The sequence below is a fragment of the Paenibacillus sp. V4I3 genome, from assembly GCF_030817215.1.
In the GTDB taxonomy this organism is placed as follows: Bacteria; Bacillota; Bacilli; order Paenibacillales; family NBRC-103111; genus Paenibacillus_E.
Map to the genome: position 1 here is coordinate 4568784 of NZ_JAUSZA010000001.1, position 115343 is coordinate 4684126.

The 115343-nt window shown below is 44.7% G+C and carries 109 protein-coding genes and 4 pseudogenes (2 of these 113 cut by a window edge); 89 read left to right on the forward strand and 24 right to left on the reverse strand.

Annotated elements, in window-relative coordinates; genetic code table 11:
* The 5 genes from QFZ77_RS20955 to QFZ77_RS20975 all read left to right on the forward strand — a co-directional run.
* A protein-coding gene (locus tag QFZ77_RS20955; RefSeq protein ID WP_307442361.1) for a response regulator crosses the window boundary here: on the forward strand, window positions 1–893 show its 3' portion. 706 nt of this gene lie to the left of the window's left edge; 893 of the gene's 1599 nt are visible here — the last part of the coding sequence; its start codon lies beyond the left edge, outside the window; the stop codon is at window positions 891–893.
* A 208-nt stretch (window positions 894–1101) separates the two neighbouring features.
* Entirely contained in the window at window positions 1102–2040 is a 939-nt protein-coding gene (locus QFZ77_RS20960; RefSeq protein ID WP_307449697.1) for an ABC transporter permease, read from the forward strand.
* 24 nt (window positions 2041–2064) lie between these two features.
* The gene (locus QFZ77_RS20965; protein ID WP_307442362.1) at window positions 2065–2985 is read left to right on the forward strand and encodes a carbohydrate ABC transporter permease; all 921 of its coding nucleotides are present in this window, start codon (window positions 2065–2067) and stop codon (window positions 2983–2985) included.
* A gap of 116 nt (window positions 2986–3101) precedes the next feature.
* Window positions 3102–4634 (forward strand): type 2 periplasmic-binding domain-containing protein, encoded by a 1533-nt coding sequence (locus QFZ77_RS20970; protein WP_307442364.1) that lies wholly within the window; start codon window positions 3102–3104, stop codon window positions 4632–4634.
* 70 nt (window positions 4635–4704) lie between these two features.
* Window positions 4705–5541, forward strand: a complete 837-nt coding sequence (locus tag QFZ77_RS20975) for a Gfo/Idh/MocA family oxidoreductase (RefSeq protein WP_307442366.1) — start codon at window positions 4705–4707, stop codon at window positions 5539–5541.
* A 243-nt stretch (window positions 5542–5784) separates the two neighbouring features.
* On the opposite strand, the gene QFZ77_RS20980 is transcribed toward QFZ77_RS20975, so the two are convergent.
* The 3 genes from QFZ77_RS20980 to QFZ77_RS20990 all read right to left on the reverse strand — a co-directional run bounded on the left by QFZ77_RS20980 (window position 5785) and on the right by QFZ77_RS20990 (window position 11822).
* Entirely contained in the window at window positions 5785–9024 is a 3240-nt protein-coding gene (locus tag QFZ77_RS20980; protein WP_307442369.1) for an Ig-like domain-containing protein, read from the reverse strand.
* Between the two features lie 80 nt (window positions 9025–9104).
* Window positions 9105–10163, reverse strand: a complete 1059-nt coding sequence (locus QFZ77_RS20985) for a Gfo/Idh/MocA family protein (RefSeq protein WP_307442371.1) — start codon at window positions 10161–10163, stop codon at window positions 9105–9107.
* A gap of 33 nt (window positions 10164–10196) precedes the next feature.
* On the reverse strand, window positions 10197–11822 hold the full coding sequence (locus tag QFZ77_RS20990; RefSeq protein ID WP_307442373.1) for an FAD-dependent oxidoreductase: 1626 nt from the start codon (window positions 11820–11822) through the stop codon (window positions 10197–10199).
* A 196-nt stretch (window positions 11823–12018) separates the two neighbouring features.
* Between QFZ77_RS20990 and QFZ77_RS20995 the strand changes: the two genes are divergently transcribed.
* The 3 genes from QFZ77_RS20995 to QFZ77_RS21005 are packed head-to-tail and all read left to right on the forward strand — an operon-like array spanning window position 12019 to window position 16528.
* Window positions 12019–13119 (forward strand): SGNH/GDSL hydrolase family protein, encoded by a 1101-nt coding sequence (locus QFZ77_RS20995; RefSeq protein WP_307442375.1) that lies wholly within the window; start codon window positions 12019–12021, stop codon window positions 13117–13119.
* A 37-nt stretch (window positions 13120–13156) separates the two neighbouring features.
* A complete protein-coding gene (locus tag QFZ77_RS21000) occupies window positions 13157–14662 on the forward strand; it encodes an extracellular solute-binding protein (protein ID WP_307442376.1) in 1506 nt (501 codons plus the stop codon).
* A 36-nt stretch (window positions 14663–14698) separates the two neighbouring features.
* Window positions 14699–16528 carry a cache domain-containing sensor histidine kinase gene (locus QFZ77_RS21005; RefSeq protein WP_307442377.1) on the forward strand — a complete coding sequence of 610 codons (1830 nt, stop codon included), beginning with the start codon at window positions 14699–14701 and terminating at the stop codon, window positions 16526–16528.
* 125 nt (window positions 16529–16653) lie between these two features.
* On the opposite strand, the pseudogene QFZ77_RS21010 reads toward QFZ77_RS21005, so the two are convergent.
* Window positions 16654–16878: pseudogene (locus QFZ77_RS21010) on the reverse strand (VOC family protein); the annotation flags it as partial.
* A 101-nt stretch (window positions 16879–16979) separates the two neighbouring features.
* On the opposite strand from QFZ77_RS21010, the gene QFZ77_RS21015 reads away from it, so the two are divergent.
* The 3 genes from QFZ77_RS21015 (at window position 16980) to QFZ77_RS21025 (ending at window position 18858) form a co-directional block, all read left to right on the forward strand.
* A complete protein-coding gene (locus QFZ77_RS21015) occupies window positions 16980–17924 on the forward strand; it encodes a helix-turn-helix transcriptional regulator (protein ID WP_307442378.1) in 945 nt (314 codons plus the stop codon).
* Between the two features lie 89 nt (window positions 17925–18013).
* Window positions 18014–18346 (forward strand): ASCH domain-containing protein, encoded by a 333-nt coding sequence (locus tag QFZ77_RS21020; protein WP_307442381.1) that lies wholly within the window; start codon window positions 18014–18016, stop codon window positions 18344–18346.
* Between the two features lie 41 nt (window positions 18347–18387).
* Window positions 18388–18858 (forward strand): DUF2269 family protein, encoded by a 471-nt coding sequence (locus QFZ77_RS21025; protein WP_307442382.1) that lies wholly within the window; start codon window positions 18388–18390, stop codon window positions 18856–18858.
* Between the two features lie 5 nt (window positions 18859–18863).
* Here the strand turns inward: QFZ77_RS21025 and QFZ77_RS21030 are convergent, their stop codons facing one another.
* From QFZ77_RS21030 to QFZ77_RS21040, 3 genes are all read right to left on the reverse strand, one after another.
* Entirely contained in the window at window positions 18864–19562 is a 699-nt protein-coding gene (locus tag QFZ77_RS21030; RefSeq protein WP_307442383.1) for a class I SAM-dependent methyltransferase, read from the reverse strand.
* 153 nt (window positions 19563–19715) lie between these two features.
* On the reverse strand, window positions 19716–20144 hold the full coding sequence (locus QFZ77_RS21035) for a threonine/serine exporter family protein (protein WP_307449699.1): 429 nt from the start codon (window positions 20142–20144) through the stop codon (window positions 19716–19718).
* A gap of 4 nt (window positions 20145–20148) precedes the next feature.
* On the reverse strand, window positions 20149–20922 hold the full coding sequence (locus QFZ77_RS21040; protein WP_307442384.1) for a threonine/serine exporter family protein: 774 nt from the start codon (window positions 20920–20922) through the stop codon (window positions 20149–20151).
* Window positions 20923–21096: 174 nt separating this feature from the next.
* Between QFZ77_RS21040 and QFZ77_RS21045 the strand changes: the two genes are divergently transcribed.
* From QFZ77_RS21045 to msrA, 10 genes and pseudogenes are all read left to right on the forward strand, one after another.
* Window positions 21097–22344: a TolB family protein gene (locus QFZ77_RS21045; protein WP_307442386.1), complete on the forward strand. Its 1248-nt coding sequence runs from the start codon at window positions 21097–21099 to the stop codon at window positions 22342–22344.
* A 180-nt stretch (window positions 22345–22524) separates the two neighbouring features.
* Window positions 22525–23073 (forward strand): DUF1697 domain-containing protein, encoded by a 549-nt coding sequence (locus tag QFZ77_RS21050; RefSeq protein ID WP_307442388.1) that lies wholly within the window; start codon window positions 22525–22527, stop codon window positions 23071–23073.
* A gap of 6 nt (window positions 23074–23079) precedes the next feature.
* Window positions 23080–23529 carry a DUF6157 family protein gene (locus QFZ77_RS21055; protein WP_307442389.1) on the forward strand — a complete coding sequence of 150 codons (450 nt, stop codon included), beginning with the start codon at window positions 23080–23082 and terminating at the stop codon, window positions 23527–23529.
* 131 nt (window positions 23530–23660) lie between these two features.
* Window positions 23661–24416 (forward strand): DUF2087 domain-containing protein, encoded by a 756-nt coding sequence (locus tag QFZ77_RS21060; RefSeq protein ID WP_307442391.1) that lies wholly within the window; start codon window positions 23661–23663, stop codon window positions 24414–24416.
* Between the two features lie 35 nt (window positions 24417–24451).
* Window positions 24452–24805, forward strand: coding sequence for a GIY-YIG nuclease family protein (locus tag QFZ77_RS21065; RefSeq protein WP_307442393.1), 354 nt, complete (start codon window positions 24452–24454; stop codon window positions 24803–24805).
* A 245-nt stretch (window positions 24806–25050) separates the two neighbouring features.
* Window positions 25051–25869 (forward strand): polysaccharide deacetylase family protein, encoded by an 819-nt coding sequence (locus tag QFZ77_RS21070; RefSeq protein WP_307442395.1) that lies wholly within the window; start codon window positions 25051–25053, stop codon window positions 25867–25869.
* A gap of 271 nt (window positions 25870–26140) precedes the next feature.
* A pseudogene (locus QFZ77_RS21075) lies at window positions 26141–26383 on the forward strand (IS1595 family transposase); the annotation flags it as partial.
* Window positions 26384–26483: 100 nt separating this feature from the next.
* Entirely contained in the window at window positions 26484–27077 is a 594-nt protein-coding gene (locus tag QFZ77_RS21080; RefSeq protein ID WP_307442397.1) for a YdeI/OmpD-associated family protein, read from the forward strand.
* 626 nt (window positions 27078–27703) lie between these two features.
* Entirely contained in the window at window positions 27704–28636 is a 933-nt protein-coding gene (locus QFZ77_RS21085) for a manganese-dependent inorganic pyrophosphatase (RefSeq protein WP_307442398.1), read from the forward strand.
* A gap of 108 nt (window positions 28637–28744) precedes the next feature.
* On the forward strand, window positions 28745–29728 hold the full coding sequence (gene msrA, locus QFZ77_RS21090; protein WP_307442400.1) for a peptide-methionine (S)-S-oxide reductase MsrA: 984 nt from the start codon (window positions 28745–28747) through the stop codon (window positions 29726–29728).
* A gap of 69 nt (window positions 29729–29797) precedes the next feature.
* Here msrA and QFZ77_RS21095 read toward each other — a convergent pair whose 3' ends face one another.
* Together QFZ77_RS21095 and QFZ77_RS21100 are read right to left on the reverse strand one after the other, a co-directional pair.
* Complete coding sequence (locus QFZ77_RS21095) at window positions 29798–30019, reverse strand: hypothetical protein (protein ID WP_307442402.1); 222 nt, start codon at window positions 30017–30019, stop codon at window positions 29798–29800.
* 76 nt (window positions 30020–30095) lie between these two features.
* Complete coding sequence (locus QFZ77_RS21100; protein ID WP_307442403.1) at window positions 30096–30986, reverse strand: cation diffusion facilitator family transporter; 891 nt, start codon at window positions 30984–30986, stop codon at window positions 30096–30098.
* Between the two features lie 236 nt (window positions 30987–31222).
* Here QFZ77_RS21100 and QFZ77_RS21105 point away from each other — a divergent pair, with 236 nt between their 5' ends.
* From QFZ77_RS21105 to QFZ77_RS21115, 3 genes are all read left to right on the forward strand, one after another.
* A complete protein-coding gene (locus QFZ77_RS21105; RefSeq protein ID WP_307442404.1) occupies window positions 31223–31864 on the forward strand; it encodes a serine/threonine-protein kinase in 642 nt (213 codons plus the stop codon).
* Between the two features lie 31 nt (window positions 31865–31895).
* Window positions 31896–32165 (forward strand): HPr family phosphocarrier protein, encoded by a 270-nt coding sequence (locus QFZ77_RS21110; RefSeq protein ID WP_307442406.1) that lies wholly within the window; start codon window positions 31896–31898, stop codon window positions 32163–32165.
* 129 nt (window positions 32166–32294) lie between these two features.
* The gene (locus QFZ77_RS21115) at window positions 32295–33329 is read left to right on the forward strand and encodes a Gfo/Idh/MocA family protein (RefSeq protein ID WP_307442408.1); all 1035 of its coding nucleotides are present in this window, start codon (window positions 32295–32297) and stop codon (window positions 33327–33329) included.
* A 206-nt stretch (window positions 33330–33535) separates the two neighbouring features.
* On the opposite strand, the gene QFZ77_RS21120 is transcribed toward QFZ77_RS21115, so the two are convergent.
* A complete protein-coding gene (locus QFZ77_RS21120) occupies window positions 33536–34432 on the reverse strand; it encodes a YitT family protein (protein WP_307442410.1) in 897 nt (298 codons plus the stop codon).
* Complete coding sequence (locus QFZ77_RS21125; protein WP_307442412.1) at window positions 34407–34850, reverse strand: hypothetical protein; 444 nt, start codon at window positions 34848–34850, stop codon at window positions 34407–34409. Before QFZ77_RS21125 ends, QFZ77_RS21120 begins: the two co-directional genes overlap by 26 nt.
* Before the next feature lie 236 nt (window positions 34851–35086).
* Here QFZ77_RS21125 and QFZ77_RS21130 point away from each other — a divergent pair, with 236 nt between their 5' ends.
* From QFZ77_RS21130 to QFZ77_RS21155, 6 genes are all read left to right on the forward strand, one after another.
* Window positions 35087–35782, forward strand: a complete 696-nt coding sequence (locus QFZ77_RS21130; RefSeq protein WP_307442414.1) for a class I SAM-dependent methyltransferase — start codon at window positions 35087–35089, stop codon at window positions 35780–35782.
* Between the two features lie 123 nt (window positions 35783–35905).
* The gene (locus tag QFZ77_RS21135; protein ID WP_307442415.1) at window positions 35906–37831 is read left to right on the forward strand and encodes a DUF2334 domain-containing protein; all 1926 of its coding nucleotides are present in this window, start codon (window positions 35906–35908) and stop codon (window positions 37829–37831) included.
* Window positions 37832–37853: 22 nt separating this feature from the next.
* Window positions 37854–38285: an NUDIX domain-containing protein gene (locus tag QFZ77_RS21140; protein WP_307442416.1), complete on the forward strand. Its 432-nt coding sequence runs from the start codon at window positions 37854–37856 to the stop codon at window positions 38283–38285.
* A 4-nt stretch (window positions 38286–38289) separates the two neighbouring features.
* On the forward strand, window positions 38290–38817 hold the full coding sequence (locus QFZ77_RS21145) for a GNAT family N-acetyltransferase (RefSeq protein WP_307442417.1): 528 nt from the start codon (window positions 38290–38292) through the stop codon (window positions 38815–38817).
* Between the two features lie 104 nt (window positions 38818–38921).
* A complete protein-coding gene (locus QFZ77_RS21150) occupies window positions 38922–39998 on the forward strand; it encodes a YheC/YheD family endospore coat-associated protein (protein ID WP_307442418.1) in 1077 nt (358 codons plus the stop codon).
* A 156-nt stretch (window positions 39999–40154) separates the two neighbouring features.
* On the forward strand, window positions 40155–40346 hold the full coding sequence (locus QFZ77_RS21155) for a hypothetical protein (RefSeq protein ID WP_307442420.1): 192 nt from the start codon (window positions 40155–40157) through the stop codon (window positions 40344–40346).
* Between the two features lie 31 nt (window positions 40347–40377).
* On the opposite strand, the gene QFZ77_RS21160 is transcribed toward QFZ77_RS21155, so the two are convergent.
* Complete coding sequence (locus QFZ77_RS21160) at window positions 40378–41046, reverse strand: phosphatase PAP2 family protein (RefSeq protein WP_307442422.1); 669 nt, start codon at window positions 41044–41046, stop codon at window positions 40378–40380.
* 142 nt (window positions 41047–41188) lie between these two features.
* On the opposite strand from QFZ77_RS21160, the gene QFZ77_RS21165 reads away from it, so the two are divergent.
* A complete protein-coding gene (locus QFZ77_RS21165) occupies window positions 41189–41701 on the forward strand; it encodes a DUF6886 family protein (RefSeq protein ID WP_307442424.1) in 513 nt (170 codons plus the stop codon).
* Window positions 41702–41718: 17 nt separating this feature from the next.
* Here the strand turns inward: QFZ77_RS21165 and QFZ77_RS21170 are convergent, their stop codons facing one another.
* Window positions 41719–42018, reverse strand: a complete 300-nt coding sequence (locus QFZ77_RS21170) for a hypothetical protein (RefSeq protein WP_307442425.1) — start codon at window positions 42016–42018, stop codon at window positions 41719–41721.
* Window positions 42019–42313: 295 nt separating this feature from the next.
* On the opposite strand from QFZ77_RS21170, the gene QFZ77_RS21175 reads away from it, so the two are divergent.
* The 5 genes from QFZ77_RS21175 to QFZ77_RS21195 all read left to right on the forward strand — a co-directional run bounded on the left by QFZ77_RS21175 (window position 42314) and on the right by QFZ77_RS21195 (window position 46348).
* Entirely contained in the window at window positions 42314–42622 is a 309-nt protein-coding gene (locus QFZ77_RS21175) for a hypothetical protein (RefSeq protein WP_029198301.1), read from the forward strand.
* A gap of 15 nt (window positions 42623–42637) precedes the next feature.
* Window positions 42638–43111: a hypothetical protein gene (locus tag QFZ77_RS21180; protein ID WP_307442429.1), complete on the forward strand. Its 474-nt coding sequence runs from the start codon at window positions 42638–42640 to the stop codon at window positions 43109–43111.
* 660 nt (window positions 43112–43771) lie between these two features.
* Window positions 43772–44533: a phosphoribosylformimino-5-aminoimidazole carboxamide ribotide isomerase gene (hisA, locus tag QFZ77_RS21185; RefSeq protein ID WP_307442432.1), complete on the forward strand. Its 762-nt coding sequence runs from the start codon at window positions 43772–43774 to the stop codon at window positions 44531–44533.
* A 157-nt stretch (window positions 44534–44690) separates the two neighbouring features.
* Window positions 44691–46061 (forward strand): PDZ domain-containing protein, encoded by a 1371-nt coding sequence (locus QFZ77_RS21190; protein ID WP_307442434.1) that lies wholly within the window; start codon window positions 44691–44693, stop codon window positions 46059–46061.
* A 128-nt stretch (window positions 46062–46189) separates the two neighbouring features.
* The gene (locus QFZ77_RS21195; protein ID WP_307442436.1) at window positions 46190–46348 is read left to right on the forward strand and encodes an aspartyl-phosphate phosphatase Spo0E family protein; all 159 of its coding nucleotides are present in this window, start codon (window positions 46190–46192) and stop codon (window positions 46346–46348) included.
* Between the two features lie 66 nt (window positions 46349–46414).
* On the opposite strand, the gene QFZ77_RS21200 is transcribed toward QFZ77_RS21195, so the two are convergent.
* The 4 genes from QFZ77_RS21200 to QFZ77_RS21215 form a co-directional block, all read right to left on the reverse strand.
* Window positions 46415–46762 (reverse strand): hypothetical protein, encoded by a 348-nt coding sequence (locus QFZ77_RS21200; protein ID WP_307442437.1) that lies wholly within the window; start codon window positions 46760–46762, stop codon window positions 46415–46417.
* A gap of 10 nt (window positions 46763–46772) precedes the next feature.
* The gene (locus QFZ77_RS21205; protein ID WP_307442438.1) at window positions 46773–47234 is read right to left on the reverse strand and encodes an alpha/beta fold hydrolase; all 462 of its coding nucleotides are present in this window, start codon (window positions 47232–47234) and stop codon (window positions 46773–46775) included.
* Window positions 47235–47328: 94 nt separating this feature from the next.
* The gene (locus tag QFZ77_RS21210) at window positions 47329–48027 is read right to left on the reverse strand and encodes a DUF2642 domain-containing protein (RefSeq protein ID WP_307449702.1); all 699 of its coding nucleotides are present in this window, start codon (window positions 48025–48027) and stop codon (window positions 47329–47331) included.
* Between the two features lie 166 nt (window positions 48028–48193).
* A complete protein-coding gene (locus tag QFZ77_RS21215) occupies window positions 48194–48739 on the reverse strand; it encodes a DUF2642 domain-containing protein (RefSeq protein WP_307442439.1) in 546 nt (181 codons plus the stop codon).
* Between the two features lie 287 nt (window positions 48740–49026).
* Between QFZ77_RS21215 and QFZ77_RS21220 the strand changes: the two genes are divergently transcribed.
* From QFZ77_RS21220 to QFZ77_RS21255, 8 genes are all read left to right on the forward strand, one after another.
* Window positions 49027–49431: a hypothetical protein gene (locus QFZ77_RS21220; protein ID WP_307442440.1), complete on the forward strand. Its 405-nt coding sequence runs from the start codon at window positions 49027–49029 to the stop codon at window positions 49429–49431.
* Between the two features lie 66 nt (window positions 49432–49497).
* Complete coding sequence (locus QFZ77_RS21225) at window positions 49498–50550, forward strand: CotH kinase family protein (RefSeq protein ID WP_307442441.1); 1053 nt, start codon at window positions 49498–49500, stop codon at window positions 50548–50550.
* A gap of 194 nt (window positions 50551–50744) precedes the next feature.
* Window positions 50745–50900, forward strand: a complete 156-nt coding sequence (locus tag QFZ77_RS21230) for a hypothetical protein (protein ID WP_307442442.1) — start codon at window positions 50745–50747, stop codon at window positions 50898–50900.
* A 58-nt stretch (window positions 50901–50958) separates the two neighbouring features.
* Window positions 50959–52305, forward strand: coding sequence for an arsenic transporter (locus QFZ77_RS21235; protein ID WP_307442443.1), 1347 nt, complete (start codon window positions 50959–50961; stop codon window positions 52303–52305).
* 29 nt (window positions 52306–52334) lie between these two features.
* Window positions 52335–53006: a DUF2642 domain-containing protein gene (locus QFZ77_RS21240; protein ID WP_307442444.1), complete on the forward strand. Its 672-nt coding sequence runs from the start codon at window positions 52335–52337 to the stop codon at window positions 53004–53006.
* 139 nt (window positions 53007–53145) lie between these two features.
* A complete protein-coding gene (locus tag QFZ77_RS21245) occupies window positions 53146–54690 on the forward strand; it encodes an SAM-dependent methyltransferase (RefSeq protein WP_307442445.1) in 1545 nt (514 codons plus the stop codon).
* Between the two features lie 42 nt (window positions 54691–54732).
* Window positions 54733–55263 carry a hypothetical protein gene (locus tag QFZ77_RS21250; protein ID WP_307442447.1) on the forward strand — a complete coding sequence of 177 codons (531 nt, stop codon included), beginning with the start codon at window positions 54733–54735 and terminating at the stop codon, window positions 55261–55263.
* A gap of 329 nt (window positions 55264–55592) precedes the next feature.
* On the forward strand, window positions 55593–55757 hold the full coding sequence (locus QFZ77_RS21255) for a hypothetical protein (RefSeq protein ID WP_307442449.1): 165 nt from the start codon (window positions 55593–55595) through the stop codon (window positions 55755–55757).
* Between the two features lie 7 nt (window positions 55758–55764).
* Here QFZ77_RS21255 and QFZ77_RS21260 read toward each other — a convergent pair whose 3' ends face one another.
* Window positions 55765–56403 carry a TerC family protein gene (locus QFZ77_RS21260; protein ID WP_307442451.1) on the reverse strand — a complete coding sequence of 213 codons (639 nt, stop codon included), beginning with the start codon at window positions 56401–56403 and terminating at the stop codon, window positions 55765–55767.
* 157 nt (window positions 56404–56560) lie between these two features.
* Window positions 56561–57286 (reverse strand): C40 family peptidase, encoded by a 726-nt coding sequence (locus QFZ77_RS21265; RefSeq protein ID WP_307442453.1) that lies wholly within the window; start codon window positions 57284–57286, stop codon window positions 56561–56563.
* 388 nt (window positions 57287–57674) lie between these two features.
* On the opposite strand from QFZ77_RS21265, the gene QFZ77_RS21270 reads away from it, so the two are divergent.
* The 8 genes and pseudogenes from QFZ77_RS21270 (at window position 57675) to QFZ77_RS21305 (ending at window position 65154) form a co-directional block, all read left to right on the forward strand.
* Window positions 57675–58001, forward strand: a complete 327-nt coding sequence (locus QFZ77_RS21270) for a spore coat protein (protein WP_307442455.1) — start codon at window positions 57675–57677, stop codon at window positions 57999–58001.
* A 14-nt stretch (window positions 58002–58015) separates the two neighbouring features.
* A pseudogene (locus QFZ77_RS21275) lies at window positions 58016–58241 on the forward strand (alcohol dehydrogenase catalytic domain-containing protein); the annotation flags it as partial.
* Between the two features lie 200 nt (window positions 58242–58441).
* Window positions 58442–59347 (forward strand): S-layer homology domain-containing protein, encoded by a 906-nt coding sequence (locus QFZ77_RS21280; RefSeq protein WP_307442457.1) that lies wholly within the window; start codon window positions 58442–58444, stop codon window positions 59345–59347.
* 194 nt (window positions 59348–59541) lie between these two features.
* The gene (locus QFZ77_RS21285; RefSeq protein WP_307442460.1) at window positions 59542–60588 is read left to right on the forward strand and encodes a LacI family DNA-binding transcriptional regulator; all 1047 of its coding nucleotides are present in this window, start codon (window positions 59542–59544) and stop codon (window positions 60586–60588) included.
* A 143-nt stretch (window positions 60589–60731) separates the two neighbouring features.
* Window positions 60732–62045: an ABC transporter substrate-binding protein gene (locus tag QFZ77_RS21290; RefSeq protein ID WP_307442462.1), complete on the forward strand. Its 1314-nt coding sequence runs from the start codon at window positions 60732–60734 to the stop codon at window positions 62043–62045.
* A gap of 81 nt (window positions 62046–62126) precedes the next feature.
* Window positions 62127–63011: a carbohydrate ABC transporter permease gene (locus QFZ77_RS21295; protein ID WP_307442464.1), complete on the forward strand. Its 885-nt coding sequence runs from the start codon at window positions 62127–62129 to the stop codon at window positions 63009–63011.
* 13 nt (window positions 63012–63024) lie between these two features.
* Window positions 63025–63864, forward strand: a complete 840-nt coding sequence (locus tag QFZ77_RS21300) for a carbohydrate ABC transporter permease (protein WP_307442466.1) — start codon at window positions 63025–63027, stop codon at window positions 63862–63864.
* A gap of 27 nt (window positions 63865–63891) precedes the next feature.
* The gene (locus QFZ77_RS21305) at window positions 63892–65154 is read left to right on the forward strand and encodes a Gfo/Idh/MocA family protein (RefSeq protein ID WP_307442467.1); all 1263 of its coding nucleotides are present in this window, start codon (window positions 63892–63894) and stop codon (window positions 65152–65154) included.
* Window positions 65155–65234: 80 nt separating this feature from the next.
* Here the strand turns inward: QFZ77_RS21305 and QFZ77_RS21310 are convergent, their stop codons facing one another.
* Window positions 65235–65795: a helix-turn-helix domain-containing protein gene (locus QFZ77_RS21310; RefSeq protein WP_307442469.1), complete on the reverse strand. Its 561-nt coding sequence runs from the start codon at window positions 65793–65795 to the stop codon at window positions 65235–65237.
* Between the two features lie 136 nt (window positions 65796–65931).
* On the opposite strand from QFZ77_RS21310, the gene tdh reads away from it, so the two are divergent.
* The 13 genes from tdh to QFZ77_RS21375 all read left to right on the forward strand — a co-directional run bounded on the left by tdh (window position 65932) and on the right by QFZ77_RS21375 (window position 77915).
* Window positions 65932–66972, forward strand: coding sequence for an L-threonine 3-dehydrogenase (tdh, locus tag QFZ77_RS21315; RefSeq protein ID WP_307449705.1), 1041 nt, complete (start codon window positions 65932–65934; stop codon window positions 66970–66972).
* 65 nt (window positions 66973–67037) lie between these two features.
* A complete protein-coding gene (locus QFZ77_RS21320; protein ID WP_307442471.1) occupies window positions 67038–68213 on the forward strand; it encodes a glycine C-acetyltransferase in 1176 nt (391 codons plus the stop codon).
* Between the two features lie 140 nt (window positions 68214–68353).
* Entirely contained in the window at window positions 68354–68527 is a 174-nt protein-coding gene (locus QFZ77_RS21325) for a hypothetical protein (protein WP_164484181.1), read from the forward strand.
* Window positions 68528–68687: 160 nt separating this feature from the next.
* The gene (locus QFZ77_RS21330) at window positions 68688–69857 is read left to right on the forward strand and encodes a CapA family protein (RefSeq protein ID WP_307449708.1); all 1170 of its coding nucleotides are present in this window, start codon (window positions 68688–68690) and stop codon (window positions 69855–69857) included.
* Window positions 69858–70282: 425 nt separating this feature from the next.
* Window positions 70283–70702, forward strand: a complete 420-nt coding sequence (locus QFZ77_RS21335; RefSeq protein ID WP_307442473.1) for a DoxX family protein — start codon at window positions 70283–70285, stop codon at window positions 70700–70702.
* A 58-nt stretch (window positions 70703–70760) separates the two neighbouring features.
* A complete protein-coding gene (gene wrbA / locus QFZ77_RS21340) occupies window positions 70761–71429 on the forward strand; it encodes an NAD(P)H:quinone oxidoreductase (RefSeq protein ID WP_307442475.1) in 669 nt (222 codons plus the stop codon).
* A 248-nt stretch (window positions 71430–71677) separates the two neighbouring features.
* Window positions 71678–72253 (forward strand): Crp/Fnr family transcriptional regulator, encoded by a 576-nt coding sequence (locus QFZ77_RS21345; RefSeq protein WP_307442477.1) that lies wholly within the window; start codon window positions 71678–71680, stop codon window positions 72251–72253.
* A gap of 134 nt (window positions 72254–72387) precedes the next feature.
* Window positions 72388–72579 (forward strand): YgaP family membrane protein, encoded by a 192-nt coding sequence (locus QFZ77_RS21350; protein ID WP_307442479.1) that lies wholly within the window; start codon window positions 72388–72390, stop codon window positions 72577–72579.
* Between the two features lie 233 nt (window positions 72580–72812).
* Window positions 72813–74246 carry an aldehyde dehydrogenase family protein gene (locus QFZ77_RS21355; RefSeq protein WP_307442481.1) on the forward strand — a complete coding sequence of 478 codons (1434 nt, stop codon included), beginning with the start codon at window positions 72813–72815 and terminating at the stop codon, window positions 74244–74246.
* Between the two features lie 134 nt (window positions 74247–74380).
* Complete coding sequence (locus QFZ77_RS21360) at window positions 74381–74530, forward strand: hypothetical protein (RefSeq protein ID WP_307442483.1); 150 nt, start codon at window positions 74381–74383, stop codon at window positions 74528–74530.
* Window positions 74531–74537: 7 nt separating this feature from the next.
* Window positions 74538–75491 (forward strand): MFS transporter, encoded by a 954-nt coding sequence (locus QFZ77_RS21365; protein WP_307449711.1) that lies wholly within the window; start codon window positions 74538–74540, stop codon window positions 75489–75491.
* 3 nt (window positions 75492–75494) lie between these two features.
* Complete coding sequence (locus QFZ77_RS21370; protein WP_307442484.1) at window positions 75495–75881, forward strand: MerR family transcriptional regulator; 387 nt, start codon at window positions 75495–75497, stop codon at window positions 75879–75881.
* Between the two features lie 411 nt (window positions 75882–76292).
* Complete coding sequence (locus QFZ77_RS21375; RefSeq protein WP_307442486.1) at window positions 76293–77915, forward strand: right-handed parallel beta-helix repeat-containing protein; 1623 nt, start codon at window positions 76293–76295, stop codon at window positions 77913–77915.
* A 46-nt stretch (window positions 77916–77961) separates the two neighbouring features.
* Here QFZ77_RS21375 and QFZ77_RS21380 read toward each other — a convergent pair whose 3' ends face one another.
* Together QFZ77_RS21380 and QFZ77_RS21385 are read right to left on the reverse strand one after the other, a co-directional pair.
* Window positions 77962–79578: a response regulator gene (locus QFZ77_RS21380; RefSeq protein WP_307442488.1), complete on the reverse strand. Its 1617-nt coding sequence runs from the start codon at window positions 79576–79578 to the stop codon at window positions 77962–77964.
* Window positions 79553–81316: a sensor histidine kinase gene (locus QFZ77_RS21385; protein WP_307442490.1), complete on the reverse strand. Its 1764-nt coding sequence runs from the start codon at window positions 81314–81316 to the stop codon at window positions 79553–79555. The genes QFZ77_RS21380 and QFZ77_RS21385 overlap by 26 nt, the downstream gene beginning before the upstream one ends.
* 178 nt (window positions 81317–81494) lie before the next feature.
* Here QFZ77_RS21385 and QFZ77_RS21390 point away from each other — a divergent pair, with 178 nt between their 5' ends.
* The 8 genes from QFZ77_RS21390 (at window position 81495) to QFZ77_RS21425 (ending at window position 94740) form a co-directional block, all read left to right on the forward strand.
* Window positions 81495–84944 carry a cadherin-like beta sandwich domain-containing protein gene (locus QFZ77_RS21390; protein ID WP_307442493.1) on the forward strand — a complete coding sequence of 1150 codons (3450 nt, stop codon included), beginning with the start codon at window positions 81495–81497 and terminating at the stop codon, window positions 84942–84944.
* 73 nt (window positions 84945–85017) lie between these two features.
* On the forward strand, window positions 85018–86541 hold the full coding sequence (locus tag QFZ77_RS21395; RefSeq protein WP_307442495.1) for an extracellular solute-binding protein: 1524 nt from the start codon (window positions 85018–85020) through the stop codon (window positions 86539–86541).
* Window positions 86542–86561: 20 nt separating this feature from the next.
* Window positions 86562–88202, forward strand: a complete 1641-nt coding sequence (locus QFZ77_RS21400; RefSeq protein WP_307442497.1) for a glycoside hydrolase family protein — start codon at window positions 86562–86564, stop codon at window positions 88200–88202.
* Window positions 88203–88207: 5 nt separating this feature from the next.
* Window positions 88208–89158, forward strand: a complete 951-nt coding sequence (locus tag QFZ77_RS21405; RefSeq protein WP_307442499.1) for an ABC transporter permease — start codon at window positions 88208–88210, stop codon at window positions 89156–89158.
* Between the two features lie 10 nt (window positions 89159–89168).
* The gene (locus tag QFZ77_RS21410; RefSeq protein WP_307442501.1) at window positions 89169–90041 is read left to right on the forward strand and encodes a carbohydrate ABC transporter permease; all 873 of its coding nucleotides are present in this window, start codon (window positions 89169–89171) and stop codon (window positions 90039–90041) included.
* A 58-nt stretch (window positions 90042–90099) separates the two neighbouring features.
* Entirely contained in the window at window positions 90100–91665 is a 1566-nt protein-coding gene (locus QFZ77_RS21415) for an extracellular solute-binding protein (RefSeq protein WP_307442503.1), read from the forward strand.
* Window positions 91666–91736: 71 nt separating this feature from the next.
* Window positions 91737–93179 (forward strand): sialate O-acetylesterase, encoded by a 1443-nt coding sequence (locus tag QFZ77_RS21420; protein ID WP_307442505.1) that lies wholly within the window; start codon window positions 91737–91739, stop codon window positions 93177–93179.
* A gap of 130 nt (window positions 93180–93309) precedes the next feature.
* Complete coding sequence (locus tag QFZ77_RS21425; protein ID WP_307442507.1) at window positions 93310–94740, forward strand: serine hydrolase domain-containing protein; 1431 nt, start codon at window positions 93310–93312, stop codon at window positions 94738–94740.
* A gap of 60 nt (window positions 94741–94800) precedes the next feature.
* On the opposite strand, the gene QFZ77_RS21430 is transcribed toward QFZ77_RS21425, so the two are convergent.
* A complete protein-coding gene (locus QFZ77_RS21430; protein ID WP_307442510.1) occupies window positions 94801–95637 on the reverse strand; it encodes an AraC family transcriptional regulator in 837 nt (278 codons plus the stop codon).
* Between the two features lie 135 nt (window positions 95638–95772).
* Here QFZ77_RS21430 and QFZ77_RS21435 point away from each other — a divergent pair, with 135 nt between their 5' ends.
* The 6 genes and pseudogenes from QFZ77_RS21435 to QFZ77_RS21455 all read left to right on the forward strand — a co-directional run bounded on the left by QFZ77_RS21435 (window position 95773) and on the right by QFZ77_RS21455 (window position 99464).
* Window positions 95773–96879, forward strand: coding sequence for a Gfo/Idh/MocA family protein (locus tag QFZ77_RS21435; protein ID WP_307442512.1), 1107 nt, complete (start codon window positions 95773–95775; stop codon window positions 96877–96879).
* Window positions 96876–97673 carry a sugar phosphate isomerase/epimerase family protein gene (locus tag QFZ77_RS21440; protein WP_307442514.1) on the forward strand — a complete coding sequence of 266 codons (798 nt, stop codon included), beginning with the start codon at window positions 96876–96878 and terminating at the stop codon, window positions 97671–97673. Before QFZ77_RS21435 ends, QFZ77_RS21440 begins: the two co-directional genes overlap by 4 nt.
* A 188-nt stretch (window positions 97674–97861) precedes the next feature.
* A pseudogene (locus QFZ77_RS21445) lies at window positions 97862–98212 on the forward strand (cell wall hydrolase).
* An 81-nt stretch (window positions 98213–98293) separates the two neighbouring features.
* Window positions 98294–98431 (forward strand): TetR/AcrR family transcriptional regulator, encoded by a 138-nt coding sequence (locus QFZ77_RS37870; protein WP_373462631.1) that lies wholly within the window; start codon window positions 98294–98296, stop codon window positions 98429–98431.
* 48 nt (window positions 98432–98479) lie between these two features.
* Window positions 98480–98902 (forward strand): TetR family transcriptional regulator C-terminal domain-containing protein, encoded by a 423-nt coding sequence (locus QFZ77_RS21450; RefSeq protein WP_307442516.1) that lies wholly within the window; start codon window positions 98480–98482, stop codon window positions 98900–98902.
* A gap of 22 nt (window positions 98903–98924) precedes the next feature.
* Window positions 98925–99464 carry a GNAT family N-acetyltransferase gene (locus tag QFZ77_RS21455; protein ID WP_307442518.1) on the forward strand — a complete coding sequence of 180 codons (540 nt, stop codon included), beginning with the start codon at window positions 98925–98927 and terminating at the stop codon, window positions 99462–99464.
* Between the two features lie 177 nt (window positions 99465–99641).
* Here the strand turns inward: QFZ77_RS21455 and QFZ77_RS21460 are convergent, their stop codons facing one another.
* Window positions 99642–100079, reverse strand: coding sequence for a DUF6376 family protein (locus QFZ77_RS21460; RefSeq protein WP_307442519.1), 438 nt, complete (start codon window positions 100077–100079; stop codon window positions 99642–99644).
* A gap of 251 nt (window positions 100080–100330) precedes the next feature.
* Here QFZ77_RS21460 and QFZ77_RS21465 point away from each other — a divergent pair, with 251 nt between their 5' ends.
* The 10 genes from QFZ77_RS21465 to QFZ77_RS21510 form a co-directional block, all read left to right on the forward strand.
* Window positions 100331–101542 (forward strand): ROK family transcriptional regulator, encoded by a 1212-nt coding sequence (locus QFZ77_RS21465; protein ID WP_307442520.1) that lies wholly within the window; start codon window positions 100331–100333, stop codon window positions 101540–101542.
* On the forward strand, window positions 101529–102659 hold the full coding sequence (locus QFZ77_RS21470) for an extracellular solute-binding protein (protein WP_307442522.1): 1131 nt from the start codon (window positions 101529–101531) through the stop codon (window positions 102657–102659). The genes QFZ77_RS21465 and QFZ77_RS21470 overlap by 14 nt, the downstream gene beginning before the upstream one ends.
* Window positions 102660–102734: 75 nt before the next feature.
* Complete coding sequence (locus tag QFZ77_RS21475; protein ID WP_307442524.1) at window positions 102735–103817, forward strand: ABC transporter ATP-binding protein; 1083 nt, start codon at window positions 102735–102737, stop codon at window positions 103815–103817.
* Between the two features lie 15 nt (window positions 103818–103832).
* Window positions 103833–105563, forward strand: coding sequence for an ABC transporter permease (locus QFZ77_RS21480; protein WP_307442525.1), 1731 nt, complete (start codon window positions 103833–103835; stop codon window positions 105561–105563).
* A 77-nt stretch (window positions 105564–105640) separates the two neighbouring features.
* The gene (locus QFZ77_RS21485) at window positions 105641–108166 is read left to right on the forward strand and encodes an NEW3 domain-containing protein (protein ID WP_307442526.1); all 2526 of its coding nucleotides are present in this window, start codon (window positions 105641–105643) and stop codon (window positions 108164–108166) included.
* Between the two features lie 62 nt (window positions 108167–108228).
* Window positions 108229–109008 (forward strand): creatininase family protein, encoded by a 780-nt coding sequence (locus QFZ77_RS21490; RefSeq protein WP_307442527.1) that lies wholly within the window; start codon window positions 108229–108231, stop codon window positions 109006–109008.
* Window positions 108995–110503: an argininosuccinate lyase gene (argH, locus tag QFZ77_RS21495; RefSeq protein WP_307442529.1), complete on the forward strand. Its 1509-nt coding sequence runs from the start codon at window positions 108995–108997 to the stop codon at window positions 110501–110503. The genes QFZ77_RS21490 and argH overlap by 14 nt, the downstream gene beginning before the upstream one ends.
* A complete protein-coding gene (locus tag QFZ77_RS21500) occupies window positions 110503–111489 on the forward strand; it encodes an N-acetylglucosamine kinase (protein WP_307442531.1) in 987 nt (328 codons plus the stop codon). The genes argH and QFZ77_RS21500 overlap by 1 nt, the downstream gene beginning before the upstream one ends.
* 21 nt (window positions 111490–111510) lie before the next feature.
* A complete protein-coding gene (locus tag QFZ77_RS21505; RefSeq protein WP_307442533.1) occupies window positions 111511–112254 on the forward strand; it encodes a PIG-L deacetylase family protein in 744 nt (247 codons plus the stop codon).
* Between the two features lie 764 nt (window positions 112255–113018).
* A protein-coding gene (locus QFZ77_RS21510) for an NHL repeat-containing protein (protein ID WP_307442535.1) crosses the window boundary here: on the forward strand, window positions 113019–115343 show its 5' portion. The gene runs 309 nt beyond the window's last position; the window shows 2325 of its 2634 coding nt (coding positions 1–2325); its start codon is at window positions 113019–113021; its stop codon lies off the right edge, out of view.

Sequence of the window (115343 nt, forward strand, 5' to 3'; positions counted from 1 at the left end):
TGTTCCAGCTGGATGGACATGAAGAGTCTGGAGTAGCCCTCCAGAAAATCAATGCAGTGATCGAAAAGCTGCTTTTAACTATACGAAGCTGTCTTAGGCTAAGTGCAAGCGCGGGGATTAGCGGGATAACAGGCGGCCAAGAGGATCTGAACAAGCTGTACGTACAGGCGGTTCGTGCGTTACAGAATCGGATCGTACTGGGCTATGATCTGACGATCCCGTATCGGGAAGAGCAGGGGAGAGAACCTGAACTTTCGTTTCAGCCAAACCTGGAGAAAGCGCTGGAGATCGCACTCGAAACGGGGGACGGCGACAAAGCGGTTGAAACGTTAACAGCTCTCTGGGACGGTGGCATGGCCAAAGCGGAAACGGTTGAAGACATGCATGAGCATATCCTTTATTTCACAAGTCTCTTTATTTGCATGATCCAGAAACAAGGCTGGCCAGTACGGGAAGTGGCCGGTGAGGATTACGTTTATTTCCATAATCATTTGGAGCTGGCCGCAAAGGAACAAATTCTATTTTGGCTGCAGCGGATGGTAAGAGCGTATTTAACCTATGCCAGCCAGAGGCGGAAATCGACGAGTCATGGCATGATCAAGACCATATTAAGTCTCGTCGAAAATGAAATCGATCAGGAAATGACGCTGCATGCTGTCGCTGACCGGCTGTATGTCAACTCATCCTACCTTAGCCGTCTATTCAAGCAGGAAACAGGCAAGGCTTTTTCCACCTATGTACTGGAACGTAAAATGGAGCGGGCCAAGGCAATCCTGCAAGAGGGAGCACGGGTATACGACGCCGCAGCTGGTGTCGGGTATAGGGATGTGAGCTATTTTACAAGAGTATTCCGTAAATATTGGGGCGTGACGCCCGGGGAAGTTCGTCATTGAATTCCTTGCAAGCCTTTTGGCAGCCTTCTCAGTTGATCTGGGAAGGTTTTTTTGTATGTCAGATGTGAGCGAGAAGTTATGAAAGTACCAAAACAAGTAATATTCCTCTAATTCGCAAAAAAACGGTGGGTGATAAACTAAATCTAAGAAAGACAGGTAAGAAGGAGGAAACACCTTGCGAGAAACGACCACTACGACGGAAACTGTCATATCTACAAAGAAAAATGGTAAAAAGAGCTATAGACGACAATTGTTGATTGATATCAGGAAAGATTGGGATTTGTATCTCGCGCTCATTCCCGGCATCGCATTTCTGCTGCTGTTTAAGTACACGCCGATGTACGGGATTATCATTGCTTTCAAGGATTTCAATATTTTCGATGGTATGGCCGCAAGTCCATGGGTCGGGTGGAAGCATTTCGATAAATTGATTTCCTCCGCCAGTTTTTTGCAGGTGTTCCAGAACACCTTAATCATTTCTATTTACAAAATCGTATTTCTCTTTCCTCTCCCGATTGTGGTCGCCATTTTGCTTAACGAATTGAAGAACATGGCGTTCAAAAAAAGCGTGCAAACCGTCGTTTATCTGCCTCACTTCCTGTCTTGGGTTATCGTCAGTGGTTTGTTCATTGATCTGCTTTCCACGAACGGCGGTATCGTCAACAAAATAATCGTCGCTATGGGCGGCGAACCGATCCGTTTCTTCCTGGATAGCCATATTTTCCGCTCGGTTCTCATTAGCACGGCAGGTTGGAAAGAGACTGGTTGGAACACGATCATTTACTTGGCGGCTTTGGCCGGTATCGATCCCGGCTTATACGAAGCGGCCAAAATAGATGGTGCTAATAAATGGAAGCAAATCGTACATATCACGCTGCCGGGTCTGGTTCCGATCATCCTGCTCATGTTCATCCTTCGTCTCGGCTATGTGCTCGAGGCGGGAACTGAACAAATTCTCGTGATGTACAACCCAAGCGTATACAACGTCGCAGACGTTATTGGCACTTATGTGTATCGCATAGGTCTCGGTGAACAGGATTACAGCTTCTCAACCGCCGTAGGAGTATTCGAATCCGTGGTCGCGTTTATTTTGATCTTAACGGGTAACGGCTTGGCCCGTAAGTTTTTCGGACGAGGTATCTGGTAAACGGCGAATAAAGGAGGATCAGCTATGCATATAAAAGGCATCTTACAATCACCTGCCGTTAGAAGGTCTGGACTCATCCCAACATCCCGTGGCGAGAAAATCTTCACAGTGGTCAATCATATTTTCTTTATCCTGATGGGACTTTCCACCATCTTTCCGTTCATCAATCTCATCGCCAAATCGCTTAGCAGCGAGGCGGCGGTCGTTTCGGGGATGGTTACCTTGTACCCGATCGATTTTCAAATAGGGACTTACAAGTATGTGGCGAGCAATTCCTTATTCCTGAATGCGTTTATGGTTTCGATTACTGTGACGCTGATTGGTTCGCTGCTCGCTTTATTCATGACGACGCTAGCCGCTTATCCGCTTTCTAAGCCGAGGATGCGGGGACGCAAGTTTTTTATCATCATGTACCTGTTTACTATGCTGTTCAGCGGTGGATTGATCCCGACTTACCTACTCATGCACAAGCTTAATCTTATCGACAAATTGCCGGTGCTCTTCCTGCCATTAATGATTAACGTGTACAACATGCTCATTGTCAAAAGCTATTTCGAAAGCCTGCCAGACAGCCTCGAAGAATCGGCGAAAATGGATGGGGCCAGCAATATGACGATCCTTGTGCGCATCATTCTGCCACTGTCGATGCCAGTGCTGGCAACCATTGCGTTGTTCTACGCGGTTACGTTCTGGAACGATTACTTTACGTCGCTTATCTATATCAACTCGGTAGAAATGAAACCACTGCAGCTATATTTGAAGGAATTGTTCGTCTCGTCGACGGATGCCTTCATGCGGACCAATATTGACGCATCGCTGAACGTTTCACCGCAGTCGATCCAAGCGGCTTCCATCATTCTGGCGACACTGCCGATCATATTCGTGTATCCGTTCCTGCAAAAATATTTCGTGAAGGGTGTTCTGGTCGGCTCCGTAAAAGGCTGAATCTACAAACAAACATTACTTGAAGGGTGGTGGTGGGCAGGCTCAAAGATGGTTCCATGAAATTTTGGTTTTACGCACTTCTCCATACTCAAAGAACGAAAAAGGGAGGCTCTTTCATGGTGAAAAAATTTTTAGCTCTGATGTCCATCACAACTTTGGCAGCGTCAATCACCGCTTGTGGCGGAAGCGGCCAAACGGCAAGCAGTTCCACAACACCGACTGTGTCAACAGCTCCAATCGCAACTGCAGATACCAACAAGCCGAAGCCGGAATTCAAGGCGCTGCTGCAATATGCGCGTTTTGATCCCAATGCCGAAGTCGTGGCGAAGTTTCTGAACGAAAAAACCGGCTACAAAGTTACCTACGATATGCTACCGGTCGAGAACCCAGACGATAAGCTCAACCTGCTCATGGCCAACAAAGAGAAATACAGCTTCATGCTGCTCAGTGGCCCGCAGTATTCTAGGCTCTCATCTTCTGGCGCGTTGGAGCCAATTGATGAGTTGGTGAACAAATATGGCACGAACATGAAAAATGTTATCTCCCAAAACTCCTGGAACGGGGCCAAGCTGAACGGTAAAATTTATGGTATTCCACAGACCGGTTCAGGTACAATCGTCAACACAGCGCTGATCGTGCGCCAGGATTGGATGGATGAACTCGGACTTAAGGCCCCAACAACACGCGATGAGCTGTACAACGTGATGAAAATGATCAAAGAGAAGAAGAATGTTATGGCGCTGTCCGGCGGGAAATCTCCGCTCGTGCCTGAAATCATGCCGACCTTCGGACTCACGCTGGTTCAATCGACCGCAACGACCGGCTGGCAGGATGTTAACGGCAAACTGGTCAATGTGGTAGAAAATCCGAACATGAAAAAATACTTAGAGTTCATGAAGAAGCTTTATTCGGAGAAATTGATTGATCAGGAGTGGTCTCTCAATCAGGCGAACAAAGTTATCGAGAATTTCACGAGCGGCAAAGCAGCTATGATCTCGAACGGCTACTTCAATGCCCCTACCGTACAGAATGCACTTCTAAAAAACACGCCTAACGCCAAAATCGCAAGCCTTCCTTATCTGAAAGGAGATGATGGCAAAGTACAAGTTATGGGTTCCGCAGGTATCAGTTATTATGTGGGTATTCCGAAATGGGCCGAAAACAAGGAGGAGATTATCAAATACCTGGATTTGAAGCTCGACAAAGACATTCACAAGGAAGCAACGATCGGTAAAGAAGGCGTTCACCACAAAGTGGAAAACGGCAACTACTTCCCGATTCTGCCGATTTTCAACGACCAGTATAACAATGCTTCTTCGTTTCTCACAGGCGTGGATGAGAAAAACTACCCGATCTACTGGCAGGCGCGCGTTCGTAAAGATCCTATCTTGACCGATGCATTTAACAAAAATCAGGAAGCTGCCAAAGGCAACATCGTCGTAGATCCGCTCTCTTTTGCACCTCCGCTTGAAGCAATCGGTAAATACAATTTAAAACTGCAAAAGTTGATGGAAGACACCTTCCTGAAATACATCACAGGTGCAGAACAGCTCGAAAATTATGATAAATTCCTGGCACAGTGGAAAACAGATGGCGGGGACGAAATGACGAAAGCTGTCAACGAATGGTACGCAGCGAACAAGAAGTAATTTTAAGGCGCAATATTCCCCTGCGGTTCACGCCGTGGGGGTTTTATTTCTCTGAGGGAGTGAGAAAAGGATGAAAAAGATCGGATTTATTGACTATTTCCTAGACGAGTGGCATGCGGAGAAATATCCTGGTTGGATTGAAAAGGCATCGAGTGGCAGCATGCAGGTCGCGTACGCTTATGGCAAGTCTAATATCGAAGGAAAGCTCAGCAATGCGGAATGGAGCGAGAAGAAGGGAATCCAGCTTCTTGACTCGATCGAGGAGGTTGTGGAACAGAGTGACTACTTGGTTGTTCTGTCGCCGGATCATCCCGAGTACCATGAAGAATTGTCGCTGATTCCGCTTCGTTCCGGCAAGCCTATTTATATCGATAAAACGTTCGCGCCTAACCGGGCAGCGGCTTTTCGGATGTTCGAACTCGCAGATAAACATGGAACCCCCATGTACTCGACTTCGGCTTTACGGTTCGCTTCAGAGTATACAGGACTAGAAAAGCAGGGGATAGAGTCCATATGCAGTCTAGGACCAGGACAATTTGAGAACTATTCGATTCACCAGGTGGAGCCGATCGTCACGATGATGGGGACGGATGTCAAACGGGTGATGTGGACGGGAACGGCAAACACGCCAGCGCTGCTGATCGGGTATGCGGACGGCCGCCAAGCAACGATCAACCAATATGGATGGGAATGCCCGTTCAGCATGGCGCTCAGTTATGAAGCGGGGGCATCGAAGTTTCTAAAGATCGAGTCGGATTTCTTTGGGACGTTTATTGAGAATCTTATCGGTTTTTTCGAGACGGGTAAGCCTCCGGTTCCGCAGGCAGAAACGATTGCGATTGCGACAATTCTGGAATTTGGAATGAAGGCCGCGAAGACGCCTTATCAGTGGTTGGAGCTGCCGTAAACGGAGATGGGAGCTTTAAGGGGAACGACGATGCGCTAAATTACTGCAAATAGCTGATATTATGGTTAAGCGGAACGACGTACCTCTATTTTGCGAAAATACTGCTAAATGCCCGCGAGTACCAACTCGCGATTCTAACCGATCGGCTCATTTACAGAACTGCCCAAAAAGCATCCGGACCTTCTCTCTGAGAAGGAACAGGATGCTTTTTTTGAATCATGTGATGTTATCCGATGCTAAACCTTAACCCATATCTCCAACTTCATTCTCTCTATTATCGTTCGCTGCTTCGTCGTACACGCTATCATCGTTCTCTTTATCTTCGATCTTCTCTTTGTGAGTGTTGAACACCTTGATCTTAATCTCTGATTGTTTGCCACGATAAGAGGCAGTAATGATTGTGGAACCTGACTTCACAGCTGTAATAGTGCCATCAGCAGCAATAGAAGCAACTTTATCGTTCGAAGAGATGAATGTCGCACCTTGGGTGATGTACGCCATTATGCCGTCCGAGTAGGTTGCCAGGAGCGGTACATTGAAGGTCTCAACTTTGACTAGGCTATGTTTCGACTCTTCAAAGGAGAGACTTGCCAGTTCGACAACAGTAACGACTGATTTGGCTGTTTTTCCTTCATAGACAGCGGTGATTTCCGCAGTTCCAGCCTTCAGCGCGGTAACCGTTCCGTCTGCGGCAACGGCTGCTGCCTCAGGATTGCTGGAGCTGAACACAGCACCGGTTACTACGGCTCTCGTTTCGTCCGAGTAAACGGCTGTCGTAACAGTTGAATGCTTGTCGCCTGCTACTAGACGGTAGGCGGCAGAGTCAAGCTCAATGTCTGTGATGACGGGAGCCGTACGCGTTATGGTTACGGTTTTTTCGTTCGTTTTGCGGCCATCAACGTATACGGAGATTTTTACGGGATTGAGGCCTACTTCCAGCAAGACCTTTCCGCTGAAGTCTCCGTTGCTAGCCAGCGCTGCCGGAACGCCGTTCAAACGAACATCAGCCGTTCCCGACCCAAGCACTTCGACATTGCCTTTGATCTCGAGATTCTTCAGTGGTGTGCTGGTGTTTGCATAGGCTAGGTGACCTCGCAGCACGGCCGATCTGACAGCATCGCCGACCTTGTACGTTCTGGCGACCAGCTGTCGTCTCGTCCGAACGCCTGAAGCATCCAGAGCAGAGATGACGAAGCCACCTTGCGGAATGATGCTGTTATTAGGTGACATATTCGTCCAGTTCCAGCTAAGCGCCTGTTGTTGGTTAACAACCTTAGTGACTATTCCGGTGCTATCCACGATCGCTTCGACACCAAAGGTGCTGGTGGCTGTCGTTAGACCGAACGTATCTGTATAGACGTTGAGATTATTCTCATTCCGGCTCACATTGTACAAATCGCCTTCAAGGAACGATTCCTGATTGCCAGGAACACTTGAACCTACTTGATAATCCTTAACGTATTCTACATTCTGGAGCGACGCTTTCACGACCGACCAGTTAACCTGCGAATAGTCGAAGAGCATCAGACCATTCGATTGCGACAAGCCAGCTTGGAACACCGACCGCTGCAGAGGGGGATCCTGGATGTTCGCCAGCGCGATACTAGCGTACATCGGAACTTCACCGTTCGTCACAATATTACCTAGCGTAATGTGATGCTCGATTTCTTTTTGCGTTGTTTGATACGTGCCGATCATAAGAAAATCGATGTTGCCCGAATAACCGGTTTGTGCGTAAGAGTCCGTGTAGAGGCTGTCCGCCGGGAATTGCAAACGGCTGTCGTATTTGAAGTTCGGGCTGCCCCAGTGGACGCCGTTCAGGTAGTAAGAATCAAACCAGGAGCCTACATAGGCGGAAGAGTAGATCCTATGGCCTTTCAATGCCGTGTAGCGATCGGTTAGCGAGCGGACATCATCCGTAAACGTTTTGATCGTCTGCGAGCGGAACTCCCACCAATCATTGATGAGCGGTCCGAATTGCCGGACATTGTTCACGTAAGTGAAAACGTCGGCCGGCCAATTTGTAAGCTGTTTACCGCGAACAGCGAGAAACGCCTCGAACTTTGAGCGGGTTAACGGGCTGAAATCAGCAGTTTCATTGTCATAGCGGGTCCGGTCGAGCACGACGCCATCGACATCGTAGTTTTTGATGACTTCTTCCATGTTTTTCAACTCGAAGGCTCTTACGTCATCATTAGCCGGGTTAACGAAAGCGACGAGGGATTTGCCCGTTTTGTAATAGTTGCTTTCACGCAGCCGCAGAATCTGGCTTCCATCCTCGGGGCGGTACACATGCTCTTCCCAGTCGAGGTGCTGGTTCAGCAGTCCATATTCGTTATGCGCAGGTGAGCCTTCGGCAAAGACATTGAACGCTGCGTGGATTTTGATACCGAGCTGATGCCCGTACTTGATGAACTCCTCCAGCATGTCAAGGTTCGGATTCGCTCCCGCGCGGGTCGGCGCGGTCATCTGGGAGATATGCGGACGACCGGTCAGGTCGTTCTTCTTGTAGTTGGCGAAGCCTTCTACACCTTTAACATCTAGTGCTATTGCCGTGACTCCGGCGTCTTTTGCTTTTGTCAGCATATCGTGAACATTTTCAGGCGTTTGCAACTTGAAAATATTCGTTCCTTGATCGACCCAGAGGACGACTTCCTTCGCGGCGCCGGTTTGTTTTTTATAAAACACGACAAGCGTCTTGCGATCATTTTCCGTCGCGTTCTTGGTGGCGATGACGTCAAGATAATTGACACCCTCCGTGAGACCAACCTCGATCTGGAAGGTGCCGTTCGCTTGCAAGGCAATCGTGGATTGGTTCACACGAATCGAATAGGGGATACCTTGCTCAAGGTTTTCCAGCTTCCCGGAGACCACTGTTTTCGGCTCGGTTACCGTAAACCATTCATCGTTGTTCAGCTTAAGCCGAGCTTTGAGGCCTTGTCCTGTCATTAATTCAGAGACAGGGATGACTTCACCGTTTTTGCGCAGCTTGATTTTGTCACCGACCTTGAAATTTTTCGCGAGATATTGCTTGTAGGTTTTGTTCGCCCAACTGTCATCATTCGAAACTAGGATGTAACCGCCTTGAGGGATGACTAGGTCAGTAGGCCCTGTCCAGACAGGCACTCCGCCGTTCACTGAAGGGTTTACCACCCGAGTGACCTGGTTAGCTCCATCGACGACAACGCCGACGGAAGTTTTTCCAACCGTAATCTGAGGTGCATACTCTGGTGTGAATAAAGCTACATAATCGGTGATGCCGCTTACATCCTTATCAACAGCATTAATTTGCTTGCGAGGACCTTCAATATCAATGGTAATGTCGACCGGAGCGGCTTCTACTTCAATGTAATCGGCGGCGGTCGGAGCAGCGGCAGTGGCAGCGGAGCCAGAGACGGTTTCCGCAGCAACCGCGGTCGTGGACCAAAGGGAAACGATCATTGTGAGCAATAGGGTCATAGACAACCATTTCGACTTATTCAAAGGGTTTCACTATCCTTCCATTCATTTGATAGGGCTAGTTTTAAACCGGTGCAATTTGAGTTTTGTCGTAAGCTGCTTATTTAGAAGTGTATTTCTTCGCCTTTTTCACTAGATTCATAGATACCGCAAAGAATTTTCATCATTTCAACACCATCTTGAACAGGAGAAATGGTTTCTTTTTTGCCTTGGCATACTTCAATGAAATAATTGATCTCATCCTGAAACCCGGCAACAAAATCAAAAGACAGATTGTTGATCTGCGGCGTGAGGTTCAAGATGGTATCGTACTTCTCCGTAACGATGGATAGCTGAGGTTCCAGTTCGGCCCCGCCTTTAGCGCCATACAGCTTCACGGTAAGCTCGTCTTCCTTCGCATGAAGCGTGAAGCTTACGTCTACAAGAATGGAGGCGCCATTCTCAAAACGGATCAGCGCATTCGCCATATCTTCTACGGTATTGTGGGAAGCGTCATAGTCCGCTGCTTTGTAAAAGGCAAGGTTCTTCACGTTGGCGCGGTTGCCAAGTCTTTTGTAGGTGTTGCCGGAAATAGACTTCACCTTCGGCCGGCCCATAAGGTACCAACATAGGTCGATGACGTGGACGCCTACATCGATCAGTGGACCGCCGCCCGAACGCTCGACATCGGAAAACCAGCCACCCGGGTTGCCGAGACGACGAATGCACGAAGCTTTGGCGTAGTAAATGTCACCGAGTTCATCGTTTTCCAGAAACGATTTGATGATGCGGGTGTTAGAGGCATATCTGCGGACGAAACCAACCTGAAGTGTTTTGCCGGATCGGTGGACCGCTTCCTCCACAGCTAGCGCTTCGCCCACCGTCTTGCAGAGCGGTTTTTCTGTAAGCACGTTTTTACCGGCATCCAATGCGGCGATAGAGATCGGCGCATGGCTATTGTTCCATGTGCAGATGCTGACGGCATCGACTCCCGGATCGGCAAGCAATTCCTTATAGTCCGTGTAAATGCGTGTTATGCCGTATTTTTCAGCTTTCGCCTTAGCACGTTCTTCATTCAGGTCGCAGATGGCGTAAAGCTCGGCGTTTGGATTATTTTGGTATGACTTCAAATGCATTTCGGAAATGGAACCTGCTCCGATGACCGCTATACGTACTTTGCTCATTTGAAAAACTCCTCGTCTCTAGAATGGTTATTTTTATACCGAATGAATGGTAGGCCAAGCGAGTTCAATCCCATAGCTTACAAGCATATTCTGGAAGTCTCGAAGCTCAGACTCCATACTGCGCACCTCGCGGGGCAGGAGTTCACGGTCGATACAGCGGCTTGCCAGAAAGCCAGCAGCCTCGCCGATGTTCCATTCAACGGGATGGAGCCGGTAGCAGCCATTTGTGATGTGCGTGACGCCAAGATTTTTGCATGCTGGCAGCAGATTGTTTATACGGACAGGAATCAGGCTGCCCAGTGGAATCTGGAACGGCAGGGAGGAGACATCGATATAATGACGGTTTCCAGTGCTAGGATGCAGGTCAATTCGGTAGCAGCCGATACCGACCGAATCGGCGAATTGTTCTGCTTTACCATCGGGTCGGCAGGCTGTGCTCACATGCTGCTCCAATACGGTAAACTCAGCTTTGATTCTGCGTGACTCCCGCATGTACGGCGACATAGCCAGTCCGTCCTCGGTGCCGACGATGTCTTTGCGTAGACGAAGTCCCGGATAGCCGAAACCCCCGTCAGGCCGAGGCGCTTCCGTTTGCAACCAATAGAGCAAGGAGAGGCTTAGCTGCTTCGCATCCCACAGATTTTGCTCTCTTTCCTCATCGCTCACGTCGATGACTGAACCAAGCCAGTAGTCATTTTGCGGCCAGTTGACAAGTGTAATACTCCCTGAATAAAAGCCTTGCTCGAAGTTTCTGCTGTCGATGATGCGCCGATAGTAGAACAGAGAGTACTTTTCCGTCCCTTCAAAAAGTTCATAAGAGACATGCTCTAGCGTATGAGGGCGGACGCCGGACCAGCTTAGCAGCCGATCGGGCCAAAAATCGGCTTTATACTGCCGCCAGAAATCATAGCGCTCTGGACGTTCGATGGTGTAGTCTTCGCCTTCGATGTAATCCATCGCAAAGCAGTATGTAAAGCCCTGCATGTCCTGCGGAAGAGCTTCACCTTCCACGGCATGTGGTTCCCCGGTTTGGGTCTTGGACTCCGCCCCAGTCACATATTCCGCACCGGCTAGCGGCAGAACATCTCCACATTCCGTTGCGTCAAGGAAGAAAGCGGCGGATAGCTCCACGAGTTCCCCAGTAAGCAAATTGCGTACCGTTACCGTTCGTACGTCATCACCTTCCACGTAAGCCGATTCTGCGCGATGCCGGGTAAGAATCTGCAGCCTACCGCTGTGAATATAAGGAGCCAGCATTTCCTGCAGAACGGCCAATGCAGCGCGTGGCTCATGGCACAACCGCGAAACGCCACCGTTCCCGGGATTAAGATGAATGCGGGACCGTGCCTCTTCGGTAAGGGGGAAATGGCGCCGGTAATAATCACGCACCCCATCCCGGAACTGCCGGTACGTGCGGGTGCAGCCGAACTGCTCAATCCAAGGGTGCTCATCTGGAGGAACAGCCTGACTCGTTAATTGCCCCCCAATCCAGTCGGTTTCCTCGGTCATGATCACCATCTTGCCCGATTTGGCAGCGGCAAGCGCGGCTGCGCAACCGCCGGTTCCCCCGCCAATCACGACGATATCGGCATGGAATTCTTGAATGCTGTGGTTGCTGTTCTTGTGTACCAACGGAAATATTCCCTCCTTTTTCCTCATAGCCTGCAGGATTTCACAGGCTATCCTCATTGTAATACAGCGGGAACGAGGCCACAGCGGAGGACCATGACTTCTTTTGGTACTTTAATAACCATTGGCAATGAAAAAAAGGGATTGCTGGATCGGAGTCGAAAATGGATAACAAAGCCCTACAATGTGAGTGGATATTAAGGAGTAAGTAGAGGAGGAATGTAAGATGCAAAATCAACAACAACCTGTTAACGCCGTGCAATTGGACGCAAACATGCGAATTCAGCAATCCGGCGACAATCATTTTAATTGGTATTCACCGCTAGAGAAGCCATTCCATATTGCCGGTTTCGGCTGGCTGTACGAAGAAAAGCTTTACCGCCGGCTGCCGACAAAACCAGATTGGAAACTCTCAGAGGCGGTAGACCAATTGGCCAACTGCACGGCTGGCGGTCAAATCCGTTTCGAGACGTATGCCACTTCCTTGAGCGTTAAAGTAAAACTGACAGGAACTGCCAATATGTATCATATGACGGCTACAGGGCAGTGCGGGTTTGACTGTTACATCGGAGGACCGGGAGAGCAGTTATATTACGGTACAACTGTTTATGATCACACGCTGAGCGAATACGAAGCCGTTTTCTTTAAGGATATGGCGCGGGAGAGCCGGATCATTACGCTGAATTTTCCGCTCTACCAAGGCGTAGAGGAAGTTTGGATCGGTTTGGATCGGGAAGCGCAGATCGCCCCGCCACCGGCTTACGAAAATAGCGGGAAAATCATCGTTTACGGCACATCAATCACGCAAGGCGGCTGCGCAGCCCGTCCAGGTATGGCTTATACAAACATACTATCCAGACGTATCAACAGGGAGTTTCTCAATCTGGGCTTTTCCGGCAACGGTAAGGGAGAACCTGAGCTGGCTCAAATACTTTCTAACATTTCGGACCCTGCATGTCTGATCCTGGATTATGAGGCGAACTGTGTTTCTACTGAACTGCTTCAGAGAACACTGCCCGAGTTCATACAGATCTACCGAGATAAACACCCGTTGACGCCGATCCTTGTAATGAGCATCACTTATGCGAAGGAAAAATTTCATGATCAAATGGCGCAAGATCGGGCGAACCGCAAACAAGTCCAGCTCCGAACCGTAGAGCAGCGGCGCGAACTGGGCGATGCCAACATCTATTTTTACGACGGATCTAACCTGCTGGGTGAGGATGCGCATGAATGTACCGTTGACGGAGTCCATCCGACTGACCTTGGCTTTTTGCGTATGGCAAATGGGCTGACACCAGTCCTACAGAAGATTTTGACCAATTGAATGCCGGTTTCATTATGCCTGAAGGGGTGGTTGAGTAATGAAAAGAAATAGCGCAGCCATTCTCGCCTTACTCACATGCTTCGCTACCGTCGGATGCAGCTTTCCGGAATGGTCAAAGAATCAAGATAAAGTTTCGGAGGCTGTTCAGGAACCGGTCATTAGAATCGTAGTGAACAGCCTGGGCATGAACTTTCCGGAAGGTATGGATGAGAATAACAACCCCTACCTTAACTATATCGAGAAAAACATCGGCGTACAGGTGTATGTGACACTACCGCCGCTGAATGGATATGATGAAAAGCTAAACGTCATTATGACGTCTGGGGAGCCTCCGGATCTGCTGAACACGAGCAATCCCTCTTGGTTTATCAATTTCGTGAATCAAAAGGCGCTCATGCCTTTAAATGACTATATTGATAAGTATGGGGCGCACCTGAAAGCCAAAATCCCAAAAGAAGCTTGGGACAATGTAACCGTCGATGGCCATATATACGCAATACCTAGTCTGAACGAAGTGAAGGGAACGGAAATCGTTTACGCTCGAAAAGACTGGTTGGACAAGCTCGGCCTACAGCCTCCGCGAACAATCGAAGAGTTTACGGCGGTGATGAAGGGTTTTGCCGAAGGAGATCCGGACGGAAATGGAATTAAGGATACTTTTGGCCTCTCGATCCTGGAACGTCTCAGGAGAACGTCGCCATTTCTTGGCGCCTTCGGCGTACAAATGAACGCCTGGTATGAGCGGGACGGTAAGTTGGTATACTCCGGTATCCTCCCAGAAATGAAAGAAGCACTCATTTACCTAAATAGCCTGTACGACCAGAATATTCTGGACCCGGAATTCCCGCTCAATAAAATCGATGTACTTGGCGAAAAGATAGCGACTGGCAAGGTCGGCTTATATTCCGCGGCTTGGTCTGACACACGCACCCACATAGCAGCTAACCGCAATAACGACCCGAAAGCGGTATGGATCCCGCTTGATTTTCCGATCGGATCTAATGGCAAACACGGAGTCTACAGCACTTCAAACGTCCGTTCTTACAATGTTGTGCCCATCAAGAGTCAAAACGCGGAAGCGGTTGTCAAATTTCTCGATTTTATCGCAGGACCCGGTCAAACAAGCTTGAAGCTCGGTTTTGAAAACGAAATTTGGACCCGAGTGAACGGAAAGCTTTCTATCCGATTTGATGAGCACACGAAGCATGGGTATCGGGGCATCTATGGGTCGTTGGTCGATACCGCAGAGCGGGACATAACTCGGGATCGGCTGGAGGCACTCGGCGAGCAGTTTCATCTATACGAAAACCTGCAGCGGATCGAAAGCAACCTGATGGAAGACCGGTTTAATGGTCCGCCGACACCCGCAATGGGCAAGCATCACGTCAAGCTGTCCAAGCTGCAAGAAGAGACATTTACGCGAATCATCGCGGGAATGAGCCCCATCGAGGAATTCGATGCCTTTGTGAAGAAATGGAAGGATGCTGGCGGTGATGAAATAACCGGAGAAGTGAACGAATGGTGGCGCGAAACCGGCAAGTAGCCGGAAAGTGACAGGCACGAATGGAGGGATACCCATATGTTAAAAGAAATCCTGCCCAAAGTGCGCAAAATACTGGCTGGTTATATTCAGATTCGGCTGACATGGTACTTTTTACTGATTCTGCTTCCGCTCGCGGGCTTCAGTCTTTTTGCCATCGCAAAATCACAGACAGTCTTAGAAGTACAAACGGGTGAGAGGACAGAAGGGGCTTTGCATACGATGACGGATTACATCGACCTGACATTGCAGAACCTCGAACAGCTTTCTTCACTGATCGCTTTCGATATGAACATGAACTCGACACTGCAGTCCGTCGGGCAGGAGCCGGAAAAACAGTCGTTCGTTCATTTTGCACAAGTGATGGACCAGATAACGAACATGACGACAGTCAATTTGATTGTGGATCAAATAACCATCATCCATATGCCGTCACGTACCGTCATTTCTACTAAACTTGGGGGGCGTAAGCTGCCCGAAGGAGCGGAGAAGCAGGAGTGGTACCAGCGTTTAATGGAATCGAGTGGGGGTACGGTTTTTTTTACGCCGAAGGAGGGTGAATCTTACTTTGATGCAGACAGCGTTCATCTGATCCGGACGATGGATCCTTATAACAGGACACTCATTAATCCGAATCTGCTCGTGCTTTCTGTCAAAAAAAGCGCCTTAATCGAATTGGCGAAACCGCTTCTTCCCTCTAAAAATGCGAACATCTATCTGTTTGGCAGCGATGGAAGCTCGATCACAGGTACGGGAGCGAGTGTACATCCCCAAGTCTGGGACACCGTGAACGAGGTTAGGTCCATCCGTAAGTCGCAGCAAACCGGTACAGAAATGGTTACGATCAGCGTGAAGTCGAAGTTTTCCGGATGGTCGCTCATGATGGAGCAGCCCTTGGAGGAGCTTCGCAGCCATACCGACTCTTTAAAGGTATTTAGTTATGGGATTTTAGCCGTCAGTCTGGTGCTAGCCGTTTGGATTTCGTGGATCATCTATAGGGGGATTTCCGCTCCGCTGCGGAAGCTAGCTTATGGGATGAAGCAGCTCCGAACAGGTAATTTCACCATCCAACTGGAAGATACGCGTGTAGACGAACTGGGGTACGTTATCGAATCGTTCAACCGGATGGCTGAGAACCAGAAGACACTTATTCGTGACCATTATGAGAAGCAGCTTTTACTGTCCAAAATGGAGCTTAAGTTTTTGCAATCGCAGATTAACCCGCATTTTCTATACAACACACTAGACTCCATCTATTGGACAGCCAAAAACTATGAAGCGGATGAAATCAGCGAAATGGTGCTTAATCTGTCGAAATTTTTCCGGCTAAGCCTGAACAAGGGAAACGAAACGTTCGCAGTCGGGGAGACAATCGAACATTTGAAATATTACATTAAAGTCCAACAGTTGAGGTTCTTGGATCATTTTACTGTTCGGTACGACATCGCCGAGGAAAGCGTTCCTTATCATGTATTGAAGCTACTCTTGCAGCCGCTTGTTGAAAATGCTGTGCTGCACGGACTGGAAAAACAGAGTGGGGGCGGAGAACTCTTCATTTCCTCGTATTTGGAAGGTAATCGGCTTGTGCTCGAAGTGTGCGACAACGGGGTAGGAGTAAATAACGAAAGGCTCGCCTATATTTGCAGCAAACTAGAGGAAGCTTCTAAGCTAGCAGCAGAAGGTGTTTCGACGGACCTCAAAAAGGAAAAGGACCTGTTCGGACTACGAAATGTGGTCACACGGATGATCATGTACTACGGCAAGGAATCGCAATTTCTCTTCGAGAGCGACGGTAAAAAGGGCACACGGATCACGCTCCGCCTACCGCTGGAAAAATGTGTTTCGCCTTTAGAAGAGCAGGCGGGCTGAAGGTTTTCGTGAATTCAGTCAATTATATTTCATTAAAATGAAAACGGCCCATTCGCAATGTTGCGGACGGAGCCGTTTTTTTGCCATTGTTCCATGGATGAAAATCAGTTGCTTTAACAAATACGTTAGCGTTGACGCGCAGTGAAAATTTGAAAGATTACACCGAACTTGTCTATGACCATACCGTAAGCAGGGCTAAAATGAGTTTCTTGCAGTTCCAAGCTTACTTGGCCGTCTTGTCGTAACGATTTATATAGTTGCTTCGCTTGTTCCTTTTCAGAAGTTGTTATACAGATGGTAACTTGATTGCCAATGGGATGGGATTGACCCGGAAAAATATCCGAAACCATCTTTCGTATGATGTTCAGAAATTCTTGTGGGCTCAATGTCAATAATAACGTATAATAGTGACAGTAGTTGTCATAAATATATAAAAAAACGGAGAATTGTTATGCCCAAATCGAAACGGCTCCTGGCTTTGATGATGACCGTTAACCGCAAAAGGAAATTTACTGTCAAGGAACTTGCCCAAGAGTTTGAGGTGTCATCGAGAACAATTTTAAGAGACTTACAGGAATTAAGTGAGTTAGGGGTTCCTTTATATTCGGAAGTGGGACCTCACGGCGGTTATCAGGTGTTGAATGAAAGAATCCTGCCACCCATCGCTTTTACCGAGGAAGAGGCCATAGCTATATTTTTTGCCTGTCATGCCTTGCGGCATTACGCAGACCTTCCCTTTAAGACGGAAGCTTCTTCGGCATTGAGTAAGTTTTATAACTACATGTCTGGAGATGTCCGGGATCGTATTGATCAAATGAAGAACCGGGTTGACTTTATAACGCCGTCAAGACATTCGGAATCCCCCTTCTTATCCATCTTACTGGAAGGGGCTATCGATCAAAAGGTCATTCTCATCGATTATGAATCGCGAGAAGGAATATCTAGTAGGGAAATACAGCCGATTGGCATTTATGCAAGCAACGGCTTATGGTACTGTCCAGCTTATTGCTTTCTTCGCGGCGATATTCGTGTATTCCGATGTGACAGAATTCATTCAGCAGTTTCTTCTTCTGCTTCCAAACCAATGGATCTACGGCATGTTCATCTTGGAAATAGGGAATCACTTAACAAGGCGGAAGAGGAGGAAGTTATTTTAAATGTGAAATTGAGTAAAGAAGGTGTCCAGAAGTGCGAGGCTGAGTTATGGACGGTATCAAAATTACATATTCGTAACGATGGCACAGGTTGGCTAGACGGTAACATTGCGAAGAGTGACATCCCGTTTTTCGCAAAGTTTATTCTTGGTTTGGGAAATGAGGCGACAGTAAAGAGTCCATCGGAATTGGTGGATGCGATGAAAGAGATGATTGCCGAGATCATGACAAAATATAAGTAAGAATAGATGATTATAACAAGATTGCCGCGTAGTTCGACAAAACTAGTTACATTCGTTATAATGAGAACTGCCAAAAGGAGGGAACTAATATGAACGAAACATTGCCACCAAAAACGTGTTCGATCGACCGACTCGTTACCAAAGAAGCTGAAGTTAGCAAAGTGCTTGCTGGTGAGAAAACAGCTTGCAGACGTAATGGACGCTATGCAGATATCGGTGAAACGATGGAATTGCAAGGCACAGCGTTTACAGTTACCAACGTTTATCAACAAGCTTTGGGTGAATTGACTGTGGAACATGCAAAAGCAGAAGGTCATACGACCGTTGATGAGTACCGCGATAGTATTTTAGCTATGCATCCAGGTATGCCATGGCTGCCGCATATGAAAGTATGGGTACACGAATTTCAAAAGGCTGAATAAGTACGAACAAAGACAGTGTGGATCTAAGGATCTACACTGTTTTGCTGAATTCTTATATAGAACGGATGATGGTATTGTCTTGGTACGTACTGCTTTTATATATCCATATATTTAGTGTTGTTTTAAGTATAGGCCCTTATTTTATCCTGTTTCCTTTATTGGCTAGAATTCGTAATGCGCCATTCGAGCAATTGCCAGTCTACCTTGAGCCATTTCGCATTACGGTTCGGTTTACCAAGCATGCAGGCCACGTGCTTGTTGCGACAGGGATTTTACTCACGTGGTTAACAGCATGGACGTGGAAAACATCTTGGATTATCGTCACGGTTCTCATTATGGTTGCTTCATTGTACTTTATTGCCCGTGCATTCTCGCCCCTGCTTCGTCAGCTCAAGGCACCACACGAGAATCGAGATATCTTAGTCAACAAGCTGCGCAAGGCATTAATCTGGTATGTCATCATTACGCTGTCGATGATGTGGTTTATGGTGGCCAAACCGACCCTTTGGTAAAAAGGTTAAACAACTGGCTTTCGAGCGTACATCACGACGAAATTGTAATATTTGTAGACGCAGTCAACGTCAATGAAGCCACAAGCTCGAAGCCAGCTCAGCTGTTGATCAAGGGGAGCCATTTTATCCAGCTTCGTCCTTTCGTAGGCAGCTTGCAGATCTTCACGAGTTAGATCAGTGGCTTCTACTTTAGCTACCCAATCAGAGCGGTACAATTGATCAAGGAAAGGGCTGCTGCCTTGGACTTGATCTGCATTAACGAAGACCCCGCCTGGTTTAAGCAACTTGAAAATCTTTTCATACAGGTCATGCTTAGCCTGATCTTCAAGATGATGAATGGATAGAGATGAGATGACGCAATCAAACGGTTCTGAAGTCTCAAATATACTATAATCCTCCGCTATGTATGTCACGTTGCCTTGGGTTTCTCCAAATCGCTGTTTAGCGATGTCGAGCATGCTTTGCGAAAGATCTATTAGCGTTAGCTTCGCATAAGGGTATTGGTTAATAACATAAGAAGAGAAGAGTCCGGTGCCTGCGCCTAGGTCGAGAATACGTGGAGATGCATGATCGGCCTGTACAAGTGAAGATGCTGTGTGGTAAAAATCATCAAAACAAGGAATCAGTTTTCTCCGCTGGCTATCATATTTGTCAGCAATTTCGTTGAACTTTGTTGTGATTTGTTGGTTTGCTTGCTCGCTCATTGGCTGATCAACTCCATTACATAGATTAGCTGTTTTTACTTCCTGGTCTTATTTTAAAGGGAAAAGCAGGAAAAATCTAAGATATAAAACCGATCATCTTTATAGGTATAAACTATTAAGTTGGCATGAACTATTACTAATAGTTCAATAGGGTCAATGTTTTGTTCGACGAAACAGTTGATTAAGAACCTCGGAGAAGACTAGTCCGATCGCGATTGCACCAGATAACAGGAAGGCTTTGGCTGCTAGCTGTACGGCCAGATCATAGTGATTGAGGACGACATTACGCATGGCATCATAGGCTAGGCCCCCAGGAACTAACGGGATAATACCCGATACACTGAATACAATAACAGGTGTTTTGTATATTTTCGCAAAAAATTGACTGATAACAGTTACGAAAAAAGAGGCAATCAACGTTGCCAGAATTGGGTCTAAAGGAATCATTTGAATGGAAACATATAACATCCAACCGCACATCCCCACGAAGCCGCACTGCAAAAGTGTGCCCTTTGGAACATTGAAAAGAATAGCGAATGCCGCAGTTGCAATGAAACTCGTTAAGAGCTGTTCAATCATCATCATCCTAAATTCCCTCCCCATTATAAAAAGAAAGTACAAAGGCAATGCCGGCTCCAATGGCAAAAGCAGTTAAGAAGGCTTCAGCGCCTTTGGAAACCCCTGAAACGAAATGGCCTGCCATTAAATCGCGTACGGCATTCGTAATAAGAAGTCCCGGAACAAGCGGCATGACAGAGCCAATAATAATGGTATCAAGTTCATTGCCAAGCCCCATTTTGACAAACAAGAAAGCCATGGTTCCAATGAGTAAGGAAGCCAGAAATTCAGCGAAGAACTTAATCGGAACCAACCGGTTAAAATAGTTAAGGAATGCTAAACCAGCCCCGCCTGCAACGAATGCAGGTAAGAAATCATGCCATTCTCCTTGGAACATGATTAAGAAACAACCGCTTGCAACTGCAGCGGATAGTATTTGAAACCAAGCGGGATAACGCATCTGGGCCACATCAATTTCCTCAAGCAGCCGATAAGCTTCTTCGGGTGTTAATTCCCCTTGGCTGATTCGTCTCGAAACAGCATTCACAACCGTGACTTTGCGAAGATCGGTCGATCGAGCGGATATACGAATAAGTCGTGTGGTCTGCTCAGGCCCATCTATGGAGAAAATGATGCCAGTCGGCGTTACAAAGCTATGGGAATTCGACACACCAAAGGCTTCAGCGACGTGAGTCATCGTGTCTTCGACACGGTAGGTTTCACCACCGTTTTCCAGCATGATTTTACCAGCTAGTAAACAAACTTGTGCAATTTCGTAGTTCGTAGCAGCAGGATACGTCATGGTTTGTTCTCTCCTGAAAAAGTATTTGCCAAAAGTATAATATATCACGGATTCCTTTGAAAATCCTATGTCAAGTACATTTGGTGTACGTCCTACTACAAAAGGTCATGTCACCGTATGTTCTTAACAACAAAAGGAAATCGTAAATGGTAAGTTACCATAAGGAGGAAAATCATGAGAGCTTTTAGAAATACGATTCTTGCCATATCCGCTGTAATACTCATCATAACGAACAGCACGACTATTTATGCAAATAAGCCCGCTGAACTGCTGAAAGCAGCATTCGTTCGAAATGGCGACCTATGGATTAAAGCCGGTGACAACGAAAGACAACAAACCCGAGGAGCATACATATTAAACCCGAAATGGTCTTATGACGGCCAGTGGATAGCTTACACAAAGGGCGAAAATGAGCAGGAACTGTGGCTATTACAGGTTCAAACTGGACAAAATCATCTCGTTGCACAGGAAGGCGGAAGGAACTTTCAATGGCAACCTAATCGGAATTCTCTCGCATTTCTAACAGCGCAGCAGCTTAATTGGATAGACTCAGATGAATTTTCAAAACCGGTGAAAGTTGCAGAGGGTATCGGGAATTATTCCTGGTATCCGGATGGAAGTCGTTTAATAGTTTCAACGGAAGCTAAACTTTTAGACGACGGATGGTCACAGATACGAATAATGAAAATACCATTAACCGCGAATGCCGATCCTAACCGCTTTGAGACGTTGTATGTGCTGCCAAAACAATCTGACGCTTTTTTTGCTGTGGGCACCAGCATCTTCAAATGGTCAGCAAACGGACAATGGATTGCTTTCTTGGCTAAGCCTACTGCATCGCTGTCGGCCGATAGCAATACACTGTGTGTATTATCCGCAGACGGTACTGTTTTCAAAACAATCGATCAAATGGTTAACAACGAGATGTGGTTTGACTGGGCGAGCAAAGATGAGACACTTGCCTATATCGAAGGTGTGGGAAGAGAAGCTACAACGAATAAACATTTGAAGGTTATGAGGATTCCTGCCGGGAAATCTGTTCCCTACACACCCAAGGGTTACGTCGAGCAAAGCTTCACTTGGTATGGTCTCCGGAATATCGTAACTTCAAGATCCAAAGAAGCGGAGTGGTCGACTGACCCAGCTAAACGCCAGTTTCCCTTTTTGGTAAATGTGAAGCTGAAGAGTCAACAACAGAAACTAGTGACGCAGCCTTCCGATACTTACGGTGATTTTAATCCCATTTCTCTACCATCACACCAATTGGCATGGATTAGATCCAATCGCAGCAAATCAAATGTCATGGTCACCGATCCCCATAGCACAAACGCTGAAACTTGGATCGAAAACATAGACCTTGGAGCCAACTATTATGAACAGAGGAACTGGAATACGGTACTAAGCTTTTTTATTCGAAAATAAATAATAGATATTACTAAATAGATTTGATGCAACCTGAGCCCAATATTTAGTTGGACTCAGGTTGTTTAGTTTTGCTCAAATCAAGATTGTGTGACCAACCAACGAAATTAAGGCTAGTATGAAAGTAAATAAGCCTTAATTGGTGTATAATGGAATTAAAAAAATGCTGTGAGGTATGCGATGCCGAAGTATGTTGCACTTTTGAGGGGAATTAATGTCAGCGGTCAGAAGATTATCAAGATGGAAAAGCTGCGAAGCATTTTTGAATCCATGGATTATAAAAATGTGATTACGTATATACAAAGTGGTAACGTTATTTTTGATTGCGAGGAAGAAGACCCTGCGGTCGTGCGTGATCGAATTGTGAACGAGTTGAAGGTTCAACTTACTTTCGATATTCCTGTTATCATCCGAACATTAGAAGAATTGCATGAGGTTGTAGAGAACACCCCTTACCAATTAGTCAATGCAGAAGCGAATGAGCAAAGATATATAACCTTTTTATCTCAATCAGCGACCGATGCGGCTATCGCAAAATTAGAAGCCTTTCAAAATGAAGTGGACGAGTTCCGCGTCAGAGGGCTCACCGTGTATTTACTCATTCGTAAAAACTACGGAGAATCAAAGTTCAGCAACAATTTCATCGAAAAGAAGCTAGGTGTATCCGCGACAACAAGGAACTGGGAGACCGTGAATAAATTGATTCAACTTGCAGAAGGAGGGAATTAAACTTAAATGGCCTATGATGACGCACATATGAGTTATAAGGATACATTTATACAGGTTTCTGCAGACTGTCCAGTTGAAGTAGGAATTGTACCTTCCATGAAAAAGGATAGTAAAACCGCTCATTTGATCCAATACGAGCTTCTTTCTCAGAACCCATACAAATATACACAAGGCGAGCTTATTTATGAAGTCTATTTGCAACATAAGCAAATCCCTCAGAGTGAAATCGAAGCCCGCAGTAATGAAATTCGTGAGGAGCTTTTTTCTAAAAACCACCCTTGTTTAAGAGCATCCATGCTTCCAAAAAAGCACGGTTGGGGTGTGCATTACAATGAAGAGGGCAAAATTGCGATCTACCCCATGGAATCTGAAGCCTACCAGCAGTTCGTTGAAGCAGGTACGGGGCGTGAAGATGGTCCTAAGTTATTATTTGCGATGAGAAATTCTCGCGGGTGAAACAAATAGGAAGAGAAACAAGGAATCCTTTTATCTGAAAGGGATTCTTTTTTGTGCTTAGGTTTGACATTTTTGTAAACAAAATAATATAATGTCTATTATATAATAAACTTTATTAGGAAGTGTTTACTTTGGAAATGTCAGAAATGTTCTGGAAAGCCTCACTCGATGAGTGGAAATGTGGCTATATACAGGAAGATGATGGTTACATTTGTTTGCTTTGCGGCAAGAGAACTGAAGCGGGAATTATTTATCCCCAGGATGGTGTCTTGTATGAGGCAGAGCGTTATCTGAAATGGCATATTCAGCATGCGCATGGTTCTGTCTTTCAATATTTCATCGGGTTGGATAAAAAGCTTACAGGTCTAACCGATCATCAGAATAGTTTGCTTCAGCTTTTCTATGAAGGAAAGAGCGATAGTGAAATCCAAAAGGAGTTGGATATTGGCAGTTCCTCAACCATACGGAATCATCGATTTGGATTGAAGGAGAAAGAGCGCCAAGCCAAGATTTTCGTGACGATGATGGAGCTGTTGAGAGAGAAGGACCAGCATGCGCCAGCTTTTGTAGAGATTCACAAAACGGCTAAGATGGTAGATGATCGCTACAATATTACGCAAGATGAGTACGAGAAGATCGTTAAGAAGTATTTCCCTAATGGAACGTCAGGCGAATTAGTCTCATTTTCACAGCAAGAAAAGCATAAAATCGTTGTGCTGCGTGAAATCGCTAAACGATTCGAACAGGATCGCTTTTATGGAGAAAAGGAAGTAAACGAGATTATCAAGCCAGTCTTTCACGATTATGTGAAAATACGCAGATATTTGATTGAATATGGCTTTCTCGATCGGCAACCAGACGGAAGTCAATATTGGCTGAAAGGATGAATATGAACAACATGAGTAAAAAGGAGATCAACGAGATGAATCGTAGACAAGAGCTGCAGCAGCAATATAAAGAAACGAAGAAGGAAGCCGGTGTATTTCAAGTCCGGAATACGATGAATGGCAAGATGTGGGTTATAAGCACGAAGAATTTAAAATCTATGAATGGAAAGCTAATGGAATTACAAATGGGCACGCATCGGAACCAGTTACTTCAGAAGGATTGGAACGAATTCGGTGGCGATGCCTTCGTGCTTGAGGTTCTAGAAGTGCTCAAAGTGAAGGAGACCGGTTACTTCGACGAAAACGATGCGCTGAAAAAGCTGGAAGAGAAGTGGCTTGAGGAGCTCCAGCCATTTGAGGATCGTGGTTATAATAAGCGGAAGGTGTAGGGCGTAAGGCATAGAGCGTAAGCATAAAGCGGGATTGTTTGGGACGGCTGAGATCCAGAGAAAGTCAATTATCATTTAGAGTAACTGACTGTAATAGTAGGAATATATACATACTAGCCGAAGGGGACGGAGAAGCTGAGTTGACATGTGCAGGGGTTATGCGATTCGATTTCGTGTTTAGTATGCGAGAGTTGTAAGAGAAGTAAGCGAAGTGTAGGAGAATACTTGAATGAGATGTGTGGACTATGAATGATATGTGGATTAATAAATATTTGCGAATTGTGCGAATGTACTCGCCTGTCTTCGTGCTCGCGGGGTTCATACTGGGATGCTTCGCGCCAGCAGCAACCCGAGCTTCCGCGTCCCGAGCCGCGGCGGATGAGCAGCAGCACGGGATCGCAATTCCCGTGCTAAACTACCACAGCATCGGGGTGGAGCCAGGGAACACGTACGTGCTCCACCCCGATAAGTTCGCGCGCCAAATGGATTATTTGGCCTCGCATCACTACACCGCGTTGACGCTGGGCGACTTCGCGCGCATCATCGAGAAGAAACAGCCGTCACCAGAGAGGCCGGTGCTGCTCACGTTCGATGACGGCTACGCGAACAATGCTGAGGTGGCGATGCCGATCCTCCAACGACATGGCTTTCCGGCGACGCTGTTCCTGTCGCCAGGATTCATTGGCCAGCCAGGCTACTTGAGCTGGCCACAAGTGCAAAAGCTGAGCGCGGCGGGGTGGGACATAGCGCCGCACGGCATGACACATCCGCATCTCCCGCGGCTCAGCATAGAACAGCAGCGCGAGGAGATCACGGAATCGCGCCGACGTATTGAGCAGGCGCTTGGGAAGAGCGCAAATGTTTTTGCTTATCCTTATGGCGAGTACAACGAAGATACGTTAAAAATCTTACAAGAAGAGGCATACAGCTATGCCTTCACAACGAAGGAGGGGTATGCATCATCGAACCAATCGCCATATGAACTAAGTCGAATTGTCGTTCATGGCGAAGATGATTTTGCTACTTGGGTTCAGAAGCTTTTATATTCGGGACGAAGGAAGTAATGTTATCCCCGTTGAGATCAATAAGTCTGCTAGTTGGTAAAGTGAGATTGTGAAAGTGAATTTTTAGAATGTTTCTTGTACACGGTTAGAAGGAGAATTAGGAAGCCAGTTTGGCAGCCTTTTCTTAAAATATTGATTACTGTATGGATTTGTAGGGACTGATGAAGCTTGCCGGCGACTTGGACAATAAGGGCAAACAAGAGCTTATTCTCTATTTGCAGTCACGAACCAAGGGTACGAAAGCTCCTATACGTGTGATTGATGAAATTCAAGAGTCAGGGGTATTTACCATATCCAGAATGCGAATAGCTACCATAGTCGACTGAAGAGATGGATGGACCGCTTTAATGGGGTTGCAACAAAATATTTGGAGCATTACCTGGCATGGTTTCGTTACCTTGATAGCAAGGAGTACGAAAACACAACGTCGAATTAAAAGAATATGTTAGTCTCTTCATGCCTGTTTTCTGTCAAGGATACGAATGTAACACTTCGAAGGATGGCTTACTGTTGAACTAAGTAAAGCCAAAAAGTGACAGAAAAGAATTGGAGAAATTGAGAATGATCATTCTTGACTGTTAGCTAATCGAAAAATTGAAGAGGGGTATTCCTTGATGACCAATAGTAGAATGAATCCTAAGGTTGATGAATTTTTAAGTAAAGCTAAAAAGTGGAAGGAAGAATATGAGAAGTTGAGAAATATCGTTCTTGACTGTGAGCTGACCGAAGAATTTAAGTGGATGCATCCTTGTTACACGTTTGAGAAAAAAAACATAGTTTTAATACATGGATTTAAAGAATATTGTGCGCTTCTGTTTCACAAAGGTGCCTTGTTACAGGATGCCCATGGGATTCTAATCCAACAAACGGAGAATGTACAGGCGGCGCGCCAGATTCGGTTCACCAATGTTCAAGAAATAGTTGAAATGGAAACCATCTTGAAAGCCTATATCCATGAAGCCATTGAAGTTGAAAAAGCCGGTTTGGAAGTGAATTTTAAGAAGAATACAGAATTCTTAATCCCTGAAGAACTTCAAAATAAATTCGATGAAATCCCTAACTTGAAAACTGCTTTTGAAGAATTGACCCCGGGACGGCAAAGAGCATACATTCTTTATTTTTCTGAACCCAAACAATCCAAAACTCGAGAGTCAAGGGTTGAAAAATGTATGCAGCAAATTCGCAATGGAAAGGGATTAAATGATTAGTATATTCGATGAGAAAATAAATTAATCAAACTTTAAGATATTACCTCACTTTGCGTTCATTCGAACTCCTTTTTGGATCGCAGGTAACACTCAATCAAATAATTTAAAAATGGAAAAACAAAAAAGTGATCCGTAGAGTATAAGCAAACTACCGTGTAAGAGGCTTACGCATTACCAAAATATTTGAGGTGATGTTGTACATCGTACAACAATTATCGTGGGTTTCTTCTCAGACGGCTATCAATGTTGTATGCAGTACAACAAATAAGCCTTATTTCCTTCTATAGAGTTACTTTTGGGAGAAAAGGTTGTATTTTATGCAACAATCGCGTAGATAACGCGGATTTGCTTGCCTATTGTTGTAAAAAATACAACAACTTGAAGATCAAAGTAAACGTTAGCAATTTGACTTACTAAGCATATCAAACTTAACAAATCCACGCATCCCAAAACACAGCATATGCCGTTTACCCTGGATCAACAAGTCTAACTAGACAAATTTCAGTCCATTTTTTAATTCACACTAAAGCTTTTGGTTTAGTAGTGGATTTACCGAGATTTTTTAGTATAATCGTAAATAGAGATTATAAGCTCTTACTACACTATTTCGGTTAAGGAGTCGTACAATGTCAAAAACACTAATTTTCGGACATAAAAATCCGGACACTGATTCAATCACATCAGCAATTGCTTATGCTGCACTGAAAACGAAATTAGGCCAAGAGGTTGAGGCTGTTCGTCTAGGCAGTGTGAATGGTGAAACACAATATGCCTTGGATACTTTTAAAGTTGCAGCACCTCGTCAAGTTGAGACTGTAGCGAATGAAGCAGCTAATGTCATCTTGGTAGATCATGTTGAGCGTCAACAAAGTGCTGCAGACATCGATCAAGTACGTGTTGTGGAAGTAATTGACCACCATCGTATTGCTAACTTCGAGACTAGCCACCCGCTTTACTACCGCGCAGAGCCAGTTGGTTGCACAGCAACCATCCTAAATAAATTGTATAAAGAAAACGGAGTTTCCATCGACAAAGACATCGCAGGTTTGATGCTTTCAGCTATCATTTCGGATTCCTTGTTGTTCAAATCCCCGACTTGCACGGAGCAAGATGTTGCCGCTGCTCGTGAACTTGCAGCAATTGCTGGCGTTGACGCTGAGACTTATGGTCTGGAAATGTTGAAAGCCGGAGCAGATCTAAGTGATAAAACAGTTGCACAATTGATTTCCTTGGACGCAAAAGAATTCCAAATGGGCAGCTACAAAGCCGAAATCGCACAAGTGAATGCGGTTGATGTTAATGATGTTCTTTCCCAGCAAGCTGAGATTGAAACCGCGCTTAATGCCATCATCGCTGAGAAAAACCTGGACTTGTTCTTGTTTGTTGTGACAGACATTCTTAACAATGATTCCGTCGGTCTTGCTCTTGGACGTAAAGCAGACGCTGTGGAGAAAGCTTACAATGTTACGCTTGTAGACAACAAAGCGCTGCTCAAAGGCGTTGTTTCACGTAAATCTCAAATCGTACCTGTTCTTACGGATATCTTTAACAACCTGTAAGATTCAGCTTTATTACGAAGACACCGTTCTGGATGAACGGTGTCTTTTGGTTGTTTGGTCATCTTTTGGTATGATAGAAGGGATACGAAAGGAAGAGGTGATGATGAAATGGTTGATAACGTTCAGCAAGGCAATTATGAAAAGGCAACTTTTGCTGGTGGATGTTTCTGGTGCATGGTGACACCATTCGAGGAACTGCCAGGTATTATATCCGTTGTGTCAGGTTATATTGGCGGTCACACAAGTAATCCGACTTACAAAGAAGTATGCTCGGAAACAACAGGTCATGCAGAAGCTGTTCAAATTACATTTGACCCCGAACTATATCCTTATGATAGATTACTTGATACATTTTGGCGTCAAATTGATCCCACTGATGCAGGAGGTCAGTTCCATGACCGCGGATCGTCTTACCGGACTGGCATTTTTGCCCATAGCGACCAGCAGAAGGAGAAGGCCGAAGCTTCCAAGCAAGCCCTTCAGGATAGCGGCCGATTTGATCGTCCTATTGTAACAGAAATCGTTCGAATTGATGCTGAAGCTTTTTATCCTGGGGAAGACTATCATCAGGACTATCATCACAAAAATCCACAGCATTACAAAGCCTACCGCAAAGGATCAGGACGTGATTCCTATATTGAGAAGCATTGGAACACAGCCAAGGATAAAGCGGAACGTAAGCAAAAATTAACACCAATTCAATTTGAAGTAACGCAAAATAATGGGACAGAGCGTCCATTTGAGAATGAGTTCTGGGACTCTCATGAGAAGGGTCTGTATGTGGATATCGTTTCCGGCGAGCCATTATTCAGCTCTTACGACAAATTTGATTCGAGCTGTGGCTGGCCTAGCTTCACGAAACCGGTATTTGAAGGTAGTGTGAAAGAGAAAACGGATACTAGTCATCTCATGGTACGTACAGAGGTGCGAAGCCATGAGGCCGATTCCCACTTAGGCCATGTTTTTAATGATGGTCCAGGACCTAATGGTCTTAGATATTGCATTAATTCAGCTGCACTTCGGTTTATTCCGTTAGGAGATCTGGAGAAGGAAGGCTATGGCGCTTATCTTCGTTTTTTTGAGGAGAAGTAAGACCTTTCAGCTATGCTCTACAAAAAAGACGCTAATCAGGATGAAGATCCTGGCTAGCGTCTTTTTAATTCACGTGGATGTACGGTTGACTACATAGATAATTAGCGCAAGCACTCCAAGGGCAATAGCAATTACATAGAAGAACGTAAGTCGAGACCAATTACCTTTGGTTTTGTTGTCATATTCGGGATTGCCGTCTTTATTTGTTCGGGAGTGACCAATGATCACTGTAAATAAGACTGCCGCTATTAAAATGACAGAAAAGATTAAATAATAAGCATTGCTTGACATTACAGCACCGCTTTCTGTTATTTTCATGTTGTTGAGCCCATTATAAACTTATTTTTGTTAAATGAAAAATTGAGACTTATTCTTGGTACCATGGGTTCAAATGTATAAGCACTTCAACAACATCGCTATGTTGTTTCATGATGGATTTCTTGATAGCACGGGAGATATCATGACCTTGTTGAATCGTCAGCTCACCGTGAATCGCAACCCTGGCATCCACTAAAATGTAATGACCGTGCTCTCTTGCGCGAATACGATCAATTCTTTTCACCTGTGGAACCGCTTGTATTAACAGCGTATACTGGTGCAGCTTTTGTTGATCCACTGTTTTCTCCATCAGGACATCAAAGGCTTCCTTGCCCATTTCCACAGCTAATTTCAAAACCAATAATGAAACGATAATTCCCGCCGCTGCATCTCCGTAGGATAACCAGAGTATGTTATAAGTTTTACCAACAAAGGCCAATCCAATTCCAATAACTGCCGCCAGTGAGGCGTAGACATCGGCCAAGTGATCCTTGGCTGTTGCAATTAGCCCCTTACTGTTCGTTCTGCTGCCAATCCGCATCGTATATACATAGAGGACGTATTTCCAAACCATAGACACAGCTGCTGCAATAAAGGCAATTAAGCTAGGTGTTAGAGGATCGTGGAAAAATGCGGCTGTCGAATGATAAGCAATATAAATAGCAGCTAACGCAAGGATAAAAGCTACAAATCCAGAACCTAACACCTCTGCTTTGCCATGGCCATAGGGATGGTCTTCATCGGCTGGAAGTTTGGAAATTTGCATTGCACTAAGTGCAGCGATCGTGGCGATAATATCACCTGCGTTATGAACCCCATCAGCTAATAAAACCTCACTATGAAACAGCAAACCAATGACGATTTTCATGATGGTGAGAATGATATTGCTGATTAAGGATAGCCATATCGCCCAAAATGATGATTTGTTGTCGTTGTTCATCAATGATGACCTCCTCCAGAAGTGTTTCCCCAAGGAAAAAAAATCCCTTGACCAAGGGTCAAGGGATTAGCTTCATTTTTGTATGGGAATCTAGCAAATTATTATAGGGCATGTTCAACACTTCACTTTACACAAATATCTTTGTATAATACCACACATAGCAGCAATTAACAAACCACTTTTCCTTCGCCTATTCGTAGGTAAAGAAAAGATGGAAGGGGAGCAGAAATAGATCTATGTTAAAGCCTTGGTTGATTGAAATTGAACACCAATTGCTCCCGAGTCTGGAGCTTTACAGTAAACAACCTTACGATCCTATTGTTGTACACTATATACCTAAGCCATGGAAGCTAGTTGGTTCTGGTAATTATGCAGCCGTACTTGCGCATCCGAATTACCCTGAGGTCGTTGTTAAAGTATATGCGCCAGGCAGACCGGGAATTGGGGAGGAAAAGGAAGTATACAGACGTCTAGGGAAACATCCCGCATTTTCAGAATGCTTGCATGCGGGGGATAATTATTTGGTATTGCGCCGTTTGACTGGAGTTACTTTATACAAATGCTTACATCGAGGGCTTCCGATTCCACGACAAGTCATTATAGACATAGATGAAGCACTCGCTTACGCAGTTAGCAGGGGCTTAAATCCTCATGACGTACATGGGAAAAATGTGATGATGAAAGATGGCAGAGGATTAGTAGTCGACGTGTCTGACTTTATGAAAAGTGAATATTGTCCCATGTGGGACGATCTCAAAAATGCGTATGATCGTTTCTATTATCCGTGGGTGCGTAAAATGCCCATTCCCGACTTTGCTTTGAATGTTGTTCGGAGAAGCTATCGCAAATGGAAGAAATACCGCAGAAAGAGCAATTAAACCGAAATTTATAGAAAAGGAAGGTTTGTTTATGAGAGTACATGAATTTGAGATCCTTTCAGATCTACAACGAGGCGATCTATCGGCCATCTCTGCAAAGTCTTCTCATTTTATTTCGGACATTACGATAGACTTTGAGCTTGATCATAAGCACCACATTGTGGATGTAAAAAGCCTACTGGGCATGCTTCTAGTCCCGATCAAAGCTGGAACATCACTTCGTTTGCTCACAAAAGGCAAAGATGAGGAAGAGGCCATGCACTTTATGTTTGATTTATTTGAGCCATACCGAGGAGATTAATTACTGGGCACAATATTTGACCCTATTCTCACAAGATTGGATAGAGAATGTCCCTAAGAAAAGGGATAAAATAAAGCGTAACAAGGTAGCTATACGCAATTTAGGAATGATATTGGAGGAATGTGCGAGATGAGTAAGTATCACATCGTGGTCGTTGGTTGCGGCAGCATGGCGAATGTATGGGTTGAGTATATGTTAAAACGTGAGGATAGCGACATTGTCGCGCTTGTTGATATTAAGACGGAATTCGCACAAGCAATGGCCGACCGCCATGGTCTTACCTGCGGCGTCTACACCAATCTGGAGCAAGCTATTCAGGAAAGCGGTGCTAATCTGGTGCTGGACATCACGATTCCGTCCAGTCATTTCCAGGTGTGCGGTACAGCACTCAGGCAGGGATGTGACGTCTTCGGTGAGAAGCCGATGGCCGCCACGATGGCGGAAGCGCGGGAGCTAGTGCAGCTGGCGGAGCGGACGGGAAGATCCTTCTCCGTCATGCAGAACCGTCGCTACGACGCGAACATCCGCGCACTGCGGGAGATTATTAACGCGGGCACGATCGGCCGCGTTGGTTATGTCGGCGCCGATTTCTTTTTGGGGCCGCATTTTGGGGGCTTTCGCGAAGCGATGGAAAGCCCGCTCATTCTAGACATGGCGATCCATTCTTTCGATCAGGCTCGGTTTATTACTGGGGCAGACCCCGTTTCGGTGTACTGCCAGGAATTCAACCCGCCTGGCTCGTGGTACGCCGGGAATGCCTCTGCGATCTGCATCTATGAGCTGTCAGACGGCTCTGTGTTCTGTTACCGCGGCTCCTGGTGCGCGGAAGGGGCGCCGACCTCTTGGGAGGCGGCTTGGCGTGTGACTGGCGAGCAGGGCACTGCTCTGTGGGACGGAAGCGGCGCACCATACGCCGAGATCGTCGCCGCCGGCGACCAAGCCGGCAAGTTCATCCGCGACTACACGAGAGTGGACGCGGATGTGAACTGGCCCGGCAGCAGCGGCCACGCCGGCAGTCTGGACGAGATGTTCGCGGCGCTGGAAGAAGGCCGCCGCGCGGAGACGGACTGCCGCGACAACATCAAGAGCATGGCGATGGTGCTTGGTGCCCTCGATAGTGCAAAGCTTGGCCAGAAGGTTGATCTGAGGAACTACTGGAACTAAGGACGCTTGTGTGCTGTTCCCGCAAGTTGACAGAGGAACTTGTTGATTATAAAAATCAACCTTAAGAGGCCCGAGCCGGCAGGATTCTCTTTAATGCATTTCATAAAGAATCGCCCAACTCGGCGAATTCTAAATCCCTATCGTGCAAAAAATCAAAGAAGAGGTTAAACAGAATGTCCTGTTTAACCTCTTCTTGCTATTTCCCTTTAATGAATATCTTTCTTTTTAAATCTTCCGCCTTTTACATCATGGATATTGCCTATGGCAAGGAAAGCTTTAGGATCCAATTCGTCCAAGATGGACTTTAGCTTGGCTTCTTCCAGTCGGGTGATGACGCTGAAGATCACTTTCTTGTCATCTCCTGTAAATGCGCCTTCACCCATAAGGTAGGTTACGCCGCGCCCAAGTCGGGATGTTATAGTTTCGCCAATTTTGTCGGATTCATCACTGATAATCCAGACAGCTTTGGATTGATCGAGGCCTTCGATGGTGATATCAATCATTTTGAAGGCAATGTAATACGCAATGAGCGAGTACATCGCATGATCCCAACCGAAGACAAAGCCTGCGCTGGCGAGAATAAAGAAGTTGAAAAACATAACGATTTCGCCGACCGAGAATGGCGATTTTTTACTAAATACAATGGCTACAATTTCTGTTCCATCGAGCGAACCGCCTGAGCGAATTACTAATCCTACACCGATACCAAGTATGATTCCACCGAAAACTGCGGCTAGCAAAGGATCGATGGTAATCGCTTGTACCGGATGCAGTAGAGAGGTTCCTACGGACATAAGGACAACAGAGAACAAGGTAGAAATGGCAAATGTTTTGCCGATTTGTTTGTAACCTAAAAGTAAGAAGGGTAAATTCAAAATAACGAGAAATACGCCTAATGGGATTTTTGTTAAATGAGAGACGATGATTGAAATCCCTACAACGCCGCCATCAATAATATTGTTGGGGACTAAGAAAATTTCCAAACCAATAGAAAATAAGGCAGATCCAACGAGCATGAAAAAAATTCTACGTATAAATTTAATGCGGGTTATTTTTTGATGTTGGGAGCGTGCGTGTTCAGCTCCAGCCGATAAGTTTGACATGAAGGATTCCTCTTTTCCACATTTCATTCAGTTGGGTTCTAATGAAAAATGAAGGAATGAGGCCCGTGTAACCCGATGTGAATTTGAGAAAAGCTAATAAGATACCTTTTAATATCTCCCATATTTTGGATAATATAAAAATGATAAAAACAACAAATACAGTCATCTCATATTGTTTATCATAATCTTCGTGTCTTTGAATCTTGTCTTCATGGGCTTGTATTGTTTCTTTGGTAGGCGGTTGATCTTGAACGGTTAAGACATGGGTCGTATTGGATAGAACGAGTATATCAGTATCGGTAGAATAGTGATGTGAAATTGGCGGTGTCAAAGGAAATACGAACAACCCAAGAATGATCCAGACCAAAATCGTCCATTGCCATTTATGTTTAAAATGAGGCAGGAGCAATTCCTCCAATCATGATTTGCAACCAAATTTGCTTGAATTGTAGCACTTCAGTTCCACTGAGTCAAACCTGAAAGCGGTATCTTTTTTATTTTCAAATCATGAACAGCGTGATAAGATTGGTGTGTATTTGTGAAGTCACTCTTGTAAGCGTATTCAATATACACGCCTTCACCAACTCCTTCAAACGCTTGACCTTAACCTAAGGTTAAGGTTTATTCTTAGAAAAACTTGAAGGAGGAATAAGCATGTCTCGAGACAATAACATTTATCAAGATAACACAGAAACATACGACCTATTAATTAGTAAGCAACCAAATTTAGCAAAGGTGATTCATGAGATAAGGCCTTACGAGCATTTGGATGTGGTGGACTTAGGGGCAGGAACGGGAAGGCTTTCCATGTTTCTGGCCGCAGATGCCAATTCACTTTGGTGCTTGGATAGTTCCAAAGCCATGCTGAGTGTGTTAGAAAAAAAGTTAACGACATTATCTAGTAAAACTAACTGGCGAACGATTATTTCCGACCATAGAGCACTGCCAATTGAGGACGCTAGCAAGGATCTCGTCGTAGCAGGGTGGAGCTTATGTTATCTAGCTAGCTCGAATAATGAGGGTTGGGAGTATAATTTGAAACAAATGATGTCTGAAATTAGACGGATTCTTAGACCAGACGGAACGGTGATTATTCTGGAGACTTTGGGAACGGGGTTTGTGGAACCGACGAGATATGATTATTTGGCTCCCTATTATCAGTTATTAGAAACCGAATATGGGTTTGAACACACCTCACTAGCCACCGATTATAAGTTCAAAGATGTGAATGAGGCTGCGCAGTTAACCTCGTATTTCTTTGGAGAGGATTTCGGAAATCAAGTAAGGGCAAATAATTGGCATGTGGTACCTGAGTATGCTGGTATTTGGTATAAGCACTTCAATTATTAGCACCAAAAATTATCGTAATAACTTATAGTAGACAATTTTCCATGGATATAGTCCAATAGACCTATAGTGTTTGTGAAACGATTGGTTTAGAAAAATGATCCAGCATCCTTGGGGGGAGTTTGCATGTTGAGGATCTTATTACAGAAAAACAATTGGATGCGGTATGTGATAGCAGGCATCGTTTCTTTATGTTTATACATCGGTTTAACTCACATCATCACCGTTGAAGGAGCCGACAATAATCCGCGATTCATGATGCTTCGGTTAGAGGACATAGGTCCTGGTGGCTATTATAGTACACCTGAAGGGCTCGGAAAGCTAAGAGCCGTCTTTGACTATTTGCATCAGCAGCATGTTCACTACAGTATGGCGGTCGTCCCGCGTTGGATCAATATAAGTCAAGACGGTACACGTTATGATCGTGCTATCGATCAATTGGATAACGAGTATATTCAAGCTTTTGATCGAGTTCTACGCGACGCTGTGGAGCATGGCGGATCTATCGGCATGCATGGCTATACCCATCAGGTGGGAGATGTTTTTCGTGAGGATGGACATCAAGCCTCGGGTATAGGCAACGAATTTAATGTCTTAGATAAACCTGAAACTGCGACTACTGCTTTTGCGGAACAGCGTGTTCAAGAAGGTTACCGCCGTTTTCGCCTTGCTAATTTATCGCCTCATTTCTGGGAAGCGCCGCATTATCATACAACGCCAGAACAGGATAAGGTGTTTCGTTCTTATTTTGGCCTCTTTTATCAACCAGATGTTACGATCGATTCCAACCCACCTGCAGCTCAATATAGGAATACTCAAAATAAGGGCTTTGGCAATACGTCGTTTGGTAATGTATTCGTTCCGACAACACTTTCTTATATACCTAGTGGGAAAGATGAGAAGTTTATTCTTAATCAAATGGGGAAAACAGAGCGAATTAACTCTTTTTTCTATCATCCTTTTTTGGAGTTCAGCCATCTGGTGCCGGTCGTGGATGATTGGGGTGAACAGATGATGAAAGACGGTTTACCGCAATATCAATACGCTGGTGAAAATAAAAGTGTGTTACAAAGGCTCGTCACACAAATTCACTTGAAGGGTTATCCGTTCTATTCCATACATGATTACGTTCCCTTTACACCATCTGTGAGTCTGAAGGTTGGAAACACGAAATCTACGCTCGTACAAATTGGCAACGTAACAGGCAGGAATCAAAATGACATTGTGACATGGGATAAGAAGACCTCCAATTTGTCGGTTATTCAAGCTCAGTACAAAGGATTACGCAATGAAAACCAACCTGCACCACAGGTTTGGGCGTCCTTACCGTATGCAGATGGCTCATCATTTACACTTAATGGGATGAATGATCGGAATAAAAAGGGTCTTTGGGTCGTTCGACCTTCCGGCAAGCTTGAGAGCTACTCTTCAAATGGGACTACGTTCGCGCAACAACAAATTTGGACGATTCCGGCTAAACGTTGGTACGATTTGTATGAATTGCGTCAGCCCAATGGGGACTGTATCCTTACTGGTCAATCGCAAGATCGAAGTCAACTTCTAGGTGTCTATATGCATGGAGGAAAAGTTAAAGAAATTAAGCCCTACACGTTCAGGTCAACTTCTTCAAGGGATCTACTTGTGAGAAATTTACGAAATGAGGACAGCCAGCGCTTGTTTTTATTTAAAGAGAATACCTCCCAAGGCGTGGAATTTGAATTGGATACAGCGAGCATGCAATGGAAGCTTAATAAGGTATCACTTAACATTCCCGATGAGCTCGGCGGCGTCCGATTCGGTGATTTTAACGGGGATGGGAAGGAAGATATTTTGCGCTCTGACAACAAAAATTTTACGAACCGTGTGTATCTACAGACAACGGAGAATGAATACAAGCTGCTCTCGGTTTTTGGACCTTGGGGCCGAACGAATGGACGCTTAACCGTTGCTGATTTCGATGGAAACGGGAAAGTTGATATCGCGATGTTACCGAATGATGATGGCCAATTGGATGTTGCTTTGTCCTATCAGAGTCTGAATGTTAATGAATAAGAAGCAATCAAGGGGGATCATTTTGAGAACGCCTATTTTATATGGCTCCGTACACGTATTGTTTTATCGGAACGAAAAGGTTTTATTATTGAAGAGGCAAAATACCGGGTTTCAAGACGGCAATTGGAGCGTTGTTGCAGGCAGGATGGATGGCGATGAAGAAGTTATCGCAGCTGCAATAAGAGAAGCGGAAGAAGAAGCTGGGGTTGTCATCAAGCCTACAGATATTGAAATCATAGGTGTTATGCATCGCAAAAATACATCGTCGGAATGGGTGGACTTCTTTCTAAGCGTACATAGCTGGCAAGGTGAGATTACGAATAAAGAGCCAGAAAAGTGCGAGCAATTGAAGTGGTTTCATTTGAAGGAGCTACCTGACAATATGGTTAACTATATTAGGGTTGCCTTAGAGAAGAAACAACCGGGACTCTGGTTTGAGAGTATAGGATGGTGAATATATGAGTAGAGCTAAGATCGACATTAGAAATATTCGGGTAGAAGAAGCGAAGGACTATTGGGCGCTGCGGCTTGAGGCACTGCAAAAACATCCTGATGCATTCGGCGCTGCTTATGAAGAATCGGTCTTGCTGCCAATGGAAGAAGTGGAGAAACGAATTGGTCAGGACAGCAGCAATTATATATTGGGTGCTTTTACAACAGAAGGTCAGATTATTGGGACAGTTGGATTTAAAAGAGAGCAAAGTCTAAAGCTGAAACATAAGGCCTTCATTTGGGGAGTATACGTATCAGAGAACTACCGCGGGCAAGGGATTGCGAAACAATTAATGGTTGAAGTGATCCGTAGAGGGGAACAACTAGAAGGTTTGAAGCAAGTGACCCTTTGTGTGGTAACCACGAACGGAGCAGCTATTGAGCTCTACCGCAAATTAGGCTTTGAGACGTATGGTGTTGAACGAAATGCTTTGGAATATGAGGGTCAGGGCTATGATGAGGAAATGATGGTTTACATGTATAAGGAGCAATAGTTTAAAATGTAATAATGATTATGCAACCAGGGGAGCTGCCATTGTGCGGCTCTTTTTTGCAGCGATTTGGACCAGGAGAACTCTGACTGCATACAGTGTAAAAGATGATCCTATTAAACGAAGGTGATGACGTGCGCAGTGTGGTTGGAATTCTTCTAGATCGAAGAACTTATTTAGGCATTCACAGGCAGCAGACCGGATATGAGCGAATCGATCTTTACAATAAAGCAGCTGAAAATCTAGGGATGACGCCTTTCTACATGTGCCTTCAGCATATTAGTGAGAAGTCTGTTCTAGGTTTATGCTATGAAAATAAAAAGTATCGACTTATTAGGGTGCCTATTCCTAAAGTCACTCATAACCGTGCGATGACGCTGACGCCGTATTTACAAAAGCAATTAATGCTCCTTTCCAAATCAAGTATTGTATTCAATGGGCAAAATCGCCATGATAAACTTCGTATTCACAAGTTACTAATGACAAATAAATCAATTCGAGAGTATCTTCCTGAATCTATGGCTTACTCACGAGAACAACTGGTAGACGCTATGGAAAGATATACATCTCTTTACGTAAAACCAACGAATAGCAGCATTGGTAAAGGGGTGATTAAAGTCACTCAGAAGGAAAACGAGGATTGGCAGCTTTGCTGGAGTAATACCGAACCGAAAATGCTAAGTGAAAAGAAAGCTCAAACTTTTATCGATGAAAAGGTTGGAACACAAAGCTATCTCATTCAACAGGCGATTGCATTAGCAACGTATCATGGTCGACCGTATGATCTTAGGATTTCTGCCCAGCGCGGGGATAAAGGGAAGTGGCAGATAACGGGTATTGCAGGCAAAGTTGCTGCATCAGGTAGACATGTTACGAATCTAGCTAAAGGCGGAGAAGCTAGGCGTTGTGAAGAATTGTTTCGGGCTAGCGGCTTTGATCCTTACCGCATGAAGGCTGCTGTTGAGCAAGTTTCACTGATGATAGTTGAAAACCTGAGTGAGCGAATCCCAACCATAGCAGATGTCGGATTGGATGTTGGCGTTGACGATGATGGGCGAATTAAGCTTATTGAAGTGAATGGAAGAGATCAAAGATATGAATTCAAGCAATTAAAAATGCATCAGACTTTTAATAATACGTATGAGACACCATTACAATATGCTAAGTTTCTATTAAACCGATGAAGTTTCAATAAATTTAGCCCTATCTTTTGTAGGGCTATTACATAGGAAATAGAAGAAATGGGGATTAACCTTACTATAATTGGCTTATTCAACTAGGACACAAACAGCGCGATACGAATAAACTTTAGTATGGCGTTGTAAAGGTGGAATTCGAAGGTGAAAAGACGTGTGTTAATTATCAGAATGAATTTATTGCCCTGGTACAATGAATTGGATGATTATATTGATATCCATCATTCAGACTTTCCAGGGCTTGTCCGTGAACAAATCGCAGCAATTGGCGAGTATACGATTGTCTTCATAAGTCGATTTGAAACGAGATTGAGGAAAATTAGCGAGAATACTTAGCAAATTTTCCTCCACGACTGATGGCGTACGGTTAGGAGGTTTTTTGCTTAAGTGTCTTGGTGTAAGCTCGATATTCTTTGTACCATTGAAAAAGCCATACCCCTAATGTGAAATAGACCCCGCTTGCCAAGTATCCGCCAATGACATCACTAGGGTAATGAACCCCCAGATAAATCCGACTTATCCCAATAAGGATGATCATAACGACACAGAGTATAATGATGATACTTCTTCCGATTCTCGTAGAGAGATGCCGCCAAAGTAGAAAAGCAAGAGACGCGTAAAGTGCGAAGGCTTCCATGGAATGTCCGCTTGGAAAGCTGTAGCCAGTTTCTTGTATAAGTCTATGCAGATCGGGTCTTTGACGAACAAAACATAATTTGAGCAGAACATTAATAATGGCAGTACCAGCAACTATGATGATAAAGAAAATGAGCTCAAAGCGATGATGTAAAACAAAATAAAGAAAAAGCATGGCAGAGAGGGCAAGTACGACCACTATCGGGGTTGAACCTATGAAAGTGAATACTTTCATAAGTAAGGTGAGTCCAGGCGATTCCATACCTTGAATGAGGGTAATCACATTATGATCGAATTGCGCGATCTGTTGGCCCTGAACGAAGGTAGCAACTAAAGAGAAGCATATAAGTGAAAGGATGCAAAGAATGAGGACGAACGTAATCTTAAGTTTTGGGATCATGGCTGGTACTCCATATTTACAATTTTTTTGTGTTTACAAATATTTAGTATAGCATAAGGTTTATTTATGTATACGAGACTTAATGTTAGATAAAGGTATTTCATCATGCTTCTAGAATTATGGATCATGAAGAGGTGATCCGATGGAATTATATCATTTTAGCCATGAGCCCGATATTGAGGTATTCATCCCGAGAGTAAAGGCAAATCGTACAGATATGCCTCCGGTTGTATGGGCAATAGACCCTGAGCATGCCTTTACTTTTTACGTTCCACGGAATTGTCCGCGCATTGTTTACAAGAGGTCTGAATCGATGAGTGAAGAGGATGAGCGACTATTTTTTGGAGTAAGTTTCTCTGACACGGTCATGGTGATGGAGAACGATTGGTATTCACAGGTCAGTCAGACAACCATATATCGGTATACATTTGCAAGGGAAGGCTTTGAACGGTTTGACGAAACCGCTGGTTACTTCATTTCTAAGCAAACGGTCAGACCATTAGACATGCTGCCCATTAGTCATTTATTAGATCAATTAATGGCATTAAATATTGAAGTGAGATTTACGCCGAGATTAACTAAACTCAGAGAAGCCATTCTTGCTTCAACGCTCTCAGATTTTGGCATTCATCGATTTGAACATGCGCAGCGGTAAAGGTAGTTTTTACGTTTTTAGAGTTTGAATCTCTCTATCTGGTCCCACTTATTCTCGAGTTCTAATATTCGCTTTTGCATGGGGCCAAAGAGGTCGTAGTGGGGATAGGAAGGGCTAAAGTGAATATATTGCGGGTTGAGTCCATGTGACACACACCAGTTGGTTAACCGATCCAAATCAGAACAGCCCACCTTCGTGACGGTTCGAATGCCAACAAAGCGTTTATCCAGCCAGTAATGAGTCAAAAAGGCAATCTCGCCGCGGCTTACGGCAGCCTTCCATCGTTGAAGTTCTTCTCTTTTTATGCCAAAGGCCATTGGGATTCCATCCTTTTTGCTTAGAATTCATAAAAGTGTGTTATAATTATACAATATAAGACAAGAAGAGGCAGGGAATGACCTGCTTCTTTTTATTTTAAAAAATGAATTTGGCTTTTGTATTGCTTCATACCCATAAAAACAAGTAAAATAGAAGAGAAGCATTTTTTGATCGATGTAGTGCCAACGATGCCAACAAGGGATTGGATCCTTTTCAATGAGGAAGAACCAGACGGTCAGCATGTTTTTACCCACAAGAAAATAAACGGTTTAAAGGAAAAGGGGACATTTAAAAGTGAACGTTCATTTAAATTTTACGAACAAGGGAAAACTGGTTATTGAAAATTTTAACAATGAGGAATTAATTGAAATTTTCAGCCGATACATCAACACGTTAACGAAGAAATACGCGGTAGATGTTAAGGTCCTTGCAGAAGCTAATCAGAACATTGTCGAAGACGGTTCATTCAAAGTTATCCTTTCCAATGTACAGTGTGATGTCGAAACTTTTTTCAAAGAACTCGGAAGAGACATTAAAGTGCCTTTGAAAAAAAGATCAGATGGAAAATTGGAGAACGTGTTTAAAATCCAGGTTATTGAGTAAATTACGGAGGCTTGTATGCTTAGTTTAGAAGAAAAATTAGCTATCGTGGAATCTTTTCCCGAGTTAGAGCGGAAAAATGTATCACTTGGACGGATCAATTTTCATTATGAAGATAGTGCTTATGATAAGAAGACCGTTGTTTATCACCTGCACCCAAACGGAAATGGATTTGTTTACGCCGAATATATCAAAGGATATGCTACGGACAACAAAGGGTTAATCAATATCCGTGATTTCAGCGCGGAAGAGCTGCGAGACATTATCGAGAAGTCGATTCATTCTTTAACAGGTAAGACATCCAAGAAGCTTCCCAAGATGGATACAGAACAACAAGAAGAGCACTGGATAGATGAAGACGGCCATGTCTTGGTCGTAACTTTTGTTGAAGATTTATGGTATATCTATGCAGGCAGCAATCTAGACTGTGCCTTTGAAACCTATGAAGAGGTTCAAGAGTATCTGGCAGAAGAAGGATTCACCAAAAAGTAAATCTTATTGGTATAAATCAAGAAAACCTCATCTACGGATGGGGTTTTCTTTCATTAGGAATGCTGTTAAATAAGAAGCGGCTGCTAAAAGTGTACCGAATGCAAGGTAAATCATCGGATGACAATAGAAAGGAAGTTCTTCACAAGCTAAATCATATGCGTTCTGTAAGAAAAAGTCATGACTGAGTGATGTAAGATTCGCAAAAATTCCAATCATATAAATAATAACAAATTTATCAATGAATAAAATGAAAAGTAGGGAGAACCAAGCAAAGATTAAGTTCGAGTAAGACTGTTTCCGAACCCAACTGCCTATCGAAAAATAAGGTATTACGGAAAAGAGAAAGCCATAGTATAAGCCTGACTTCGTGATAGATCTGTCATAAGGAACACTTGAAAAAATAGGGTAGGATAGGGCTGCGAACGCAAAAGTTAACCCGTACCAGCTAATAAACAAGACAATTAGTTTCAAGGAGTGCGGTGGAAAATTCTTGTAGGTTTTATCGGATAGGTTCATTTGATCAGCTCCAAATCGAATTGGAATTATTAACCACATAACGATAACATAGAGGTGACATTGTGGGCAACATTAGAGGGCTATTTGTGCTATAATTGATGGAAAATTGATCTAGCAGCAATTGATTCTAGTGGGGGTATTTTCGTGAAATTTAGACCTTGTATCGATTTACACAACGGTAAAGTTAAACAAATCGTAGGTGAGACATTAAGTACGGAGGGAAAGGAAATCATAGAAAATTTTGTTTCCTCTTTTGACTCTACCTATTATGCCACGATGTTCAAAAGGGATCATCTACTTGGAGGACATGTCATCATGCTCGGTGACGGGAATAGGGATGAAGCCGTGAACGCGCTGCGTGAGTATCCCGGCGGTTTACAAATTGGCGGTGGTATTCATGCGGAGAATGCTAGCTACTATCTTGAGCAAGGTGCCTCACACGTCGTTGTGACCTCCTATATTTTCCGCGATGGGCAGCTGAATATGGACAATCTCAAACAAATCGTAGCTGAGGTAGGGAAAAACAATTTGGTCATAGATCTCAGTTGTAAAGAGAAGGATGGCAAATGGTTCGTAGCTACAAACCAATGGAAGCAATTGAGTAACTTTGAATTGAATAAAGAAAATATTCGATTTCTGGAACAATATTGTGATGAGTTTCTGATTCACGCTGTTGATGTAGAGGGCAAACAAAACGGTATTCAGCAAAGCCTGGTCAGTACATTGGCAGAATGGGTTGTAATTCCTACTACCTATGCAGGAGGAGCAAGATCCTTCGCGGATATTGAGCTCTTCAAAGAATTATCCAGTGGAAAGCTTGATATCACCATTGGTAGTGCCTTAGACATTTTCGGTGGCAAGCTTTCTTATGATGAAGTCGTGAAATATATGAACGAGTTAACTTAGTTAAAAGCAGCAGATACCTTATGATTAGGGTGTCTGCTATTTTTAATTAGATGATCGACTCCAATTGTTGTTAGTCAGATTAAACGTTATTATTAAAGTTGTACGTTCAATGAATGGAGTAAATTTACAATTCGGTGAAATAGGGGATGTTTGAGGGATGGCACGCTGGCAAAGACTTTACTACTTGGGTATGGTTTTAGCCCTGATATTAGCTGTAACAGGGGAATTAATTTGGCTGCCAGATCCCTTGCGATTGGGTACAAGGATTTATTGGATAGATGCGATTGATCTGCTGATCTATGCTCTTGCCTTGATTCCTATAATTTGGATGGCTGGAGCACTCTGGCATATGTTCTCGCAAAGAAGTGTCTGGGTTCGCGTTCGTTGTATCGCAATAATCGTAGCTTCCTTGGCGAGTGTAATTATCCTGCTCACGATTCCGAAAAAGGTTGAAATTTCGGTGAGTACTTTTCTTATAATTTGGTTACTAGTATTTATAGATTTATTTTTCCATGAACGGATGCGTCGCAAGATCCCTGGTCAAAGTATAACTTTGTTTGGTTCCACTTTGTTACTATTGCTTGTGATGTTCTGGCCGACGAATTCCATGGTCACTTACCCAGGATTGACCTTAAACATGAATCGTTACGCACAGGCAAATGGGGGAAATGTTCATGGAGAAATTTCGGGTGTGCTTGTCTTTGAGCGGCCAGCATTCCCAATCGATTGGCTATACGCGAAGCTTTTTGCCAAGTATTCATTTGAACCGAAGAATCTCGGTATGTCTTTGGGAGAGTACAACCAAGAAGTACGTACGATGAAGGAGGATGCGAACGCCGCGGGTAGTGCAATTGCTTATCAGAAAGTAGGTAAGGGTAAAGGGATCACCTCGCACGGTGTTCGTATAACGGCTATTCTGAAAGATAGCCCTAGCAATGGTATCTTGCAGCTAAGCGATGTAATCGTGGAAGTAAATGGTTATAGCGTTACAACGGTTCAAGAGCTGACAGCCCGCATGAAATTGTCCAAGCCGGGGGATCAGGTGAAGGTGTTGGTGCTGCGCGGCGGACAGCAAGTTAGTCTTTCGGTTAAGACACGAGCAAATCCGGACGATCCGAGTCGTGCTGCCTTCGGCATTCAAGTTGCGAATGAGGTGCAATATGATATTCCAGAGCCGGTGAAATATCATAACTATTTACTGCATGAGGGAGGACCCTCACATGGGGCGGTGCTGGCACTAACATTGATTGATCAGCTTACACCTTGCGGTGTTACTTATGGCAATCGCGTTGCAGGGACGGGAACCATGGAGCCCGATGGTTCGATCGGTCCTGTTGGAGGCTTAGAGCAGAAAGCCTATAGCGTCAGCAGAACGGATGCCGATGTATTCTTTGTTCCCTCTTTAAATGAGTCAGAAGCAAGACGAGGAGCACCCAGGCTTCTTATTGTACCCGTGCAAACGATTGACGATATGCTGAACTGGTTGCGTTCAAATCCTAAGCAAAAAAGTCAGTCAACTTGCTCTTAGCCAAAAAAGCGCTTGTTGTCTTTTTGACAACAGCGCTTTTTTGTAGTATATGTTTCAAAACTCATATTTCCTTAACAATATTTGTATAAAATATATAAATAATAGACTATTGATTGGAGGTCATGCATATGGACCCGTTAATTGAAATAGAGAAGAAATTAGAAGCTAAAAGAGATGAGCTTAACCATGCGGGAAACATGTACGAGCTGCGGTCCGAGTTCATATTGCGATTATCTGGTGAGTTGGACGAATTATTAAATACTTATCAAATACTGGTAGCTTGTTAGTCTCGAGACGCTTCATAGATCTTTCGTGCAATAAGTTTAGGCTCGAATTGTGCTGTTGACATATGATCACCGTGTGCTTGAATAAATCGATATAATCCCAGCCGGTTTTGACATATGCGGATGCCAGCCGAAATCTGGACTGCCAAGTGGTATAACCGTATCTTCCATCAGATGGACATAGCTTTTGGGTACTTGCAGGCTGTAAAATTTCTTCAAGTCAAGCTTTTCGAATAAGGGCTGGGCAGGTTCAGGTGTGACTTTTTTATAGAGTTGTTGAGCTTGCGTATAACTTGCTAGATTTGCAAAGGATTCTCTAAAAAAAGGAAACGGAAGCATCACTGTATTGTCCTTAGAGCTTTCTAAGAGCTGCTTAAACATCGCTTGCATAGGGGGAGGAAATTCATCGGCAAGCATTCCTCCATCTTTAAGTACAAATGCGTTCAAAAAAACGAGTCTTTTCAGACGATCTGGAATAAGCTCTGCTACTTTCTGGGACTAAACTGCCACCGAAGCTATGTCCAACCAAAATAATGTTCTTTAAATTGTGTGATGTTACGTAATCGGCGATGGATTTTGTCATCATCGCATGTGTAGCAGCCTTGTTAGGGTCAGCGCCATGTCCTGGGTATTCAGGAACATACACGGTATGGCCTTTTTTGCGTAATTCAGCAGCAATCCCCGACCAGAAGCTTACATCTGCCCACGAGCCATGAATCAGAACAAAAGTGAGAGGCTGATCTCTTTCACGGAAATCATGTTCTAAATCCTGAGCCCAAGGAGCCTGAGCGATGTAAGGCCATACGGGATGAGGAACTGGGGGTTGGTTAGGATGCTGAAACGTCCAAGATTGGAGTGGTTGCGGCAGGTTTTCATAATTATAAGTCATCAGGGTCTTCCTCTCGAAGTTTATGCGTTAGTGTATGCCCAGAAGGCCCAATTGCCACAACAAAGCAAAATGACGTCCAACCTGGACGTCAACGTTAGAAAATGCGTCCTCCCAAATTGTCGCCTTTGCGAACAGAAGGTAAATGAATCGTTTTCACATGCTCACTATGCAATATCGATTTCCCGGTAGCTGTATGAAGCTCGAGAAAAGGATGGTCCGCTGTATGAAGAACCCCAATTTTGCTCGGATTTTCTCCAAGATCCAGGACCACAAACTGGCTTTCCAGCTTTTTCAACTGTTGATCAAACGTCCGTGAAAACGTAACTTGAGAAGGTTGGACGAGAAAATGCTCCATTTTCATTGAGTAAGGTGTCGTATTAGGATGGTAAGGGATCACATATTTGACGTGCTTCATCGAAATGAAAATCGTATGAAACACAGGGGAGTGGAAGGCGAAATAATCATTCATGATATGGGTCAAGTAACCGTGTATGCTTTGATTGCCCGTGATATATATTTCAACGAACATCCCTTTAGCGCTCATCAACATCTTTCGATAAGAGATTGAGGCAGACTGAAGATCAAAAGGATATTCCGTAGGTGGGTCAATGGAAGAAGAGCTTGCATAGGTATCGAGCTTTAAATATTGTAAATGGATGATTGGAATATAGTAAAAATGAAATTCATTGAAGATCACGATAAGATCACTGCCTACCTCAAGCAGCACTCCCTTTAAGGGTTGTTGGATCCCCGATAACGATATCTCTACTTGCTTATCAATTAGCTTAGTCATAGGTTCCACAGTTTGCACCTCCTTTCAATCTAGTAGAACTGCTTGATCCTTAATGAATTAGTACATAAATAACCCAAATGGCGCGCTGAATGCCGTAGCAATCAGCGCGCCTGCGACGAGATTGGGGTTATAGGATATGGGTATCATGTAGCAAGTTCTACTAAATTTAACGAGAGCGGTATTTTTTTAACATAAGTTTAATCGCAACGATTTGTGCAGCGGTTGCTTTGTTGCTTTTGTTGCTTTTATTGTTTTTATTGGAGCTATCGGATTTGTTGCCTTTGCTATTATTTTTGTTAAGGGCATTAATACTTTTAACATGGAAAATTGGAATACGGATGATTTCATTATTTACAACAAGCAGCAAGATGTTATCCCCGGAATGTACAACAAGACCTTCAACTTTCTCAGGGCCACCGCGGTTGATTTGAACATTTGTGTATCTCAATTGACCCAAGAGACCTTCAAAGGTATACGCATTTTCAAAACGTTGAGGAGCTCTGTTACTTTTGTTACCTCTGCTTACATTACTGTTCGTACTACTAATGCTTTTGATATGTTGCAATTGGATGTAGACAATAGTGCCATCTTTCATTTGGACTGCTAAATAATCATGATGGACGGATAGTAATCTACCTACGATAGAATCAGGTCCTCCGCGATTGATTTTAACCTCAGTGCCAATTAATGAACCTAAATAGTTTAAACTCATTTTGTCATTTCCCCTCTCAGGAATGTGGTTTAGTTTGGATATAAGCAGCGGTTACTAGTTTGCGTTCACCTCCTGTACCAATGTCATTGCTGCTCATTTGTAATATAAGTATATGTATCCGTTAGAGATGAGGTACTAGATTAGAATCTATTTTTGCAATAATTCCACCAAAAGAACGAACCTACTAATAATTAATTTTTCTATATCAACCAATATCTCTATCCAATTCAAATCTCCTATCATAGACTGCACTATAAACTATAAGGAGGTTTTGAAGATGGAGGTTATTGTATCTAACAAATGTAATTGCGACAAATCAAGAGGCAACAAAAGCGACAAAACAAGAGGCAACAAAAGCGACAAAACAAGAGGTAACAAATGCGACAAAACAAGAGGCAACAAAAGCGACAGAACAAGAGGCACAAACACTGAAAAAACAAATGTCCAAAAAAATGAAAAAACAAGAGGCACCAAAACTGAAAGAACAAATGTTCAAAAAAATGAAAAAACAAGAGGCACCAAAACTGAAAGAACAAATGTCCAAAAAAATGACAAAACAAGAGGTAACAAAAGTGGTGGAGACAAAACAAGAGGCAACAAAAGTGGTGGAAACAAAACAAGGGGCAACAAGACTCGTGGAAACAAAACAAGAGGTAACAAGAGCCGTGGCAATCGTTCATAATCACGAATAAATTAATCTAGAATGAAAGTCTATCTACTATAGATAGGCTTTTTATTATGTAAAAAGGCGGTGTGCCATGATACCGACTCGACATATCGTAATCCAGGATCAGCAGCTTAGAAAGTTGAATGAAGATGTTTGGAGTAAGCAATTCGTAAACGGTGTACTTATTAGTAAAGGGAAACATCTTCCTATTAAAGTCCGTTATCGGGGTGGGCACACGCGAGAGTATGCGAAGAAATCGTATGAAATTGTATGCGGAGGTAAGACTTACCATCTGAATGCGGAGTATGACGATCCTTCGATGATACGGAATGCGCTCTCATTTCGATTTTTCCAACGAATTGGTGTGCCTAGTCCACAAACGAAGCATTTTGAATTGAAGCTAAATGGAGAGAGTCAGGGGGTTTATTTAGAAATAGAAGCTGTTGATAAAAACTTCTTCAGGAAAAGGAGGATTAGTGCGCAATCCCTATTCTATGCTGTGGATGATGATGCCAATTTTGAACTGTTTCACCCGGAAACAAAAAGGAATAAGAGGACGATGTTTGAAGGGTACGAGCAAATCATGGGCTTAAGCACCGAAAGAAAAGAACTGAGCGCATTCATTTCCAAGATCAATAAACTGTCTGGGAAGCCATTAGCTCAATACTTGCAATCCCATTTGGATATTGATAATTATTTGCGATGGTTAGCAGGAGCCGTTTTCACCGGAAACTTTGATGGGTTTGATCAAAATTATGCGATCTATCGTCATAAGCCTTCCAAATTATATCGTATCATCCCCTGGGATTACGAAGGTACTTGGGGGAGAAATTGCTACGGGAAAGTATGCGGCAGTGATTTGGTACGAATTAAGGGCTACAATGCCTTGACCGAAAAATTGATGAGTTTCAAGAGTGTTAGGCAGCGTTATAAACGAATTCTTACCTCCATTCTTCGTACATCGTTTACAAGGAAACAAATATCCCCGATGATTGGACATTTACACGGTACGATAGCCCCTTATATGCTGAATGATCATAATCGTAAGTGGCCTTATTCGGAATTTAGAGGTGAGCCTGAATTCATTATGAACTACATTAAGGAAAGGCGGGAAATTATTAAGCAAGAAATGGAAAAGCTTTAGCCAACCAAATGCTCCATAGCATTTGGTTTTTTTGTTGTTCCATTTGTTCCATTTCCTCTTTTACTAGACAAGAGTGGAACATTTGAAAGAGGGGGTAACCGTTTATAGCAAGATGAGTACAGGTCCCGTATACATACAGTATCAGTATCTACTAATGATAGATGGTGGTAGATGGTAGAAGGGAGGGGATGACAATGGTCGTCATGTTTATCATTATATTTGCAGGGATTCTACTTTTCTTTTTACTTAAACCGCCTTTACAGCCCGAGATAGAAGTCGTTTATGAAAATGTATCTTCCGTAGATTTGAGTATACCGGAAATTGCCTACATCAAGAGAATAGATGCATGACACATAGGACTCAGAATTACAGTAAGATGACTTTTTCTAAAAAGCGGGGTGAAAATTTATGATTGGTTCCGCAACGGTAACCCTTACGATAGCTGCATTTGTCATGACTGTTATCCTTATTCTTTGGCGTCCTAAGGACATGAACGAAGCAATCCCCGCAACGGGAGGTGCTATCCTTGTCCTTCTAAGCGGAAGTGTTTCTCTCGCTGATTTACTTCAAATTATAGATACCATCAGTGACGCCGCTATCACGATTATGGCAACTATCGTCATGGCGATTGTATTAGAAAGCTTTGGTTTCTTCCAATGGGCGGCAGAAGGATTAATGGCTAGAGCCAAAGGATCAGGGATCCGTCTATTCTGGTACGTTAATCTACTTTGTTTTTTAATGACTCTATTCTTCAACAATGATGGCAGTATTATGATAACAACGCCTATATTACTCATTGTTCTAGAGAAACTAGGTTTAAAAAATCACCAGAAAATACCCTACTTACTTTCCGGTGCGCTAATCGCTACGGCTTCTAGCGCTCCTATAGGAGTTAGTAATATTGTTAATCTTATTGCGCTCAAAATTGTCGGAATGGATTTATATATGCACACATTAATGATGTTTATCCCATCAACGTTGGGGTTAATCGTATTTTTATTGCTATTATTCCTCTGTTTCTACCGCATTCTTCCAAAGAAATTACCATTAAACGCGATAGGACCAAGAAAACATCCCTTAAACAACGTTAAACTTCCAAACACGCTGCCAGCCATTCAAGATCGAACAAAATTCATGAGAAATATATTACTGTTCGTATTCATGGTTCGGGTAAGTCTATTTATTGCCTCCTATTATGGTATACCTGTAAGTATCGTAGCCGTGCTAGGTTCAACTGTTCTACTTGCTTGGCGCTGGTTTTACCTCAAAATATCTCCAATCGATATGGTAAAGAAGACACCATGGCATATTTTCGTGTTTGCCTTTGGGATGTACGTTATCATATTTGGATTAAATAATATTGGCTTAACTCAAATGCTTGTTAGTGCCTTTAAACCATTAGTTTCTGGCGACTTATTAAACGGGAGCTTGCTAATGGGAGCACTAGTCACACTCCTATCTATGTTAGTAAATAATCACCCTGCATTAATGATTGGAACACTAACGTTAACCGGTATGGAGTTAGACCCACTAACTTTAAAAGTAACCTACTTAGCCAGTGTAGTTGGTAGTGATCTAGGGGCTTTGCTACTGCCTATCGGAACGCTAGCTTCGCTAATTTGGCTCCATATCCTTAAACAGCATAAAGTGAAAATGAATTGGAAGGATTACTGTAAGGTCACGTTTATAACAATACCCCCTGCTTTAATATTCACATTGATATGTCTTACCTTTTGGGTTTACTGGATTTATTAAAAAAATGCTAGATAAGGAGGTTATCAACCATGATGTTTTTCAACACGTATATTGGAAAGATGGTTCAGATTGAGTTGATTGGGGATGGGGATAAAATTGGTTACCTAATCGATGTAGGTCCAGATATCATTGTCATTTACATGGAAAAGAAGTACTTATATGTTCCTATCGCTCATATTAGAAATATCACACTAAACCTAGACAAATCGATCACGGACTCTCCACCTGACCTCACTTTGCAAACAGGTGAGATCACCTACCACCAAATCTTAAGCAGTGCGATCGATCGCTTCGTAGAAATTTATATCAATAATAATCAATCAATCCACGGTTATGTGAGACATATTTCTCATGACTACTTGGTGTTTCATTCACCCCTTTACCAGATCATGTACATTCCTTTGTTTCATCTAAAATGGATTAGTCCATATCAAAACCATCAGACTCCTTATTCACAAGTACTAACTCAATTGACACCTAGTTCACCTGATCCATCTTTTGCTTTGCTCCCGAATACTTTTGAACAACTGCTGAAAGATTTGGAAGGTGAAATCGTCTGTTTTGACTCAGGTTTACATGCCAACAAAATTGGCTTGCTGCAGAAGCTGGACCTTCCATTTGCAGAACTAATCACGGCCGATGAGAAAAAGCTGCATTACAACATTCAACATATCAAGAATTGCATTCTCTTTAATAAATGAAATCAGTTTTCTTATCCTGGTAGTAGAAAGATAGTTAACCAGAAATGGGGTAACTGTCTTTCTATTTTTGATTAGGAGGTACTTTATGGTAAGATGGGAGTTGTTTTTTCATAAAATGGAGTAAAGTAGGTTCAAGTCGATGACACATAGGGATCAGAAGATTTATCGTTTCAGTGAAGCACCCATATGGGAGCTTCAGCGAACATATTATGAGGAACAGGGAATTGGTGCATGGCAGAGTGAAGAGGTTCCACAATACATAACTAGTAACCCAAGTATTGCGGTTGCGTATGCCGAGATCGTATTTGGGTTTCTTCAAGATAGAGCGAGGCTTGGTTACACGTTGGAACCGGTGACGATACTGGAGCTTGGAGCGGGATCGGGCAGATTAGCCTATCATATCGTAAAGGAACTATGTGAGCTGAGGGATTATTCAGGTATAACACTTCCTCCATTTCGTTATGTCATGAGTGATCTGGCGTTCAAAAATATCGCCTTTTGGCAGCAGCACCGCAGCTTAATTCCCTTTGTGGAACAAGGGGTTCTGGACTTTGCACAATTTGATGCTGTGCAGGGTACCGAGCTTCATTTGACGCAATCTGGTGATCGAATTAGAACGGGTGACTTGCAGCAGCCTCTGCTGGTTATTGCGAATTACTTTTTTGATAGTATTCCGCAAGAACTGATCTATGTAGACGAAAACAAAATTTATGAATGCATGGTTTCTTTGCACTTCCCGAAAGGTGATGCCGAACGTAGTGCTGCGGATATGCTGAAGAACGTCATTCCCGAGTATCATTATCGAAGAGCGGATGAATATGAACAGGAATCGTACCCGTATCGCGAGGTAGTAGGGCTGTATTCGCAGAAGCTGGAGGATTCCCATATCCTATTTCCGGCCGTTGGCCTGCAATGTTTGGAACGACTAAGTCAGCTCTCGCAAGAGGGGTTTATCCTGCTCACTGCGGATAAAGGTGACCACCGAATAGAGAACTGGGAATATAATGAACCTCCCAAGCTGATTCATCATGGAAGCTTTTCCCTGACAGCCAATTATCATGCCATCGGGTATGTATTTGAGCAAAGGGGTGCCATGAGCTTATTCACATCACATCCCTATAACCATTTGAATATAGGGTGTATGCTTATGGTGCCGAATCCACAAAGTTATGGCCTTACACGCTTAGCCTATCGACGGTTTGTCGAGCGATTTGGTCCAGATGATTTTTTCAGCATCAAAGAATGGTTTGATTCGCATTTGGATCTCATGGAAATAAACCAACTCTTAGCTTTTTGGCGCTTGGGTGGGTATGATGCTCAATTGTTCCTCCAAAGCGCGAAGCGCCTCTCGAATCTAATTCCCGAATGCGAGGAAGAAGAATTGTCGGACATTCGACAAGGTATACTTCTGATGTGGGATGGGTATTATCCGATGGAATTAAACCGTGACTTAGCTTTGGACTGCGCTATGATATTGTATCAAATGGATATGTACAAGGATGCGTTGTTATTCTACGAACGGACCAACAACGAGTACAGGAATGACGCTTCTGTGCTTTATGAGATGGCTATTTGCTATTACGAGGTAGGAGAAGATGCTGCTGCTAGGGATTTTGCTCGTAATACGCTAGAATTAGCTCCAGAACATGAAGGTGCTTTAGCGCTAATGAAGCTGTTTCCATAATTATGATTTAGCAAAGAATATATGATAAAAGTGGTGAGATACTTGGAGGAGCAACGGCTGAGAGCAAAAGAATTATTCGATTTGTATCGAGGGCATTTTTTTCAAATGCATCGTGATGGTGTTTTCGAAGAATATAAGACATACGAAATAAATAGTCAAATCGAAATTGACTGGTACAACGAATGGATCGATAACTGCACAAAGCATCTATCGATAAGAGACTGGGATGCAATCACAAGCTTAGAGTCACTAGCAAAATATCATCAGGATTCTCGAATTCTTGACACTGTGATTGCCTTTGCTTCGCGCCATATTATGGGAGCCGATAGTATCGTTAAACTTATGTATGCCGAAAAACTTATGGATATAATTAAATCCTCAAAGAAGGTAGTTTCTAGAGAAATAAGGCATTCGGCCTATCAACTTACCTATAAGATTCTAGAAGATGTTATTTCAAAACCATTGATTATTGACCCAGGACATGAGCTGAATCAATATAACTTAAAAGACAAGAAATCGCTCAACGGCAGAGCTAAAATAAGCATGGACGAGATAAGAAATGTTCGGGATTGACCTTTTATTTTAAGTGCGATTAGGCAGAACCTTCGGTTCTGCTTTTTGTGTACAAACCGATCTGCGGATAAGTGTTGTAGAAAGAAAATGGAAGGGATATATGTTGTGAGGCTCGAACCAGCACTACCACCGCCGTACAAGCCAACCCGATAAGCGCCGAAAAGGCGCTTACAGCTCGTCGCGCCGCGCAAGTCTGATCGCTAAGTTTTAGCTTTATATCTGAAATTTCACAAAAATAACCCATCTCATAGAAGACCGGCAATTTCAGATACAGAGTAGAACAGAATATATATTCGGAATCACTATAAAGGAGAGGATAGAAATGGCTTGTGGGGCGCAAGCTTTGGGGGTTTGCTCTGAGGCAGAGGACATCGGCATTGGGGGATTTATCGCATGCCGAAGGGAATCAGATCATAGCTAGCGGTCAATCATCCCATGCGGAAGGTGCATTGACAACCGCGAGTGGCTTGATTTTGGTACTGATGGGGAATTAGTTTGAAGTCAATACGTCTTCCTCCAAAGATTGAACCAACCCACACTACAGATTATGCACATGGCGGTGATGGCCATTAAATCGAACCATTCCTCTTGCAGCAAATGTAGGATATCTGGTTCTTTTTTTAACTGTAGGACAGCTAATTGGGCTAATAAGCCGGCGATGGCGACTTCAATCCAGGGCATTTTTTGAATGAATTCTTCCATTTTAGAGGAAAATAAAAAGATGAGACATAAAGCTGGCAATACACCCATTGCGATGAATAATAAGTTATCTGATAGCCTTGCTGTCAGCAAGATACTATCGATACTCATGATTAAATCTAAGGCTGCAACACTGCTGAAGATGAACAGATAGGTAAAATGTCTTCTCATCATTTTCTTAGGCATAACCATCCGAATGGCAAAGAAGAACATAATGAGGGCTGTTGCAACATTGATGTAGGGCACATCTGACATCGATTGTACACAAGCAATAGATAGAATACGAAGCAAGCAGAGGAGCATAAAAATATAAAATTTAATTTTACCTCGGAGGTTATATTTATGAAGAGAAAGCTGGATCATAATTGCGTTATCGATATTCGTGAATAAATTGTACATGAAAATAATGAACCAATCCTGCATATATGGTTGTCCTCTCATGTATAACTCATGCCTGTCCTTCGGAAGCTAAGATCATTATATGTGTCTACTACCAAAATAAACCAAATATTTCATAAGGAGATAAGGAGATGAATGAAAAAGAACCCACCTTTAAGAAAAGGAAGGGTTCTTATTTACATAATAGAGATCTAATGGCTTAGATTCTGCGGCCTGTGATGTAATGGCTTGTCCAATATGAACTATTGATGTCACCGACGACTATACCTTTGTGCGGTAAATTGTTAATGAATTGACCATTACCTATGTAGATGCCCACATGGTTAATTTGGCCTGGTGTACTTACGCTGAAAAATACCAAATCACCCGGTTGGAGCTGATTACGTGGAATGTATGTGCCCAATTTGGCTTGAGCCTTAGATCCCCATGGAATTTGAATGCCATTTAGTTGAAATACATACTGCGTGAAGGAAGAACAATCTAAATGCAAACGCTGCTGATCCCTCGAACCAAATACATAGGTGACCCGGCCTTTAAATGAGGAAGCTGTCTTGATAATTTTATTCGCTAAACTGCCGCCATTAGCCGGATTAGAAGGGGCAGGTGCAGGCGCAGGTGTAGGAGCAGGTTTATTTTCATGTACGGTTACACTAGAGCGTGAAACATAGCCCTGTTTTCCATTGTAATCGACTAAAACCCAGTAGTCATTGGCAGCTTCAACAGGCAGTACAGTGCCTTGTTTAATAAATCCCCAAATGGGTGCACTCGTACTCTGATCGGCTCGGAAGTTAACACCCTTATTCACGGTGGCTGTTGCTACTGGGGCAGCAAGAGCACTAGTAGAAAAGCCACTAAACATGGTGAGCGCTAAGCCTAAAGATAATATTGTCTTTTTTCCAAGGTAGTTCTTATTCATTTTTTTCATGAATTAACTTCCTCCTTTTGGTTTAAAAGCTGAGGTGTATCTTGCACCTACTATCACTTTATCACAGTTGAAAATCCCTAAAATTTACCGAATAGAGCCGAAAGCCATATCGTCCTAGCCTAATTCACCATTATTAGAATTTCGTTAGAATTCGATGAGTAATAATTCCTTGACAGGTAAATTTATCTCTTCTTAACAATGAAAGTACTTTCATACCAATTGAATAATGTGGGAGGCAATTTGATGAATAACCTTACATTTCAAGGACAACATACCATTGAAGGTGACCCTATGGTAAATCAACCCACATTTGCAGCGCATGAGTCCCTGGAATTGCATGAAATCCTCAATTTCAAAACACTTTGCGTGACCCGAGAATGCTCTCAACATGCCAGAGATGGCCGACATGACATTTGCTATGGATTTTCTCATCCGAGTCAAAGAAGGAGTTAGGAACACCGCGATTGCCTTAACGGAAACGGCGTCTGAGGGCGCAAGAGCGATCCTCCGCAGCCAGCTTCATCAAGGTATAGCACTGCATCAAGAGGTATCCGATCTTATGATGAGGAAGAAATGGTTCCATCCTTATAAACTCAACGAACAATTTAAACTAGATCAGCTAGGGGCGATTAATGCGGTTCAAATGGCTCAAATGAAGCTGTTTCCAGACGACACCTCGCGTAAAGGCATGTTTGATCGGACACCAGATCAATAACATGATTGGAGGAAATAAAGCATGAAAGCTGTTACGTTTCAATCAAAAATGTCGTTGTGAAAGGTACCCGATCCGAAGATTGAGAAAGCCGACGATATGATCGTTCGAATGACGACTACGGCGATCTGCGGTTCTGATTTGCACTTGATTCACGGGATGATCCCCAATTTACAGGAAGACTATGTGATCGGACACGAGCCTATGGGCATCGTGGAAGAGGTCGGTTCTGGCGTTACGGAGCAGATTCAATTCGACTTGAAGAACATTGAGACTGCTTTGAATGCTCCAACGCTGTAAAGACGTGAAACGATTAAACCGGTAGCCAGAGGCTGCTGGTTATTTGTTTTGGCTCATCTGCAACATAATTTGACTGCTCAACGTTATGTAAGTAACTCAGAAAACGGGTTATACAAAAACATGCCCAAAGGAGAACAGAGCTGATGAAAAAAATAGCCGCTATAACGTTAACAACCTTATTGTGCAGTAGTTTGACATTTGGTTCAGCTTTTGCTTTTTCGGATTTAGACGAAGGACAAGCAGAATCCATTCTGGCCTTAAAAGAACGTGGTGTCGTAAGTGGGATCGATCACGAGCACTTTGTTCCTAAAGGGAAAATTAGCTATGCACAGAGCGTGCAAATGATTGTAAAAGGCTTGGACCTGAACTTAGATTTAATGAAGTTCAAAAAACAGCCTGTAGCAACGGACATGTATTCGAACATCTCCAATGATGCCTGGTATGCGGACGCTTTTATCATTGCTCATTATCACGGATTGCAGATTCCTAAGGATGTGAACCCGAATGCGACGATTACTCGCGAACAATTTGGGGATTTATTAGTTCGTGCCTTAGAAAAGAAAGGCAATTTCCCGCTGGTCAAAATGTTCATCATAATCAAGGATGAGGATCAAATTACGCTTGATTATCAAGGCACTTTACAGAGACTGCTTCTTTACAAAATTACTACCCTTGATAAGGACGGTAAGTTTAATCCTAAAAGTGAGCTTACGCGTGGAGAAGCAGCAAGTTGGCTCTATAACGCTATACGCGTAATGGAAGCTAATACTCAAAAACCGGCTCCTACTGAAGAAGTAGCGGTAAAGGTTGAGAAAGTAAATGATGATGTTAACAAGGTTACACTGTCCAGAGGTGATAAACCTAACTCAGGCTACGGTATTGAAGTCAATGCGATCCAGTTTAACGAAGACGGGCAGGCTGTCATTACGTATACATTGCTCGACCCGAAACCTGATATGATGTACGCTCAGGTGATTACGGAAGCGAAAACTGTCACTTATATTTCTTCTAAGTATAAGGTAACAGCTGAACCTGCTCCTTCGAAATAAATGTCTAGTTTGAAAAAAAGTGCTGCATACCTTTGAAGTAAAAGGTGGCAGCTCTTTTTTTGTGATTTAAGGTGTCAAACGTATTGACAACGTATAAAGAGATGAACTATTCTGTAAGAAAGCGTTGCCCCAAACATCAGGATAACGTTTGGGCAAAAGTTGGATATAGGTTTAGATAGAAGGAGCTGTATGAATTGCCTACTCTCAAAGATATTGCAGATTTAGTCGGAGTCTCCATTTCAACAGCCTCACGCGTAGTGAGAAATGATACCAGCAGGCACATCAACCCGGAGACAAAGGCCAAGGTTTGGGAGGCTGTGCGTCAATTGAATTACACACCTAATGAATCGGCGCGTCACCTTGTAAACAAACAAAAGGTGGAGAAAAAGCAGACGAAGCAAATTGGCTGTATCATTCAAACGGCTCGTCTGAACGACGATCACCCGTATTACTCTCCGATCATTACTGCGTTTACCAAGAAAATATTGGAATCCGGTTATTCACTGGGTTTCATGCATACCTCTGATGAGCTTAAAGACGAAGCGCTGCTTCATCGTTGCATACATGACATACAAGTCGATGGCATTATTATCGTTGGCGAAGTAGGCTCCGAGATCGTTGACTATTTGCTAAAAGCGGAGGATCTAGCGCTGATCGGCATTTGTACGAACGGTACGGACATTACCATGGTTGATTACGACCGTATTCACGCCGCGAAGTCAGCTGTCGATCATCTCATTGCGCAAGGGCACCAATCGATTGGTTTTGTCGGCGGACCAGGTCATACAAGTGAATTAAATAGCGAAGAGAGATTTCAAGGCTTTAAATTTGCCATATACGATGCGGGTATTCCTTTAAACAAAGAATGGGTGATAGACACCCGGTGGGAAATCGACCGCAGTTATGAGAGTATCATGGAGCGTTTGAAGCGAACAGACCTGGAACGGCCTACGGCGATATTTTCGGCGAGCGACCAATTAGCGATTCCTGCTATGCGAGCTGTCATTGAGAACCAATTACGTATTCCAGAGGATATTGCTTTCATCTCGATGGATAATATTGATTTTGCCCAATATACAACACCGCCGTTATCGTCGGTTCATGTACCAAAGGTCGAAATAGGCACAACAGCAGCTTCAACCTTGTTGGATATGCTGAATGGCGAGCAACCGCAGCTTTCCAAAGTGCTGCTTCCGCATCGACTTATTGTGAGACAATCATCTGTATTTACTAGAAACTAATTTTTTTTTTGGAATACTGGATAACGTTGTCCAGTGTTTGGTGCCAATAACATTGGACGAACTGAAGGGGGGTGAAATAGGTTTTCGGCGTATGTACGATTTGCATTTTCGATCCTAAAAAAAGAAAAAAGGGTGATAGCGAAATGGTCAACAAAACAAAAAAGGTTGTTCTCATCACAACGCTCATGTCGGCAATGGTTGTTGTAAGCGCTTGCGGTAATTCTGGTTCATCTAGTACTACATCCACAGCAGCTCCCAAAGGCGATGCGAAAGCAACAGCTGCAGTATCAGCAGAAAAGGTAACCATTACTTATGGCGGCTGGAGTATGGATACGATGACCGATGTCATCAAAGCGTTCCAAGCGAGTCACCCGAATATTGAAGTAAAAGCGGAGAATACGCCGTACAAACAATATTTCACCAAATTAGAAACGGCCGCTCAAGGCGGGACGATGCCAGACGTACTTTGGATGAATGGTCCTAATTTCGTCAAGTATGCAGGTAATGGCATGTTAAAGGATTTGACTGAGACGATCAAGACCGATCAGTTAGACCTCACCAAATATCCAACCTCGCTGGTTTCGCTCTATAGCCTAGGAGGCAAAAATTATGGGATTCCTAAAGACTTTGACACGATTGGCTTGTGGTACAACAAAAAGCTGTTCGATGATAAAGGAATTTCCTACCCGGATAGCACGTGGGATTGGAGCAAGCTGACGGAAGCGGCTAAGAAATTAACGGACCCTGCAAAAGGTACCTACGGATTCGCTGCTCCAATGATGAATCAGGAGGATTTCTACAATACGATTCTTCAAGCTGGCGGCTTTGTCATTTCTGATGACCATAAGAAATCAGGTTTTGATCAACCGGAAGCGATTGAAGGTTTGAAATTTTTGACCGATCTGATTCAAGTTCATAAAGTATCTCCGACATTAGCTCAGATGACGGAAACTGCACCAGCGGATATGTTCACCTCAGGCAAGCTCGCTATGTATTTTGACGGTTCTTGGGCAGCGTTTACTATCAATCAAAACGCCGATATGAAAAACAAGGCAGACGTAGCCGTGCTGCCAAAAGGGAAAAAGCAAGGTGTTGTCATTCACGGTTTGGGTCATGTGATATCCGCGAACTCCAAACATCCGAAAGAAGCATGGGAATTCGTTAAATTCCTTGGCTCCAAGGAAGCGGCTGAAATTGCTGCGAAACAAGGTGGAGCGATTCCGGCTTACAAGGGCAGCGAGACTTCTTGGTTAGCTACATTCCCGCAATATAAAGCAAAAGCTTTCATTGACATGGCAGAGTATGCGACACCTTACCCTGTGTCCAAAAATACTTCGGTTTGGAATACTTACGAAACAGAAATTTTGAAAAATGCATGGACGGGAGATAAACCTGTAGCCGATGCGGCCAAAGAGCTCGGAGCTAAGATGAACCAAGCATTAGCAGCAGAAAAATAAGGTTACGGGGATCCGTTTCGGAAAGCAACGTGCCCAAACGGATCTCCTTCCCCAATTCCACTCATAGGAGAGTGAGTAAACATGCGATTCAGCTCGAAGCGTTTATCCGATTGGAAGTGGGCATATATCATGATTATGCCACTAATGCTTGGCTTGCTGGTGTTTTATATTTGGCCTGTGTTCCAAACCTTTTATTTTTCCTTTACGGAATGGGGGGCTTTTGGGAAATACACCTGGACTGGCTTAGCGAATTACAAGATGCTGTTTACGGATAAAGAGCTGCTTCAAGCTATCCGGAATACAAGTATTTATATCGTTCTAGCTGTGCCGATCGGGATCATCCTGTCCATCCTGCTGGCTGTTCTGCTAAATCAGCAGGTCAAAGGGTTGTCCATATACCGTACAATGTATTTTCTTCCGGTCGTAACCATGCCAGCCGCGATCGCAATGGTCTGGAAATGGCTGTACAACTCTGATTTCGGTTTGATCAATTACTTACTTGGTTTATTGTCAATTCCTGGGCCTCACTGGTTGACGGATAATCGCACAGCGTTGTTATCGATTATTATTGTTGCCATTTGGTGTTCCATTGGCAGCCACATGATTATATTTCTGTCCGGACTCCAAGGTATCTCATCTTCCTACTATGAAGCCGCATCCATTGACGGTGCGGGGCCTGTAACTAAATTTATGCGTATTACGATACCTCTCTTGACGCCAACCATATTTTTCGTACTGGTTACTTCACTGATTGGCGCCTTTCAGGTATTCGACTTCATATATATGATGGTAGGCGATATCGTCATGGAATCTACGCAGTCGATTGTGTTCTTATATTATAAATACGGCTTCTTGAAAAATAACAAGGGCTACGCGTCCTCAATCGCTGTCCTGCTGTTTACTATTATTATGATCATTACGTATATTCAAATGAAAATTCAGAAGAAATGGGTTCACTACGAATGAGGAGGGCGGCTGCATGAACACCAGAATCCATCAACGAAAATCGGTTCAGACCGGGTTCATTCATCTTATTCTTATCCTAGGTGCTGTCATCATGGTAACTCCATTCATCTGGATGTTTCTTACATCGGTGAAAACGTTAGGAGAGTCAACTGTGATACCTCCGGTTCTTCTTCCTAAAACGTTTCAATGGAGCAATTATACGAAGGTATTTTTGAACTTGCCATTTTTCACTTTTTACTGGAATACATTTATTTCAACGGTGATAAAAGTAATCGGTCAATTAATCATTTGCTCGCTAGCTGCTTATGCTTTTGCCCGAATCAGCTTTCCGGGGCGTCATTTCTTTTTCATTCTGATGCTGTCCGTACTTATGGTGCCGGGTCAAGTATTCCTCATTCCGCAGTATATGATTATGAAAGACTTAGGGTGGCTCAATTCGCTTACAGCACTCATTGTTCCAGGCTTATTCAGCGCTTTCGGCACATTTCTGCTGCGCCAATTTTTCATGACATTGCCGCACGAACTGGAAGAAGCCGCGAAGCTTGATGGTTGCAATCAATTTCGTATTTATTGGCAGATCATGCTGCCTTTGGCAAAATCGGGGATGATCGCTCTTGCTATTTTCACCATGCTGTGGTCGTGGAACGATCTGATGTGGCCGCTTATCGTCAACAGCTCACCAGACAAAATGGTGCTGTCAGCCGGTATTGCGTTCCTCCAAGGCGAGCATAAAACGAATTATACGATTATTATGGCAGGCTCTATGATGGCCATTTTGCCTATGATTATTATCTTCTTTATTTTCCAACGCTCATTTATTCAAGGGATTGCTTTTACAGGCAGTAAGTCCTAACAGACATCATAAGGAGAGAGACCAACTATGCAAAAAGTTACAGCCATTCTGTTGGGAGCCGGCAGTCGCGGTGCCCATGCTTATGCGCCTTATGCGCTTAATTATCCTCACGAGCTTGATATTATCGCGGTAGCGGAACCGGATGAGGATAGGAGGGCAGCTTTCGTTGCTGCTCACCGAATTCCACAGGAGCATGCCCATGCGGATTGGGAAGAGCTTTTGGCGCAGCCGAAGCTGGCGGATATTGCCATCATTTGTACGCAGGATCAAATGCATTATGAGCCGACGCTTAAGGCGCTTGAGCTTGGATATCATGTTCTTCTCGAAAAGCCGATGTCTCCAAGTCCAGAGGAATGCGTCGAAATGGAGCTTATGGCTAAAAAGCATAATCGCTTGCTGACGATATGCCATGTACTGCGTTATACGGCGTTCTGGACGGCGATGAAACGTGTCATCGATGAAGGGAAGATTGGACAAATTGTCTCCATTCAACTCAATGAGAATGTCGGCAATATGCATATGGCGCACAGCTTTGTACGCGGCAACTGGAATAACTCGGACCTATCCAGTCCGATGATCTTGGCCAAATCGTGCCACGATATGGATATTTTATCGTATATCATGGGGGAGCCTTGCGAGCGTGTTAGTTCATTCGGCTCACTAATGCATTTTAATGAGGAGAACGCACCAGAAGGCTCACCTGCACGTTGTCTTGACGGCTGTCCAGCAGAAGCCACCTGTCAATACCATGCGCCCAAATATTATTTGGGCTCCGGCCGAGGCTGGGCAGCAAAATTCACAACAGATACTAGCTTAGAGGGCATACTTGAGGCGCTGCGCACAACGCCATACGGCAAATGCGTGTACCGCAGCGATAACAATGTCGTTGACCACCAGGTAGTGAATATGGAATTTGCCAGCGGGGCTACCGCGATGTTCAGCATGTGCGGGTTTACGCGGGATAATACGCGCATTGTGCAAGTCATGGGAACGAAGGGTGAAATCAGAGGAAACATGGAAGAGCGTACATTCACTGTGCATGATTTTGTGACGAATGAGCAGAATGCGATTCATGTCCATGCATCCGAAGAAGGGCACAGCGGCGGCGATGTGGGCATCGTGCGCAGTTTTCTTCGCGAGGTTCGTACGTATGCAGGGGGAGAAAGTGAATCTTCCGCGGCTGCTTCTGTGCGAAGCCATCTGATGGCGTTTGCTGCTGAGGAATCGCGTTTGAACGGCGGAAAGCCGATTGAAATCGAGCAATTTTACAAGACACTAGTCAAGGTATAATGTGAAAATAACGCAAGCGGCCTTGGTATTCGGCAGCTTGCGTTATTTAATAGATATAGGTGGACCGTAGCTCATAAAAATTAAGAAGGCGGATAGTAAATTAAGGTTTTATATACGGCTTTAGCATCAGATGTATTCGTATACGTATGTGGACGATCTGCTGAGAAGTGAATGGCATCGCCAGCTTTGAGCGTATAGCTTTCCTGGGAAATGGTTAGATCCAGACTTCCCTCTACCATGAGAATGTATTCTTCAACGCCCTCATTATGAGGTTCGGACGCATGGCTGCAGTCGCGATCCATTTCGACCGTATAAATTTCAAAGCTCTTTTGAGGGTGAAAAGGGAAGAGCGGGAACGCGCGATACTGTCCATCTTCCTCTTCAAAGGGAGAAAGCCCGGCTGCGCGGACAACTGTAATCTTCGGTTCAGTATCTTCGATTAGACTTGTAAACGAAATTTGTAAGCCGCTCACAATTTTCCAAAGTACGGAAATCGTCGGATTCGAATCTCCTCGTTCAATTTGCCCCAACATCGCTTTGCTGACTCCAGTCAGATCAGCGACTTGATCTAAGCTTAATCCTCTTGTTTTGCGAATGTTTAACAGTTTTCGACCCACCATTTTATGAATCGGTTCGTTCATTTCAGGTCCCCCAATATTTATTTTCCGTTTAGTGAAAATGCCTATTTACAATATAACATACATTTGTATAATATGGTATATAGATGATAAAACGCACGTTTGTGCATTATATTAAACTTTACTTGGGGGAACGATGATGGGCGCTACCATGATTGGATTGGTCAAAGAGCACAGGGGACCTGGTGCCATTTTGAAAGAAGTGCCTATTCCGACTTGCGGAGCCGATGAGGTTCTTGTCCGCATTAAAGCAACTTCAATTTGCGGAACAGACTTACATATTTACAATTGGGATGCTTGGGCAGACAAAACCGTCGTAACGCCGAACGTCTTTGGTCATGAATTCGCAGGCATTGTTATGGAAGTCGGAGAACGGGTCATGGGTGTTGCAATCGGTGATTATGTTTCTGCGGAGGGCCACATGGTTTGCGGTAGCTGTAAAGCATGCCGGACGGGAAATGCGCATGTTTGCCCGAATACCAAAAGCTTCGGGATTACAGCACCTGGCTGCTTTGCCGAATATGCCGTTGTGAAGGCAACCAACATCATTCATAATGCTGCTGACCTGCCGTATGAAATCGCTTGCTTGCAGGATCCGCTTGGTAACGCAGTGCAAACGGTACTGTCAGGCGACATTGTAGGAAAGTCGGTTGCCATTATTGGTGTGGGCCCGATTGGCTTATTGGCCATTCAAGTAGCTAAAGCTTGCGGAGCAGGAGCTATATATGCCGCGGACATTAACCCTAACCGCTTGGAGCTCGCTCTGCAAATGGGCGCGGATTATACGATTAACGCCATGGAAACGCGTATATCCAAGGCTCTCCGAGAAATGACGGATGGAGAAGGCGTTGAAGTTGTTCTTGAAATGTCCGGCAATCCTCAGGCCATCGTAGACGGCTTTGAAGCTGCGGCTAATGCGGGCAGAGTGTCCTTACTCGGTATTCCAACCAAAGAGGTGAGCCTTGACCTTACGAATCAAATTATTTTTAAAGGGCTGCGCGTTGAAGGGATTACTGGACGAAAGATGTACCAAACCTGGTATCAAATGAAGGGATTACTGAACCAGAAGCGAATTGATCTGGCATCGGTTATTACACATAGATTCACACTAGATCAGTATGAGGAAGCGTTCCGGTTAATGGATCAAGGTCAATGCGGCAAAATTGTATTTACACATTAGGGCAAAACTCCAAAGCGGATGCTTACGAAGTAAGTTTTGCTCCGCAAAACTCTTAGGAGGTTCACATGAACTATTTGAACGATTTGGCAGCGGATATCGAAGCGTGGAAGCGAGAAGGAAGATACCGCTCGATTAAAGTATGGGAGAGCGGTTCCGACTCCTGGATGTACCTAAATGGTAAGAAAGTTCTACAAATGTCTTCCAATAATTATTTGGGCTTAACCCATCATCCGAAGCTCAAGGAAGCTGCGATCGCTGCTATCGAGAAGTATGGGGTTGGCAGCGGTTCGGTGCGAACGATTACGGGAACTCTCGATATTCACGATGAACTGGAGATCGAGCTTGCCAAGTTTAAAGGGACTGAAGCGGCCCTTGTGTTTCAATCCGGTTTTACAACGAACCAAGGCGCATTGTCAGCGGTGCTTGGACCCGATGATGTGGTGATTAGCGATGAGCTGAATCACGCGAGTATCATTGATGGCATTCGCTTAACGAAAGCGAGCCGCAAAATTTTTGCCCACAAGGACATGAATCAACTTGAAGCCATTTTGAAAGAAACGCAAAAGCATCGTAAACGCGTCGTTGTGACGGATGGCGTTTTCAGTATGGATGGCGATATCGCGCCGCTGCCCGACATTGTACAATTAGCAGAAGCCTACGACGCTATTGTGTATGTGGATGATGCCCACGCGAGCGGAGTCCTTGGCACCAACGGTAAAGGTTCGACGGACCATTTCGGTCTTCATGGAAGAGTGCATATTCAAATAGGCACCTTATCCAAAGCAATCGGAGCCGTTGGTGGCTATGTTGCCGGTGCCCAGCTCTTGAAAGAGCATTTGATTCATACGGCAAGGCCGTTTCTGTTCAGTACCTCGCAAACACCAGCGGTTGCAGCAACATGCTTGGCCGCTATTCAAGTACTTAAGGAAAGCTCGGATTTAGTAACAAAGCTCTGGGATAACGCTAATGGATTCCGAGCAGCTCTACAACGGTTAGGCTTTGATACCGGCGCTAGTGAGACACCTATCATACCGATTATCATAGGCGATCCCACGCAAACAATGCGCTTTTCGGATCGTTTGCTGGAAGAAGGCGTATTCGCCCAAGGAATCATCTATCCAACGGTCGCCATGGATAAAGGCCGCGTGCGGCTTATTGTAACGGCTCAGCATATAAAGGAAGACTTATCTTTTGCCTTAGATAGATTGCAGAAGGTCGGTCAGGAGTTCGGACTGATCTAGTAAAAAGTAAAAGTGCTGCCAACCTCTGAATAAGGGTGGCAGCACTTTTTTGAGCTTTTGGAACCATACCATTTGGATATGTCCGACTCTTAATCTCTCACATAAGATATATCATCCTATTTTTATAGGAGGTGAGAGAAATGAAAGTGAACTATTATACGTTAACTTTGGGTTTATTAGGAGCAGCCAAGCTGATATTGAACGCTTACGGACTAGATATTATTCAAGACGATGAGATGAATGCGATTGCTAATGGCGTAGCAGCTGTCTTATCTATAATCGGGGTTTACACCAACCATCAAAAACCAGTCTAATACGATGCTCGAGGCGATTACATGGATGGAAATCGGCGGCTTATTCCAAATGGGATAAGCTTTTTATTTTTCATGACAAGGTTTAATCATGAACTACGCCGCGGTAGGGGAATACTAACGGGGCAATCACCATTCTACTCAACAGGAGAGGTTTATCGTGATGCTACGTATTGCTGTGATTGTTTCAATCCTCTTTTTGGCCTCCGGCTGCTTGCATAGCTTCACAAAACCTAACGAGATAAATTCAAAAGCATATCAGACCTTGCCACCTATCAAGCCATCACTACCCATCTCATCTAGAGAAAAAGAGTCGGTAGTAACCAAAGTCACTTTAGGAGCAATCGGTGATATTTTGATTCACGATCGCGTCTACGCCGATGCAGAGCAAAGAGATGGAACTTACAACTTTAAAAAAATGTTTGCAGAAATTCAACGGATGTTACAAGTTCCCGATATTCTTGTTGCTAATCAAGAAACAATGATTGGAGGCAAGGAGCTGAGGCTCTCCACCTATCCTTCATTCAACAGCCCGCATGAAGTTGGAGATGCATTGAAAGATGCAGGAGTGGATCTTGTAACTATTGCTAATAATCATTCCCTTGATAGAGGAGTGAAGGTTATTCAAAGTGCTCTTACTTACTGGGACACACTTGGAATCCCTTACACAGGGGCTTTCAAATCACAAATTGATCATGACAGGATTAGGACGATAACCAAGAATGATATTACATTTTCGTTTTTGAGTTACACCTACGGTACCAACGGAATTCCACTTCCCAAAGGAAAGTCTTATTTGGTAAATATCATTAACGAGACCCAAATACATAATGATGTGGAACAGGCCAAACCAATATCCGATGTCGTTGTGGTTGCTGTACATTGGGGTAACGAATATGAACGGTTCCCGAATAAAGCTCAAATTGGTCTCGCCCAAAAACTAGCGGATCTTGGTGTTCATATTGTTATCGGTAATCACCCTCATGTTCTACAACCTCCAGCATGGGTAAGAGGAAAAAACGGAAATGAAACCTTAGTTCTTTATTCACTCGGAAATTTTCTATCTGGTCAGAGCGAGTTATATACAAAAGTTGGAGGGATGGCATCCATAGAAGTTATCAAAACCAAAATGTTAGATAAATCCACAATTAAATTAAGCAAGCCGAGCTTTCTTCCAACTTACAACTATGATCTTAATTGGCAGCAATTCAAGATTATTTCAATGGACCGCTTAACTAATGAACAACTAAATAAGGCTAGGTCTCACTATGAAAAAACAAAAAGTCATATGAGCACTTCTTTACAAGATTTGAACATCATTACATCCAATTAAACAAATTATGAGATTTGACTTTTGATAATTACGGCATAATTCGTTACTTGTAGGTAAATAATTAAACAAGATGCTAAGGAAAGGAGCAATGAACATGGGTGACAACGGTCCAATCAAACCAAACGGGTCTCAACATGCCGAGAAATCAAATGATCCGGAAAAACAAGGAAGATCCGCAGCCAAGAAAAAATCAAAGTAATTGGTGGAACATTGTTAAATAAAGCTAGATTGGCAAGGTTTTATAATATGATTATTGTTAATTTCAATCACGGCTGCCGGAGCAGGCGTGATTATTTACGTTAACCCCTAATAAGTACAATAATAAATTAATTATAGCCGCTTGACATAAGTAAGTAAATTACTGTATCATACGAACATAAAGTTTATGACTTCAAAAAAGTTAGTAAAGAAAGGAGGACACAAAAGTGAAAAATAATTATCATATTGGCGCATTAATAATAAGAGTGCTGTTAGGAATTACCTTCTTTGCTCATGGGGTCGCTAAGTATCAAGGAGGTATTGGCAATATAGCAGGTTGGTTTGACAGTATTGGTATTCCAGGCTTTATGGCCTATGTCGTTGCAACGATCGAACTGATAGGGGGCCTTGCACTCATTCTGGGATTTGGCACACGTATTGTATCCGCACTAATGGTTATCATCCTTCTAGTCGCTACTTTTAAAGTAAAATTAGCCGTCGGATTCTTCGGAAATGGTCAAATGGCTGGATACGAGCTGGATCTTTCAATGATTGGTGCCGCTATTTATCTTCTCTTAAATGGCAGTTATGTAATCTCAATTGATTCTTTATTCAAAAAGGGTCAAAAACCAACACAGTTTGTGTAATGATTCTCTGGTATCAGAGGTTCATTCTTGTAAATAAAATAATGGTGGTGTTTTAGATATGGGTTTTCTTGATAAAATTTTTGGAAATACGACGAAAACGGAGCGAATAGACATGGCGAATGTAAAACTTGCAGTCATTTACTACAGTTCAACAGGAACTAACCTTCAACTTGCCAATTGGGCAGCTGATGGCGGGAGAGAAGCAGGTGCGGAAGTTAGAGTCTTAAAGATTCCTGAACTTGCTCCACAATCAGCTATTGATTCTAATCCAGTTTGGAAGGCTCACGTTGAAGCAACTAAGCATATCCCAACTGTCACTTTAGACGATTTAGATTGGGCAGATGCCATTATTTTCAGCATCCCGACACGATTTGGCAATATGCCTGGTCAAGTCAAACAATTCTTGGATACAACAGGCGGTCTTTGGTTCCAAGGGAAACTGGCTAATAAAGTTGTAAGTGCAATGACATCGGCTCAAAATTCGCATGGTGGACAAGAACAAACCATTCTATCTTTATACACAACTATGTATCACTGGGGTGCAATTGTTGCAGCGCCTGGTTATACAGATCCTGTCATTTTCTCTTCCGGCGGTAATCCTTACGGTACGAGTGTGACTGTTGATCAATCCGGCAAAATGGTTGAAGATGTAGAGAAAACGGTACTGCATCAAGCGAAGCGTACGGTAACTGTAGCTCGTGCGATTAAAGCAGGCTTAACTAGTTAATTACGGAATATAAGAAGTGACAGCTAGTCAGATATTGACTGCTGTCACTTTTTTTATTTGTATTAGGAGATGTTAGATCGAACATTGGATTGGTTAATGGTATACTGTGCTTGTTAAAACCTACCATTTCACAAGGAAGGATACAACCAATGTCTTCTGCTATGCTTGATAAAGTCCCGCATATTGTATCGTGCTTCCCTAGCTTGTCCGATATTTCCTTACAGGACTGGAGCGATGAGGGAATTATAATGTTAAATTTACAGCCTAGCTTTGTATTTGAAGAGGGCCAGTTCTTGGAGCATGCCGTTTTAATTCTGGAAGGAACCGTAAGAATGTATAAGATAAGCGGCAGCGGAAGAGAAATTACCTTGTATCGAGTCAATGGCGGGGAATGCTGTCCCCTCATGATGTCCAGCATTCTCGGCGAGACCGAATATGAAGCTTCTGCCTGTATCGAGAAGCTTTGCACAGTAGTTGCTATTCCAGTTGACGTATTTAAAGACTGGATGGACCGTTACAAAAGCTTTCGACAGTTTATTTTTAAAATGTTCGCCAAACGAATTATCATTATGTCCAACTTACTGGATAGCATCAACTTCAAATCAATCCGCGGCCGAATAGCGGAATATCTGGTTGAAATGACCGAGGATGGACGAGATAACCTTACCATTACGCATGATACCTTATCCATAGAGCTGGGAACGGCACGCGAAGTAATCAGCCGAACGCTGAAGTCGCTCGAGAAAGAAGGGCTACTGCAATTATCAAGAGGCCAAATTTCTCATATATTGCGCCAAGATTTGAAAAAATATATAGAACTATAATTGAAGCTCTTTTTACCTCCAAACGTTCATTTTATTGCTATGTGACAAAGTTACGGTTCTATCTAAACGCTTCTGTTATGATCGTAATCAGAAACACAATAAAACAAACCTATACAATATGGAGGTAATAGATTATGAAAAATGTGGGCGGAACTGATCGTGTAATTCGTATTATTCTAGGTGTAGCGTTACTGTCGTTGTTCTACTTCTTTCCTGGTTACTGGAAATTATCAGGATTGATCTCACTTCCGTTCCTTATTACAGGGATAGCGCAAAAATGTGCGATTAATCAAATGCTTGGCCGTAATACTTGCAAAATTCGTTAAGCTATGAAGAGGCTATCCATCAGGACAAAGAAAGTCCAAGTAGAGAGCACGAAAGTAACCGCGAGTATTACCATTGGTAAATGAATTGAATGAGCAGATCGATTACAAATAAGCAGGATTCGCTGTTAGCGATCCTGCTTATTTTTTTGTCTGAAAATAAATTTAAATTATCGCTTGCCTTAAAGTTAACTTTAAGGTGTAAGATTGCTTTCGAGAGGAGGAGGCAAAACGAAATGAAAACAATCGATCACATTTATATCAACGGCAAATTTGTGAAGCCAAGGGGTAATGAAGTACACAACCTTATTAATCCTACGACAAAAGAAATCATTGGCCAAGTAACTTTGGGTAATGTTAAAGATACGCAAGATGCAATAGCAGCAGCTAAAGAAGCTTTCAAGACCTTCTCCAAAACGACTGTCGAAGAGCGCGGTCAGATGCTGCAGCGGCTGCATGATGTCATCATGGCAAATTCAGATGCCCTTGTACTAGCAGCTGTTGAAGAATACGGCGCTCCTATAGGCGCAACTACGGCGCGGTTGCATTTTGCAGCTAAAAATTTTCTCTACAACAAAGAAGTAATGGAAGAATATGAATTTGTTAAATATATCGGTAAAGCCAAAGTGGTTCTTGAGCCGCTGGGAGTCATTGGCCTAATTACCCCTTGGAATGCCAATTACACGCATATCTCAACGAAGTTAGCTCCTGCCATTGCTGCAGGTTGTACGGTTGTAATTAAGGCCAGTGAGCTAAGCGCAATTCAAACACAATTGCTAACTGAATGTTTCCATGAAGCAGGCATTCCAGCTGGCGTTATCAATTTCGTAAACGGGAGAGGCGATGTTGTGGGTTCCGAATTAACTCGTCACCCTGATGTTGCAATGATTTCATTCACAGGTTCTACCCAAGTAGGGAAAATTATTGCTAGAGATGCAGCCGAGACGATGACGAGATTAACGCTGGAACTCGGAGGAAAGTCCCCAAGCATTATTCTTGATGATGCTGATTTTAGCAAAGCTATCCCTTTAGCTGTCATGACAGGATTCAGTAATAGTGGTCAGGCTTGTCATGCGGGAACACGATTGATTGTTCCGGAAGGACGTTTGGAAGAAGTCAAAAATCTTGTAAAGAAAACGGTTGAGTCGATTAAGGTTGGCAACCCATTGGAAAATGGGACATTCATCGGTCCTATGGTTAGTCAAAAGCAATATGACACGGTTCAGCGATACATTAAACTCGGCATTGAAGAAGGTGCGGAACTAGTTATCGGTGGTGAGGGGAATCCGGAAGGGTTGGAACATGGTTATTTTGTAAAACCTACTGTTTTTGCAAATGTGACCATGGATATGTCTATTGCCAAAGAAGAAATATTTGGCCCCGTTTTGTCTATTTTAACCTTTAAAACCGAAGAAGAAGCTGTAGACATCGCTAATAATACCATTTACGGGTTGTCCTCATATATCAGCACTTCCAATCTTGAGAAAGCTAATCATATTGCCTCTCAAATTGTTTCGGGCAGGGTTTTGATTAACGGCTTACATGATGAGCCCAAAGCTCCATTTGGCGGCTTTAAACAATCCGGGATCGGCAGGGAATTTGGAGCCTATGGATTGGAAGCCTATGTGGAACCGAAAACAATATTAGGTTACGATACCCCAGAAATTTAAGGTAAAACTAATCGACAAGGGATCAAGGACGACCAATCACTGACGAGAAAGCCGATCAATATAAGACGGTCGAGCAGGGTGCCGCGACAAGTGTCAGGTGTGCAACCAGCAAGCAACTGGATAACAAGAGTGGCGTGTATTGTGAGGATGTTGATATCGCTGAGGCAGTACAAGGGGATAGTCAAAAAGGCACTGGCGTTCGTCCGTGGGCGATCGATCCCAGCTTTGCCAAGAAGCTTTGGCAATTGAGTGAGGAGCTAACTGGCGTAAAGTTCCCGATTTAAGCTATGTATTGGACTCGTACTGTACATTATTGGGGGCGTTGGCCCCGCATTCATGAACTCCATCAGCTCGATTCTAGGATTACGTGCAATCTTAGGTCTTAGTATTGGTTTAGTTACGCCATTGATGGCTGCTATAATCGCTGAGAATTTCAAAGGCAATGAACGTTCCAGAATGAATGGGCTCACGACTTCAGCCAATGGAATTGGAGGGGCTGTTTTCCTCTTAATTGGCGGAACGATTGCCTCATTGGGTTGGAGAGGCGTTTTTCTAACCTATTCCTATGGGATCATCTTGCTAATCTTAGTCCTCCTATATGTTCCTAAAATAAAACCTGATCACGGAAACAAGACAAATGAACGCTCAAAAGTAGTTAAATTACCGGTCAAAGTCTATATGCTCGGTTTGGCTTCTACGGGAGTAATGATTCTCTATTATGCGATTCCCACCAATCTTGCTATATTTATTGTTGATAATGGACTTGGGGATGCATCAACCGTAGGTTATGTGACGGCATTATCTTTTTTTGGCGTTTTTCTGGCTGGTATATCCGTTACAAGACTCCTTTCAATTTTGAAAAAAGCTGTTGTGCCTTGTATCCTTCTTATATTCGGACTTTCTTTTTTATTGCTTAGTCAGGCTCATTCCATCTGGCTAGTTGCTATAAGTGTATTCATGATGGGCTCTGGTTTTGGATTCGTTTATCCGATCCTTTTAAACAAAATGGCAGAGGCGGCCCCAATAGGGCGTATGACGGCGGCTGTTTCACTGCTTTCAGCTTTTGCAAATTTGGGTCAGTTCATTTCACCGCTCGTTATTCATGGCATTCAAGCTATTTTTCATCTAAACTCTATAAGAAATGTATTTATGATTATTGCAGTTCATTTAGGAGGATCTACCGTTACGTTGCTATGCTTATCGATCAGTGGTAAGAAGAGAGTATTGATAAATAGGAAGGTGTAATTAATGGGCTATTCGATTAAAGAAGCTTCTGAACGTCTAGGGCTGCCCTCGCATACGATACGATTTTATGAGAAAGAAGGGTTACTTCCTTTTATTCAAAGAGATCAACACGGCTACCGAATTTTTGAACAAAAAGATTTAGATTGGATATATTTGATGACCTGTTTCCGTACGACTGGAATGACAGTAACAGCCTTAAAACAAATTGTCGATCTTGCTATTCAAGGTGAATCAACCCTACAGGAAAGAAAAGAGATCCTAGAAAATCACAAGATGGAGCTTCAAAAGAGACAATTGGAGTTGGATAAAGCATTTGAAGCTGTGAACCATAAATTAACCATTTACGATACGCGCCAAAAGGCCGAATTAGACAAAGAGAACCGGAAGTAAAATAAGTTTGCTGGGTAGTAAAAAAGGGGATCACATTCAAGCAAGCGGGAGCGTGTTGTCTCCTGTTGGAAGATTATGTTACAAATACAATCATCATTTAAAGGAGATGTTATTTATATACAAACTGCAACATTACCAGGCAAAGTAGTATTGGCTAGTAGCGGGTCCAGCGGTATGGAGCGGATTGGGGATTGGAGCGAACTTGTGTGTATAAGTACGGATGGCTGAAAAGACTTTAAAGATAGTTGAAACCGTTTCATTTTCTAATGGGAAAGAAGCGGTTTTTTGTTCGGCAAGTTTGAAAGATTGTTAGATATCTAAAGATTTCGTTAGATCCTTCATATTCGGTGATCCATGGAAGCTTTATAATGATGACATTATGCCGAGAAATGGTTGAAGGAGGAACTTCTTTTGTTATCTGATAAAAGCATCTATGTCAAAGATTTTACCCGTCCATCTGAAGAGGACAGCGCAGCAGGCATCCGAGAAGCAATTAGCACAGCTATTGAGGTGGGTGCGGAAAGAGTCGTTTTTGAACCAGGGAGATATAGGTTGGTTTCCGTTAAGCTTCTGCGAACCGAAGGAATGGTACATGATGCAGGAAGCGGCAATCAACAATCGAAAGAATGTCATCTGCCAATTAACGATGCTAGAGGTTTAACACTGCAAGGTGCAGTCGGAGAAGACGGTGAACCGACAACTGTGCTGGTTGGTTACAATGACGAGGCTATTCATGGCTATTTGCCATCGATCTTATGGTGTGAGAACAATGAGAACCTGTCGCTGCTGAATCTCGCGTTTACGAGAGAGCCTGAATTCGCATCTGCAGGTGTGGTCATAGCACGTACAGATACGTCCATTACAGTGAGGGTCTTCGATGGCAATCCATGCCATGAGGGAATGGGAACTTACTGCATGAACCGGTTGGACCCCATTACAAGGGCGTTGATTGGGGAAAGTGTCACCTATGGTGGCGGCGCGGACTCCTCTTGGAAGCAGATAGGTGAACGGACGCTTGTCTTAAACAGCGAGAGCGTGGCTTCCAAAGTTCGGCTAGGCGAGCATCTTTCATGGCATCAAGGAGCACAAACGGATTTCCAAACTTACTTTGCTAGATGTAATCATCTCGAACTGAACAATTTACGTGTGATGAATGCCAACGGTTTTGCAATGCTAGCAGAGAGCTGCCGCCATATTACAGCGGACCGGGTCGTTTTCAAACCTGATGGGAATAGATTGTTTACGGCACCGCGAGACGCATGGAAGCTGTTTAAGTGCAGTGGGCGAATTGAAATCAGTAGGATGTATGTGGAAGGTGTCAGAATGGACGGGCAAAATATTCAAAGCAACTGGCTATTCTTCGCCAGCAGGCTTTCACCGCGCGAGGCGCTATTCTTCGGGAAGTATACGTTTGCCGCATTGCTGGCAGGCAGCCATATAGAATTCTACAATGGTGAACATATGGAGAAAAGGGTCATTGCCGGTTGGTCCCATGAAGGGAAGCAGGAGGGCGGTCATCTCTATCGCGTTCAATTCACACAAGATCTTCCTGAATTTGCGGCCGAGGGAAGCTTATGTGCGGCCGATTATTGGGAGGCTGACAGCTACACGTGTACCCACTCTGCGTTTGTCAACATTGCTGGAGCTGGACATCTTGTGAGGAATGATCATGTTACGATTGCGAATTGCACATACCGAAACACGATGAATCCGGGGATTCTGCTTGGTGCTGAGCTTCCGACTCACGCCGAGGGAGGACATGCCACGAACATTCAAATTGTTGACTGCGAGTTCGATCATTGCGGCTTTCATCCTCGATATGGCGCTGAGGGCTGCATTGGCATCAAATCCGCAGGCTTCGACGGGAAACATAATCGAAATATTACGATCAAGGGGAATCTCTTCAAGAATTCGGCGATCGGCGTTCATGCCATTGATGCTGATGAAGTCGTGGTGAAGAATAACCGATTCGAGAATGTGGATCAGCTCTTGGTTGTTAGACCAGGTATTACCGGTAGGATTGATTTTGAATAACACGCAAAAAGGACCTGAAACTAATGGTTCTTTTGCGTGTTATTTGTTAAGGATTCACAACCGGCTGATGAGCGTGCTTGTATTCATTGGGCGTTAAGCCCGAGTATTTCTTGAATAATGTACAGAAATACGAATAGCTGCGGAAGCCGACCTTGGAAGCCAGCTCATAATTCCTGTATTGCCCGGTCTGCAGGTAGATCTTGGCCGTTTCCATGCGCTGCTCCAGAATGTAGTCTACGATGGAAACACCGACTTCTTTCTTAAACAGATGCCCTAAGTAAGAGGGGCTAAGCTTTACCTTGAGTGCGATTGAATCCATGCTCAGATCATCGCTCAGATGTGACTTGATATATTGGATAGCGGAGGAAAGCTCATGCCTCAGCTGAAGGGATTGCAATCTACGCTTCCTGATTTCGATGAAGCGTCCGATCACGGTTTCTAGAGCGCGATGAAAAGAAGTCTCTGTCTGAATGTTGAGCGGGGGTTCCAGCGGATTTATCTCCGACACCCAGTTGCCACCAGCAAGAAGCTGATCTAACGACTCCAGCCAAAATATGGCTGCTGAGGGCTCTGGTTTATACAACAGGAATTCATTCCGCGTCATACTGACCCAATCCTGATACTTAGGTTCTTCTTGGTGGCTAACTAACTCCTCTAGCCGACTACGCAATTTATCTAGAATTTTATCAGGTATGGTATGAAACGGCAGCGCTTGATCAACAAACACAGGCTCGGCCGTATCCGAATAAAAGTGGTGTACGCGATATTTCACAGTATCCAAATAGACGGAACGAAGGGAGGCAATAGTCGGCATAGGCCTACTAACCGTCACAGTGAGCCGCAGCTTTAAATATTGCTTGAGCGGGTTCGATAGCTTACGGAGGAATAGGGTAATGCTTTCCTTAAGCTGACTGCTGTTGGTTGGCTGTTGACCTGTCAGGAACAAAATGAACCGTCCGAATGAAACAGGGAATAGCTCGAACCGGCCTGGGAAATCCGCTTGTGCGCATTCTCGGACGATCTCCAGCATGCTGAATTCAATCAAAGAGCGGTCTTTGACCGGGTATCGCTGCTCGAATTTAGCGAGTTCATCGACGCTGCATGCTAACAATACATAAGTAGGCCGAAGAAGGTCGATGCCAATTTTCTCACCGCGGACGAGAATTTCCTCCGGTTTCGCAAGCAAGGAAGAGAGGATATCTTCAAAAAACTTTTGACGTAGCGGGTATTGATTATTTTGCACAAGCACCTTATAGCTTTGTTCGCTTGTTGTTAATCGATGTGTCTTATCAAGCTCCTCGCATGCCTTCGATAAAGCAGCCTGAAGTTCACCAGCTTCAATCGGCGATTTCAGGATATAGCCGTCGGCTCCACTGCGAATCGCTACTTGAGCGAAAGCGAAGTCTCGATGAGCGGTTAGCATGATGCAGCGAATTAGGGGGAATTCCTTCTTCAGATGCTGCAGAAGCTCTAAACCGTCCATCAGCGGCATCGTAATATCGAGAAGTACGATGTCCGGCTCTAATGAGCGGCAGCTTTTCAAAGCTTCGACACCATTCTCCGCCTCGCCAACAATTACATAGCCCCAATGTCCCCAGGGAAACTGCGAGCGTATGTATTGACGGGCCATCGGTTCATCATCCACGATCAAGATGCTCTTCATTCGGTTCTGCCCCCAATCGGATTAATAGCCTTGTGCCTTCATCTTGCGTGCTTTCCAAGTGAATACGGTAACGATCTCCGTACATCATTTGAAGCCTGCGATGAACATTGACAAGACCAATGCTATGCCCGTTTTTATTTTCCTCCGATGTAATCTCCTTACTGTTATCGGAATGGATATTCAGCCGATCCATTAGTTTCGATATCTTCTTAGCGGACATGCCTTTGCCGTTATCTTCGATCATAATGTCCCAGCCGTCCGTTCCGACAGTCGTGCCTATGAACAACACGCCATCTTTATGATCCGGCACCAGACCGTGAAAAATACTGTTTTCGACCAAAGGCTGCAGCACGAACTTCGGCAGCTTCCTCTCTAAGGTTAGTGGATCAAGATCCATATGAAAGGAGAATTTACCGGGATACCGGATATGCATCAAATCAACATAACTCTCCAAGGCGGTTATTTCCTCTCGCAATGTCACAGGACCCGGACTTGCCTTTAGCGTGTAATCTAGTTGTGTCGTCAGGGAAGAGACAAGTTGATCGACCTTGTTATATTCGCCGGAGCGGGCAGCCATGCTGATTGAATTCAACGTATTAAATAGAAAATGCGGTTTGATCTGCGCCTGAAGTGCTAGAAAGTCAGAGATCTGTTTCTGCTTCTCAGAATGCTTCAGATTAGCAATGAGCTCACGAATATGAGCTGTCATCCGGTTGAAATGCTTGGCGAGAAGTCCGAGTTCATCCTGACGATTTAACTGAATCGAGGTGTCCAATTGCCCGTCGCTGACAGCATTCATCGAGTCGGCAATCTTGCGTATAGGTCTACTGATCAGAACGGATATCGTGTAAGCCATCCCAATGGATAATAGCAACGAGACCAAGCCAAGTGCCCATGTAAATGAAATCGTTTTTTGCAGAGGCTTGAGAAGCGCTGTTTTATCTAATATCCAAACGACATCCCAGCCGATTGCAGGATTGGTCACTCTTGTCAGGACAAGACGTTGACCGGCAGCGGTTTGCTGTTCGGATTGTTTCCAGCCTCCTTCGAACCATTTATCTTCTAACCCGATTAGCTGGTACGATTTATTGAATACATTGTATTGCGAATAGGGCGGGCGTCCGAAGACAGGGTGGTGCAATCGGTCGAGCAGAATGATTTCCCCTGTGATTCGATTGGAGGATTGCGATTGCAAGGAATCATATAGTCTGGCCAAATATAGATCGAGCAGAATGATCTTGTCACCGTCCGTGGAAGGAAGCTTCATTGCAGCCGTCACCGTATAGTTGGAGGGCAGAGAGAAATAAGGGCCGATCCAATACACAATACCGCTTAGCTTAATTTGCTCTAATTCCTTGGATAGTGAGGGGGTATCCAATAGTGCCCATTGAACATAAGAAGTGCTGGCAGCCAGTTTACCCTGTTCAAGCAAATGAATATTGTACACATTGGGCATATAAGGCAGCAAACTGTTGTTAAACCAACGAATGATTTCCTCGCTTGAGCCTTGCTGGAAACGGCTGTCCGTACCTACGGTAATGAATAAATTCCGGATATTCTCCAGTGTAACATTTAAATAATCGTTTGATTTGTTTGCAATCTGATCGGCGTATTCATACTGGGCATCCAGCAAGGAATCGGAAGAATGCCGATAATACCAGTAGCCTAACAGAACGATAATCGATTCCACCAGCAAGAAGGAGATTACGAAGACTTTGACTGCGATACGACGTTTCATACATGTCCTCCTAAGTGATCTTCACCTCCTTATTATAGTGGCTTTCCGAACGAAAGTTAGCCTCATTTGAAACTTCGTTGAAAATTGAATCATTTTAATAAATATTGCATGAAGATGAACGATCCAATGAAGTGATAATGAGGATGTTCTTGTGGTTCATTTGAAAATGGGGGGATTAATGATGCATCAAACTGTCAGACGTACACTTTCCGGCTTTCTTGTTTTCCTGCTTCTTATGGCTTCTGGGGTAAGCGGCACTTTTGAAGCTTATGGCACTGAAAAAGCTTACGCAGCAGAATCTGAACAGCAAACGATCATTATCGATAACGATAATGAGGGGGCACCCAATATAGCAGGTGGACTGCCCACTACGACCAAGGGCTATTTCAGCTCGGGCATGCTGGGCGGCGGCACCAAAAGCACACTCGCTTATGCGAATGGTGCACAAAACGCCAATACGAATACAGCCTATGCAACCTATACCCCGTCTTTAAGCGAGCAAAGTTTTACGATCGGGACATATCGTGTGTCCGTATGGATCGTCCAAAGAACGGCGGCAGCGGCCCGACTAATGACTGAAGTGTATCGTAATGGGGAGTCGACAAAGACGGCTTTTGACAATGCGGCTCCAGCTGGCGGTTGGGTAGAGATCGGCATCTTTGATTTTAAAGGTGTGGGGGAGGAATACGTGAAGCTTTCTAGAGATCCGGGAGGCCCGACTGGTTATTTCAATTCGGATTCGGTGAAGTTTGAGAAGCTGCCATCGCGGATCCATACACTCAGTGATTTGCAGGTTGGCGAAACATCCATATTTCAGCCTACAGTGAGTTCGTATACGTATCTTGTCAGTAATGCCGTTCAGGAGATAACGATTAATCCGACAGCTACTGATCCTTCAGCGGAAATTAGGGTGAACGGTTCGGTGGTGAATAGCGGGACTTCAAGTGAACCCATCCCACTTCATATCGGTGATAATGAGATTCCTATCGATGTTCAAGCGGAAAATAGCAGTTACACGCAGCAATACACGATTGTCGTGAAACGATCCGCTGGCAACAACACGAATGTGTCCTTAAGCGCTTTGCAGTTGAACGGGGTTCCTTTGCAGGGATTCGACCCCACGGTGACTTCGTATACGTATACGGTTCATAATGCAAGTGCATCCATTTCCATCTTGCCTACAACAGCGGATACCGCAGCATCTGTGAAGGTAAACGGGACTGTAATCAACTCCGAACAACCGATACCTGTAGATTTAACAGTCGGTAATAATGAGATTGACATTATGGTGATTGCTCAAGATCCAGCTTATACCCAGACCTATAGGCTGAATATTTATCGTCAAAAAGCTGACGCAACCCTGAAGAAGCTGCAGATTGACGGTCATGAGCTGACGAGAGGCTACAACGTTATGCCTGGACAGAACCAATCGCCGGGCTTTGAGCCGAACGTAATGACTTATTCCTATGAGGCCCCGAATGGGGTAAATGAAATCATTGTAACGGCTGAACCAAGCGATTCGAACGCAGTCTTTTTCGTGAATGGTGTTCAGATAAGCGGCGGTACAGACTCATTGCCAATAACGCTGGAACATGGCGTTCAAACCATCCAAGTGGAGGTGCACGCAGAGGACCACTCCTTCAAAAAGCAATATGACATTACGGTGGGTAAAGGGAATCATACACGTGGAAAACCGGTAAAGGCTTCTCAGGAATACTATTTGACGCCGGGCAAGCATGCGGTGGATGGCGATGGGGCTTCGGTTTGGCGGAATGTCCTGGCAGACGGAACGCCGTATGTCTGGTTGGAGGTAGATTTACTCCGCAGAACTTCGTTTAATCGGGCAGTGGCTGCTTTTTACAACTACACGGACATGCAAAACTTCAAGATTCAATACTCAGACGACGGCTTGCAATGGCAGGATGCCTTTGTAAGCAACGCCAAGCCTTCCTCGATTGAAAGCGTCAGCTTTCCTGAGGTTACGGCCAGATACGTGCGGTTTTATGCGGATAAAGCAAAGGATTTGGTGTTTACCGGATTATATTCCTTTGAAATTTATGGGGCTGGGCCACCAACAAACGTACCGGGAGAAAATTATGAGCGGTTATCAGGCATCACATTATCGAACGGCTTTATTTCGTTTGATCCCTATATAACCGATTACACACTTGTAACAGATCGAGACCTTACCTTAACACCAGTGAAGGGCGCGTTAGGTCAGACGTTGAAAATAGATGGCCAAAGCCAAAACAGCCTATTTGTCTCCAAGGAATCTTTATTCGGTGAAGTCCGCACCGTCCCTATCGAGGTGACCTCCCAGGATGGAAGCCGCAGGATGGTCTATCGACTGCATATCGAGTTGGTGCCCTCAGTACCGGGTTCCGGCTATACGCTCGCATTCGAGGACGAATTCAATGGCTCCGAGCTGAATAACAGTCAGTGGTATTATCGTGCTGGAAGCAATGCTTATACCGATAATAAGAAGGATAATGTGTCCGTATCGGACGGCTTTCTAAGAATCGCTTTGAAAAAAGAACCTGCTGGCAGTGGTGGAAAAGCGTATTCCGGCGGAGGCATCATCACCAAGCCGCTTTTGGGGTACGGCTATTATGAAACCAGATTTAAGCAATGGAACAAGGAAGGCTTTCACAGCTCCTTCTGGATTGCGGGGTTGAATCAACGGGTATCGGTCCTCGATGGAGATCAGCTCTATTCGCCGTCGACGGATTATCAGGTGAATGAAATTGATGGCTTTGAGATTGATACTTCACACCCGGATGGTTTAATGACAGCGGGTCATTATTGGTGGCCGGGAGATGCTCATCTGACTTATGTGCCTTACACGACATACAAGGAAGTGGACTCGTCTGATGGCTACCATACGTATGGTATGGAATGGACTCCGACAAAAATTAAATTTTACGTGGATGGCAAAATGTTCAGAGAAGAATTTTATCCGGGACCGCATGGAGCGGGGACGCAAGGACGAGGCCAGCATTTGTGGCTGACGTCACTGGTGTATAAGCTGCCGGTTGCCGATGAGCATTTGCCCGCGGAGGTAACCTATGATTACTTCAAATTTTACACAAAAGATTATGGGGTGGATGCACCTGTTGATGCCGTCATCGTGGATAACGGAGATCCGGGCTATTCGGAAACAGGCATTTGGGCTTCGACATCAGATGCATTTGGTTATGACGATAATGATACAAGATTTACGCGAACCATAGGCGATCAAGCGAAATGGAGCAAGGCTCTTGCGGCTGAGGGGAACTACGAGGTGCGGATATGGAATCCGTCCTTCCATAACAATACGACGCAAGCGCAGTACACAGTGCAGCATGCAGGTGGCTCAACGTCCGTCATGGTCGACCAAAAGCTAGGGGGCCAGCAATGGATCTCGCTCGGCACCTATCGTTTTACACAAGATGCGGAAGCATCAGTTACGATGACTGCCATGGATACGGCTTACCTTCGTGCGGATGCGGTGATGTTCGTTCCAAGGATGAGTGATCCTATCGACCCGGAGCCTAACACTGATTCTGGTAAAAAGGACAAGGACAAAAACAAAGATAAAATCAAGAACAAAAAAAATAATGAAATTTTGAAGTATTTCATGAAATGTTGAAAGGTTATTAGGGCTCGCAGGCTGTACAATAGACGTATAGCATCACTTTCATTGCAATGAGGGAGAGAGACTTATGGACTTGAAACGATGGCAATCTGTTCCCACTTTGGTGACATGCGTATTGTTGGCCTTAAGCTTAGCAGGATGCAATCAGCAGTCTGCGAGCCCAGAATCAGCTGTTCCGAACAATCAAGCCGGTGCAAGGGTGAAGATCGAAGTGCTGGTAAGCGCAATTAACAACCTACCGTCAGACCCGGCTATGGATATGATCAAGAAGGAACTAGACACAAAGCTCGGCATCGACTTGAAAATCACAGCAGTTGTAGGTGATGAGGATTATAAAAATCAGCGTAATCTCCGCTTAGCGAGCAACACCTCTGCAGATCTGTTCTATGTGGATCGCAGGGATATGATCAAACTATCGCAGCAGGGAAGTTTATTGGATTTATCGCCACATATGGATAAGCTTCAATCGACGAAGCAATTTGTCGGCGGAGAAGAGGCGATGACGACGGGGACGGTCAAAGGAAGGGTGTTCGGCATCCCGAAGGCTTCGCCTGCTCCGCAGTTCACTTTATGGCTTCGCCAGGATTGGCTGGAACAGGTTGGTATGCAGGCGCCAGTAACAATCTCAGAGCTGCTACAGGTAATGAAAGCTTTCACCGAGCAGGATCCGGATCGAAACGGCAAGAACGATACCTATGGTTTTACGGGTAATCCGCAATTTAACGCGCTGGATCAAATATTCGGGGCGTACGGCACAACTTATCCGGGCAAGTTTTATTTGAAAGACGGTAAGCTTGTGAATTCAATCTATGATCCTCGCATCAAACAAGCACTTGGGTTTATGAATGATATGGTGAAGCAAGGTGTCGTCGATCCCGATTTCCTGGCGAATACAAAGGGGCAGCAGAAAGATAAGGCCTATCAAGGACAGGTCGGATTGCTGAATTTCAATTGGCCGGTCGTCGTGAACAGCGATGCCGCCAAACAAATCAGCGCCTTTCAGCCGCAAGCCAAATGGGTTCAAATACAAGCGCCAACCGGCCCGGGAGGATCTTACAACGGCTATGACGATGTGGGTGCGCGCAGTATGATGGTCATGCCTGCTTCGCTCCAGAAGGAACCGGAGAAATTGCAGAAGGTTATTGAACTGCTTAACTATTTGACCTCTACGGAGGGCTCTCGTCTCGTGCAATATGGACTCCCAGGGATTCATTATCAGTTGGCCGGGGAGACGATTACGCCAACAGAGCAAATTCACGATGTTGTGTATTCACACTTGTATCAATTGGTCGGCCGTGACGAAATGACCTATTTACGAACGAAATTCCCGGATGCTGAACCCTATTATCATTTCGCCATCGAGCAGTCGAGGTTAAAGGTCTTAGACGCTTTTATCGAGCTGCCGCCAGGCTTTAATGCTGCGGATGCGAATCGATACATCATGGAGGAGACGTTCAAGTTCATTTATGATAAACGTCCATTATCAGAGTATGACGATTTCGTTCAAACGCTTGAGAAGACATATCATTATGGATTGTACATGGAATCCGCAGGAAAGCAGCTTGTCGAACAAGATTTGCTTAACCAGTAATTTAGGAAGGTGCCTTTGGCATGATCAATATAACGGAACAAGAACGACAAAACTGTGTATTTGCGAGAGACTTTGGAGCAGTGCCGGATGACCCTGGCGATCAGGCTGAGGCGCTTCGCAGGGCGATAGCCTTTGCTGCTGTGTATGGAAAATCGCGTGTGCTGCTGGAGCCTGGAACCTACTATCTGCATAGCTTTGTGACAGATGAGGAAGCTGAGCGTCAGGATTGGTCTCGCAGACATCTTTGGCTTCGTGATATGAATGGCTTGACACTAGAGGGAGCGGTAGATCTTGACGGAAATCCGGCGTCGCTGCTTGTTGGTTGTCACAAAGGAGAGAATGAAGCTTATTTGCCTTCTATCCTTTGGGCGGAACGGTGTAATGATTTGCAGCTGCGAAATTTGAAATTTTCGCGGGAGCCGGCTTATTCCAGCGCCGGAGTCATCGTCGACAAAGGAGATGATTTCCTAGTTGTAGAGGTGTTTGAAAGCAATCCCTATATAGACGGCATGGCCTGCTTTTGCGCGAACCGTTTTGATTTGCAGGCTGGTGCGTTGGTTGGCGAAAGTGTGACCTATGGTAAGGGCGCCGGGGTTAGCTGGCGTCGCATAGAAGGAGGCGAGGGACGCAGATTGAGGCTTGATAGCCCTGAAGTTGCCATGCAAGTGTCCATCGGCGAAGGACTATCTTGGCATTTTGGAGCGAACACCGAGTTTCAGCTGCAGTTCAAGGAATGCCATCATTTGCAGCTCGACAACTTGCATACGGTCAGCTCGAACGGTTTTGCGATGCATACGGAATGCTGCAATGGCGTGAAGGCGAGCCGTGTACGATTTCAGCCGGAAGGGAAGCTGCTGTTCACAGCACCTAGAGATGCGTGGAAGATTTACAAGTGTGAAGGTGATTTCGAGATTGAGCACATGTTTGTAGAGGGTGTCCGGATGGATGGTCAGAACATGCATAGTACGTTTCTCTTGGTCGACAAGGTGATCGATCGCCATAACCTGCAGCTCTGGGCGAAGTGGAGCTATGCTCCACTTCGTACGGATAGCAGGCTAACCTTTTATAACGGAAATGAACGGATGCAGAACAAGATTCGCTCTTGGCGTCCGGACGGTCAAGGCAAAGGCGGTCACTACTATTTGATCGAGTGTGAAGACCCGGTGAATCTGTCGTTGAATAAGAACGCTCATATCGTTCCGTCCTGCTGGGAGCTGAACGCCTATACCATCAAACATTCGGTGTTCCGAAATATTGCCGGCTGCGGGCATATCGTCAAGTACAGTAAGGTCTTGATTGAGGATGTTGTCTATCAGAATTTAATGAATGTCGGCATACTGATTGGCGCCGAGTGGACGGAGTTTTATGAAGGCGGACATCCGAAGGGTGTTACAATTCGACGATGCAGCTTTGACTACTGCGGATATACGCCTCGATGCGGGGTAACCGGAGGCATTGGTATACGTTCGGAGGGCTTGGAAGGTATTTATAACGAAGATATCGTGATTGATGAATGTACGTTTCACCATGTTCCTGTGGGGGTGGACATTCATCAAGCGGAGGGTGTTCGCCTAGTTTGTAATCGCTTTCATAATGTTGAACAGCCATACAGAATCGACCCGCATACAACGAGAGAGATCGTCATTGAAGAAAGGAAGTGAGAATTGTGGAATTATCTGCTGAGAAACATATCGCCGCCCGACCTATTGAACGTAAAAGCGAAACGATGAAACACTTCAGGCTTCATAAATGGCTGTATATCTTTTTGGTGCCAGGGCTGATTTATTTGCTTGTGTTCAAATATATTCCGATGTTCGGTATCGTGATTGCCTTTAAAGACTTTAGCTTAGTGAAAGGGATTTGGGCAAGCAAGTGGATCGGCTTTGAAAATTTTGCGTATTTGTTCCAGTCGCGCGATTTTTACAAAGTATTGAGCAACACACTGATCATCAGTTTTTATCAAATATTGTTCGGATTTCCTGCCCCGATCATTTTGGCTGTCATGCTCAATGAAGTAAGAAGTCTGATGTTCAAACGATTATCGCAGACGATTCTGTATTTACCGCACTTTATTTCCTGGGTCGTGCTGGCAGGGATGATCATTAATTTTCTGTCGCCATCGACAGGTCCGGTCAATTTTCTAATTAAAGCTTTGGACTATGAGCCGATTTCGTTTCTGTTAAAGCCGGAATATTTCCGGACGATTCTCGTATCGGCGGAGGTTTGGAAGGGAGTCGGGTGGGGAACGATTATCTATCTCGCAGCGATGACGGGGATCGATCCTTCCTTGTACGAATCAGCCAAGATGGATGGGGCTTCCAGACTACAGCAAATCCGCTACATCACGCTGCCGGGAATTACTTCAACCGTCGTTGTCCTGCTCATTTTGCAGCTCGGCCACATTCTTGACAATGGCTTCGAGCAGGTGTACCTGTTGTACAATCCGATGACCTATGAAGTGGCTGATGTTATCGAAACGTATACGTACCGAGTTGGCTTGATCGACGGTAGACTGTCTTTCGCTGCAGCAGTCGGACTATTTAAAGCGGTGATCGGTTTCGTTCTCATTATTATGGCTAATCGAATCGCAAGACTGTTCGGAAAACAAATTTGGTAGGTGAGAGTATATGAGCAAAATGAAACTAGAGCTGTTCGACACAATCAACTATACGCTGCTCACGCTCATCTGTGTGGTCATGCTGTATCCGTTCATCAATGTAGCATCTGTATCCCTAAGTTCCTATTCGGCTTATGTGAACAATCCGACGATGATCTGGCCGCATGAATTCAGCTTGGCGGCTTATCAAGAGATCATGTCGCGCGCATTGCTGTGGAGAAGTTATTTGAATACGTTGATCGTTACGATCTGCGGAGTAACCTTAGGCATTTTCCTATATATCATTACGGCCTATCCATTGTCCAAAAGAGTGCTCAAAGGACGAAAGTTCCTCATGATGCTCATCGTATTCACGATGCTGTTCAACGGGGGGTTGATTCCCAATTTTTACTTGATACGCTCACTCGGACTGCTTGATACGCTTGCGGCTTTAATTCTGCCTGCGTTATTCTCGGGCTTCAGCCTTATTCTTATGAAAAATTTCTTCGAATCGCTGCCCGAAGAGCTGGAGGAAGCGGCTCGTATGGACGGCGCTTCAGACCCGTACATCTTATTTCGCATCATCGTTCCTTTATCGAAACCGATTATCGCTACATTGTGCCTGTTCGCTGCGGTTGGCTATTGGAACAACTTCTTTAATGCGATTATTTATATTCGCAGTGAAACGAATTGGCCGCTAATGCTTTACCTACGTGAGGTGATTGAAGCGGCTAGTATGATGGCGCAGCAATCGAATGCCGCCGAGGCGGGCTCGCAGCATGTGACGAGTGAAACCTTAAAGTACGCCACATTAATGATTGTTATGATTCCAATTTTGTGCGTCTATCCATTTCTGCAAAAGTACTTTGTCAAAGGGATCATGCTTGGCTCTGTAAAAGGATAGTCATCGGGGAAACCCGCAGCTATAGATCAGCTTTACTTACATGAGGAGGGTATAAAAAATGAGCAAGAAACGTAAAGGAATCGTAATGGCGCTCGCAGGCATGATGCTGTTAACTTCGGCTTGTGCTTCAAATTCAACAGATCCAGGTTCAAGTTCAACAGCTGCCAGCACCAAACCGCCTGCTTCTGCAGGTCCGGTCGCTTTGAAAATCATGGCTATGCATGATCAACCAGACATATCCGTGACGGATGCCAAGTTTATTGGGGAGCTCGAAAAGAAAAACAATGTGAAGCTAACGTTCGATATTCCACCGGTCACAGGGTATAAAGAGAGGCTTCAGCTTATGCTCGCTTCGGGCGAGTATCCAGACGTTGTATTCTTCGAAAATACGACCGATCAGGCTTTCCAGAACGCTGTTCGCGACGGTATTCTCATCCCCGTCAACGATTATCTGAAATCGGCAGCGAACCTGAATAAGTATACGTACCAAGCCTCCTGGGATCAGCTGAAGGTGAATCAGGACGGCAAGATTTACGGTCTTCCGCGGACATCTGTCGTGCGCAACGACGGTTATTGGGTACGGAAGGATTGGCTGAAAAATGTGGGCTTCGCGATTCCGGCTAATGGGGAAATTACCATTGCGCAGTTTGAAGAAATATTGAAGAAATTTACGTTCAACGATCCGGATAAAAACGGAAAAAACGATACTTACGGCTACGCCGGGGCGTATAACGGACGCAAAGTGCTAGATCCGGTTCTCACAGGACCGTTCGGTCTCATTGGCTGGCAGAAAGCATCAGGCGGCGAGTACGAGTATATGAACCCGATGTATGATCAGAAGGGTGATGCGTTCAAGAAGGCCCTCGCGTTTTCGGGAAGGCTCTATAAAGAAGGGGTCTTCGATCCCGATTCCGCGACGAATGACGGAACGAAGCAGCGCGAACGCTTCTGGCGCGGATTGACCGGGGTTTATCCTGGCTTCGCAGGACATTACACATGGCATCTTCCCGAGATGCAAAAGCAACAACCCAATGCGGAATTGACTTTTGTTCATGTGCAGAATGAAAAAGGCGAGGTCAAGGGCGGTAATCTGGCGACAAGTCCAACCGGACTATGGGGCTTCTGGGCAATTACAAAAAATGCGAAAAACCCTCAGAAGGTTGTTGAATTGTTCGATTCTTGGCTTTCCGATGAAATGTGGCCTGTCGTCGTCGATGGCTTTGAAGGACAGGATTACACGTTGACGAACGGTGAAAAGAAAGCGATTACACCGCCGCCGAAATTCTATATCCGCCGCAACTCCATGCGCAGAGCGAATGATACCGAGTTCTTCATCACAACAGGAACGCCTAAGGATATCGTGGAACAAGTGAAGCCATGGTTGAAAAAGTCGGTAGACACCGTTGTCGCTGGTAAGGATCTGGGCTTCCAGCCGGAAGCTGCGAAGAAGCCAAACTACATGGATTACCAGAAGGCATGGGATACAACGACCATGAAAATTCTGATTGGCGAGCTTCCTGCCACTGAATTCGATGCGTTGTTAACAGGCTGGTACAAAAACGGCGGTATGGATTACGTGAAGCAAATGAACGAATATATCAAGAAAACAGAAACAGGCAAATAATTAAATAATGACAAGTGGGGAAGCGATGCACGATGGGTCGACTTCCTTTCTTTGTGAGGAGAGAATGAATAATGGAAGATTCGCTTCATCGGGGTTCTGTGAGAAATGTGAATGTACCTTGCGAAATTCGGGTGGAAGGTCCAAGTCCGCAGAGAGTGTATCAACGTGATGCGAAGGAACTGGCCGACATCCCCTATTCGTTGAGACTTTCTATGCCGGCATATGGGAATGTTGAAGTATGCTCGGCGGCGGCAAGAAGCATGCCTGCTGAGAAAGCATGGATTACGGTTGGGGTTATTCGAAATAAGGATTCGTTCGACGGTGTTCTCACAGGGTTTCCAACAGGGAGCCATAGTCTCCAATTTCGTATTCGTGATGGCGTTTCTGAACAACTGATTGCAGAAGCGGCGGTAGAGCCAGTCTTCGTAGGAGATCTGTGGATACTTGCCGGACAATCCAATATGCAGGGCTGCGGCACGCTCCTTGAAGTGGAGGAGCCTATGGAAGGCGTAAGCTGCTTCTACTTGGATGACCGTTGGGGCATAGCTGAGGACCCTATGTGTTGGTATTTTGAAGCCGTGGATCCCGTGCATTGGAGCGTTCCTGCGGAGAAGCTTAAGGAGGCGCGCCTAAAGGAACGTCAAACCCGAACACGCGGAGCGGGGCTGGGCATTTCTTTCGGGAAAGAATTGCTGCGGAGTACCGGCGTCCCAGTCGGGCTCATCGTTTGTGCGCATGGTGGTACTAGGATGATGCAATGGGATCCGGCGCTGCTGGACCAGGAAGGACACTCTTTATATGGCTCCATGCTGCGACGGGTTAAGGCTCTACGCGGGAAGGTGAAAGGATATTTGTGGTATCAAGGAGAGAGTGATGCCAATCCAGAGCACGCCCCTATGTATGCGCAACGCATGGAGCAATTCGTACATCGACTAAGAGAAGATTTGCAGGAACCACAGCTGCCGTTCATCTACGCACAATTGGCCAACTTTCATTCGTGGGATAAACAGCATGAAAGCTGTTGGGACTTTATTCAGCACGAGCAATTTCGATTGGAGCAGCGGTTGGCACCCTGCGCATTAGTACCAACAGCGGACGCTACGATGTCCGACCCCATTCATCTCGATGCCCCATCACTTAAAGTGATGGGTAGACGGTTTGCTTGGCAAGCTTTACGGATCGCTTACGGCGCAAGCCTTCCAACAGGCCCGCGTCCAAGCGAGTTTCAATGGGACGCAGTACGAACGGAATTAAGGGTCCGTCTTACAGGGTTGAATGGCTCCCTCCAGCATGTAGATAGAGTATTCGGCTTCCAGTTCAAACTGACGGATCAGGTCTGGGAGCCTGTAGAAGTTACTTTATCCGATGATCGATGTGCAGTTCTACTTCGTTTCAACCAACGTATTCCTGCTGCTGCTATGCTGCAATACGGAGCTGGATACTATCCTGCACTTAACCTAAGGGATGAATGGGGGATACCCTTGCCTTTATTCGGTCCGGTTCTAGTACCTTAATCTAATATGCTCCTGTCGGTGCGCTAGTTGTTAGTAGTCTAGCATTCTATTACTTGTAAAAGTAGATGAAGCAAGTGATATAATAGTCTTGTTGATTTACATATTCTGGTGTGTAGAAGGAGAGACAAGAATGAGTGCTATTCGATCCCTACCAAGAAGTCAGCCTGAGCGTCAAGGTATCGCGTCTTCCTCGATTACGAGATTTCTAAAAGAAGTTCAAGACCGCAGTCTAGAGCTTCACAGCTTCATGCTCGTCCGACACGGGCATGTTGTTTCGGAAGGATGGTGGACACCTTATTTGCCTGAACGTCCTCACATGCTGTTTTCTTTAACTAAAAGCTTTACTTCTACAGCCATCGGATTGTTAGTGGGAGAAGGGCGAGTCTCGCTCGATGACCGGGTTGTTTCCTTTTTCCCTGAGGATATGCCGCCAGAAGTTACACCAAATCTAGCTGCGATGACCATCCGACATTTACTGATGATGGGTACAGGTCATGCGGAAGATACGACCGGAAAGATGCAGTCAACCGATAACTGGGTCAACAATTTCTTGAAGCTTCCCGTAGAACATGAGCCAGGTACGCATTTCGTGTATAACAGTGGGGCCACGTATATGCTTTCGGCCATCTTGCAGAAGGTAACCGAACAAACGTTACTTGAATATCTGCAGCCTCGACTGTTGGAACCGCTGGACATTCAAGGTGCCACTTCAGAAAGCTGCCCCCGAGGCATCCACATTGGTGGCTGGGGTATGAAGATCAAAACCGAAGATATTGCCAAGTTTGGACAGCTATATCTACAAAAAGGTCAATGGGATGGGAACCAGCTCATTCCTGAGATTTGGGTAGAAGAAGCGACATCGAAGCAAATTTCCAATGACTCCAGTACCAAGAATGATTGGTCTCAAGGGTATGGGTATCAATTCTGGAGATGCCGTCACGGCGCTTATCGAGGCGACGGTGCTTTCGGGCAGTTCTGCATTGTTCTCCCGGAGCAGAATGCCGTCATCGCGATAACGTCCGGAGTGAATGACATGCAGGACGTTCTTGATACGATTTGGGAGCATCTGCTGCCTGCCATGCAATCTGAAGAGCTGCCTGTGGACAAGGAAGCCTCCGAGTCGCTAACCCAAGTGCTGCATGGACTGAGCTTGGAACCGCCACGAGTTCTTTCAAGCTCGACGCTGGAGACCGGCCTATCGGGAATCGAGTTCGAGTTAGAAGAAAATGAGGAACAAATTCATACATTTTCTATTGATTTTACAGAGGAATCCGCCAACGTTACGATTCAAAATAACACCGGAATACATACGGTTTACTTTGGTAGAAACGAATGGTGTGAGGGAACATATACGCTGCATATGAGACAGAAAAATGTGGCAGTCGGCTCAGCAACATGGCAGGATTCGAATAAACTCTTGTTAACGTTAAGATACGTGGAAGCGCCATTTTGCGTGAGTTTAATATGTACGTTCTATGATGGAAGCATACAACTTCAATTTCGACAGAACGTTTCGTTCGGCAAAGAGGAACCTAAGTCGATTCTAGGAAAAGTTAGATAAACGATTGTTGAATAATAAAAAGGTCGGTCTGCCGCAGCAGATCGACCTTATTCTATTTACTTAAGTCACCAGATGATACCGATTTCGATAGTCTCGGGGAGAGCAGCCGGCGTGGGCTCTGAATTGCTTATTAAATGAGCTCAATGACTGAAAACCGCTTCTTTCAGCGATCTCGATGATTGAATTCTCTGATATGCGTAGTAAATCCATGGCCGACTGAACGCGCAACTGATTCACAAAATCATGTGGCGACAAGCCCGTTAGTGCACGAAACTCGCGATAATAGAACGAACGCCCGACACCCGCCCGACGGGCAAGTTCGTCGCCGTCTATTGCATCCAAGTAATGGTTAAGGACATACCCAACGGATTCCGCTATCGTGTTCGTTCCTCTCGGCGCCGCTTGCTCCATTTGATTGCTAAAGAACCCATCCACTTGTAACAAAATATCAATCAAGTGCATGTACTGACTCGTCACCCATGCCGTCTGCCCTTGCTCCTGTGCTTCCGCTGCGGAACGCGCAGCTTTTGCAATTGCCTTGGCGTAAGTCGTATCCCCCGGAATGAGTGGGGACATGCCTCGTCCAGTATAAAACGGCATTAGCAGCCGGCTGCCATCGGGAAGCTTCAATACTGGTGACGGAGTAAAAAGCACAAGGATGGCTTCGAATGATTTATCTGGATGCGCATAGCTCCAGTGCGGCTCGAAAGGTCGACACAGAAACACGTCTCCCGGTCGACCGTGATAGATGCGATCGCCGAATCGGTACTCTAACTCATATTCGAGCAGCACGCCGATTTCCAAGCAATCATGGACATGCAGATCGTGTTCCTCATCTGATCCCCAGACACGGCTAAAAGCAAAAGAGCGTGAAAGCCGCAGCTGTTCTACATACATCCTAATCCCCCCCCCAAGTCATTATACCTTTTTCTGTTCGTGGACAAAATGACAAGTTTGTTGCGCATTTTGAAGAGAATCGCGATTTCGTGATGTGATACATTAGGGTCATATTCGAAATTGGAGGTAACCTTTATGCGATTGTACTTAATTGGAGCAGGTGTCATAGCACGTACGCATGCGGAGGCAGCGGCCAAGCTTCCACAAGCTGCCCGGCTTCGGGTAGCCGATCCGAATGCGGAAGCGCTAAAGTCATTTCTAAGCAGCTATCCAGAAAGCAGTACATTTGCGGATGCCGATCAAATGCTATCCTCCGAAACGCCGCTTGACGATGATATCGTGATCGTGGCTACGCCTCCATTTGCCCACTTGGAGGGGGCGCGTCTTGCGTTGAAATCAGGTCGGCATACGCTATGTGAGAAGCCGTTCGCAATGAACGATGAAGAGGCGGAAGAGATGCTTCTTTTGGCAGAAGCAGAAGGAAAGCTGCTTGGCTGCTGCAGTGTACGTTATAAGGGCATGCTGCATAACGAAGCGGTTAAGAATGTCATACGATCTGGCGCGCTTGGCGATATCTACCACGCAACATTCGTTAACAAATGGACGCGCAGCCGTGCAGGAGTCGAGTACCAACCAGCAAGTCGATGGTTTCTTGACAAAAGCAAGAGTGGCGGCGGCATTCTCATGGACTGGGGACCCTACGATTTCGCTACCCTAATCGATGTGCTGGATCCTGCTGAAATTGAGGTCAGCAGCGCTTGGATGGCGAAGCCCCAAACAGCCGCGGATCCTCAAGATGTCGTGTACGATGTTGAGCACCATGTGGGTGCGCAATTGACGTTTCGTTCTCGCTCGAATGCCCTTCCAATCGCTATTAATTACGAAAGAGGCACGTGCACGCACGGGAGCGAGCAGTTTATTGGCGAAATCGAAGGCACACTCGGCGCTTTGCGCTGGACGCCATTCGATTCGCGTCAACCGGTTTTTTTAAGGAAAGACCGTGATGGGGTTGTTGTGGAAGAGATTGTAGATCCGGGGCCTCGCGGACCTTACACCGTCATGGATCACCCGCTAGTACATTTCTATAACCAAGTAAACGCCTTGCCAACACATGCGAACGAAGGTCGGAGAGCCGTCGATCATTTCCTATGTATTGGCGCCTTATATAAATGTGCTGATTCCGGAGAAAAGCAGTTTGTGACTGTAGCACCGGCAACAGATTCAAGGGGGGCTTCTGAATGAATATTCGCGGCTATTCGAGCAACATGTATGGTTGGTTTGAACGATGGAAGTCAGATGGAAAGGAGCCAGTATGGGACGATCTGTACCGTGCGTGCGCTGAAGCGGGTCTTGACGCTGTAGAGACAGATGCAACGCCTGAGAAGCTGGCACTTGTCCGTGCTTACGGACTAACTGTTTCTGCCTCCTACCTCGGTCTTTCGCTTCATGGCGATTATGCAGACCTCGAAACGGAAGTTCTTCCTTACGCAGAACGGCTCGCAGCTGCAGGTGGTACTGATCTTCTCGTCAACGATGACCCTTACGGCGGCTGGAAGAATCCGCTGCCAAAGCCGGAGGAACTTGTCCAGCGTCAAGGGGACAACTTGTCTCGTCTTGCTGACAAGCTAAGTCCATTTGGACTGCAGCTCTCCCTGCACAATCATGCGGCGGATCGGCATAATGCCGAGGCTGATTTGCGCTCTGTCATTCAGTTCGCTGACAAAGCTGTTGGCCTTTGCGTTGATACGGGCTGGGCGCATGTTGCAGGCTGTGATCCGGTTGCTTGGGTGCGCTCATATCCTGAACGCATCAAAGCATTTCACCTGCGCAATCAGCGTGGACGCGTTCCGGTGGAGGATGTGATCGAAGGGGAAATTGACATGCGTGCCTTAATAGAAGCGGCAGCCCATGTAAACTATGGCGGTTGGATAGCGCTCGAGCTATGGCATCCGCCGGAAACGAATCCTGTGCGCACGATGACTGAGGACGTGCAGCGGTCCATCGCTTTTTTACGGGACATAGTGGCGAAACTGTAGGGGAAATGGTATGAATTCTGTACAAGTTAAATCATCCAAAAAACCTTGAAGCCTAGAGCTTTAAGGTTTTTTGCCATTAAAATTCCGCCCCAATAAAACATACATTACACTATCAAATGACTATGGATCATTTATTATTTTAAATTCCCTTGCAACGAAATAAGATAGAAACTAGTAGAGGTGAAAATATGGCAGTTGTTAAAGCCAGAGAACAGGATGTTGCTCTTTTGGCAAGGCTGCTTCGTGCTGAAGCCGAAGGTGAAGGCGAACCGGGTATGATGATGGTTGCAGGCACATGCTTTTGAAGCTACCTACACGGATACTTTTATCAAAAACCGAGAGAACGGGAAAAACGGCTTGCTAAAAGGTCGATCGATGGAGAGAGACTTTGGCCTGCAAAATTCAGTCTGTGGTATTTCAGACCTCCAGGTGATTGCCCTCCTACATGGTATAATCAGCCTTTAGTAGGGCGTTATAAAAAGCATTGCTTCTATCAACCATTAGGAAAAGAGTGCGAAAATATTTATAATACGTATTAAAACAAGTGTGAACTGATCGGAGCCGAAAGGCTCCTTTTTTTATTTCTTGACAGTTGGCATGATATGGAATAATAATGCTGAATGTCACCTAAAGTTACGCAAGCTTATAAAGAAGAAAAAAGGGCAGTAATTCTTGAGGGAGCGCTCCATTGCTTTATTGAAAAAGGATTTCAAGCTACGACTATTGATGATATCGTACGTCATTTGGGGATGAGCTAAGGCGCTATTTACAGTTATTTTTCCAGTAAAGAAGAGATGTATATCCAAATGGCTGACGATAAAATGAATGCGATGGTGGAGAACTCCAGTGAACATTTCAAAAATATGCCAAGTGCGGCGGATCAAATCCGCTATATGTTTGACCGATTCCGTCAACAATCGCTTGACGAGCTGCGCAAATGGCTAGCCTTTCATTTGGAGTTTATGCTGTATGCAGCACGCCAACCGGAATTAACGGAACGATGGAACCAGTATGCGAGTAAGGCTTTATTGTTCATGCAGGAAATTATGGAGGGTGGCATAAAGACTGGCGAGTTCCGTTCCGATCTTGATATTGCGGCAGCTTCCCTTTTATTCTGGTCAGTTAGGGATGGCCTTGCTCTGCAATTTATGCTTAGCGGTGAGGAAACCGACTATAAGTCCATGATTAATGAGATGGAAAAGAAGGTATTCCGCTATATCATAGGATAGCTCACTATGGAGGTAGAGGATTATGATTTTCAAAAAAATGAGCGAATTGTCGGCTGAAGACATGGTTTCGTTATGGAATAAGGGATTCGAAGGATATTTCATAAATAGTACACTGAGCTTGGACAAATTTCTTTCAAGAACTGTCAACGAAGGCCTCTCACTAGAGCATTCCTTAGTCATGTATGAAAATAGTGCCCCTATTGGCTTCGTGATGAATGGGTTCCGTGGCATAGAAGGAAAGAGAGTGGCCTGGAACGGGGGCACTGGCATTGCGCCTGAACAAAGGGGCAAAGGGATCGGAAAAATACTGATGAAAAGAAACCTCCAGTTGTATCGTGAACAAGGTGTGGATATCGCCTTACTGGAGGCACTCATTCAAAACAAAGCTGCGATAAAGCTCTATCAAAGTGTCGGCTATGGTATTACCGAGCAGCTAATCAGTTTACAACATACAGAGGCTTTGGACGCAAGTCTCCTGCAGTCAAACAACGTATTTTCGGAGAAGACGGTAACCTGGCAACCGTCGCTCTTTACCAATGTGAATCGATTCCGGGCCGGGTAGATGCAGAAGATATCCTCAGAGCAGCATTAAGTGTAGTATACGCACCTTTGTCTTCCTCTTGTAAGCGTATAACCATGAACATAAGAGATTCCAACAAGGAGCTCATTGGATTATTAGAGCGTTTAGGATTTACTACATTTGTGGAACAAGTACACATGATTCGTCAATTATAAGAACTTACGCGCCTAAATTTTTAATTCGATTGATTAAGCCTGTTATATCATTAATTGTAGTTAAGATTTGTGAATTTTGAAGTTTATCCAGTGCCAAATGACCATTCTCTACCACTTTATTTATCTCTTGTAATAATACTTCGTTTTTGTTAACCAATTGTTGATGAATAACCTTTGCAAATGAAGGTACACTTTTCAGATTAAATTGTTCTATTTCCTTTTTTAATTCGTTTAATTGATTTTCAAGTTCCTGTTTTGTTTCTGGGTTCGAAGCGGCATCTTTTATCATTTGCGGTGCTTGTTCTGCAAAATTACTCAATTTATTAATGTGTTGCGTAGCTTGATTTACATAGTCTATCGAGTTATTTGCTCCCTCTAATAGAGAACACGCACTCAACACCATAGTTGAAAGAATTAATAATAGTAACATCCATTTTTTCATGTTAGCATCTCTCCTTTATCTGTATTTTGCTGGCAGGAAATAATTTTTGTTATTGATTTATTACGTTATTTTAGAAAGAGGGTTTCAAATTCAGAAGGACTGCCAGATGGCAGTCTTTTTTCCATTCATGCGCGGATAGATGATTACGATCTCATTTTTAAATGAAGTTGTACTTAATTCAGAAAGTTCATAATAAGTATCGTATTAGAAAACTTTGTTAGTCATTCTAACTATCAAAGGGGGTGATCAAGGTGCTTGGTCGCAATCAAACTGGAAATAGCAAGCTCGTAAAACAATTGAACAGACAGGAGATCCTGCGTAAGCTTCGGGAAAATAAGCGGGTTTCCAGAGCAGATTTGGCGAAGCTAACGGAGCTAAGCCGTCCATGTGTATCTGCGCTGGTCGATGAAATGATGAAGGAAGGGCTAATCCATGAAGTTGGTGTAGGTGAGTCCAAGGGCGGAAGGAAGCCGATCCTGCTTGAATATAATTTTCAAGCTTATGGAGTAGTTGGGGCCATTTTTGAGGGCAGTACGCTGTATATGTCTATCGCTGATCTAAGTGGAGATTTGTTAGTTGATTACAACTTTTTCTTGCAGCAACCAACTAATGGAGCTATGGCCATTCGTTGTCTGGAATCGGGTCTACAGACTTTGCTTAGCAAGAGCGGGTTCGAGAAATCTCGCTTACTAGGTGTTGGCTTAGGTTTACCCGGAATTACACAGCGTCGCGATGGAACCGTGAGTTATGCGCCAAGCACAGGATGGATGGGTTTACCGGTGAAACAGGAGATCGAAGAGCGATTAGGTCTGCCTGTTGTGATTGATAATGACGTTAATTTGATGACATTAGGGGAGTTTCATAAGGGTGTCGGTAACGGAGTTAAGAATCAGATTTATATGTATGTAGGGACGGGAATCGGTGCGGGTATTATCCTAGATCGGCAATTTTATAGAGGCTCGCGTGAAGCATCCGGAGAGATCGGATATATGATGGTGGGTCAGGCAAAGAAGCTGAACCGGGGTGAATATGGCGTTTTTGAAAGGAATTACTCCGTCCCAGTCATCCAAGAGAAAGCCAGAAAAGTGCTGCCTTCCTTTGTAGAAGAGCTGGGTGTGATTAAACAACTAATTCGCCATACGGAAGATGGGCATATAGAGGCAGGGCGATTATTAAATGACATCTACAGACACTGGGCCTACGGAATCGCGAATATGGTCAGTATACTCGATCCAGATTTGTTGATTTTAAGCGGGGAGATGATTGACATCGAGGAAAGCGGTGTTGAGAAGATCCAAGGTATGCTGATGGAATGGGTTCCGTACGTACCCCAAATCAAGCTGGCGGCTTTAGGCTACAAAGCAGGCATCATCGGGGCGATTCACAGCGTCCTAGAAGCTTTCCCCGTAGTAAATTCCAACAAAATATACCTTTCGGGAGGTTATGTGAATGAGAACAAGTAAGGGGAATATATCCAGAATGCTCGTAGGCACTCTAGTCAGCATCATGATGGTTGTGATTACAGCTTGCGGAGGCTCCACGCCGAGTTCTGGAAATGCTAGTCAAGCACCCACGGTGAAGCCTTCTGACAAACCGGCAGCTACGGAGGCGCCTAAATCCGCAGAGAAGCAAAAGCTTGTTATTTATACGGCTAGAGATAAAAGTGTTGTCGATGAAATTATTCCAAAATTCAATGCGAAGCATCCAGAAGTTGAAGTCGAGGTATTAACGATGGGAGCGCAGCAGATTCTGGAACGTGTACGGGGAGAAAAGGCCAATCCTCAAGCTGATTTCTGGTGGGGTGGCACCCAATCTGGTCTGATGACTGCGGCGAACGAAGATCTCTTGGAAAGCTTCAAGCCAAGTTTCGCAGATAGCATACCAGCTTTGTACAAAGATGCTAAGGATCGTTGGTATGGTGAAATGCTGCTGCCCGAAGTGATCATGTACAATTCCAAAGCACTTAAGCAAGAAGACGCTCCTAAAGATTGGGACGCACTTCTTGATCCGAAATATAAAGGCAAAATCATTATTCGGGGCGTGCTTGCTTCGGGAACGATGAGAACGATATATTCCGCCATGATCTTCAAGGAAGGTGCCGCCGATCCTAAGAAAGGGTATGACTGGCTGAAGAAGCTGGATGCCAACACGAAGGAATATGCGCAGGATCCTACCAACCTTTACTTAAAATTAGCCCGTGAAGAAGGAACACTTTCGCTATGGAACTTGCAGGACATTATGATTCAGAAGCATTTGAAAAATCAGCCTTTTGATTTTATTTATCCAACGAGCGGGGCACCTATCCTAGTGGACGGCGTGGGTATGGTGAAAAATGCCAAGAACAAAGAGGCGGCGAAGAAATTTTATGAATTTCTTTTCGACTCGAAGCTTCGTGTAGAGCTGGCAGAGAAATTATTTCAGATCCCTACGCGTACGGATATCAGCAAAGATTCACTTCCAGCTTGGTTGAAAGGCATTGAATTGAAACCAATGAATATTGATTGGACGGTCATGGCTGAAAAAGAGAAAGATTGGATGCAGTATTGGGATGAGAGCATTAAAGGAAAAGGCGCGAAATAAGCGTAACATCCGTTCGGGTAGAGGTAGCACCTGATAGTTCCACTGCCCGAACTCAAAGTAAGGGAGGTACTGTACGTGATCGAAGTCGCTCTAGAACATGTAACCAAGCAATTTGGGAAAGTATCGGGCGTTCAGGATGTGCATATTCGGATTAAGCCCGGCGAATTCTTTACTTTCCTTGGTCCTAGCGGATGCGGAAAAACAACAACTTTGAGAATGATTGCCGGCTTTTACTATCCAACCTCTGGGCGTATCGTATTTGGCAATCAAGACGTAACGACAGTGCCGCCCCACAAACGCAATACGGGAATGGTGTTTCAGAACTATGCCTTATTTCCTCATCTGACGGTATTTGAGAATGTGGCCTTTGGTCTCCAAGTTAGAAAACGGCCCAAAGAAGAACGTCTCCAAAGAGTTGAGCGTGCGTTACAGCAAGTACATTTGCAGGGTTACGGAAATAGGCGAATTGACCAATTATCAGGCGGACAGCAGCAGCGTGTTGCGCTTGCCAGAGCACTTGTGATTGAGCCGAATATTTTACTGCTAGATGAGCCTTTATCCAACTTAGATGCCAAGCTGAGAGAAGAAACACGCTTGGAGATTAAAAGGCTGCAGCTTGAATCTGGCATTACAACCATTTACGTGACGCATGATCAAGCTGAGGCCATGGCGATGTCGGATCGGATCATGGTCATGCAAGGCGGCGTTGTACAGCAGGTTGGAAGGCCGGAAGAAATTTACAACCGACCTATTAATCGTTTTGTCGCTTCCTTTATAGGCGAGTCTAATTTGTGGAACGGAACCGTGGAGCGAATAGAAGGAGATCTGGCCTATGTCAGAGTTTCACCCGATCTAGTTCTATGTGGGTTGGTGAATCATACAGCACCTAATTGTCATCTGGCAGTGGGCGCTCAAACCACTCTTTCTATTCGTCCTGAGGCGGTACGCGAGGCACATTCAGAATCTTCACAATCGGAGAACACATTCCTAGCGAAAGTTGTCATCGCTGAATTCACCGGGGTGAATGTCAATTATTTGACAGATGTAGCCGATAAGCCTTTGAAAGCGATGTTCATCAATCAGGGACATCAAGTACGTCAGCGTGACGATACACTTGCGATGCATATACCAAAGGAAAGCATTTACTTTTTAGAATAGGCGGAGGATGAGAATATGACCTTCAAGAAACCAGTATCTCATCAACCTGTGACCAAACGGCCATCCATCACTTCTTCGCCTCATTTCGTATACGTATTAATTGCTCCCTTGTTTCTGATACTGCTGGCCTATGTTCTCTTCCCGCTGTATCAGACTTTTGTTCAGAGCATTCAAATGGAAGGTAATCTTACTTTAAAAAATTATGGACGGTTCTTCAGCTTGGAGCATACCGCCAATTTGGAAGCCCTCTGGACCAGTGTGTATATCTCCGTTCTAAGTGTAGTAACATGCGCGATAGTCGGAGTTACCATGGCTTTTCTATTGGAACGCTATGAGTTTCCTGGCCGCAAGGCCCTGACAGTTCTTGCCATGGTGCCCATGGCGCTGCCACCGCTAGTAGGCGTACTTTCATTCACTTTTCTATATGGAGAAAGCGGTATTATTCCGCGGACGCTCAAGCTTTGGTTTGAGATGGACCACGTGCCGTTCTCGCTAAAAGGTGTATGGGGTGTTCTCATGGTTCACACCTTTACGATGTACACCTATTTCTATATGACCGCTTCCGCTGCGATCAAGGGGCTCGATCCCTCACTGGAGGAAGCAGCTGCAAGTCTTGGAGCCGGACGTCTTTATATCTGGCGGAGAATCATATTACCCATGCTCACTCCAGCTATCGTGGCTTCGTCCTTGCTTGTCTTCATGATTGCCATGGCTTCTTATACGGCTCCTCTCATCTTCGGAATCGACAGAACGATGACGATGCAAATTTATTTATCCCGAACAAACGGGAATTTGGATATGGCAGCTACGCAATCTACCTTATTATCCATTGTTTCCATCCTGTTTCTCATCATTATGCGCTGGTATCAAGGCTTGCGAAATTACCAGAACTTGAGCAAAGGAGTTAGTGTCCATCGGACCGAGGTCAAGAGTGCATGGGGGAAATATACAGCTATGTTCCTCTCCACGATAGGCGTCGTCATTCTGCTCCTGCCTATTCTGGTATTGATTCTCATATCCTTTTCCACTGATGGTACATGGACGACACAAATACTACCGCCAGAATATACATTTAGTCATTATGTGGAATTGTTTACGGACAGCAAAACGTGGCGCCCTATTGCGAACAGCTTCAAAATGAGCTTTGTTGCAACGGTTGGCAATGTGATATTCGGTGTTGCTGCTGCTTATGCGATCGTTCGCCTTAAATTTAAAGGGAAGACATTGCTTGATGTATTTATTATGCTCCCTTGGGCATTACCAGGAACGGTTGTAGGGATTAATTTAATTACAGCTTTCAGTACACCGTCTGCCTATAGTTTTGGGCAAGTTCTTGTGGGGACGTTCTGGATTTTGCCATTAGCCTACTTTGTGCGTCATTTACCACTTGTGTTCCGTTCAACGTCGGCTACGCTTATGCAGATGGATCCTTCGATCGAAGAGGCAGCCCGTAATCTGGGAGCTTCCTGGTGGTACAGCTTTCGTCGCATCGTATTTCCCTTGTCGCTTAGTGGGATCTTAGCGGGAACTTTATTGGCCTTCGTAACAGGTATCGGTGAATTCGTATCATCGATTCTGTTGTTTACATCTAGAACAGCCCCGATTTCGGTGGAAATTTTCCAAAGAATGTATGCGTTTGAATTCGGAACCGCTTGCGCCTATGGCGTGCTTCAGATCATCCTCATTATCATTGTTCTCTTTATCTCTAAAAAATTGACCGGTGACAAAGCGGGTACAGCTGTGTAAAGGTTGATCATTCCGCGGGAACTTCTAGGGTTCAAGACCGCTGCTTGATGATAAAAGGTGAATAAGGAGGAGTTAAAGTGAAGAAAGGTACTTGGAAGAAAGTGTTTACGAGTATTACTAGCGTTGCCGTTGTAGGTACCTTGCTGTTTCCTAGCATGGCGCAGCCGGTCAGCGCCGACAGAGGCGTTATTGATCTCTGGAAATCGATTAAACCTCTCACAACCATCGCGAGCGCTATGAATACAGGAGCTCACCCGGACGACGAGCATAGCGCTATGCTTGCCTATCTTTCATTAGGAAAAGGAGTCAATACGTTAAGTGTCATTGCAAACCGTGGGGAAGGGGGCCAGAATGAGATCGGCAGTGAACTAGGTAATGCGCTAGGCATTATTCGCTCACGCGAACTGCAGGAAGCTTCCAAAATCACGAATGTCACGTTGGGTATGTTAAGCGAGCAAATTAATGATCCAATTTTTGACTTCGGTTTTTCAAAAAGCCCCGATGAAACACTGCAAAAGTGGGGAGATTCGGTGGTCTATGAAAGACTTATTCGGAAAATCCGGGAGTTGCGGCCAGACGTAGTCATTCCTTCTTTCCTCAACGAGGAATCGACACATGGTCATCATCGGGCCATTAACGTCATAACCGTTCGTGCGTTCAAGGATGCAGCTAACCCCGAGGTGTTTCCAGAACATTTGAAAAATGGCCTACAGCCTTGGCAAATAAAGAAGCTGTACCTTCCTGCCAATGATAAGGATTATAATGTGGCTGTACCTGTAGGAGATTACGACGAAATTTACGGCGCTTCTTATGTCCAATTGGGAGAAGAATCCCGTTTTATGCATAAGAGCCAAGGGATGGGAAGACATGTTGATGAAGGTTCGAGCTTCAACTATTACAAATTAAATTTATCGGTTAAATCTGAAAAGGAGAATGATTTCTTCGATGGCATAGCTTTCTCCTTCGACGATTTGGCTAAAGAAATAGAAGCGAAGGGCCAAGATAACAAAGTGATCAAAGATTTGCGAGCCCTAAATAAGGATGCGGAAGAAGTCGTTAAAGCATACCCTGTGTTCTCTGAAGTGGCGCGAGAGGTACAAGAAATGAAGGCGGATGTAGAAACTGCCGTGAGCGATGTGAAGGCATCGTCACTAGATGCAAGCGTCAAGACCGATTTGCTATATCGCCTCCAAGTGAAGGATGCTCAATTGAATAAAGCAGGCATGGAAGCATCGTCGTTGGTTGTGAAGGTAAAACCGGAAACCGGCGAAATCGTTGCAGGTCAAACGGTCAAAATGGTCGTCTCCGCTTACAGTGGCGGCAAGAACAACCTGAAAAATATTGGGCTCCAACTGAATGTGCCTGAGGGCTGGACGGCGAAAGCTGTCGGAAACACAAAGTTTGACCAGCTAAGCTACAATCAGACGGTTTCTGCTACTTTCGAGGTTCAAGTCCCTAAGAATGCCGTTGAGTTCCAAGTATATCAACCATCAGTAGTTAGTGCGGATGTCTTGTATCAGTTAAATAATGTTTCAGGAAAAATACGTGTTACCCCATCGAATCAAGTGGCTGTACTCCCGGCTTTCGCTATGTCGTTGAGCCCTGAGGCTACGGTACTTAACACATTGAAGACCGAAGAGCCTCTTCCGGTCAAGGTTACGGTTCGCAACTACTCGCCAGGCGCTGCCAAAACGTCCATTTCCTTGAACGTCCCTAAGGATTGGAATGTAACCCCTGCATCTCAAGAAGTGAATTTCGCTGCAAAAGGTGAGACGAAGCCGGTTACGTTCCAAGTCAAAGCTCCTGCTGGAACAGCAGTTGGCAAATATACGGTAACAGCGGTAGCAACAAGCGGTAATGTTACCAGTAAGGAAAACGTACAAATTATCGACTATCCACATATCGGCAAAACCTATTTGATTCAGCCAGCAGAATTAAAGATTCAGGCATTTGATTTGAAGGTGCCTACAGGTCTGAAAGTGGGATATGTATCCAGTGGATTCGACAATATTGATCAGTACTTAACCCAATTTGGCGTAAACGTAACGAAACTTGACGATAAAGCGATCCAATCAGCTGACTTATCTCAATATGAAACGATTGTTTTGGGCATTCGGGCATATGGTTTCCGTCCAGAGCTGTTATCGAGCAATCAGAGACTTCTCTCTTATGTGGAAAATGGCGGAAATCTAGTCGTTCAATATCATAAGCCGGAAGATAAATGGAAACCTGAACTTGCCCCTTATCCGATAAAAATTGGGGAGCCATTAATTCAATGGCGTGTCACAGATGAGAATTCCAAAGTAACGATGCTAGCGCCTGATCATCCAATCTTTACGACGCCAAATAAGATTACAGAAGCAGATTGGAACAATTGGATTCAAGATCGATCGGCTTACAACCCGTCTGTGTGGGGCAAAGAGTACACGCAGCTCATATCTAACGGCGATGCAGGGGAGAAGGAATTTACCGGAACGTTCCTAAGCGCTAAATACGGTAAGGGAACCTACACCTACAGTTCGCTTGTATGGTACCGTGAAATTCCGAACCTTGTCCCTGGTTCTATTCGTCTCTTCGTGAACATGATCAGCTTAAAGCAATAGAAATAACTACAGAGGGAGGCCTAGACGGGCCTCCCGATTTACCAAACGGGGGAATCAAGCCCATGGATATTAGGGAAGTACACGGTCGTGATCTACAAACTGTATTAGAAGAAGTCCGTTTTGCAGTCGTGCCGCTCGGATCAATCGAATATCACGGGCCGCACTCACCACTCGGTACTGATGTCATTCTAGCGAATGGTTTCGCTGAGCGTCTCCATCCTGCCTTGAAGCCGCTCATTTATCCCGTCATCCCTTATACGGCTTGTCCTGGAAAGACCCATCATTATCCAGGAACAATCTCAGTGAGTCCGTCTGTCATCACCGATTATTTATATGAAATTGTTGATGGGATCTGTCAGTTGGGTATCCGAAATGTGCTGTTGTTAAACGCGCATGATGGGAATATGGGTGTTTCCAGAACAGTAGCAGAAGCCATTACAGCAACCCATAAGAAAGCTAGTGTTCTATTAGTGAACTGGTGGCAAATGGTAACAACGCAAAGTGCGGAAGAAGCTGGCATCTTTACAGGAACAACTGGCAGAGGTCATGGAGGTCCCTATGAAATGTCGGTTGTCAAGGCATTTCGTCCAGATTTGGTTCATGTAAGTGACAGTGACGTAGAACTAACAGCAAATCATTCACTTTCGAATCTACCTTATGTATTGGTGGAAGGCAGTCCAGCAGGATGGGATGGCTACACGGGGCATGTTGGGCAGACATCATTAGAAGCAGGGGAATGGATTATAGCGGAAGCAGTCACCAACTTACATCAATTACTTGAAAACTGGTTACAGAAACCAGTAATGAAAGACGGAGGTGAACAAGTGGATGGGAAATCGTGAGTCTATTATGGAAAGTGAAGGTAAGGTATTTCCTGGTAAAACGTATACGGAAGCTGTTCTAGAACCTGCGTACAATGAAGCTAAGCAACACTTATTGGATGCCATGATGGCCATCAATAAGGCTCATTTGATCATGTTGAAGGAGCAGCAGTTGATTTCACAGGATGAGGCAAGCCAGATTGCGAAAGCCCTTGTACATCTTGACCTTGATCTTCTCCGCCACTCTAGTTATTCGGGTGAGTTTGAGGATTTATTCTTTCAGGTGGAAAGCCAGCTGCAACAGCACGCAGGCGATGTTGCGGGAAATTTGCATCTAGCGAAGAGCCGTAACGATATGGGTGTTACTATTTACCGTATGGTACTTAGGGAGAAGCTTCTGGTCACGATGCAATCCGGTTTACTGTTACGTAAGCAGCTTCTGCAATTCGCAGAGGAGCATATTCATACGTTGATGCTTGGCTACACACATACTCAGCAGGCGCAGCCAACGACCATGGCTCATTACATCATAGCTGTTGTTGACTCGCTTACGAGAGACATTCGCCGGATGACGGCCGCTTACAATAATTGCAACCGCAGTAGTATGGGAGCTGCTGCGCTTACAACGTCGGGTTTTCCTATTAATCGGAACCGAGTGAAAGAGCTTCTAGCCTTCGACGAGCTCGTAGAGAATTCCTATGATGCGATTGGAGGAGCGGATTATTTGGGAGAGGTTGCTACTTCCATTAAACTTGCAGCTATCAACCTGGGTCGAGTCGTTCAGGATTTATTGCTCTGGTGTACACAGGAGTTCGCCGCTATCAAGGTAGCCAGTCCTTATGTACAGATCAGTTCCATCATGCCGCAAAAGCGAAATCCTGTTTCTCTAGAACACATGCGCGCACTTCTTTCTAGCTGCGTAGGTAACGCGGATTCAGTGCTTGCGATGATGCATAATACGCCTTTCGGCGATATTGTTGATACCGAAGACGATATGCAGCCTTACGCGTGGAAATCTCTTGAACTCATGGACAAGATCTATCGACTTCTAACCGTCGTAGTGGGGACTATGGATGTTAATAAAGAGGTGCTTCGTAAACGGACAGAAGGTAGTTTCGCTACCGTTACCGAACTGGCGGATACCTTGGTTAGAACGGACAAACTCTCCTTCCGAACCTCCCACCATATCGTAAGTTCAGTCGTAAAGAGAGCAATGTCGGAAGGGTTAGCAGCGAACGAAGTTACATGGGAACTCGTCAATGAAGCAGCTAAGGAGATCATCGGTCGTAATTTGAAGATGGATATAGACACCTTGGCACAAGCTTTAGACCCTGAGAACTTTATTCAAATACGCTCCTTGCCAGGAGGACCAAGCCCCCAAGAGATGAATAGAATGATTCAGATACGTTGTAAGGAACAAATAGCTCTGGATCAATGGTTAATAGAGTCGGATCATAAAAGCCGAACCGTCCTGCAGATTTTGGATGAAGTCATGAGGGAGTGGGGGAACCCATAATGTCGGCAAAAAAGATTCCATTTCTTGCTGTGGACGGAGGAGGAACAAAAAGCCTATGTTACTTCTTCGATGAGCATGGTCAGATTCGAGGGCAGGGCAGATCAGGATCTTGTAATTATCAGGGGGTTGGTAAAAAAGCAGCCGTGAGGGAGCTTATCCATGCGATTCGAAATGCTTTGGAGGACGGTAAATTAGTAGGGAATGGGGAGGTTGGCGAAACAGAACTAGAAACGGATTGTGCCGCATTGGGGATCGCTGGTTTGGATACGGAATATGACCGCAGGATCATCCTAGCGTTGGTCGAAGAGGCGCTGCAGCATTTACGTATACGTGCCAAACGTTTAATTATTGAAAATGACGGTTTCGCAGCGTTACTGGGGGCAACGAATGGTCAGCCAGGCATTCTTATGATTGCTGGAACGGGATCCATCGTCTATGGCGTTAATGATCAAGGCGTGGTTGCCAGAGCAGGAGGGTGGGGACACCGAGTCGGGGATGAGGGAAGCGGGTATTGGATCGGTAAACAAGCGATCATTCACATTTTGAAAACTATGGATGGACGGGAGGCACCCAACAAGTTGGCTGAGCATATTCTTCCTTATTTGGATCTGAAAGATCCCGAGGATTTGTTTAATTGGACATACAACTCGAGTTATTCTGTGGAAAAAGTAGCTGAATTGTCCAGTCTCGTCTCACAAGCTCAATCGCAGGGCGATCAAGTGGCTCAATCCATTATGATTCAAGCAGCCGAACAATTATTTACTTGTGCTAAGGCAGTTATTGAGCGAATAAATTTATATAGACAACCTTTTCAAATCATTTTGCAAGGCGGCGTACTTCAAAACAATGTGTTTGTGAGGGAATATGTAACGAACGAATTCAACTCTTTTGCGCCATCCGGACAAATCGAAAACAAGAATAAGGAGCCTATATACGGAATGATGACTCTGGCTCTAGATCACTATCAGAAGTTTCATGATGGATGATTAGTCCAATGGAGGGATCCTATGAAAAAAAGGCTGTTGTTCGTTTTTGCCCATCCTGATGATGAGTCTTTCGCTTGCGCCGGCACCATGGCCAAATATAGGGAAGCCGGTCACGACGTCAATTTGATTTGCGCAACCTCTGGTTGTGGGGGAAAGTCTGGTGAGTATTTAGTAACCTGCAAGCAGGAACTCGCCACACTCCGGGAGCAGGAATTGTCACAGGCTTGCGACGTCATAGGCGTGACTAACTTATATTTACTTCATTACGCGGATGGAAGTTTGATTAACCAGGATATCAACGAAATGGCCGCAAAAATTGAATCCACGATTGTGCAGCTGCAGCCGCACGTCATCGTAACGTTTCCTCCAAACGGAGTGACGGGACATCGTGATCATATAGCCATATCCCGGGCTACAGAGCAAGCGGTTCTTCAATCTGAGGAGAAATTGATGCCTACTCAGTATTGCACCTTGTTTTTCGCATCAATTCCTCACTACTATGATTATTGCGCAGATTCAGCACCAACCGGTGCAGTCCCCATAACTGGAAAAGTGAACATAGTGAATCAGCGTGAAACAAAAGGGCGTGCGCTTCATGCACATCGAAGTCAAATCTATTCGGTAAACCGAGCCTATCCAGGTGTCATGCAAGGGGATTATGGGGTTATCGGACAATATGAGTACTACACGAAGGTGCGGGCAGACGGACTGTTTGAAGACATTCAGGAAAGCACGGAAGGAATTCCTGAGATAGAGCTTTGTTAACTACTGAGCAGATGATACAAAAAGTGGAGCGAGGTTGGCTTATTCTAATGTTTGAGAAATTTATCACTTGGATCAATCCCCTCTATGAAAATACAGAGGGTTTTTTTTTGAATAATTTTTGACCGATCAGTAAATTATATCTTGAAATTTTATACACTTTTTCTTGAAATTGTCCACACTTTCTAAAAATGATGACATATTTTAAACGCACGCGTGGGCTTAAAATGAGAGTAGATAATCCAGGATATCAGGTATTGACATTCGCTGATCCATCACAGAAACCAGTCGAATGTTAAAGACGGAAGGGGGTGAACTTGACGAGAAATGTAAACTAGGCCCAATTGGGTAGGAAAGGAGTTCGTAAACGCAATTCGGTATCGACAGCTTCACGATTGACCGCAGCCAAACTTTGTGTGAGGAGTGGTAATTATGAAAGCAATTACGTTTCCGCTCCATATGGATTCGCCTCGTTTGTATGGTGTTTAGTTGTTTGCTTATCATCAGCTGTTTCCAGAACCCCGATGCTCGCGCATCTGGCATCACGATATCTATCCTCAACTCTTCTTTCGAGGATGCCGGAACCGGCATACCGCATTGGACCACTGTCTCGAGTGAGAAAGCTTACACTGGCTTGAACAGTATGAAAATGGTGGACACCAGTACTTCGGGTTGCACGGATTAGCGAAAAGGTTAGTATTACGCAGAATGAAGAGTATACCGCTTCTACTTTTGCTTATATTGAGCAAGGATCGATTGATGTTTGGTTGATCTTCTATAACGGCACTACAGAAACGATTATTGCACCCACTGGTGGCGTTACGCCCACGCTCAATCAATGGACGAAGAGAACTATTACAGCAAAAGCTCCTGCTGATACGAATCAAGTAGCGGTCATGGTTTACAGCTCATTAGCGGCTGTTACTACAGCCTATATTGACGATGTTTCAATCGGCCAAACCGTTAAAAATGCAGGCTTCGAAGACCCGTTAAGCGGTACTTGGACAGTGTCCTCTGGTGCTGCCGTTTCGACAGTTCAGAAGACAGGGGGAACCTACAGTCTTAAACTGGACGATTCCAGTTCATCCACTGCAAGTTATGCGGAAAGCTCGAATGTAACGGTTTATTCTGGCACAAGAGTCGGAGCTACGGCCAAAATCTACCCGTCCAGCGGCTCCGGGCTGAGTATCCACCTTCTTTTCAAGAATTCCGTTGGAACGGTCCTTAAAGATGCTGCAAACGATTTCACCGGTATTGCTTCACAATGGACCCCGGTTTCTGTATCCGCTACCGCCCCTACAGGCACAGCATCTGTCTCCGTATATCTAACAACGGGGACGACAACTTCGATGGTCGCCTACGTCGATGATGTGACGCTGGATCGTCCGATTGAATACAATCTCGGCACTCAAATAAAGAACAATCCCCTCGACGTCGCTGTATTCGGCAAAGATGCAAGTGGTAACACGGATCTAATGTATGTCGGTTCCAGCGGGTTTCCGTCCAAGTTGGTGGTTTACGATGCCCGAACGGGTGAGCTGTTGGATGATCGAGATCTCATGGTTGATCCGAATAACACTAAAATAGAAGCAGTCTGGGGAATGACGGTGGCTACTGATAAGTCCGTCTATTTGGGAACGGCTAACAAGAAAACGATGTTTCGGTATCTCCCCGGCACAGTTAGCACGGTTAATGGGCAAAAAGTAATTTCTGGCAGCTCGTTAGTGCCAATCACCCTACCAACCGGAATGGACGTTATTTGGGATGTAACGGCGGGAAGCAACGGAAAAGTCTACGGCGGAACTTCCACCGGCGGCAAAGCGTTCCAGTACGATCCAACTGGAGGGACTGTCGTCTTAAACAGTGACCAACCCATCGTCAGTGGCCTTAATTTCGTGAGGTCGATCGCTTATGCGAGCGATACCGAGGTTTATATGGGCATGGGACCGACCTCGAATGCGACAATCATACGCTTTAATCCGACGAGTGGAACACAAACCACCATTTCCCCGTCAAATTATGGCAGCAAGTTTGTGCTTGGACTCGATTATATCTCGAACGGAGCGGCCTCGAGGGTGTTCGCCCAGCTATCGGCGGGTCCAACGCTGGTATTGGATAGCACAACTGGTACGATTGCCTCTTCCTTAAGCGATGTCGATTCACGTGGCGTATCGATGAAACACCCATCGGATGACAAAGTGTTCTACACGAAAGGGAATAATCTTTACAGCTACGATATTTCATCGGCAACAGAATCAAATCTGGGCGATGCAGGAGGAAGTGCAGCTGGTTATACTTTTTTGACCGATGCAGGCAACACTTATCTGTATGCTGCGCTAAAATCAGGAAAAATTTTGAAATATAAGCTTGCAGCAACGCCTACAATTGATACGACGACATCGTTCGTAATTCCAGAATCTGTGACCAAAATCCGGTCACTGGTCAAGGGGCCAGCCGACAATATTTACACAAGCGGCTATTTGCTTGGAGGGATGGGCATCTATAATCCGGATACATCCGAAGAAAAGCGCTATAAAGGCGCAGGCCAAGCGGAAAACATGACAACAATGGGCAACAATTTGTATCTAGGCATATATCCCGGCGCGTGGATCAAAAAATACGATACAACGTCGACGTGGAATGATACTACGAATCCTTCGCTCCTGTTCCAGGATATCGACGACGCCCCTTACCAACAGGATCGTCCGTTTGGCATGTTAGCAGAACCCTCAATGAATCGGCTTTATGTCAGTTCAGTAGCGAGTTCCGGGAATAATAAAGGCTCCTTCACCGTCTATGACTTGTCTACTTCCCAACAAGTCACGACCATTAACGATATTGTCTACCATCAAAGTGTTATTTCACTTGCATACAAGAACAATAAAGTTTTTGGCGGCACATCCGTTTACGGGGGAATCAGCAGCACGGTTGATGCGACGGAAGGAAAAGTGTTCGTTTGGAATACAACGAGCGCCAACTCGACACCTGTTCCTCAATTCGTCCCAGCCCCAGGAAGAAAAGTCATCTCTGATCTTATCGTTGGTCCGGATGGGAAAATATGGGGACTTGCGGAAGGGAACTCGTCAGGCAAT

Bases quoted from the DNA above. Each gene is read 5' to 3' on its own strand.
- QFZ77_RS21270 (WP_307442455.1), top strand. From the start codon at position 57,675: ATGCCAGAGATGGCCGACATGACATTTGCTATGGATTTTCTCATCCGA.
- QFZ77_RS21120 (WP_307442410.1), bottom strand. From the start codon at position 34,432: ATGTCAAACTTATCGGCTGGAGCTGAACACGCACGCTCCCAACATCAA.
- QFZ77_RS21460 (WP_307442519.1), bottom strand. From the start codon at position 100,079: ATGAAAAAATGGATGTTACTATTATTAATTCTTTCAACTATGGTGTTG.
- QFZ77_RS37870 (WP_373462631.1), top strand. From the start codon at position 98,294: ATGTCACCTAAAGTTACGCAAGCTTATAAAGAAGAAAAAAGGGCAGTA.
- QFZ77_RS21205 (WP_307442438.1), bottom strand. From the start codon at position 47,234: ATGACTTATAATTATGAAAACCTGCCGCAACCACTCCAATCTTGGACG.
- QFZ77_RS21415 (WP_307442503.1), top strand. From the start codon at position 90,100: ATGAGCAAGAAACGTAAAGGAATCGTAATGGCGCTCGCAGGCATGATG.
- QFZ77_RS20985 (WP_307442371.1), bottom strand. From the start codon at position 10,163: ATGAGCAAAGTACGTATAGCGGTCATCGGAGCAGGTTCCATTTCCGAA.
- QFZ77_RS21200 (WP_307442437.1), bottom strand. From the start codon at position 46,762: ATGCTTGCCGATGAATTTCCTCCCCCTATGCAAGCGATGTTTAAGCAG.
- QFZ77_RS21470 (WP_307442522.1), top strand. From the start codon at position 101,529: ATGAGAACAAGTAAGGGGAATATATCCAGAATGCTCGTAGGCACTCTA.
- QFZ77_RS20995 (WP_307442375.1), top strand. From the start codon at position 12,019: ATGCAAAATCAACAACAACCTGTTAACGCCGTGCAATTGGACGCAAAC.
- QFZ77_RS21350 (WP_307442479.1), top strand. From the start codon at position 72,388: ATGAAAAATGTGGGCGGAACTGATCGTGTAATTCGTATTATTCTAGGT.
- QFZ77_RS21430 (WP_307442510.1), bottom strand. From the start codon at position 95,637: ATGTATGTAGAACAGCTGCGGCTTTCACGCTCTTTTGCTTTTAGCCGT.
- QFZ77_RS21085 (WP_307442398.1), top strand. From the start codon at position 27,704: ATGTCAAAAACACTAATTTTCGGACATAAAAATCCGGACACTGATTCA.
- msrA (WP_307442400.1), top strand. From the start codon at position 28,745: ATGGTTGATAACGTTCAGCAAGGCAATTATGAAAAGGCAACTTTTGCT.
- QFZ77_RS21055 (WP_307442389.1), top strand. From the start codon at position 23,080: ATGGCCTATGATGACGCACATATGAGTTATAAGGATACATTTATACAG.
- QFZ77_RS21105 (WP_307442404.1), top strand. From the start codon at position 31,223: ATGTTAAAGCCTTGGTTGATTGAAATTGAACACCAATTGCTCCCGAGT.
- QFZ77_RS20990 (WP_307442373.1), bottom strand. From the start codon at position 11,822: ATGAGGAAAAAGGAGGGAATATTTCCGTTGGTACACAAGAACAGCAAC.
- QFZ77_RS21395 (WP_307442495.1), top strand. From the start codon at position 85,018: ATGGACTTGAAACGATGGCAATCTGTTCCCACTTTGGTGACATGCGTA.
- QFZ77_RS21280 (WP_307442457.1), top strand. From the start codon at position 58,442: ATGAAAAAAATAGCCGCTATAACGTTAACAACCTTATTGTGCAGTAGT.
- QFZ77_RS21400 (WP_307442497.1), top strand. From the start codon at position 86,562: ATGATCAATATAACGGAACAAGAACGACAAAACTGTGTATTTGCGAGA.
- QFZ77_RS21320 (WP_307442471.1), top strand. From the start codon at position 67,038: ATGAACTATTTGAACGATTTGGCAGCGGATATCGAAGCGTGGAAGCGA.
- QFZ77_RS21370 (WP_307442484.1), top strand. From the start codon at position 75,495: ATGGGCTATTCGATTAAAGAAGCTTCTGAACGTCTAGGGCTGCCCTCG.
- QFZ77_RS21050 (WP_307442388.1), top strand. From the start codon at position 22,525: ATGCCGAAGTATGTTGCACTTTTGAGGGGAATTAATGTCAGCGGTCAG.
- QFZ77_RS21195 (WP_307442436.1), top strand. From the start codon at position 46,190: ATGGACCCGTTAATTGAAATAGAGAAGAAATTAGAAGCTAAAAGAGAT.
- QFZ77_RS21305 (WP_307442467.1), top strand. From the start codon at position 63,892: ATGCAAAAAGTTACAGCCATTCTGTTGGGAGCCGGCAGTCGCGGTGCC.
- QFZ77_RS21110 (WP_307442406.1), top strand. From the start codon at position 31,896: ATGAGAGTACATGAATTTGAGATCCTTTCAGATCTACAACGAGGCGAT.
- QFZ77_RS21040 (WP_307442384.1), bottom strand. From the start codon at position 20,922: ATGACGTATCCTGCTGCTACGAACTACGAAATTGCACAAGTTTGTTTA.
- QFZ77_RS21455 (WP_307442518.1), top strand. From the start codon at position 98,925: ATGATTTTCAAAAAAATGAGCGAATTGTCGGCTGAAGACATGGTTTCG.
- QFZ77_RS21480 (WP_307442525.1), top strand. From the start codon at position 103,833: ATGACCTTCAAGAAACCAGTATCTCATCAACCTGTGACCAAACGGCCA.
- tdh (WP_307449705.1), top strand. From the start codon at position 65,932: ATGGGCGCTACCATGATTGGATTGGTCAAAGAGCACAGGGGACCTGGT.
- QFZ77_RS21045 (WP_307442386.1), top strand. From the start codon at position 21,097: ATGAGAGCTTTTAGAAATACGATTCTTGCCATATCCGCTGTAATACTC.
- QFZ77_RS21390 (WP_307442493.1), top strand. From the start codon at position 81,495: ATGATGCATCAAACTGTCAGACGTACACTTTCCGGCTTTCTTGTTTTC.
- QFZ77_RS21425 (WP_307442507.1), top strand. From the start codon at position 93,310: ATGAGTGCTATTCGATCCCTACCAAGAAGTCAGCCTGAGCGTCAAGGT.
- QFZ77_RS21310 (WP_307442469.1), bottom strand. From the start codon at position 65,795: ATGAACGAACCGATTCATAAAATGGTGGGTCGAAAACTGTTAAACATT.
- QFZ77_RS21240 (WP_307442444.1), top strand. From the start codon at position 52,335: ATGATGTTTTTCAACACGTATATTGGAAAGATGGTTCAGATTGAGTTG.
- QFZ77_RS20970 (WP_307442364.1), top strand. From the start codon at position 3,102: ATGGTGAAAAAATTTTTAGCTCTGATGTCCATCACAACTTTGGCAGCG.
- QFZ77_RS21150 (WP_307442418.1), top strand. From the start codon at position 38,922: ATGATCCTATTAAACGAAGGTGATGACGTGCGCAGTGTGGTTGGAATT.
- QFZ77_RS21020 (WP_307442381.1), top strand. From the start codon at position 18,014: ATGAACGAAACATTGCCACCAAAAACGTGTTCGATCGACCGACTCGTT.
- QFZ77_RS21260 (WP_307442451.1), bottom strand. From the start codon at position 56,403: ATGAGAGGACAACCATATATGCAGGATTGGTTCATTATTTTCATGTAC.
- QFZ77_RS20975 (WP_307442366.1), top strand. From the start codon at position 4,705: ATGAAAAAGATCGGATTTATTGACTATTTCCTAGACGAGTGGCATGCG.
- QFZ77_RS21325 (WP_164484181.1), top strand. From the start codon at position 68,354: ATGAAAGTGAACTATTATACGTTAACTTTGGGTTTATTAGGAGCAGCC.
- QFZ77_RS21015 (WP_307442378.1), top strand. From the start codon at position 16,980: ATGCCCAAATCGAAACGGCTCCTGGCTTTGATGATGACCGTTAACCGC.
- QFZ77_RS21245 (WP_307442445.1), top strand. From the start codon at position 53,146: ATGACACATAGGGATCAGAAGATTTATCGTTTCAGTGAAGCACCCATA.
- QFZ77_RS21420 (WP_307442505.1), top strand. From the start codon at position 91,737: ATGGAAGATTCGCTTCATCGGGGTTCTGTGAGAAATGTGAATGTACCT.
- QFZ77_RS21065 (WP_307442393.1), top strand. From the start codon at position 24,452: ATGAATCGTAGACAAGAGCTGCAGCAGCAATATAAAGAAACGAAGAAG.
- QFZ77_RS21135 (WP_307442415.1), top strand. From the start codon at position 35,906: ATGTTGAGGATCTTATTACAGAAAAACAATTGGATGCGGTATGTGATA.
- QFZ77_RS21230 (WP_307442442.1), top strand. From the start codon at position 50,745: ATGGTCGTCATGTTTATCATTATATTTGCAGGGATTCTACTTTTCTTT.
- QFZ77_RS21145 (WP_307442417.1), top strand. From the start codon at position 38,290: ATGAGTAGAGCTAAGATCGACATTAGAAATATTCGGGTAGAAGAAGCG.
- QFZ77_RS21005 (WP_307442377.1), top strand. From the start codon at position 14,699: ATGTTAAAAGAAATCCTGCCCAAAGTGCGCAAAATACTGGCTGGTTAT.
- QFZ77_RS21070 (WP_307442395.1), top strand. From the start codon at position 25,051: ATGAATGATATGTGGATTAATAAATATTTGCGAATTGTGCGAATGTAC.
- QFZ77_RS21115 (WP_307442408.1), top strand. From the start codon at position 32,295: ATGAGTAAGTATCACATCGTGGTCGTTGGTTGCGGCAGCATGGCGAAT.
- QFZ77_RS21160 (WP_307442422.1), bottom strand. From the start codon at position 41,046: ATGATCCCAAAACTTAAGATTACGTTCGTCCTCATTCTTTGCATCCTT.
- QFZ77_RS21355 (WP_307442481.1), top strand. From the start codon at position 72,813: ATGAAAACAATCGATCACATTTATATCAACGGCAAATTTGTGAAGCCA.
- QFZ77_RS21265 (WP_307442453.1), bottom strand. From the start codon at position 57,286: ATGAAAAAAATGAATAAGAACTACCTTGGAAAAAAGACAATATTATCT.
- QFZ77_RS21225 (WP_307442441.1), top strand. From the start codon at position 49,498: ATGATACCGACTCGACATATCGTAATCCAGGATCAGCAGCTTAGAAAG.
- QFZ77_RS21215 (WP_307442439.1), bottom strand. From the start codon at position 48,739: ATGAGTTTAAACTATTTAGGTTCATTAATTGGCACTGAGGTTAAAATC.
- QFZ77_RS21290 (WP_307442462.1), top strand. From the start codon at position 60,732: ATGGTCAACAAAACAAAAAAGGTTGTTCTCATCACAACGCTCATGTCG.
- QFZ77_RS21330 (WP_307449708.1), top strand. From the start codon at position 68,688: ATGCTACGTATTGCTGTGATTGTTTCAATCCTCTTTTTGGCCTCCGGC.
- QFZ77_RS21180 (WP_307442429.1), top strand. From the start codon at position 42,638: ATGCTTAGTTTAGAAGAAAAATTAGCTATCGTGGAATCTTTTCCCGAG.
- QFZ77_RS21505 (WP_307442533.1), top strand. From the start codon at position 111,511: ATGAAAAAAAGGCTGTTGTTCGTTTTTGCCCATCCTGATGATGAGTCT.
- QFZ77_RS21035 (WP_307449699.1), bottom strand. From the start codon at position 20,144: ATGATGATTGAACAGCTCTTAACGAGTTTCATTGCAACTGCGGCATTC.
- QFZ77_RS20965 (WP_307442362.1), top strand. From the start codon at position 2,065: ATGCATATAAAAGGCATCTTACAATCACCTGCCGTTAGAAGGTCTGGA.
- QFZ77_RS21000 (WP_307442376.1), top strand. From the start codon at position 13,157: ATGAAAAGAAATAGCGCAGCCATTCTCGCCTTACTCACATGCTTCGCT.
- QFZ77_RS21130 (WP_307442414.1), top strand. From the start codon at position 35,087: ATGTCTCGAGACAATAACATTTATCAAGATAACACAGAAACATACGAC.
- wrbA (WP_307442475.1), top strand. From the start codon at position 70,761: ATGGGTTTTCTTGATAAAATTTTTGGAAATACGACGAAAACGGAGCGA.
- QFZ77_RS21030 (WP_307442383.1), bottom strand. From the start codon at position 19,562: ATGAGCGAGCAAGCAAACCAACAAATCACAACAAAGTTCAACGAAATT.
- QFZ77_RS21380 (WP_307442488.1), bottom strand. From the start codon at position 79,578: ATGAAGAGCATCTTGATCGTGGATGATGAACCGATGGCCCGTCAATAC.
- QFZ77_RS21450 (WP_307442516.1), top strand. From the start codon at position 98,480: ATGGCTGACGATAAAATGAATGCGATGGTGGAGAACTCCAGTGAACAT.
- QFZ77_RS21385 (WP_307442490.1), bottom strand. From the start codon at position 81,316: ATGAAACGTCGTATCGCAGTCAAAGTCTTCGTAATCTCCTTCTTGCTG.
- QFZ77_RS21235 (WP_307442443.1), top strand. From the start codon at position 50,959: ATGATTGGTTCCGCAACGGTAACCCTTACGATAGCTGCATTTGTCATG.
- QFZ77_RS21190 (WP_307442434.1), top strand. From the start codon at position 44,691: ATGGCACGCTGGCAAAGACTTTACTACTTGGGTATGGTTTTAGCCCTG.
- QFZ77_RS21295 (WP_307442464.1), top strand. From the start codon at position 62,127: ATGCGATTCAGCTCGAAGCGTTTATCCGATTGGAAGTGGGCATATATC.
- QFZ77_RS21345 (WP_307442477.1), top strand. From the start codon at position 71,678: ATGTTAAATTTACAGCCTAGCTTTGTATTTGAAGAGGGCCAGTTCTTG.
- QFZ77_RS21500 (WP_307442531.1), top strand. From the start codon at position 110,503: ATGTCGGCAAAAAAGATTCCATTTCTTGCTGTGGACGGAGGAGGAACA.
- QFZ77_RS21165 (WP_307442424.1), top strand. From the start codon at position 41,189: ATGGAATTATATCATTTTAGCCATGAGCCCGATATTGAGGTATTCATC.
- QFZ77_RS21100 (WP_307442403.1), bottom strand. From the start codon at position 30,986: ATGAACAACGACAACAAATCATCATTTTGGGCGATATGGCTATCCTTA.
- QFZ77_RS21490 (WP_307442527.1), top strand. From the start codon at position 108,229: ATGGATATTAGGGAAGTACACGGTCGTGATCTACAAACTGTATTAGAA.
- QFZ77_RS21300 (WP_307442466.1), top strand. From the start codon at position 63,025: ATGAACACCAGAATCCATCAACGAAAATCGGTTCAGACCGGGTTCATT.
- QFZ77_RS21435 (WP_307442512.1), top strand. From the start codon at position 95,773: ATGCGATTGTACTTAATTGGAGCAGGTGTCATAGCACGTACGCATGCG.
- QFZ77_RS21080 (WP_307442397.1), top strand. From the start codon at position 26,484: ATGACCAATAGTAGAATGAATCCTAAGGTTGATGAATTTTTAAGTAAA.
- QFZ77_RS21210 (WP_307449702.1), bottom strand. From the start codon at position 48,027: ATGACTAAGCTAATTGATAAGCAAGTAGAGATATCGTTATCGGGGATC.
- QFZ77_RS21170 (WP_307442425.1), bottom strand. From the start codon at position 42,018: ATGGCCTTTGGCATAAAAAGAGAAGAACTTCAACGATGGAAGGCTGCC.
- QFZ77_RS21095 (WP_307442402.1), bottom strand. From the start codon at position 30,019: ATGTCAAGCAATGCTTATTATTTAATCTTTTCTGTCATTTTAATAGCG.
- argH (WP_307442529.1), top strand. From the start codon at position 108,995: ATGGGAAATCGTGAGTCTATTATGGAAAGTGAAGGTAAGGTATTTCCT.
- QFZ77_RS21410 (WP_307442501.1), top strand. From the start codon at position 89,169: ATGAGCAAAATGAAACTAGAGCTGTTCGACACAATCAACTATACGCTG.
- QFZ77_RS21440 (WP_307442514.1), top strand. From the start codon at position 96,876: ATGAATATTCGCGGCTATTCGAGCAACATGTATGGTTGGTTTGAACGA.